Source organism: Actinophytocola gossypii, from assembly GCF_025165815.1.
Classification (GTDB): Bacteria; Actinomycetota; Actinomycetes; order Mycobacteriales; family Pseudonocardiaceae; genus Actinophytocola; species Actinophytocola gossypii.
Window position 1 is genome coordinate 1 of the sequence record NZ_JAFFZE010000026.1, and the last position, 115,343, is coordinate 115,343.

92 protein-coding genes, 1 tRNA gene and 6 pseudogenes (1 of these 99 running past the window's edge) are annotated in these 115,343 nt (G+C 68.6%); 37 read left to right on the plus strand and 62 right to left on the minus strand.

What is annotated here, in order from left to right; translation table 11 throughout:
- Positions 1 to 21 precede the first annotated feature (21 nt).
- The 5 genes from JT362_RS31120 to JT362_RS31140 form a co-directional block, all read right to left on the minus strand.
- Positions 22 to 855, minus strand: coding sequence for an IS3 family transposase (locus tag JT362_RS31120; RefSeq protein WP_260195446.1), 834 nt, complete (start codon positions 853 to 855; stop codon positions 22 to 24).
- A 47-nt stretch (positions 856 to 902) separates the two neighbouring features.
- Entirely contained in the window at positions 903 to 1,220 is a 318-nt protein-coding gene (locus JT362_RS31125) for a transposase (protein ID WP_260195447.1), read from the minus strand.
- A gap of 40 nt (positions 1,221 to 1,260) precedes the next feature.
- Complete coding sequence (gene istB, locus JT362_RS31130; RefSeq protein ID WP_311202776.1) at positions 1,261 to 1,929, minus strand: IS21-like element helper ATPase IstB; 669 nt, start codon at positions 1,927 to 1,929, stop codon at positions 1,261 to 1,263.
- Positions 1,929 to 3,164, minus strand: coding sequence for an IS21 family transposase (gene istA / locus JT362_RS31135; protein WP_260195551.1), 1,236 nt, complete (start codon positions 3,162 to 3,164; stop codon positions 1,929 to 1,931). The genes istB and istA overlap by 1 nt, the downstream gene beginning before the upstream one ends.
- 105 nt (positions 3,165 to 3,269) lie before the next feature.
- Entirely contained in the window at positions 3,270 to 4,013 is a 744-nt protein-coding gene (locus JT362_RS31140) for a CRISPR-associated endonuclease Cas3'' (protein WP_260195552.1), read from the minus strand.
- Positions 4,014 to 4,356: 343 nt separating this feature from the next.
- Here JT362_RS31140 and JT362_RS35685 point away from each other — a divergent pair, with 343 nt between their 5' ends.
- A complete protein-coding gene (locus JT362_RS35685) occupies positions 4,357 to 4,710 on the plus strand; it encodes a hypothetical protein (protein ID WP_375546584.1) in 354 nt (117 codons plus the stop codon).
- On the opposite strand, the gene JT362_RS31150 is transcribed toward JT362_RS35685, so the two are convergent.
- The 7 genes and pseudogenes from JT362_RS31150 to JT362_RS31180 form a co-directional block, all read right to left on the minus strand.
- Positions 4,623 to 6,572: a hypothetical protein gene (locus tag JT362_RS31150; protein WP_260195448.1), complete on the minus strand. Its 1,950-nt coding sequence runs from the start codon at positions 6,570 to 6,572 to the stop codon at positions 4,623 to 4,625. The genes JT362_RS35685 and JT362_RS31150 overlap by 88 nt on opposite strands.
- A 2-nt stretch (positions 6,573 to 6,574) precedes the next feature.
- Positions 6,575 to 8,977: an AAA family ATPase gene (locus tag JT362_RS31155; protein ID WP_260195449.1), complete on the minus strand. Its 2,403-nt coding sequence runs from the start codon at positions 8,975 to 8,977 to the stop codon at positions 6,575 to 6,577.
- The gene (locus JT362_RS31160; protein WP_260195450.1) at positions 8,958 to 10,478 is read right to left on the minus strand and encodes a hypothetical protein; all 1,521 of its coding nucleotides are present in this window, start codon (positions 10,476 to 10,478) and stop codon (positions 8,958 to 8,960) included. The genes JT362_RS31155 and JT362_RS31160 overlap by 20 nt, the downstream gene beginning before the upstream one ends.
- Positions 10,479 to 10,485: 7 nt before the next feature.
- Positions 10,486 to 13,839 (minus strand): DEAD/DEAH box helicase, encoded by a 3,354-nt coding sequence (locus JT362_RS31165; protein WP_260195451.1) that lies wholly within the window; start codon positions 13,837 to 13,839, stop codon positions 10,486 to 10,488.
- A gap of 4 nt (positions 13,840 to 13,843) precedes the next feature.
- Positions 13,844 to 15,187 carry a protein kinase domain-containing protein gene (locus JT362_RS31170; RefSeq protein WP_260195452.1) on the minus strand — a complete coding sequence of 448 codons (1,344 nt, stop codon included), beginning with the start codon at positions 15,185 to 15,187 and terminating at the stop codon, positions 13,844 to 13,846.
- A gap of 56 nt (positions 15,188 to 15,243) precedes the next feature.
- Complete coding sequence (locus JT362_RS31175) at positions 15,244 to 15,942, minus strand: vWA domain-containing protein (RefSeq protein WP_311202777.1); 699 nt, start codon at positions 15,940 to 15,942, stop codon at positions 15,244 to 15,246.
- 54 nt (positions 15,943 to 15,996) lie between these two features.
- Positions 15,997 to 16,311, minus strand: a pseudogene (locus JT362_RS31180) (transposase); the annotation flags it as partial.
- A 691-nt stretch (positions 16,312 to 17,002) separates the two neighbouring features.
- Here JT362_RS31180 and JT362_RS35495 point away from each other — a divergent pair.
- Positions 17,003 to 17,844: pseudogene (locus tag JT362_RS35495) on the plus strand (DUF2637 domain-containing protein).
- Positions 17,845 to 17,903: 59 nt separating this feature from the next.
- Here JT362_RS35495 and JT362_RS31195 read toward each other — a convergent pair.
- From JT362_RS31195 to JT362_RS31215, 5 genes and pseudogenes are all read right to left on the minus strand, one after another.
- The gene (locus tag JT362_RS31195; protein ID WP_260195454.1) at positions 17,904 to 18,377 is read right to left on the minus strand and encodes a DUF6933 domain-containing protein; all 474 of its coding nucleotides are present in this window, start codon (positions 18,375 to 18,377) and stop codon (positions 17,904 to 17,906) included.
- Positions 18,378 to 18,506: 129 nt separating this feature from the next.
- Positions 18,507 to 18,677, minus strand: a complete 171-nt coding sequence (locus tag JT362_RS31200; protein WP_260195455.1) for a hypothetical protein — start codon at positions 18,675 to 18,677, stop codon at positions 18,507 to 18,509.
- Positions 18,678 to 18,865: 188 nt separating this feature from the next.
- A complete protein-coding gene (locus JT362_RS31205; protein ID WP_260195456.1) occupies positions 18,866 to 19,096 on the minus strand; it encodes a hypothetical protein in 231 nt (76 codons plus the stop codon).
- Between the two features lie 316 nt (positions 19,097 to 19,412).
- Positions 19,413 to 19,601 (minus strand): hypothetical protein, encoded by a 189-nt coding sequence (locus tag JT362_RS31210; protein WP_260195457.1) that lies wholly within the window; start codon positions 19,599 to 19,601, stop codon positions 19,413 to 19,415.
- 275 nt (positions 19,602 to 19,876) lie between these two features.
- Positions 19,877 to 20,151: pseudogene (locus tag JT362_RS31215) on the minus strand (RNA polymerase subunit sigma-24); the annotation flags it as partial.
- Positions 20,152 to 20,527: 376 nt separating this feature from the next.
- On the opposite strand from JT362_RS31215, the gene JT362_RS31220 reads away from it, so the two are divergent.
- Positions 20,528 to 24,442 (plus strand): hypothetical protein, encoded by a 3,915-nt coding sequence (locus JT362_RS31220; RefSeq protein WP_260195458.1) that lies wholly within the window; start codon positions 20,528 to 20,530, stop codon positions 24,440 to 24,442.
- A 164-nt stretch (positions 24,443 to 24,606) separates the two neighbouring features.
- Here the strand turns inward: JT362_RS31220 and JT362_RS31225 are convergent.
- Positions 24,607 to 24,768: pseudogene (locus tag JT362_RS31225) on the minus strand (IS30 family transposase); the annotation flags it as partial.
- 84 nt (positions 24,769 to 24,852) lie between these two features.
- On the opposite strand from JT362_RS31225, the gene JT362_RS31230 reads away from it, so the two are divergent.
- The gene (locus tag JT362_RS31230) at positions 24,853 to 25,116 is read left to right on the plus strand and encodes a DUF1883 domain-containing protein (RefSeq protein ID WP_260195459.1); all 264 of its coding nucleotides are present in this window, start codon (positions 24,853 to 24,855) and stop codon (positions 25,114 to 25,116) included.
- 492 nt (positions 25,117 to 25,608) lie between these two features.
- Here JT362_RS31230 and JT362_RS31235 read toward each other — a convergent pair whose 3' ends face one another.
- A complete protein-coding gene (locus tag JT362_RS31235; RefSeq protein WP_260195460.1) occupies positions 25,609 to 29,514 on the minus strand; it encodes a restriction endonuclease in 3,906 nt (1,301 codons plus the stop codon).
- 358 nt (positions 29,515 to 29,872) lie between these two features.
- On the opposite strand from JT362_RS31235, the gene JT362_RS31240 reads away from it, so the two are divergent.
- Entirely contained in the window at positions 29,873 to 29,998 is a 126-nt protein-coding gene (locus JT362_RS31240) for a hypothetical protein (RefSeq protein WP_260195461.1), read from the plus strand.
- A gap of 212 nt (positions 29,999 to 30,210) precedes the next feature.
- Positions 30,211 to 31,185, plus strand: coding sequence for a hypothetical protein (locus JT362_RS31245; RefSeq protein ID WP_260195462.1), 975 nt, complete (start codon positions 30,211 to 30,213; stop codon positions 31,183 to 31,185).
- Positions 31,186 to 31,614: 429 nt separating this feature from the next.
- Here JT362_RS31245 and JT362_RS31250 read toward each other — a convergent pair whose 3' ends face one another.
- The 6 genes and pseudogenes from JT362_RS31250 to cas7g form a co-directional block, all read right to left on the minus strand.
- Positions 31,615 to 32,004 carry a hypothetical protein gene (locus JT362_RS31250; protein ID WP_260195463.1) on the minus strand — a complete coding sequence of 130 codons (390 nt, stop codon included), beginning with the start codon at positions 32,002 to 32,004 and terminating at the stop codon, positions 31,615 to 31,617.
- Positions 32,005 to 32,568: 564 nt separating this feature from the next.
- Positions 32,569 to 32,820, minus strand: a pseudogene (gene cas2, locus JT362_RS35690) (CRISPR-associated endonuclease Cas2); the annotation flags it as partial.
- Positions 32,821 to 32,995: 175 nt separating this feature from the next.
- Positions 32,996 to 33,985 (minus strand): hypothetical protein, encoded by a 990-nt coding sequence (locus JT362_RS31255; protein WP_260195464.1) that lies wholly within the window; start codon positions 33,983 to 33,985, stop codon positions 32,996 to 32,998.
- Complete coding sequence (cas3g, locus tag JT362_RS31260) at positions 33,982 to 36,735, minus strand: type I-G CRISPR-associated helicase/endonuclease Cas3g (RefSeq protein ID WP_260195465.1); 2,754 nt, start codon at positions 36,733 to 36,735, stop codon at positions 33,982 to 33,984. Before cas3g ends, JT362_RS31255 begins: the two co-directional genes overlap by 4 nt.
- Positions 36,732 to 38,255 carry a type I-G CRISPR-associated protein Csb2 gene (gene csb2, locus JT362_RS31265; RefSeq protein WP_260195466.1) on the minus strand — a complete coding sequence of 508 codons (1,524 nt, stop codon included), beginning with the start codon at positions 38,253 to 38,255 and terminating at the stop codon, positions 36,732 to 36,734. Before csb2 ends, cas3g begins: the two co-directional genes overlap by 4 nt.
- A 1-nt stretch (position 38,256) precedes the next feature.
- Entirely contained in the window at positions 38,257 to 39,453 is a 1,197-nt protein-coding gene (cas7g, locus tag JT362_RS31270; protein WP_260195467.1) for a type I-G CRISPR-associated RAMP protein Csb1/Cas7g, read from the minus strand.
- 625 nt (positions 39,454 to 40,078) lie between these two features.
- Here cas7g and fxlM point away from each other — a divergent pair.
- The 3 genes from fxlM to JT362_RS31285 all read left to right on the plus strand — a co-directional run bounded on the left by fxlM (position 40,079) and on the right by JT362_RS31285 (position 43,978).
- On the plus strand, positions 40,079 to 42,133 hold the full coding sequence (gene fxlM, locus JT362_RS31275; protein ID WP_260195469.1) for a methyltransferase, FxLD system: 2,055 nt from the start codon (positions 40,079 to 40,081) through the stop codon (positions 42,131 to 42,133).
- Between the two features lie 68 nt (positions 42,134 to 42,201).
- A complete protein-coding gene (locus JT362_RS31280; RefSeq protein ID WP_260195470.1) occupies positions 42,202 to 43,263 on the plus strand; it encodes a hypothetical protein in 1,062 nt (353 codons plus the stop codon).
- A 52-nt stretch (positions 43,264 to 43,315) separates the two neighbouring features.
- Positions 43,316 to 43,978, plus strand: coding sequence for an HAD family hydrolase (locus JT362_RS31285; protein ID WP_260195471.1), 663 nt, complete (start codon positions 43,316 to 43,318; stop codon positions 43,976 to 43,978).
- Positions 43,979 to 44,092: 114 nt separating this feature from the next.
- Here the strand turns inward: JT362_RS31285 and JT362_RS31290 are convergent, their stop codons facing one another.
- Complete coding sequence (locus JT362_RS31290) at positions 44,093 to 45,373, minus strand: helix-turn-helix domain-containing protein (RefSeq protein ID WP_260195472.1); 1,281 nt, start codon at positions 45,371 to 45,373, stop codon at positions 44,093 to 44,095.
- A 992-nt stretch (positions 45,374 to 46,365) separates the two neighbouring features.
- On the opposite strand from JT362_RS31290, the gene JT362_RS31295 reads away from it, so the two are divergent.
- On the plus strand, positions 46,366 to 51,171 hold the full coding sequence (locus JT362_RS31295) for a DEAD/DEAH box helicase (RefSeq protein ID WP_260195474.1): 4,806 nt from the start codon (positions 46,366 to 46,368) through the stop codon (positions 51,169 to 51,171).
- A gap of 349 nt (positions 51,172 to 51,520) precedes the next feature.
- Here JT362_RS31295 and JT362_RS31300 read toward each other — a convergent pair whose 3' ends face one another.
- From JT362_RS31300 to JT362_RS31315, 4 genes are all read right to left on the minus strand, one after another.
- Positions 51,521 to 53,179, minus strand: a complete 1,659-nt coding sequence (locus JT362_RS31300) for a UvrD-helicase domain-containing protein (RefSeq protein WP_260195475.1) — start codon at positions 53,177 to 53,179, stop codon at positions 51,521 to 51,523.
- Positions 53,176 to 55,122, minus strand: a complete 1,947-nt coding sequence (locus JT362_RS31305) for an ATP-dependent nuclease (RefSeq protein ID WP_260195476.1) — start codon at positions 55,120 to 55,122, stop codon at positions 53,176 to 53,178. Before JT362_RS31305 ends, JT362_RS31300 begins: the two co-directional genes overlap by 4 nt.
- A 710-nt stretch (positions 55,123 to 55,832) precedes the next feature.
- Entirely contained in the window at positions 55,833 to 57,152 is a 1,320-nt protein-coding gene (locus tag JT362_RS31310; protein ID WP_260195478.1) for a PD-(D/E)XK nuclease domain-containing protein, read from the minus strand.
- Positions 57,149 to 59,410 (minus strand): argonaute/piwi family protein, encoded by a 2,262-nt coding sequence (locus JT362_RS31315; protein WP_260195479.1) that lies wholly within the window; start codon positions 59,408 to 59,410, stop codon positions 57,149 to 57,151. Before JT362_RS31315 ends, JT362_RS31310 begins: the two co-directional genes overlap by 4 nt.
- A 900-nt stretch (positions 59,411 to 60,310) precedes the next feature.
- On the opposite strand from JT362_RS31315, the gene JT362_RS31320 reads away from it, so the two are divergent.
- The 6 genes from JT362_RS31320 to JT362_RS31345 all read left to right on the plus strand — a co-directional run bounded on the left by JT362_RS31320 (position 60,311) and on the right by JT362_RS31345 (position 68,676).
- Positions 60,311 to 60,676 (plus strand): hypothetical protein, encoded by a 366-nt coding sequence (locus JT362_RS31320; protein WP_260195480.1) that lies wholly within the window; start codon positions 60,311 to 60,313, stop codon positions 60,674 to 60,676.
- Positions 60,677 to 60,845: 169 nt separating this feature from the next.
- Complete coding sequence (locus tag JT362_RS31325) at positions 60,846 to 62,156, plus strand: N-6 DNA methylase (protein ID WP_260195482.1); 1,311 nt, start codon at positions 60,846 to 60,848, stop codon at positions 62,154 to 62,156.
- Positions 62,149 to 63,327 carry a restriction endonuclease subunit S gene (locus tag JT362_RS31330; RefSeq protein ID WP_260195483.1) on the plus strand — a complete coding sequence of 393 codons (1,179 nt, stop codon included), beginning with the start codon at positions 62,149 to 62,151 and terminating at the stop codon, positions 63,325 to 63,327. Before JT362_RS31325 ends, JT362_RS31330 begins: the two co-directional genes overlap by 8 nt.
- A complete protein-coding gene (locus JT362_RS31335) occupies positions 63,318 to 64,274 on the plus strand; it encodes a hypothetical protein (RefSeq protein ID WP_260195484.1) in 957 nt (318 codons plus the stop codon). The genes JT362_RS31330 and JT362_RS31335 overlap by 10 nt, the downstream gene beginning before the upstream one ends.
- 461 nt (positions 64,275 to 64,735) lie before the next feature.
- Positions 64,736 to 66,406 (plus strand): DUF262 domain-containing protein, encoded by a 1,671-nt coding sequence (locus JT362_RS31340; RefSeq protein WP_260195485.1) that lies wholly within the window; start codon positions 64,736 to 64,738, stop codon positions 66,404 to 66,406.
- Positions 66,406 to 68,676, plus strand: coding sequence for a DUF262 domain-containing protein (locus tag JT362_RS31345; protein ID WP_260195486.1), 2,271 nt, complete (start codon positions 66,406 to 66,408; stop codon positions 68,674 to 68,676). Before JT362_RS31340 ends, JT362_RS31345 begins: the two co-directional genes overlap by 1 nt.
- Positions 68,677 to 68,871: 195 nt before the next feature.
- Here JT362_RS31345 and JT362_RS31350 read toward each other — a convergent pair whose 3' ends face one another.
- Together JT362_RS31350 and JT362_RS31355 are read right to left on the minus strand one after the other, a co-directional pair.
- Positions 68,872 to 70,005 (minus strand): TIR domain-containing protein, encoded by a 1,134-nt coding sequence (locus JT362_RS31350; protein WP_260195487.1) that lies wholly within the window; start codon positions 70,003 to 70,005, stop codon positions 68,872 to 68,874.
- Entirely contained in the window at positions 69,998 to 70,276 is a 279-nt protein-coding gene (locus JT362_RS31355; RefSeq protein ID WP_157620981.1) for a hypothetical protein, read from the minus strand. Before JT362_RS31355 ends, JT362_RS31350 begins: the two co-directional genes overlap by 8 nt.
- A 258-nt stretch (positions 70,277 to 70,534) precedes the next feature.
- Here JT362_RS31355 and JT362_RS31360 point away from each other — a divergent pair, with 258 nt between their 5' ends.
- Complete coding sequence (locus JT362_RS31360; protein WP_260195489.1) at positions 70,535 to 70,699, plus strand: hypothetical protein; 165 nt, start codon at positions 70,535 to 70,537, stop codon at positions 70,697 to 70,699.
- Between the two features lie 541 nt (positions 70,700 to 71,240).
- On the opposite strand, the gene JT362_RS31365 is transcribed toward JT362_RS31360, so the two are convergent.
- Positions 71,241 to 71,525 (minus strand): hypothetical protein, encoded by a 285-nt coding sequence (locus JT362_RS31365; protein ID WP_260195490.1) that lies wholly within the window; start codon positions 71,523 to 71,525, stop codon positions 71,241 to 71,243.
- Entirely contained in the window at positions 71,522 to 71,749 is a 228-nt protein-coding gene (locus JT362_RS31370; protein WP_260195492.1) for a hypothetical protein, read from the minus strand. The genes JT362_RS31365 and JT362_RS31370 overlap by 4 nt, the downstream gene beginning before the upstream one ends.
- A 474-nt stretch (positions 71,750 to 72,223) precedes the next feature.
- Here JT362_RS31370 and JT362_RS31375 point away from each other — a divergent pair, with 474 nt between their 5' ends.
- A complete protein-coding gene (locus tag JT362_RS31375) occupies positions 72,224 to 73,741 on the plus strand; it encodes an ApeA N-terminal domain 1-containing protein (protein ID WP_260195493.1) in 1,518 nt (505 codons plus the stop codon).
- Positions 73,742 to 74,318: 577 nt separating this feature from the next.
- Here JT362_RS31375 and JT362_RS31380 read toward each other — a convergent pair.
- Positions 74,319 to 75,286: pseudogene (locus JT362_RS31380) on the minus strand (IS30 family transposase).
- A gap of 358 nt (positions 75,287 to 75,644) precedes the next feature.
- On the opposite strand from JT362_RS31380, the gene JT362_RS35695 reads away from it, so the two are divergent.
- Positions 75,645 to 75,959, plus strand: coding sequence for a helix-turn-helix domain-containing protein (locus tag JT362_RS35695; protein WP_375546585.1), 315 nt, complete (start codon positions 75,645 to 75,647; stop codon positions 75,957 to 75,959).
- A 146-nt stretch (positions 75,960 to 76,105) separates the two neighbouring features.
- The gene (locus tag JT362_RS31385) at positions 76,106 to 77,347 is read left to right on the plus strand and encodes a tyrosine-type recombinase/integrase (protein WP_260195495.1); all 1,242 of its coding nucleotides are present in this window, start codon (positions 76,106 to 76,108) and stop codon (positions 77,345 to 77,347) included.
- Between the two features lie 450 nt (positions 77,348 to 77,797).
- On the opposite strand, the gene JT362_RS31390 is transcribed toward JT362_RS31385, so the two are convergent.
- From JT362_RS31390 to cmk, 4 genes are all read right to left on the minus strand, one after another.
- Positions 77,798 to 77,871: transfer RNA gene (locus tag JT362_RS31390), tRNA-Pro, on the minus strand.
- 52 nt (positions 77,872 to 77,923) lie between these two features.
- A complete protein-coding gene (der, locus tag JT362_RS31395; RefSeq protein WP_260195497.1) occupies positions 77,924 to 79,336 on the minus strand; it encodes a ribosome biogenesis GTPase Der in 1,413 nt (470 codons plus the stop codon).
- Positions 79,337 to 79,351: 15 nt separating this feature from the next.
- A complete protein-coding gene (locus JT362_RS31400; protein ID WP_260195498.1) occupies positions 79,352 to 79,993 on the minus strand; it encodes a lysophospholipid acyltransferase family protein in 642 nt (213 codons plus the stop codon).
- Positions 79,990 to 80,709, minus strand: a complete 720-nt coding sequence (gene cmk / locus JT362_RS31405) for a (d)CMP kinase (protein WP_260195499.1) — start codon at positions 80,707 to 80,709, stop codon at positions 79,990 to 79,992. The genes JT362_RS31400 and cmk overlap by 4 nt, the downstream gene beginning before the upstream one ends.
- Positions 80,710 to 80,885: 176 nt before the next feature.
- Between cmk and JT362_RS31410 the strand changes: the two genes are divergently transcribed.
- Positions 80,886 to 81,443 carry a snapalysin family zinc-dependent metalloprotease gene (locus JT362_RS31410; RefSeq protein WP_260195500.1) on the plus strand — a complete coding sequence of 186 codons (558 nt, stop codon included), beginning with the start codon at positions 80,886 to 80,888 and terminating at the stop codon, positions 81,441 to 81,443.
- A 4-nt stretch (positions 81,444 to 81,447) separates the two neighbouring features.
- Here the strand turns inward: JT362_RS31410 and JT362_RS31415 are convergent, their stop codons facing one another.
- From JT362_RS31415 to JT362_RS31425, 3 genes are read right to left on the minus strand one after another with little or no spacing between them, the layout of a single operon-like run.
- Complete coding sequence (locus JT362_RS31415) at positions 81,448 to 82,632, minus strand: kynureninase/PvdN C-terminal domain-containing protein (protein ID WP_260195501.1); 1,185 nt, start codon at positions 82,630 to 82,632, stop codon at positions 81,448 to 81,450.
- The gene (locus tag JT362_RS31420; RefSeq protein WP_260195503.1) at positions 82,629 to 83,444 is read right to left on the minus strand and encodes a tryptophan 2,3-dioxygenase; all 816 of its coding nucleotides are present in this window, start codon (positions 83,442 to 83,444) and stop codon (positions 82,629 to 82,631) included. Before JT362_RS31420 ends, JT362_RS31415 begins: the two co-directional genes overlap by 4 nt.
- Positions 83,441 to 84,268 (minus strand): PaaX family transcriptional regulator, encoded by an 828-nt coding sequence (locus tag JT362_RS31425; protein ID WP_260195504.1) that lies wholly within the window; start codon positions 84,266 to 84,268, stop codon positions 83,441 to 83,443. Before JT362_RS31425 ends, JT362_RS31420 begins: the two co-directional genes overlap by 4 nt.
- A 51-nt stretch (positions 84,269 to 84,319) precedes the next feature.
- Here JT362_RS31425 and JT362_RS31430 point away from each other — a divergent pair, with 51 nt between their 5' ends.
- From JT362_RS31430 to JT362_RS31465, 8 genes are read left to right on the plus strand one after another with little or no spacing between them, the layout of a single operon-like run.
- A complete protein-coding gene (locus tag JT362_RS31430; RefSeq protein ID WP_260195505.1) occupies positions 84,320 to 85,147 on the plus strand; it encodes an LLM class flavin-dependent oxidoreductase in 828 nt (275 codons plus the stop codon).
- Positions 85,147 to 87,186 carry an oxidoreductase gene (locus JT362_RS31435; RefSeq protein WP_260195506.1) on the plus strand — a complete coding sequence of 680 codons (2,040 nt, stop codon included), beginning with the start codon at positions 85,147 to 85,149 and terminating at the stop codon, positions 87,184 to 87,186. Before JT362_RS31430 ends, JT362_RS31435 begins: the two co-directional genes overlap by 1 nt.
- Complete coding sequence (locus JT362_RS31440; RefSeq protein ID WP_260195507.1) at positions 87,183 to 87,923, plus strand: creatininase family protein; 741 nt, start codon at positions 87,183 to 87,185, stop codon at positions 87,921 to 87,923. The genes JT362_RS31435 and JT362_RS31440 overlap by 4 nt, the downstream gene beginning before the upstream one ends.
- Complete coding sequence (locus JT362_RS31445; protein ID WP_260195508.1) at positions 87,923 to 89,458, plus strand: benzoate-CoA ligase family protein; 1,536 nt, start codon at positions 87,923 to 87,925, stop codon at positions 89,456 to 89,458. Before JT362_RS31440 ends, JT362_RS31445 begins: the two co-directional genes overlap by 1 nt.
- A complete protein-coding gene (locus JT362_RS31450; protein WP_260195510.1) occupies positions 89,455 to 90,135 on the plus strand; it encodes an SDR family NAD(P)-dependent oxidoreductase in 681 nt (226 codons plus the stop codon). Before JT362_RS31445 ends, JT362_RS31450 begins: the two co-directional genes overlap by 4 nt.
- A complete protein-coding gene (locus JT362_RS31455) occupies positions 90,132 to 90,959 on the plus strand; it encodes an enoyl-CoA hydratase family protein (RefSeq protein ID WP_260195512.1) in 828 nt (275 codons plus the stop codon). The genes JT362_RS31450 and JT362_RS31455 overlap by 4 nt, the downstream gene beginning before the upstream one ends.
- Positions 90,956 to 91,354: a RidA family protein gene (locus JT362_RS31460; RefSeq protein ID WP_260195513.1), complete on the plus strand. Its 399-nt coding sequence runs from the start codon at positions 90,956 to 90,958 to the stop codon at positions 91,352 to 91,354. Before JT362_RS31455 ends, JT362_RS31460 begins: the two co-directional genes overlap by 4 nt.
- Positions 91,354 to 92,442 carry an acyl-CoA dehydrogenase family protein gene (locus JT362_RS31465; RefSeq protein WP_260195514.1) on the plus strand — a complete coding sequence of 363 codons (1,089 nt, stop codon included), beginning with the start codon at positions 91,354 to 91,356 and terminating at the stop codon, positions 92,440 to 92,442. Before JT362_RS31460 ends, JT362_RS31465 begins: the two co-directional genes overlap by 1 nt.
- A 6-nt stretch (positions 92,443 to 92,448) precedes the next feature.
- Here JT362_RS31465 and JT362_RS31470 read toward each other — a convergent pair whose 3' ends face one another.
- Complete coding sequence (locus tag JT362_RS31470) at positions 92,449 to 92,892, minus strand: hypothetical protein (RefSeq protein WP_260195515.1); 444 nt, start codon at positions 92,890 to 92,892, stop codon at positions 92,449 to 92,451.
- 154 nt (positions 92,893 to 93,046) lie between these two features.
- Between JT362_RS31470 and JT362_RS31475 the strand changes: the two genes are divergently transcribed.
- From JT362_RS31475 to JT362_RS31485, 3 genes are read left to right on the plus strand one after another with little or no spacing between them, the layout of a single operon-like run.
- Positions 93,047 to 93,529, plus strand: coding sequence for a cation:proton antiporter regulatory subunit (locus JT362_RS31475; protein WP_260195516.1), 483 nt, complete (start codon positions 93,047 to 93,049; stop codon positions 93,527 to 93,529).
- A gap of 6 nt (positions 93,530 to 93,535) precedes the next feature.
- Complete coding sequence (locus tag JT362_RS31480; RefSeq protein WP_260195517.1) at positions 93,536 to 94,717, plus strand: cation:proton antiporter; 1,182 nt, start codon at positions 93,536 to 93,538, stop codon at positions 94,715 to 94,717.
- Positions 94,714 to 95,328 carry a class I SAM-dependent methyltransferase gene (locus JT362_RS31485; RefSeq protein ID WP_260195518.1) on the plus strand — a complete coding sequence of 205 codons (615 nt, stop codon included), beginning with the start codon at positions 94,714 to 94,716 and terminating at the stop codon, positions 95,326 to 95,328. Before JT362_RS31480 ends, JT362_RS31485 begins: the two co-directional genes overlap by 4 nt.
- Here the strand turns inward: JT362_RS31485 and JT362_RS31490 are convergent.
- The 6 genes from JT362_RS31490 to JT362_RS31515 form a co-directional block, all read right to left on the minus strand.
- Positions 95,325 to 96,467: a DUF1015 family protein gene (locus JT362_RS31490; protein WP_260195519.1), complete on the minus strand. Its 1,143-nt coding sequence runs from the start codon at positions 96,465 to 96,467 to the stop codon at positions 95,325 to 95,327. The genes JT362_RS31485 and JT362_RS31490 overlap by 4 nt on opposite strands.
- The gene (locus tag JT362_RS31495; RefSeq protein WP_260195520.1) at positions 96,464 to 97,198 is read right to left on the minus strand and encodes a pseudouridine synthase; all 735 of its coding nucleotides are present in this window, start codon (positions 97,196 to 97,198) and stop codon (positions 96,464 to 96,466) included. The genes JT362_RS31490 and JT362_RS31495 overlap by 4 nt, the downstream gene beginning before the upstream one ends.
- Positions 97,188 to 98,102, minus strand: coding sequence for an SMC-Scp complex subunit ScpB (scpB, locus tag JT362_RS31500; RefSeq protein ID WP_375546586.1), 915 nt, complete (start codon positions 98,100 to 98,102; stop codon positions 97,188 to 97,190). The genes JT362_RS31495 and scpB overlap by 11 nt, the downstream gene beginning before the upstream one ends.
- Before the next feature lie 176 nt (positions 98,103 to 98,278).
- Positions 98,279 to 99,091, minus strand: coding sequence for a segregation and condensation protein A (locus tag JT362_RS31505; protein ID WP_260195521.1), 813 nt, complete (start codon positions 99,089 to 99,091; stop codon positions 98,279 to 98,281).
- 6 nt (positions 99,092 to 99,097) lie between these two features.
- Positions 99,098 to 99,424: a hypothetical protein gene (locus tag JT362_RS31510; RefSeq protein ID WP_260195522.1), complete on the minus strand. Its 327-nt coding sequence runs from the start codon at positions 99,422 to 99,424 to the stop codon at positions 99,098 to 99,100.
- Entirely contained in the window at positions 99,421 to 100,359 is a 939-nt protein-coding gene (locus tag JT362_RS31515) for a ParA family protein (protein ID WP_260195523.1), read from the minus strand. Before JT362_RS31515 ends, JT362_RS31510 begins: the two co-directional genes overlap by 4 nt.
- A 101-nt stretch (positions 100,360 to 100,460) precedes the next feature.
- On the opposite strand from JT362_RS31515, the gene JT362_RS31520 reads away from it, so the two are divergent.
- The gene (locus tag JT362_RS31520; protein WP_260195524.1) at positions 100,461 to 100,847 is read left to right on the plus strand and encodes a VOC family protein; all 387 of its coding nucleotides are present in this window, start codon (positions 100,461 to 100,463) and stop codon (positions 100,845 to 100,847) included.
- A gap of 92 nt (positions 100,848 to 100,939) precedes the next feature.
- On the opposite strand, the gene xerD is transcribed toward JT362_RS31520, so the two are convergent.
- Complete coding sequence (xerD, locus tag JT362_RS31525) at positions 100,940 to 101,851, minus strand: site-specific tyrosine recombinase XerD (protein ID WP_260195525.1); 912 nt, start codon at positions 101,849 to 101,851, stop codon at positions 100,940 to 100,942.
- Between the two features lie 71 nt (positions 101,852 to 101,922).
- On the opposite strand from xerD, the gene JT362_RS31530 reads away from it, so the two are divergent.
- Complete coding sequence (locus JT362_RS31530; protein ID WP_260195526.1) at positions 101,923 to 102,405, plus strand: DUF1707 domain-containing protein; 483 nt, start codon at positions 101,923 to 101,925, stop codon at positions 102,403 to 102,405.
- Between the two features lie 3 nt (positions 102,406 to 102,408).
- Here JT362_RS31530 and JT362_RS31535 read toward each other — a convergent pair whose 3' ends face one another.
- Genes JT362_RS31535 through JT362_RS31555 form a run of 5 tightly spaced genes read right to left on the minus strand, consistent with a single transcriptional unit; the run spans position 102,409 to position 107,311 of the window.
- Positions 102,409 to 103,140, minus strand: coding sequence for a FadR/GntR family transcriptional regulator (locus tag JT362_RS31535; RefSeq protein ID WP_260195527.1), 732 nt, complete (start codon positions 103,138 to 103,140; stop codon positions 102,409 to 102,411).
- Complete coding sequence (locus tag JT362_RS31540; protein ID WP_260195528.1) at positions 103,140 to 103,904, minus strand: 3-oxoacyl-ACP reductase; 765 nt, start codon at positions 103,902 to 103,904, stop codon at positions 103,140 to 103,142. The genes JT362_RS31535 and JT362_RS31540 overlap by 1 nt, the downstream gene beginning before the upstream one ends.
- Entirely contained in the window at positions 103,901 to 105,259 is a 1,359-nt protein-coding gene (locus JT362_RS31545; RefSeq protein WP_260195529.1) for an aldehyde dehydrogenase family protein, read from the minus strand. Before JT362_RS31545 ends, JT362_RS31540 begins: the two co-directional genes overlap by 4 nt.
- Positions 105,256 to 105,966 (minus strand): gamma-glutamyl-gamma-aminobutyrate hydrolase family protein, encoded by a 711-nt coding sequence (locus JT362_RS31550; protein ID WP_260195530.1) that lies wholly within the window; start codon positions 105,964 to 105,966, stop codon positions 105,256 to 105,258. The genes JT362_RS31545 and JT362_RS31550 overlap by 4 nt, the downstream gene beginning before the upstream one ends.
- Positions 105,947 to 107,311, minus strand: coding sequence for a glutamine synthetase family protein (locus JT362_RS31555; RefSeq protein ID WP_260195531.1), 1,365 nt, complete (start codon positions 107,309 to 107,311; stop codon positions 105,947 to 105,949). Before JT362_RS31555 ends, JT362_RS31550 begins: the two co-directional genes overlap by 20 nt.
- Before the next feature lie 146 nt (positions 107,312 to 107,457).
- On the opposite strand from JT362_RS31555, the gene eat reads away from it, so the two are divergent.
- Both eat and JT362_RS31565 read left to right on the plus strand, forming a co-directional pair.
- Positions 107,458 to 108,906: an ethanolamine permease gene (eat, locus tag JT362_RS31560; protein ID WP_260195532.1), complete on the plus strand. Its 1,449-nt coding sequence runs from the start codon at positions 107,458 to 107,460 to the stop codon at positions 108,904 to 108,906.
- Positions 108,907 to 109,083: 177 nt separating this feature from the next.
- Positions 109,084 to 109,287 (plus strand): DUF397 domain-containing protein, encoded by a 204-nt coding sequence (locus tag JT362_RS31565; RefSeq protein WP_260195533.1) that lies wholly within the window; start codon positions 109,084 to 109,086, stop codon positions 109,285 to 109,287.
- On the opposite strand, the gene JT362_RS31570 is transcribed toward JT362_RS31565, so the two are convergent.
- The 5 genes from JT362_RS31570 to JT362_RS31590 all read right to left on the minus strand — a co-directional run bounded on the left by JT362_RS31570 (position 109,271) and on the right by JT362_RS31590 (position 113,645).
- Positions 109,271 to 109,819 carry a hypothetical protein gene (locus JT362_RS31570; protein ID WP_260195534.1) on the minus strand — a complete coding sequence of 183 codons (549 nt, stop codon included), beginning with the start codon at positions 109,817 to 109,819 and terminating at the stop codon, positions 109,271 to 109,273. The two genes, JT362_RS31565 and JT362_RS31570, sit on opposite strands and share 17 nt — an antisense overlap.
- Positions 109,820 to 109,839: 20 nt before the next feature.
- A complete protein-coding gene (locus JT362_RS31575) occupies positions 109,840 to 111,510 on the minus strand; it encodes an alpha/beta hydrolase (RefSeq protein WP_260195535.1) in 1,671 nt (556 codons plus the stop codon).
- A 9-nt stretch (positions 111,511 to 111,519) separates the two neighbouring features.
- Positions 111,520 to 111,831 carry a hypothetical protein gene (locus tag JT362_RS31580; RefSeq protein ID WP_260195536.1) on the minus strand — a complete coding sequence of 104 codons (312 nt, stop codon included), beginning with the start codon at positions 111,829 to 111,831 and terminating at the stop codon, positions 111,520 to 111,522.
- A gap of 549 nt (positions 111,832 to 112,380) precedes the next feature.
- A complete protein-coding gene (locus JT362_RS31585; protein ID WP_260195537.1) occupies positions 112,381 to 112,767 on the minus strand; it encodes a hypothetical protein in 387 nt (128 codons plus the stop codon).
- A gap of 17 nt (positions 112,768 to 112,784) precedes the next feature.
- Positions 112,785 to 113,645 (minus strand): helix-turn-helix domain-containing protein, encoded by an 861-nt coding sequence (locus tag JT362_RS31590; RefSeq protein WP_260195538.1) that lies wholly within the window; start codon positions 113,643 to 113,645, stop codon positions 112,785 to 112,787.
- Between the two features lie 370 nt (positions 113,646 to 114,015).
- On the opposite strand from JT362_RS31590, the gene JT362_RS35700 reads away from it, so the two are divergent.
- Complete coding sequence (locus tag JT362_RS35700; protein ID WP_375546587.1) at positions 114,016 to 114,174, plus strand: DUF397 domain-containing protein; 159 nt, start codon at positions 114,016 to 114,018, stop codon at positions 114,172 to 114,174.
- A 60-nt stretch (positions 114,175 to 114,234) separates the two neighbouring features.
- On the opposite strand, the gene JT362_RS31595 is transcribed toward JT362_RS35700, so the two are convergent.
- Together JT362_RS31595 and pyrG are read right to left on the minus strand one after the other, a co-directional pair.
- Positions 114,235 to 114,861, minus strand: coding sequence for an NUDIX domain-containing protein (locus tag JT362_RS31595; protein ID WP_260195539.1), 627 nt, complete (start codon positions 114,859 to 114,861; stop codon positions 114,235 to 114,237).
- Positions 114,858 to 115,343 carry the 3' end of a CTP synthase gene (gene pyrG, locus JT362_RS31600; protein WP_260195540.1) on the minus strand. The gene runs 1,212 nt beyond the window's last position, so only the last 486 of its 1,698 coding nucleotides appear in the window; its start codon lies off the right edge, out of view; it ends in the stop codon at positions 114,858 to 114,860. The genes JT362_RS31595 and pyrG overlap by 4 nt, the downstream gene beginning before the upstream one ends.

A 115,343-nucleotide genomic window follows, 5' to 3' on the forward strand; every position in this document is an offset into this window, starting at 1 on the left:
CCGGACACCAGTGGTGTGGGGTCAGTGATCTTGGTCTGACCTGGTGTGCAGGGCTTCGAACGTGACGGGGCTGTGCATGCCGATGCTGGAGTGTCGGCGTTTCGGGTTGTACCAGCACTCTATCCATTCGAATATCGCGTTAGCAAGCTCGTCTCGGGTGTGCCATTGTTTTTGGTCGAGGACTTCGAGTTGGAGTGTTCCCCAGAAGGATTCCATCATGGCGTTGTCGTAGCAATCGCCGACGGTGCCCATTGAGGCGAGCAGCCCGGCGGTGCGAAGACGCTGGCCGAATGCCCACGATGTGTATTGCGAACCGTGATCGGAATGCAGAATGGTGGAGTTATTGTCGGGGTGCCGTCGAATGGTGGCCATGCCGAGGGTGTCGGTGACGAGTTCGGTGCGCATGTGACTGTTGATCGACCAGCCGATGATCATGCGGGAGTAGGCGTCCATGACCGCGGCGCAGTAGACCTTCCCTTCTCCGGTGGGGTGTTCGGTGATGTCGGTGATCCACAACCGGTCTGGTTCATCGACGGTGAAGTGGCGGTTGACCAGGTCCGGAGCCGGTTCGGCTGCCGGGTCACGGACCGTGGTCCAGGACCGTTTGCGCCGGTAGAGGCCCTGGATGCCGGCCTGGCGCATGAGCCGTTCGACCCGTTTCCGGTTCACGGACATCCCCAAACCCAGGGTGAGTTCTGCGTGCACCCTCGGTGACCCGTAGGTGCCGCGTGAATCAGCGTGGATCTGCTCGATATATTTCACCAGCAACTCGTTCTCGCGGGCACGACCCGACACCGGCCGGTCGCGCCATTCGTAGTACCCGGAGCGAGACACGCGTAACACCCGGCAGGTCACCGCGACATCAATGTTGTCGTCGGCGAGTTCACGGACCAGCGGGTAGATTACTTTGGGAGTACGTTCTCCCGCGCGAAGTAGGCGGCAGCACGTTTCAGGATCTCGTTCTCCATCTCGAGCTGCCGGTTCTTCTTACGCAGCTCAGCGAGTTCCTTCTTCTCCGCGCTCGTCAACCGGCCAGTGCTGCCGCCGTTGTCGTCGGTCTCGGCCTGGGACATCCAGTTCCGCAGACAGGACACGCTGATCCCGAGATCCTTCGCCAGCTCAGCGACCGATTTGGTCTGCTCACGAGCCAGCTCGACAGCACGACGACGGAACTCAGGCGGGTGTGGTGCAGGCACGAAGACATCCTCCCTGGTGACCACAGGTCACCTCAGGTGAGGTGTCCGGGCAACGGGGGGAAGCTCAGACCTCGCCCCAGCGGCCGAACGGTTTGTTGCTGGTGACGATCAAGCTGGCCCGCTCATAGCGGGACGAGACCAGCTGGAAGAACAGGTTCGCTGCTTCGGCTTCGAACGGGATGTAGCCGACCTCATCCACGATGATCAGCGGGATCCGGCCGAGTTTGACCAGCTCAGCCTGCAGCTTCCCGGCTTGGTTGGCGTCGGCGAGGCGGGCAACCCACTCGGCTGCGGTGGCGAACGCGACGCGGTGCCCGGCCTGGCAGGCCCGCATCCCGAGCCCGATCGACAGGTGCGTCTTCCCGGTCCCGGGCGGCCCGAGGAACACCACATTCTCTTTCCCGGCAATGAAATCCAGGGTGCCGAGGTGGGTGATGGTGTCGCGTTTGAGCGAGCGTTGGTGGTCGAAATCGAACTCCTCCAACGATTTCCGTGCCGGGAACCGAGCGGAACGGATCCGGCCCTCCCCGCCATGGGACTCCCGCGCGGCCACCTCACGTTGCAGGCAAGCGGCGAGGAACTCCTCGTGCGTCCAGGACTCGGCGCGGGCGCGTTCGGCGAGCCGTTCGACGGCCTGGCCCAGCGAGGGGGCCTTCAGCGCTCGGGCGAGGTAGGCGATCTCGCCCTCGACGTTGCGGCCGCTGGTTTTCACGGCCGTTTTCGCGGTGGTCATCAGGCGATCCCTTCGTCGCTGCCGGCGAGGCCGAACAGGCGGTCGTAATCGGTCAAGGCCCGGTGCTCGACGCTCGTGTCGGCCTTGGGAACCGCGACCAGACGGCGGGCCTGGCGCATCCGGGCGGCCGCGGCCGCGTGGGCGGGGTCGGTGATGCTCTGGTGGCTGGCCCAGCAGCGGGCATGCCGGGCAACCGGTGTGTTGTCGCAGGTCACCACGACCTCGGCAAGGTCCGCGACGATCTGGACCCGGCGGCCGACCGCGCTCGGGTGGACCGAGTAGTCATTGGAATCGAGCCGGACATAGTGATCCCGCGGCAGGCGGGTGCTCAACCGCCAGCCGGTCACCGGCGCGACCGGCGGCAGCGCCAGCATCGCCGAGCGGTCCGCGTCCCACCGGTCCAGCGGCCGGCAGCCCAGCCGGCGGTGCTGGCGCTGGTTCGCCCGCTGCAGCCAGCCCGCGAGCTGGGCGTTGAAGTCGCCCGGACCGGTGAACGCCCGGCCGGGCAGGAACGAGGTCTCCAGATAGCCGTTGGCCCGTTCGACCAGCCCCTTCGCCTCCGGGTCGCCGGGCCGGCACTGGATCACCCGGATCCCGAGGGTTCCGCGGAACGCGTTCATCGGCTCGGTCAGCTGGGGCTTCCCGCCGCGCCATTGCCCGACCGCGGACTCGTTGTCCCAGACCAGGGCCTTCGGGACCCGGCCCCAGCCGCTGATCAGCGCCCAATGCCCGGCCAGCAGGTCCGGCGACTGCCGCGACGGCAGCATCACCGCAGTGATCACCCGCGAATAGCCCGACACCATCACCAGCACCGGCGGCCGACCGGTCTGCCCGAACCCACGCGGCACGTCCCCCGGCGGGAACCACAGGTCGCACTGCGCCAGCTCGCCCGGCTGGTACTCCGTCCGCGACGCCGGATCCGCCGGCCTGAACAACGGCCGCAGCTGCTGAACCCGCTCGAAGAACACCGTCTTTCCGCGTTCCCAGCCGACCCGTTCCAAGATCACCGTCGAGGGCATCTCCGGGAACTCCGCCAGCAATGCCCGGATCTGCGGCTCGACCGCGTCCACGATCGAGCCTTTCGCCGCCCGCTCATACCGCGGCGGCTCATGCGAGGCCAGCGCCTTCTTCACCGTGTTCTTCGAGATCCCCAGCCTGCGAGCGATGGCCCGGATCGCCATCCCCTCAGCCCGATGCAACCGGCGGATCTCCGCCCAGTCCTCCACGTTCAACACCTCATGATCGTTCATGGGTGGGTCAATATTCGCCCGGAACCAGAGGGTCAGTCTTCAGGCGGAACCGACACTGCTCGGTGATCGTCACGAACGGAACCGCGACGATCACTCGCTTGCACCCCGGGCCGCGGCGTGGTGCAACGCGAACGCCCCCGACGCCAGCGTCTTGCCCGCCCCTGTCGGCGCCGCGAGCCGGAAGAACCCCGGCCCCCGCCGCTGCTTCCCGGCGGCCACGCACGCCCGGTACACCTCCTCGCGCACCGGATCCATCGGCGACGCCGCCTTGTCGCGCAGCGAGTCCGCCCTCCGCCGCTCGAACCGGTGCACAAGGGACGTGAAGTCGGCATCTGGGCGAACCGCTGGCCGGTCGGTACCAGCGAAGTGCGCCGAGGTGTCCAGGAAGTCCGCATCGCACAACGCGCTGAACACCAACCGCACCGCCATCTCCGCGACCAAGGGATTTCTGCGCCACAGCTCGGGGATGGGCTCCGGCTCAACACCGCGCAGCTCAGGAAACAACAGCGCTGCCACCCGGTCCGCGTCAGCGCAGCTCGCGAGTTCCTCGTCCGACAAGCCGGCCAGCCGCTCCGCCACGTCGGCCCGCGTTCTCAACCCACCATGGTGTCCCGCAGCACACACCGCGAACACACCAAGGCCGCGGTCCTGTGCCAACCGCACTCCCAGGAACTTGTGGTCCAAGCCGACCCGAACACGGGTGCCCTCCACTGCGGCCAGCCGCTCCTGCCACACGCCCGACGTCTTCCCGACGTCATGCAACAAACCCCAGCCACCAGGCCACCTCCCCACCACCGAAAACGCCCTCGAAACGCTCAGCAAGCGCCGCCACATTCCGAGCGTGAAGTCACCAACCCATGCCGCACACCACGACGATTCACGCTGTACGCCCACACCTGATCCACCACAACAGAACCCATCACATCCCCATCAGCACACCCGGCCTACTTGGCCAACCGCGCGCACCGTACAAGCAGCCACAGACACTCCGGCAGCGCTGCAGACGTGAACACCGAATGTCGCGATTTTCGCGGAAGACGCGAGTGTGACCGCAGGCTGAACCGGTCGACAATCAGAACGGCTCCTCACTGCACGCGAACCCACTTCAGCAATCACGGATTCATTGAAACTGACCTGAACTCATGCCACTCGACAACGGCGGAGTGCCGATCGAACGATGGGTCTGCAGTCCGGACACCACTATCTGGTCGAGTTCACCGAACCGCCCATGGCGAAGCACACCGGCTCGACCCTGCTCGCGCCTGCTCTCGACCGGTCCCAGCAGGACGGCGAACTCGGCACGTGGTGGTTCGTGCGTATCACCGTGGCCACCTTCGGTGGCACTGCCCCGCTGCTGATCAGCGACCTGTCCAACCCGGGCATGGCCGTCGCCTTCTTCTGGTACGTGGCGGGCGGGAGCGGCGATCGCCTTCGTGGTCGTCCTCACCCTGCCAGAGACGGGCGGCAGGTTGCTGCGCTGACCGCCACGTCAGTTGGGGCGCAGCCACAGTCCGGTGAGCCCTGGCAGTAGCCGCACCACGGGCAACGAAAGCGCTGGGCCGGTTCACCGGCCGGGCAGGGTGAACTGAGAATGTCTGCGCCCAGGGCCAGGTCGAGTGCGTCCGCGTCACGCACGCCGGCGACTGTCTCACCTGGCCACAGAATCGGGTATCGCTCCTGGCAGTTCGCGCAGGTTCTGGTGCCCCACCACGCGGTCTTGCAGGCCAGGCACCGGCACTGGAATGTGTCGTCGCGACGTGGTTCGAACTCCGTCGCCTGGCCACCGCACAGTGGGCAGCAGGTGTACAGGTCGAACTTCGCCGCGCCCGTTCGAAGGGAGGCACGAAGACCCTCGATGAACTCTTCGTGCCGCTTGTCGAAGCGAGCACGGCCGTGATGGGTCTGCTGTTTGAAGACCTCGACGAACTCCGCCAGTTCGGACTCGGCGGGGCGGCGGGCTAGCTCGATGCTCTTGTTCGTGGTTCGGAACCAGTCGGCGTCCGGCCGGGGCGTCCGTTTGGCCACCGGTACCCGAACGGGATATCCGGTGACCATCGGCAGGCCGAGCACGATCCACCGCAGTGCGCGCGCCAGGCGCTCGACGCTCTCGATCTCAAGTGGAGTCATGGGTATGACGGCGAACGGGCCCGTTGCCGCCTTCCCGGCGAGTCGGGGGCGTATCGAGTAGAGCCGGCGTCGGATCGAGGTGGGCAGTCGCTCCCGATCGGAGCGCAGCCCGGGGTACGCGACGATCAGTGGCGTGGGATCCGTGGCAGCCGCCGTGTGCAACCTGCGCACGCGGTCCAGCACCACCGGCTCCGGCGCGGGTGCGGACAGGTCGTGGCCGAGCGCGAGGATCCGGACCAGCACGTCCGGGCCGGCGGACACCAGGATGGCGCCGTCACCGTCGATCGTCACCGTCAGCTCCCGCGCGGGCGCCGCGATCCGGACGGTCACGCCTGGCCGGGGCGCCGGTCCGGCGGGAGTGACCGGCTCGTAGCCGAGCGTTTCGAAGGCACGCATAGCGAGTGCGGCGACGTAGGCGTCATAGCCGTCGAGAAAACGCTCGTCAACCTGCCGTTGCTGATCCCTCGCGGTCGCATCGTAGAGCGCCCAGCTTTCCCACAGCGTGCCGACACGGCGATAGCGGGACTCGTTGCTGAACAGGTTGGTGCGCGCCAACCGCACCGGCAGCCGCACCCGACGGTTGGCCCGTTGGTATGCCGGCGAACCGCGCAGTGCGAGCACTTTCCTCCTGACGTCGCGCAGCTCACGCAGGCTTTCCTGAATGAGCGGGGCGGCCTCCGTCGTCTCGCCGACCGTCGCCGCCAGCAACGTCGACAGCCGTTCGCGCTTGCGCCAGTTCTGTGGCCGGCGCAGCGACTGCTGGAACTCGTCGTAGCTGATGAGCCCGTTGGCCAGTTCGGTCAGCTCACGGATCCGGCGGGAAAGGTGCGCGCGCAGGCAATCGACCAGCTGCGCGGCGACGCGGTTCTCGTAGAAGTCGAGCTGCTCGACGTACCGCATGGACACGAGGCGCAGCGGGTGGATCCGGCCGTGCTCGAACCCGGCCCAGTCCTCGGTGTGCTCGGCCAGCCTGGTGAGTCCGGCCGGCGGGACCCGCCTGGCCATGCCAGCGCGAACGAGCTCGGTGGTCGAGTCGAGCCGGTCGTGTGGGTTCCAGCAGACGGCACGGAGGGCGTCGGTCTCCCTGATCGTGGCCAGATCGAGATCGTTCAGGACCGCCCGGTCGGCGACGTCGGGGACGAACATGTTCGCCTCGGCCCATGCGGCGACGGTCGAGTCAGCCAGCAGTTCGTCGCCGATGTGCGTCACCGCGGCGAGAACGAGCTCGTCCGGCCGGCCGTCGTCGCGGGTGTTGGCGTGTCGCACGATCAGCCTTCCCTGCGCCGGATCTCCTCGTCCAGGACCCGGTGGCAGCGCACCGGGTCGCCACCGAACCCGATGTCCCGCCACTGTTCCTCGACAGCCGTCTTCAGCGCCCCGATCCGCTGCTCGTTCGCGTCGTAGCGCCCGCGCAGCTGGCGCAGCACCTTGGTTGCGACGAAGTGGTCGACCGCCAGGGCGAGCCCGTCCTGGTCGCCGTCGCCGTAGTCGTACCGCGCGTCGACCTTCCCCACGTCGTGCCGCGCGGCGACCACCACCGGAACGAACCGGTCGACCTGACCCGTGACCCGCGGGGTCACGGCGATCCGGCCGTGCTCGTACAACGGATCGGCCAGCGCGGCGACGAACCTCCTCGCCTCCTGCACCGCCGTCCGGTGCCGTTGCCTGGCCGAGCCGAACGCCCTGCGGAGTGCCTCGGTCCCGAATGGCTGATCCTCCCTGGCGCTGGTGTTCTCCACCCACGGGCGCTGGGCAGGCAGCTCCATCACGTGCGCCCGGTTGTAGGTCTTGTCCGCGAACTCCAGGGTGGACTCATCCTGGTTCGCGGTGCCGACGAACCACACGTTGTCCGGCAGCGCGATGCTGGTGCCGCCCTCCCGCAGCAGCTCCGGCTCCCGCCCGCTGCTCTTGGTGACCAACTGGATCGGCTTGCCGTCGTCGTTCTCCAGCTTGGACAGGATCACCGAGAAGTACTGCTCCGGACGGGAGAGGTTCATCTCGTCCAGGACGACGAAGAACGGCCGGTGCCGGTATCGCGGCGTCTGCGCGAGGTAGAGCGCCTGCAGGAACTCCGACTCCTCGAATCGGCCTTCGAAGGTGTTGTGGTGTCCGAACAGGTCCGCGCGGTCCCGCCAGCCCGCCTGCACCTCCACGACGGTGCAGTGCGAGCCGAGTGCGGCGGCGAGCGCGCGCGGCAGCGAGGTCTTGCCGATGCCACTCATTCCTTCGAGCAGATGCAGCCTGCTCATGGCCAGCCCACCGAGCATCAGGCAGACGTCGTTGAGCCGGTATGCGCGCGTGCTCCTGGCGAGCATCGTGGACTGCAGGTTCCGTGCCAGCTCTGCGAGATCGGGCGGGTCGGTGACCAGCTCACCGTGGTCGTTCAGCGCCTCGTCGTCGTCCATGCCGACGCACTTCGGGAACAGAGGAGTGCCCAACTCGGGGCGGTCCCGGTACAAATCCTCGACAGTGGCCCGCAGCTCGGCGATGCGTGTCTCGTATCCCCTGGTCAGCACCGCGTAGTGCTGTTCGGCGTCGCGGAGTTGGGCTACCTGGAGGTTGTTGATCCGGTCTGCCAGCGCGGCGCCCCGGAGTTCCTGCGTCTCGTACTCGAGCTTCTCCCGCAGTGCCTTCAGCTCACTGTTCTCCCGCTCCAGCCGGCGCAACCGGTCGAGGTCGTCGTCGTCGAGCCGTGCGGCCAGCCTGTCTCGCAGGTCCGTGTTCTCCGCTTTGACCCGATCGAGCTGATCCTGCAACTGGCGGGGGTCGGTGTTCGCGAACTGGCGCAGGTCGATCTCGTACCTGCGGAGCTGCTCGCTGAGCTCGTCGACGAGCTGGCCCGCCGACTCGGCCCTGATCTCCGCCAGGTGCCGCTGGCGGTCGCTCTCGGCCACCGCTATCTCCGCGCGCGCGGAGATCTCGTCCTCCAGGGCGGCCTGTTGCCGTTCCAGAGCGATCCGGTCCCGGTTCAGCGCCCTTCTGGCCAGGTCCAGGCGCTCGTCGGCCTGCTCCAGCTCCGTGCGGACGCGCTGATGTTCCTTCTCTGCGGCCTCGCGCTCCCGCGCCAGCTCGGCGGCGTCGGCGGCGAGCTTCGCGTGGCTTTCAGTCTCCCGCTGCCGCAGTTCCTCGGTGAGCCGCTGGTGTGCCGCCGCGGCCCGCTCGGCGAACCCGGTCTCGGCTTCCTGCTCGCGGTCGCGCACCCGCTGCTCCCGGTCGGCGAGTTCGGTTGTCTTCGCGGTGGCCTCGGTGAGCAGCCGCTCCGCGGTGGCTCGGGCGTCCTCAGCCTGGGTCCGTTCCGTGTGGGCGGTCTCGCGCAGCTTCGCCAGCTCAGCGGCCCGAGTCTCGGCGAGCCGTTCCCGCTCGGCGGCCTTGTCAGCGAGTTTCCTGTACAGCTCGGTCTGCGCGTCGAGCGCGTCATAGGCGGCGAGCAGCTGGTCGTCGGTGACCTGACCGTTGACCGGAGGCACCTCGGGGAGTGTCACCGGCTCGGTCACCCCCTCGGCCGCGAGCGCGGCGGTGAGCTCGTTGGTCTGCCCGGCCCGAGTCACCGCACGGCGCACGTCGGCCGCTCTCTGCTGCCGGGTGGAGGGCTGGCCGTTCGTCGAGGGCGTCGGCCGGCGCCCACCCGAGGGGCTGTTGTGCTGGCGTCGACTATTCCTCTTCTTCGCCATGGATGACGTGGTCCTTTCCAGACAGGTCGGGTAGCGGCTGCCCCAGATAGGCCGCAGTGATTTCCTGGGCGAGTTCCCATGCCGTCTCCGCGGACGCGCGGTTCAGCTCCACCGGATCGGCATGCGAGACCTTGTTCCGGTCGCCGGACAGGAACGTCAGCTGGGTCAGCAGCTTCGGCCGAACGGCGGCCAACTGCCGAAACGGGTGGTTCGCGCCGCCGTTGACGGCGGAGATCAACGCGGCGGCGAGCAGTGGGGGTGTCTTGGCATCCCGCGGCTTCCGCAGGGCGGAGCGGATCGCCGGTGGGTCGGCCACCCGGAGATGCTCATGCTGGGAGTACAGCAGACCGATCGCACGGCAACATTCCCCCAGGTACGGGCGCAGCGGTTCGTCGATCCTCCGCATTGCCGCCTCGGTGACGGGATGATCGGCGACTATTTCCCGCAGGATTGACTCGTGCAGTTGCCACGAGTTGCGGACGACGTCACCGAGCACCGGAGATCGCCCGGAATGCAGGCGCAGGCGGCTGATGTCGCGCTCAAGCAGGACCAGCAGCTCGTAGCGATACCTGTGTTCCCGAAGTCTCGGCGTGAACCTTCGCTCGATCGACTCCCCGAGAGTCTGCCGTAGGGCGACATCCAGCTGGTCGTACTCGACGAGCAGCGCGTCGCTGCGCTGACCGACGAACTCGTCGATGCGCGTACCGAGCGCAGACCACCTCAGGGCGCGGGTGGCGACGAGCCGGCGTAGGTAGGTGCTCTGGCGTCCGGTGAACGGGCTGTGTGCCACCCAGCTGACGCTCTCCACCCCGTTCTCGGTTCGCCTGCGCAGCCGCAGCTCGACCGGGACGTAGACCGGCTGCCCGGTGTTGATCATCGAGACCCGGGTGACCACGCGGTCAGGCGGGGGCGAGGCCCACGCGCGTGCCTTCTCGCCGCGCCGGTTGACCTTCTCTCCGCGACCGACCGCTTCGACGACCTGTTCATGGCTCGGCGGCTCGACGGCCGCATGAACGTCGTCCGGCACCGGCACCGGCAACGCGCGGATGCTCATCGGCGCCCCAGGTGTTCGCAGCTGGACGGTGACGGCCAGCCGATGACGCCACTCAACCAGCGCGTACTCCGGCCGCGTCGTGGACGCCGGCCACAGCGTTCCGGTGAACGGGTCCTGGTAGACGAACGTGACGATGGTCCTGGTCGGGTCAAGGAACCCGTCCTTGAGCGCGGCCCGACCGGACAGTGTCACCGCCCCCCTTGCGTCCATATAGGACAATTGGCGGAGATCGGCGTGGACGAGGCCGACCAACCCCGGTTCGAGGCCGAGCAGGCGGCCGATGTCCGTCCGGTCGCGGACCCCGGCACGGGCGAGACCGAGGACGGCTCGCTGGAACATGTTGAGCCGCTGCTCGTGCACAAGTGGCGCGACCACCCGGTACTGCAGCGTCGGCCAGAGAATCCAGCGCCGGGCACCCTTCGGCTCGACCTGGTTGGGCAACAGCACTGGCGTCTCAGGTCCGAATGCCGGCACCGGACTCCCCCTCGCACAACTCCAGGAACGCGACCAGCCCTTCGCCCATCGACCGCGTCTCGCCGCGCTCGTTCTCCTGGACCGGCAGCGCCGAGCGGTCCGCCATCGCGGCGTCGCCGACCGCGATCAACAACCTGCGTTGCCTGCTCATCGCGACACACATCCGGCTGTCCCGCAACAGGTGGCCGTAGCGACGAATCGCCTCGTCGACCCGCACCGGTCCCTCCGGCGGTTCGCTGCTGCGGGTGACCGACAGCAGCACGACGTCGAACTCCATGCCCTGGAACGCATCCACCGTGCCGACCCGCAACCGCGGTCTGGGTTTCTCCTCCCTGGTCCACTGCAGCTTCCTCGCCGGCTCGAACTCGTCGTCGTCGTTCATCACGCCGAGCTCGGCACTGACCAGCTCCGCTTCGATGGCCTCCTTCTGCGCCTTGTAGAACGTGATCAGCCCGAAGGTCAACGTCTCCTCGGTGTCGAGCTCGACGAGCCGGGCCAGCTCCCGCACGAGCCGTTCCGCCTCGACGAGGCGCACCCTGCTGGTGCCCGACCGCTGTTCACCACCCGAGGCGAGCGGCACGTCGATCCACCCGGCGACCTTGCCCCGGTACGGCGACAGGTCGTGCGTCAGCGACTCGGTAGACGGGTGCGACCTGATGGCCTCTGGCCCGCCGTAGAACACCTCGCTGACGAACCGGCCGAGGTCGGGGTGCATCCGGAACTGCGTGTCCAGCCGGATGGTGCGGATCTTCGCATCCTGCTCGCCGAACATGGTGAACCAGCGCTCGAACAGACTCGTCGACAGGTCCGCGGTGTCCGCCTTCCTGTTCCGGAGCAGTTCGCGTTCCACCTTCTGCTCGAGCACGTGCGGCAGCTGCTTGTGGTCGCCGACCAGCACGATGCGGGTTCGCGCACAGGACAGCGGAATCATCAGGTCGAGCGGGTTCGCCCGGGCCGCCTCGTCGACGATGACCGTCTCGAACACCGGCAGCGGCGCGTCGAGCACCCGGTTCATCTCCATCGACTGTGCCTGCTGCACGGTCGATGCGAGTACCGAGTTGTACGCGCCGAGCGTCGACTCCACCTCGGCGAGGTCCTCGGCGAGATCGGCGCGGTAGGCGAGCAGCACGTCGTCCGCACTGTCGACGTGCTCGGTCGTGGCCTCCGCCACCGCCTCGGCGAGTTGGTCGAGCAGGGTCTCGACCTCCGGGTCGCGGGTCGGGCCGGTCAGGTTCAGCCCGCCGGAGCGCAGCCCGTCCAGCAGGGACAACCGGAGCTTCGCGAGATCGGCCACCAGTGGCATGCCGCCATCTGGCTCACTGTCTCCTGCCAGCTCGAGCAGCGCCTTGTCGTTCTCGTCGAGCAGCCCGAGCTCGGTGAGCCGCGAGAGGGCGAAGGCGGCCCTGGCCGGCCCGTCGTCGGCGAAGGCGACATCGATCGCCCTGATCGACCGGATGGTCGCGCTCGCCGCCGCCAGTTCCTTCGTGGTCAACGAATGCCGGCCGCGAATCCTGCCGGTGATCGCCGAGCGCGCCCGCTCGATCCGGCCACGCAGCCGTGCGGGCAGGTCGTCCCCGGCGAGCCGCTTCGCGGTGTCCAGGATGCCGACGAGGTCGGCGTCGCCGACCGGTCGGTCACCGATGCTCGCCGCGAGTTGCCGAAGCTGGTTGACCTCCTCCCGGCGCAGCGCACTGCGCCGGTGCTCGGCGAGGTAGCCGTTGACCACGGCCAGCGTCTCGGTCCGCCATTCGCGCGCATGCTGGCGGCGGCGGGCGAGCTGCGAGTCGACCCTGGTCGGCGGGAGTCCCCGGTGCCTTGCCCGCCCGGCGACATTGTCCACCGCATCGTGCTGGAAGCTGGTGATCAGGGTGCGGTTCAGGGCCAACGCGTTATCCCCCAACAGGTCCAACGCACGCAGCAACGCGGTGATGAACTGCGTCTTCCCGGTTCCCGGCGGTCCCTGCACCAGCACGATGTCCGGTGTCCGCAACGCCAGCTTCAGCGCCTCCAGCTGGGAGCTCGTCGGATCCTTGCCACCGAACGCCTCCCGCACCGCAGCGGTCAGCACCCGGTCGTAGTTCCTGTCGACCCGCTGCCGCGCGTTCGGATCCGGTTGCCCCTCGAACAGCAACGCCAGCCCACGCATCTCCGCCTGCCCCGACCAGATGCGGTCACGTGCCTCGTCTCGCCGCCGCAACCGGGTGCGGTCACCGGAAAGCGACCGGAAAAGATAGCCGAACGGCGGCGGGTCGGGCCGGTCACCGTCCTGGGGCAGCGTGAGGTTGACCGTCCAGTTCAGCCGCGAGACGCTCTCCACGACACCTCGCGTGCCGGAGGACCTATTGCCCCCCGGCCCGGCAATCTCCGGCGGCGGATCGGCGGCAGCCTCCAGCTCCAGCTTTCCGTCGTAGGACGCCGCGGCACGAAGAAACTCGGCGGCCCGGTCACCCGGATGGAGCTGGAACTCGATGACCCCGTCGGCCTGAACCTGCCATCCCCGGTACTGCCCCCACTTGAGGCGCAGAGCCTCCTCGATGATCGCGTCCCGCTCGATGTTGTTGTACTCGCTCCACATCTCCATGTACGGGCGGGCGCCGTCGGCGAGACCGGCCAGCGCGGCGCGCACCTTCTCACCAGCCAGCGCGGCGGAGGTCCGGTCGGTGAAGGTCAGCTCGACCTCACTGAGCCGGACGAACTTGGGCAGCGGCCGGTTGTCGGTCATGCGCACGATGCACAGCCGGTCCTCGGTGATGACGACGTCGGCGACCCACCGAACGCCGTGCATCGTGAACGCCCCGAGACCTCCCCAGGGGTCGACGCTCGGCCCGCCACTGTGCACCAGGCGCTGCCGGCCTCGGCCCGGTGCGGCGGGCAGCGCGAACTGCTCGCGCAACCACCGCGCGACGTCCTCGAACGGCGCTCCGTCGGACCGCAGCTCGGTGCGGACCAGCCTGGCGACCTCGTCGTCGACACTGACACTCAACGGCTCGAGCAACGGCATACTGGCGAACCCGTGGCACTGGACCATCACCCGGATGTCGTCGTGTCCGGACTGCCTTGCCTGCGCGATCCAACTGGCCACAGCACGGCCCTGGGTAGCGAACAGGTTAAGCCGCGCCCGGTCGACCGCACGCGCCCGGAGCCGGCTACCGTCGGAATGGCGCAGCACGGCGTCATATCCCGCGCCCGGTCCCGCCTGGGTCACCGAGACCTCGTTCGGTTGGGCGAGTTTGGGTTTGCGAATCAGCGTCGTCAACCACGACGGCACCTGGGCCGAGGGCACGATGAACTCGACCATGTCGACCTCGCCGACCTGAAGCTGGTTCGCGAACATCACCTCACCTCGCCACCGGCTCGGTGGGCCGAATCTCGAGAACCCGGTGGTGATGCCGTTCGGGGCCGAAGTGGTAGCGCCACGGCGCCGCCAACTGCTCGACCTCCCTGCCGCCCGGGTGTACCTGCCTGCCGTTGCCACCACGTTCGGGCACCCGACGGACGGTTCCGCCGAGATTGCGGACGACCACCTCGCCGCCGCCGTTCCACGACACCCGCAGGACGGCGGCGTCCGGCTCGACGTCTCCCCGGTGGACGAGTCGCGATCGAACGATGACATCGTGCCGTTGCTGCACTAGGACGAACCAGTGCGGATCGTCGATGTGTGGTTTCCCGACCATGTCCGGCGCGGGAAACTGATCGAGCACCTGAAGGGCGACGACCGGTGGCGGCGAGGCCTTGCACCATGGGCAGTGCTCGGCCGTGCCGTAGTAGGTCTGCGCGCACGACGGGCATACCACCGTGAGGTCCGCAGCCCGCCACAGCGCGTCCGCCCACTCGCCCGCCGCCGGACGCCGTCGCCAGTCCGCCAGACCGTCCTCGAAGTTGCGGGCGAACAGCTCGCGCAGCTTCGCGGTGAGGATGGATCGCGACGAGAAACCGCCCTGGGTGCTGCGGTTGCGGTCGTCCGTACGGTGCCCGACCCACGGCAGGAGACCACGTTGGACGTCGTCTTCGTACTCCACCGGGCCGTTCGCCACCAGGTCGCCAAGCAGCGGATGGTTGGCCATAAGCGTCTCGAAGGCGATGACCGCGAACGAGTACACGTCGCTGTGGACGGTGTTGCCGGTCTGGCCGCGCAGTACCTCCGGCGCGGTGTAGAACGGGGTCACCAGCCGCCGGCCGAGCACCGCGCTCTCCAGCTGGAGGTTGTCCGCGTCCACGAACCACACCTCGGCGTGGTCGACCGGTGCGGAGATCAGCACGTTGCCTGGTGACACGTCGCCGTAGACGATTCCCCTGCCGTGGAGCAGACCGAGCACCTCGGCACACCGCGCCAGCAGCCGTAACCGCCTGCGCAGCCCGCCACCCCGCGCGTACCACGGACCGAGGTCGCCCCTGGGCGGATCGCAGATCGTCCGCAACGCGACCATGTCCGCAAGCAGCGGCATCACGTACCCGGCGTGCGGCTCGGCCAGGCTCTCCTCCGGCCGGCTGATCGGTATGCCGTCCAGTGGCAGCCAGCTCAGCTTGGTTAGCCGGGCGGCCAGGTCGGCCGCGACGGTCGGGTCGTCGTCGACCTGGCACAACTTGACGGCGAGCCGGCCGAGGGTGGTACGAAACACCGTTCCCTCGCCACCCTGTCCCAACGGCTTGTCGAGCACCAGATCGTAGTTTCGCCCGCTCACGCCACGCACCCTCGCCGGCCATTTCGCCGGATCGTGCCCCGGCAATAGAAATCCGCTCACGACATATCCAGGTCGGCCAGTCTCACCGCTTTCCCACCGGTGTGTTCATGCAGTTTGCCGGTGACCGTGGCGGTCACCCAGCGGAAGAGGCCAGGGATTTCATGCACCTGGTCGGCACGCATGACCGGCAGCCCAGGAGCGCCGAAGTCGGCGAGCACGCGAACCGCCTCCTCGGTCCGGTCCGCCCCGATTCCCACCGCCACCCGCAGCGCCTTGCTACCCCACCTGCTGGACACGAGCGCGTCGAACGGCTCAGTCCAGTCGTCCGTCGGAGCGCCGTCGGAAACCAGGATCAGCGTAGGCGGGAAGGACCTCACCGGAACGGCGTCCGAATCGTCGAGCACCGCACTGGCGACGTCGAACGCGGCGCCGAGCGGTGTTCTGCCTGCAGCCTCCATGTCCGACCAGGAAACCCGCGAAGCCGGCGTCATGGCTTGATGCAACCGCGCGGTCTGCCCACCGAACGCGATCACCGCCACGTGGATCTCCCCACGGGCCGAATCCTCGTCCGCGAACGCCCGCAGCATCGCCTCGACACTGCGGTTCAATAACGCGATCTTCTCCCCCTGCATACTGCCGCTCACGTCGGCGAGCACGATGATCGGCATCGGACGAGGCTGCCGCCGGCTCCGCGTCGACAGCAACGAGTCCTCTTCGGAAGAGCGTTCCATTTCGACAGGTCCTCCCCATGACATGCAGATACCGTAGCGGAGCCGTTATCCTAGTTCGGCAGAACCGCACAGTGTCTCAGCTCGGGACCAGTCGATCAACCCCTGGCTACCCAACTCGTCCAGTACCGCGTGATGGAGTTGGCGCCACAACCCGGCCTTGGTCCACTGGCTGAAGCGACGGTGCGCGGTCTGAAACGGTACCCCGAACGAGGGCGGCAGATCCCGCCATGAACATCTGCTGGTCAGCACGTACACGATCGCGGTGAACACCGAACGAGCCGGCAACGGGGCCGTCCCACCACCCTGTGGACGGGATCGGAACTCCGGAACCAACGGCTCCACCAACGACCACAACTCGTCGGGCACCAACCGCAACGACAACCGATCAACCACGGCCCGAGATCATAAACCCAAGATCATCAAATCCACGCGAGACGTGGTCTTAACCAGCGGGTTCGGGTTCGCGTCCCTGGCGGCGGCAGTCCCGACCAACGACCAGGCCGTTCCGCCCCGGCACACCACCCCACCCGGCTCCCTGACATGAGATCCCAGGCAATTCGCACACAGGACGGCGTTCGATCCCACCGCCGGGCCACCACGGCGATCCTCAAGACACCAGGCACGCCAACTGGAGCACTATCATGTCCCCATTTCGGGGTGATCATGACCGTGCTCCAGTTTTGGCCCAGTTTAGATGCGGCTGTCCACAAGTGCCGAGGAAACAAGATCGCCCGCCGACCATGCCTTCGCAGGTCAGCGGGCGTTTCCCGTGAGCAACTTATGAGTGGGCCTAACGCTTCAGCATACGAACCGCGAAGTGTTGGTCGAAGGCCCTGAGATCACGATCCGCCCGGTAGGCACCCGTCTTCTCGCGGCGGGTGGTTCCCGATGAGGCACCGCACGATCATTACCGGGTCGACGGCCGTGCAGGCCGACGGCTGGCCTGCGTGGTGTGCGGAGCTGACTACCTCCGTGTCCGGGTTCCGCATGTGCCGGTGGGTCGGTCGGTGACCGGCTCGCAGGTGTTCGCCTGCGTCGGCTGCTGCCCGGACGACGAGCGCCGCGCGGCGGGAGGTGTGCTGCGGTGAGCGCCACGGCTACCCCTCGGAGGGACCGCGCGCTGTGGGTGCAGTGCGCGTGCACAGCGCTGGTCGCGCTCGGCGCGGCATACGCCTCTTACCGGCACGGCCGCGAGTTCGCCTTGAGGTTCGGTGCCGATGAGGCCACGGCGGCGATCTGGCCGTTGATCGTGGACGGCATCCTGACCACGGCCACGGTCGAGTTGTGGAAGACCACCGGTTACGGCCGCCGTGCCGGTGGCCGGTGGGCGGCCTGGTTGTCCTTCGTGTTTGGCATCGTGCTGTCGCTGTGCGCGAACGTGGCGGCGGCCCCGGAGCTGAGTGTGTTCGCCGTGGCGGTGGCGGCGTGCCCGCCGCTGGCGCTGCTGTTGGCGGTCGAGTTGCTCAACCGCGCGCTCAAGCGGCACCGCGCCGAGACCGCGAACGAGACCAGCATCGAGACCACCGAGACGGACGAGACCGGCACGAGACCGGGTCGGTGGTGCGTCTCGCGGAGGTCCCGGACGAGGCGCGGCCACAGGCCGAGCCGCCCGCCGAACCGCAGAAGTGGGCGTACTACAATACCGAGCGGGGCCAGCGACGGGGTGGGGGGTGGGTCGCGGGGCGGGCCCGTAGGCGGCGCGGCCACGGGCCGCCCCGACCGCCGAACAGCAGATGTGGGCGTACTACATGACCGAGCGGGCCAAGAGGCGCACGCCGACCGGCGCGGAGCTGGACCGGATCGCGGGCACGAACAAACTATGGCCGTCGCGTTCTGCGGGAGTGGCGACGGCAGGGCCGCATTACGGATGACGCGGCGGCTGATCAGCGCTCCAGATCGGTGTGCAGGGGCGTCGAAGTCAAGTGAGTGCTGTCGACATACTGGGCTATGCATACAGATGAACGTGCCTGGTGGCGCGCTCGGCATCAGGAGGTGATCGCCTGCAAGGTGGCGATCAGTTCACGGTCCGGGCTGATGTTTCTGCTGTAGAGCGGGCTGCAAGGGGTCGCGGCCAGCCGGATCGCGAGTTCAACGAGGTCCACGGCGGGATCGTCGTGGTGATGAATATCGGCGAGACGGGCGAACTCGGTCATGACGCCCACTACGCTGCGGTTCGCGGTAACACCGAACTGAGCGGTCCGCATGTGCTGCCGTTCCTGGTTTACGAACGCGGCGGGAGCCTGGTGGACGGTCAGCGCTGTGCTGATATGCTCCGCGATCCTGCTGGTCAGGGTCGCCGTAGGTGCCAAGGGCAGCAGCACGGGGAGCAACGTCATCTCGTTGACCAGCAGGGCAGCCCGAGGCCGCCAGAACAAGACCGTGGCATACCACGGACCCAGCAACGTCGTGCCCCGAGACGCGGGATCGACGGCAACAACCACACGGCGGCGTACCCCCACGTCAAGAATGCATTACCCAAGTTCGCCGCTCGCACAGCCTGACTCCCCCGCCACCCTCGACGCCCGCTCATGATGACGAGCGCATAACAGGGCCGCATGGCACACGACTGGTGAAAGTCACAGAGTTAGTCAACGACGATTCGCCTGTTCCTCGGCATGGTCATCGATGATCCACCGCATCGCGCTGATGGCATTCGAGTAACGAAGATACCTTGGGTTCTGGTTCGACTTGGGTTCACAGCCCTCACGCATCCGACGCAGCTCGTCGATCATCTGCTGTAGTCGCTCGGTATCGGTCATGCGGGAAGCCTCGTCAACCACCAGGTCCAGAGCAACCGTCCTGTCATGCCGACGGGCGACATGTTCAGGGCGCGGTTGAGACTCAGCCAGCTGAAATCCATCACAGACAGTCCCACACGCCCGCGTAGTACCCTGCCCATATCGCCTGACCAGCCACACATGACGATGCGGTGCCCGAGGGTGCCGCGTCAGCCGGTGACGGCGTCGACCAGCCGCCGCAGCGGCTCGGCCTCGAACACTGGCTTCCGGAACCGGACGAAGCTGAACTGCCGGAGGAACAGGAGTTCGGGCGGCGGGTCGGCGACTCCCGGCAGCGGCATCGGCAGCACGCTGACCTGGTCGGCGACACACCGGTCGATAGAGGCGCACACCTCCAGCTCCTGCCACCGCCCGAGGCCGCGCTGGCCGACGAACACCACAAGTCGTGCGCACCATCCGGAGGGCCGACTGGATGCCGGTCTGGACCAGCGTGCCCGGCCGGAGCTGCTCGATGTCGAGCCACGGGTACCCGCCGTGGCGGCGCAGTACCTGGCACACGTCGAGCACTGCGGCCGCGTCCTCGGAGTGATAGGCGACGAAGGCGTCGAACTGGCTCGTTCCCGTGCATGACCAGCGCTGGCGGGGTTTCCGTGCCGGCGTGCCGCAGCGGCGAGTAACGCAGTGCGTGATCGTCATCGGCGAAGTGCCTCCTGCCGAGGCCGTCCGGGAACTCACCGGTCGTCCTCGTCAGCGGGTTCAACAGGACGAGGGCCGCGGGCCGGTGGCCGGGATCCGTGTTCGGCAGGTCGAGCACGGCCGTCGCCAGTGCCAGGTGTCCCCCGGCCGACCCCCAAGCGCGACGACGCGCTCGGTGTCGCCGCCGAGGTCCGGCGCCCGCTGGAAGACCGCGTTCATGGCGGCCACCGCGTCCTCGGTCGCAGCCATGGGCCCTCGGTGCGGTACTCGACCAGGACGGTGAGCATGCCCAGCGCGTCGAGGCGCGCAGCCTGAGGACGGAACTGCCGCCAACTCCCCTTCACCCAGCCGCTGCCGTGGTAGAACACGGCCACGGGGACCGGCCGGCCATCCGGTACACGCGGCGCCGAGACATGAAGGAACAGCGTCCTGCCACCTACGGACGTGTAGGGGATCTTCCGCACCACAGCCGATCTTGCGCAGCTCGGCCCTAGACCAAGCGCGCGGATCAGGGGTTCACGGCCGCGCAGTTGCCGTACGCGGGCGGCTTCGCGGGTGAGGTGGTCGCGTTCCGGCTGGCAGGTGGCGGCGCGGGCGGCCTCGACGTACAGGTCGGCGGCGTGGAGTGAGGTAGCCGGCGCGTTCGTGGAGGTATGCCGTCGCCGCGCTGTGGCGGGTAGGTCGGGGGCACGTCGGCCCGTGCGGCCAGGCCGGCGTGGGGTCCGTCGGTCTCGCCGACGGCCACTGCGCGGTTGAGGCACACGACCGGGCTGTCGGTGAGGAGGGGCAGTTCGTCGTACCCAGGGTCAACCTAACGAGACGAGCCACTGGGTATCTGGCGGTGCGGACTGGGTCGCAACTTCTTTGATTCCGCGATTTGGCCATGGGAGGCGGTCGTTGGGTGCAGCCCGCGTTAAGGTCGATTTATGAACGATGGGGGCCCTGATCAGGTCGTCAACAGTGTGTCCGGTGATGTGTTCGGGCATCTGGTGCAGGCCGGGTCGATCTCCGGCGGCGTTCACTTTCATCTCGGGGCCCGTTGGTCCCCGTCTTCTCGTAGCCGTGCGGCCCAGAGGCCGTCTTGGCTGGCGCGTCTTTCCGACGGCACGGCCGGCGTCCTCCTGGATCCGCGTCGAGTGCTGGTCCTCGGATCGCCTGGGCAGGTGCGGGTCGACATGCCGTTCGGAGGCGTCGCGGGGCTGCGTGCGGCCGTGTTATCGCGCTGTGCGGCGGCGACGGTGTTGGAGCTGTCCGAACCTCTCGACGTCGTCGCCGCACCGCTGGCCGCGCCGGTTCTGTGCGATGGCCACGAGTTCACCGTGCACGGGTTTCGTGAGGCGGAGGTCATCGCGGCGAGCGGCGTTCTCGGTGGTCTCGCCGGCCCCTGGTTCGCTGTCCGGGAATTCCAGGGGCCTTCTGGCGCAGGGTTCGCTGGGACACCGGTCTTCGACCGCGACGTCGACGCCGTAGTAGGTCTGCTCGGTGAGACCGGTGTGTACCCGCTTGCGAACCTGTTGGAACCGTGGCCGTGGCTGCGGGATCTGCTGGGGTGGCGTCTCGACCACGACCCGGCTCTGCGCACGCACTGGCTGCCGCGGGCTCGTGGCTCGGAGGTCGAGGCGGACACCGGATCGTGGTACTTCACCGGGCGGACCGAGGCCCGCCGGGAGCTGTGTGCCTGGCTCGAGGCCGGTCCACCGTTGCTGGTCGTCACCGGTGGTCCGGGAACCGGCAAGTCGGCGGTGCTCGCGCACGTGCTCGTCGGCGCGGACGCCCGGTGGGCACCGCGCGTTCCCACCGGTGGCCCGCGGCCCGCTCCGGGGACTGTCGACATCGCGCTACACCTGAAGGGCTTCGCCTTCGACGATGTTGTCGAGTGGCTCGCCGCACTGTCGGACGTGACCGCCGCCGATCCGGGCGAGTTGTTGGTCGCACTCCGGGACCGGCGTGAGACTGCGGGTCGGGCGGTGACGGTGCTGTGCGACGCGCTCGATGAGGCGGTCACGGCGGAGGAGTCGGTGCGGATCGCGCGGCTGCTGGCCGAGTTGGCCGTCGCGGGCGTGGCCCGCGTCGTGGTTGGTGTCCGCACGGCGCCGCCGGGCAGTCTGCGCGCCCGCGTCCACCGGGTGTGGGGACGCTCCACACCGGTACTGGACCTGGAGTCGGAGCGTTTTCTGCGACGCGAGGACATCGCCGAGTACGTCGCCAGCCGCCTCGCGGGTGACGACACCGAGGGCCGCTACCGCGACGGGGCCGCCCTGCGCGACATCGCGGAAACCGTTGCCACGCGCGCCCGGCACAACTTCCTCGTCGCACAACTGACCAGTCGCTGGCTGCTGCTGCCCGGTACACCGGTTGCCAGCGCGGACCTGGACGAGGCGCTGCCCACGACCGTCGGCGAGGCGATGGAGAAATACCTCGACGCGTTCGGACCCGACCGGGGCCTGGTCGAGCGTGTGCTCACCGCCCTGGCGTTCGCGAGGGGAAGCGGTCTGCCGCGCAACGATCTATGGGTGCGGCTCGCCGAGGCCCTCACGCCCGGCTACGACGCGTCCGCCGCCGACCTTGCGCGCGTGTTCGACTCCGCCGCTTCGTACCTGATCGAGACCGAGACCCGTGTCGACGGCTCGCCGACCTACCGGCTCTACCACGAGGTTCTCGATGAGCACCTGCGGGAGAACTGCGCCGTCGCCGCTCCGCACCGGGCGGTCGTCGAGACGTTGGTACGGACGGTTCCCGAGCAGGGCTCTCGGCGGAACTGGGAAGCGGCGGACTCCTACGTCCGTACGCAGCTCGCGGGCCATGCCGCTCGTGCCGGGGTGTTGGACGACCTGCTCACGGACGGCGGGTTCCTGGTGCACGCCGATCCGAGCCCGTTGCTCGCCGTCCTGCACAAGGCGGTGACGACGAACGGCCGCCTCGCGGTCGCCTGCTACCGGGCGTCCAGTGCCGACCACCGGAGTCTCGCTCCCAGCGCACGTGCGCAGGTGCTCGCGCTCGACGCCGCCCGGCTCGGAGCGCACGACCTGCGGGAACAGTTCGCACGCGAGTCGATCTGGCCGGTGACCTTCTCCACCGGAGCCCGCCAGCACGGCGCCCTGCTCGCCACCTTGCGGGCCGAGCAGGGCAACGTCAGCTCGATCGCGGCCGGCACGTTCGAGGGCCGGGCCATCGCGGTCAGCGGCAGCGAGGGTGGCCGAGTGCGTTTGTGGGACGTGGCGGATCAGCGCCCGATCGGCAGCGTGATCAGTGGCCTGCCGTGGTCGAGTTACCAGTCGCCAGCCCTCGCACTCACCACGCTCGACGGCCGTCTGATGGCGGTCGTCGGCGGGCGGAACCAGGTGCAGGTGTGGGACGTCCTCGCCGCGAGCATGGTCGCCGAGTGGACCACCGGTAAGAGCGACTCGATCACTGCCGTCGCGGTGGTCGAGCACGACGGGCGGGTGTTGGTCCTGGCCACCAGCTGGGAAGGGATGAACGCGTGGGACCTGCGCACACACCGCCTCGTCGCAGGCCCGGTGGGCAAGCGGCTGCAGGCCCTGGCGTTCGCTGAGCTGCACGGTGTTCCCGTCGTGGTCACCGGCGGGTGGACCGAGATACGGACATGGACTCTGGACGGTCTGCGCGAAACGGGCCAGGCGATGACCAGTGCGGAATCTGTGTTCCAGCTCGCGGTGACCGAGGTGGCGGGGCGGCCCGTTGCCATCACGGGGACGGGCGACGGCTCCGGCGCGGTGGAGCTCTGGGACCTCTCCTTCCGCAGTCAGATCGGTGAGACCCGCACCGACCACGGGTGGTCGGTGTCCGGCATCGCCGTCACCGAGATCGCCGGCCGTCCCGTCGCGGTGACGTCGTCCGGGCACAACTCGCCGGGACCGGACGACGAGGACACAACACTGCTCGTGTGGGATCTGCTCGAGTGGCGACGGGTCGGCAAACCGCTGGCCGGTCACACCCAAGGCACCCAGGCCGTGGCCGTCGTGGAGGTGGACGGCCGTCCGACAGCGGTGACCGGTGGGGGCTGGGACGGCACCGTTCGGCTCTGGGACCTGACACTGGCTGAGCAGCAGGTCGGGGATCCCACCCCCGGGCACGGCATGCACATCCTGGAGATGGCCGTGCTCGACCGGGGCCCACACCGCCTCGCCGTCTCCGCCGCCCTCGACGACACCGCGTTCGTCTGGGACCTCCGAGGACACCGCGTAGTCGGACGCGCTCCCGTGAACTTCTGCAACTTCGTCGGTCTCGAGGAGTCCTTCGGAGAGGTTGTCGCGGTACTGGCGGGCATCGGGTTCGCGGAGGTGCACAACCTCGGTACCGGCTCGCTGATCACCCTCCAGCCCGCCAGCCGGCCCCTGCGGGCTTCCCGGCAGTACGCCTCCGGACCAGCGCACGTGTCGGCCGGAGCGATGGCGCGGTGGGGTGGGCGACCCGTGGTGGCCTTGGGGTCCTCCCACCGGGCGGTGCAGCTCCACGACCCCGTTTCGGGGAGGACCGTCGGACGCGCGATCGACGTGAGTGCCCCCGCCGCGACACCTGCGGACAAGGTCGACGCGACAGCGAACGTACCGGCGAGAATCGCGTTGCTCCTCGTGGCCGGCCGGCCGGCCGCCGTAGTGCTGAGTAGCCGGAGGGCGTCCGACGACGGCTTCACCGGGGCCGTCTGGGACCTCTTGGACGGCACGCTGATCGCCACGCTGGAACCACCGGCGTCGCAGGCGGCCACAACCTGCGTCGTCGGTGGTCTGACCACGGTGATCACTGTGGGGGCGCAGGGAGTAATCCGGGTGTGGGACGCGGGCGCACAACGAACCCTGCGCACCATCGAGAGCGGTGGCGACCACATCCAGTACCTCGCGTCCGGCCTGCGTCGAGGGAGACCGGTCGTGCTCGCGGCGGGCTATCGCGGTCCTCTCGGCGTCTGGGACCTGGCCACCGGCGCGGCCGTGGACGAAATCAGGCTGCCCGACGCGTGCCGCGGGATCGCGCTCGGCGAGGACGGAGCGCTCGTCGTCGCCATCCAGAACGACGTCGCGGTCTTCGAGACCGAGATCCGCGGCGTCGTCCCGGACCTCGGTCCTCGGTCATGACAGTTGCATGAGGGTGCGGCCGACCATATTCCGCCTGCGGCTGCTGAGACAGGAGCGGTCCCGAGCCGCTCAGTGACCCGACGTCCATATCGTCACCAGCACAAACACACGAAACACCCGCAACGGCAAAACGATCAACGGCTCGGTCTTCGAGACCTGGTTACCGCTACCCCGGCCACTCCTGATGCCTCGTCGGTCAACACGCCGGTAGTGATCGCACCCCAGAACCTCACGCGGTCCTCGCGCCAGGCAACAGTCGGCCGGCCCGGCGACGGCAACTGTCCTCGGTACTCCCGAACCTGCCTCTGCCTCGACTCACCGGCCATCGCTCCACCTCTCGATCAGGGTGTTGCGTCCACCAGTTGAATCCACCGTTTCGCCGTCAACCGATCGCCGCTACAAAGGGACGCATGGAACACCACTGCAGAGAGATCGGGTCGTGCGCGGGCGGCGCTCAGTTCGAGCTGGAGCTGCGCGGCCCAACAGGCAGGGTCTGTCTCATGGACGCCGACAACTATCAGGCGTACCTCGATGGTGACGAGTACGAGTTCCATGGCGGCTTCTGGGAGTCGAGTCCCGTCGGGCTGGAGATTCCCTACGACGGATTCTGGTATCTCGTGATCGACAGCAATCAAGGCGAGATCAAGTATTGGCTCGACGGCCCGTTCGGGTGAACGTGTGGTGATCGAGCAGGGTGTGCCGAGAACGTGGGCACACCCTGCTCGTCGCCACGCGCTACATGATCAGGTGCCGGACATGCGGCCACGGCGTCCGCCAGCGGCACGGCGGCCGAAGGCACGAGCCACACCACGGGCCATCCGTCCAAACGCACGACGCATGGTTGTCCCCTCCCCTCCCTACCTCAGCCTCGGCAACAGATCACCGCCTGACCCCGCCGCCCGGTCCGGTGCCCGCATGGCGCTGCGAAGGATGCGGCTGTCCGGTACTCGGCCGGCGCCACCACAGCTTCCCCAGGTCATCTCGGCTCGAACTTGCCGGGCGGCTGAGCACTGGCTCGGGCTGTGGTAATAACGTCGACCCGGCCGATCTGACGACCGATCCGATCCCGCCGACCGTCCCCGAGTGCCGACGTTCGACGAGCACATCCGTAGGTCGAGGACGCCGCTTCCACCGGTACGGCCAAGACCTACGCCACGCGCTGATTCCTACTCGTTCTCTAGCTCGTCGTAGCGAGCAGCGAGGCCGCGGATCTCGTCGTCGAGCCAGTCGCGGGTGGCCTGGACCGCGTGACGCAGATCGTCGTTCTCGTACTCGCCCGTCAAGGCTTCGTCCGCGGCGGCTCGATACCGGTTGAGCTCCTCAGACACCCCTCCGGACCAGCCCCAGTGCGACGGTCGCATCGCCGACGTGACCTGCTGCCGGATCGTGTCTGCGGTGGCCCGGTCCGCGAGCCTGGCCGCGCTGAACACGCGGTCTGCGAGGCGGGGATGGTAGAGCGGCCACCCCTCCACAACGTTCAACGCGCAAGCCAGAGCGGCGAGGGTCTTCGTGTCGACGGTCTCAATGATGTGATCGAGCGATCGAGCCTGGTTCTCGGTCATGCCATGAGACATGACCACTCCGGCGACGGAGTACGCCGCGACAGGGCTTCTCACGGCAGTCGTGACCAACCACCCCGCCAGCACATCCGAGTGCCGGTCGAAGGCGTCGGGGATGCCGTCGGAATCGTACGGCGCGGAGTCTCGGGTCTCGGCGAGCGCGGCCAGGCGATCGAGGACGAGTTCCGGGTGCGTGTCGGCAACACCACCTGCGATCTGCTGTACGAGGTAGTCCGACCATCCGCAGTGGTCGACCAGGTCCAGGACCGCGAGCGCGGCTTCTCGACCGAGTCCTTGCCCCCACTGCGCTCCGTCGTACTCGCTGGCGTGTTCCAGGAGCCGTTGGGTGGTCAGCGACGTGATCCCGGCCCGGAGCAGGTGAGGCGCCACCGCGGCGGGGTTCGCTGCCAGTAGCGGGTGAGCACCGAGGAGGAACCGATCCCGAAGCGCGGGGTCGGGGTCATTGCTTCCCTTCCGGTGGACGTCGCGGAACGTTCCGGGACGGGTCGCCCACTCCGCCATGACGAATGCGTCCGCCACTGCCTCCCTCACCTCGTGGCGGCGGTTGTCGAACCCCGCGAGCCACTCGGTGAAGGCGCTTTCGTCGCTGTCGGCCCATCGGCACAGCAGGGAGGGGAGGTGCTGGTCAAGGGGGCCGGGAGGGCCTGAGGCGACCTTGTGCACCAGATCGCTTGTGAGGGTGGGCCGGAGGTCGGCGAACCGGCACAGCAGGAGCGGAGTGACACCGCGGGCGGGCGCCGCGAGCCGCACCTGCCGGAGCAGGTCGTCGAGGTCGCGCACGAGCCGTGCTAGGCCGCCGTCATCACCGACGGTCTCCACAACCCGGGCGGTGAGGGCTTCGACCTGGGCTTGCTTGTCTTCTCGTCTGCGGCGGGCCCTGCGCAGGTCATGTTCCCGACGTTGACGGTCGTCGAGACCGGCCGCGTCCGCCGCGCGCGCGAGGTCGGCAGCGTGGAGTTCCTCGATCGTGGGAACCGGGGCCGTCTTGCGTGTGCCGATCGAGTGGACTGTGTCCACGACGAGCTGGGCGAGGTCGTCACCGTGGTCGTCGAGCCGTGTCACCAGGACCAGCGCGGCATGACGGAGGTGGAGCGACTTCGCCCGTTCCGCCGTCCACGCCACGGACTCGCGGACCAGCCTGCGGATCACCGGACTTCCGGTTCCGGAGGCTACCTCGGTGAGGGTCACGATGGTCGCGAGATCGTCGTCTTCCCATCCCAGCACCTCGTCGTCGAGCGGTGTGTCTCCGAACCCGCCCTGCGGTGGGCGGATCGCGACAGCGAGAAGCCGGACGGCGTCACCCGCGCGACCGAGGTCGTCGCCCGTCGCCGCGGTCAGGAGGATCGTCCTGATGTGGTCCCGGACTGGCCGCGCCCACGACGTGCTCACGTGATAAGTCCTGAAGCCGAGCTTCAGCCGGGCTTCCTGGACCGCTCGGTGGCCGTCCTTCTCCAGGAACGGTTTCACCGCGAACAACGGTGATTCCACCCCTTTGGGTTCGGCGAGCCACATCTCGACGCGGCCGAGGATGCGGTTCGGGAAGGAAGCGTGTCGTAGAGTGCCGAGATTCGCGAGCTCGTCGGTTATCACCCGCTCAGCACGGTTGGTGTTGCTGTTGGTGAACCGCGAGTCGAGGCACCGGAGCGACCACAGGGCGTCCAGCGCGGTCTCGAGGAGGTCGGGATCGGTTGTGGCGCACTTCCCGTACAGGTCGGCGAGTGTGCTCCGGACTCGTTGTGCCCTGAGGTCATCCGTCGCCGAGGTGTCCGGCCGGGCACGCACGGCCTCGAGCACGTCGATCAGCAGGTGCGGTTGGGTGACAGCCAGTCCGCTGATCCTGCTGAGTGCTCTGGCAACGCCGTCCAGGTCGGCTTCCCCGATCTCGGCACGTACGCTCTCCCACACACTCGCGAAAACGGACGGACCGTCCTGCCGGCGCAACCGCCAGTCGAGTTCGGCGAGCTCGGTCACCAACCGGCCGGCGTGCCGCTCTCCGAACGACTGCCACAGCTGCCGCGCGAACCCGGTGTCGCGTCCGTCCGCCACAGACTCCTGCTCCAGGACGTAGTCGGCGAGCACATCCGGGGTGACCTGTGTGCCACCGTGATGGGACACCAGAACGCCTCGGTCGCGCAGCTGCGCCACCCACCGGAGCACGACGACGGGATCGAGACCGCAGAACCGGGCGATGTGCGCGCGGACCTCCTCGTCGTCGTCGACGACGTTCCCGAGCGCTGCGTAGACCGCCAGCACCCGGCGTGCGGGCACGTCGATGTCGTCGAGCGCCAACTCCTGGTACCGAGTGAGGACCTGCCCGCGAAGACCGGCGTCCACAGCCAACGGGGCTGTCAGCTCCCCACGACGGATCAGGTGGGCCGCCACAACCGCCACCAGGGGACTGTGCACCGCCTGGTTCGCGAAGTACGCACGCCCGGTCCACGGGACATCGAGGCCCTCGGTCAGCGATGCGACCAGAGCCGTGGCCTCACGCTTCGACAATTCGCCCACGACCACCTCGCGCACGTCCGCAGGCGAGAACCGGGCGGTCGCGACCTGCGCGCGTACGACCTGTGCGCCGGACGGCCTGACACCGAGGACGAGCTGGGTGCCAGGCACGGTCTCTGCATAGGCGAGTAAGGGCGCGAGTGCCTCCGGGTCCTGGTGCGCGTCGTCCACGACCACCACAGCCGGCGTCTGGGGTAGCTCACCCAGCGCGGCGCGGTCGAACCGGTAGCCGGCCGAGGCGAACAGGACCGGCACCTCCGGATGAGCCGCTTCGAACGCGGTCAGCGCCTCGACCAGCAGCCTGGTCTTCCCCCGACCACCGGGCCCGGTGACCAGGACGACCGCCGGTTGTGACTCGTCGACATCGAGGACCTCATCGAGGTCCCGCAACTCCGACTGCCTGCCCACCCGAAGTCCGCAGTCGTTGGGCACCCGGAGCGGGTTCTCCCGGGCCTCGGTGAACGCGGCGAGGCTCAGGAAGGCGTCCTCGCCCGGCACCTTGAGAAGCCGCTTCCGCGTGGCGCTCCCCCACGTCTGGTCGAGGACATCACGCTTCTTGTGCAGCGGGAGCTCGTCGAGCATCCGCCCCAGCCCTCGGCGATCCACCAAAGCCCAGTGCGGGTGCTTCGCGATCTCGGCCCTCACGGACGCAGACGCCTCACCGGAGCACACCAAGTAGTACTTGTCGGCCGGGTACGAGCAGTCGGACACGAACCCGCGCACGTCCGCCGGGGTCAGCTTGGCGTAGCGCTTGCACTGCCACGCAGCTGTCGCGCCGTCACTGAACTTCCCGACGAGATCGACCCCCTGCTGCCCGTCACCACGGCGTCCCCACCGCTCCACCTCGACGACCTTGCGGACCGGGCCGACGCAGAAGCGGTGCGCACTCAACAACCGGTCAGTGAAGTCCTCGAACGGCCCAGGCTCCAGCAACGGAGTGGGCAGCAACGTCGGCTCGGTATCCGGCCCGACAACCCCATCGATCATCGCGCAAGCATAAGCAGACGCACCGACGGAACCAGATGACGACGTGGTGCCGGTGCCGGTCAAACCGTCGATCCCGGCGGTGAGGCGTTCGCCAGCGTCGTCATCGCTCGGGTGTCGTCGTTGACGTTCTGCTCCTCGTTAACGTGGCCCGAGGAGTTCGAGCAGGATCAGCCCCTGCCGCAGCGCGGCCTCCGACCGCGAGCCGATCGGCGGTGATGCTGTTGGCGACGACCTTGTCGCCGTAGATCAGTTGCCCGATCAGGTCGGGCGGCACTAGGGGCGCGGTGGCGATGGTAACCGCTTCGGACGGGGCCGAAGTGGTGCCGGAACGGTCGGTGGTGGTGAGGTGTGGACGAGGGTGTTGTCCAAGAACGCCTCGATGGTGCGGCCGGCGACGGTCAGCGCGAGGGTGATGCCGTCGATGCTGGAGCCAGCGGGGAGCGGGATGGCGATCTCGCGCAGGCCGGCGGCGGTGAAGATGTAGAGGCCGATGTCGTCGGCGCTGCCGCTGCCGGGTGCGCGGCGGGCGGTCGGGGGATGGACCGCTGACCGTTGGGGCGAGCCGGAAGTGGGGCCGGGCAGGTAGCGGGCGATGACCCGGCGCGGAGTGTCTCGCCGATGTAGAGGTCGTTAATCCGGTCCTTCCGGTCGCCGTGCAGGACCCGCAGCGCGGTCGGCTTGGGTGCCGGTCCTCGCTTGCCCATCGTCACCCTCCTCGGTGACCCGCTCGAAACACCGTCCCGGTGCTGGTCGGTGTCCGGCAGACTTGCGGTCATGAGCAAAAGGAAGTTCGCGGACTCCGTGTGCGTCTTCTGCCGTGAGCGGCCGTCTTCGCGGCTGGGTGAACACGCGTGGCCGATGTGGCTGCTGGAGATGTTTGCCGAGCATGAGGGGCCGTACCACAGCGAGATCAACGGCAAAGCGGTACTCAAGAGAGACGGTCACCGTCGAGGATATGCCTCCATCCCCACGGTCCAGACACCCTGCTGCGAACCCTGCAACCGCGAACTGAATCGGCGCTTCGAACAGCACCCGAAGCCCATCATCCGCAAGGTGATCGACACCCTCGGCATGGTTGTACTCACCCCGGAGGAAGCCGGCCTGTTCGGATTGTGGTGGCTGAAGACGATGCTGCTGCTGAGTCACGAAGAGACTGTGGACTCTGCGGTCGGCGTCTCGCCCGAACGGTGGGACCTCCGGCAGGTGCCGGATGACCTGTACTCGTGGATGGTGACCGGCGAGTCCCCGCCGGGTGGCCTTTCGGTCTGGTTCGCTCGCCGCTCAGACACCGCGGTTCCGGCGATCAGCGACCCGCCGGTGATGTTCCTACCGATCGTAATCGCTGACGGGCGGGAGACTCGGTTCATGATGAAGCGGGCTTGCTTGAAGTTCTGCGAGGTGACCCTGGTCTACCACCCGGGTTGGCCGATCGAGCACCCGCTAGAGGCGACCAGTGAAACTGTCCGCATCTGGCCGACGTCCGAGGAAGGCCTCGACTTGTCAGCTCTCCGTGGGACCAACCCGTGGCCCACGATGTGGGTTCCTGGCCCAAAGCTCCGGTTCGCTGACGGCGCGTACCGATCGGCGTCCTTGCCCTCACCCCAGAATCTGCTCCACGGAGCACTGGTGCCCGGAGTTGTCTTCAGTCGCGGCCCTGGCACAGACCTCTGATGTGACGCTGGACGTCGCCTGCGTGTCCCGCTGGCGCGTCCAGCCCTGCGCAGTCGGGCGTCAGTGTACTTCCTGGTCAGGGGCCGGAGGCGGTCTCCCGGCCGTCGCCGACCTCGCCCTCGGCAGACCCGATGGTCGCGACCACGGCCGAGGCGGAGGAGTTCGCCGCCGCCGTGCGCACCGGCTCGGCGTCGTTGATCCGATCCTTTCGGTCACCACGCAGGATCCGGAGCGCGGCCGGCTTGGGCTTGGCAGGTCTTGCCCACAGGGGACCAGCGGGAAAGAGAATCCCCTGCGCGATGCAGGACAGTTCAGACCCGTTGAATGCAGTTTACTCCACTAACAACATAGTGAACTCTCCCGATTTCTCCTTCTCCTTCATCCACGGTTTGACCGACCGAGTCGCACCAAAGCGCCGCCGTCCGGTTGCTACGGATGGACGGAGGAACCCAATGCAGCGACAACACGCACGGGCGACACAGCCTCGTGCCAGACAACACGCAGCCCCATTGTCAGCAGCTCGGGGAGGTCGAAGCTACCGGTGAGTCCGTGGATGACCGTCTCGTCGAGCAGTCCGACGGATGTCCATTCGCCGGCGGACACCACTTGCTGCCCACGCTTGCGCAGGCGGTCCGCCAGGATGGCCTGGCCCGCCGGAGTGCCGTGCACGAGCATCACGCCCTTCGCGGCAACCTCAGCGCTGATAGACACCAGCTCGTCGGGCTGTCGCGTGCGCGCCGAGGCCGTCGCTTCGACTTCCCACAGCTCGCCGTTCTTGACGCCTCGATGAAGGGCCGCCCCGGCGAGGACGGCGAGCAACTCGTTGAGGTCGGCGTCGGAGGCCAGCTGGATGTGGCCTCGATGAAGGGCCGTCCCGGCGGAGACGGCGACACATGACCGGCGTTGAACGCCTCCGCGATCTGCGGGCCTCGATGAAGGGCCGTCGGGGCGGGGAACGGCGACCCCTTGCGCCGGCCTCGACGCGCGAGACCTTTGCTTGCTCGATGAAGGGCCGTCCCGGCGGGGACGGCGACGTGCCGCCGGACAGCTGGGGGACGTCGTCGAGGAACTTGCCTCGATGAAGGGCCGTCCCGGCGCGGACGGCGACAGGGTCCAGATCTGATCCCATTTGACCTGCGGTTTCGTGAGCGCTCGCGAGAGGTGTCGGTTGGGACGGGCGTCGATGATCTTCACTGGCGGATTGCGGGTCGGACAGGTGCTCTGCCCGAACAAATAGTATGCGAGGGCTGGCCGTGGTTTTCGCGGTGACGGAGGGTTCGCAATCATAGGACCAGTGGGCCGTGGGTTGTTACGGGTCGTCGAGGCCCCAGGAACTCGATCCGGTGGTTGTCGCCGTCCTTCAAGGGGACCGAGGTCGCAGATCAGGAGTGAGTCGGTTGTCTGGTCGAGTTGGGTGGTGACGGTGAGTTTGAGGCGGACGATTTTGGCGGGTTTGGCGTCGATGAGGAAGACGCTGTACGGCAGTCGGGTCCCGTATGATTCGAGTGTTTTCGCCACTCGTGTTCGCCGGGTGTCCGACGTAACGTCGTAGGCAAGGATGTAGCGGTGGACCGTGTCGCTCACCGGATTGTCACGCCTCGGTACCGGCTCTGCGTTCCATCCACGACTAGCCACGTCGACGGAGCAGGCGTGCCGGGCCGAGACCGGGCGGGGTCGTCGCTGGCCCGGTGAGTGGCGACGCCGACAGCTACCTGGTGGGTGTCGGTCGTCTCGCCCATCGCTTACAGCCAGGCACGGCGCGGGCAGAAGACGTGGTGTGCGACGAGGCTGATCGGAATGGGTTCTCGGTTCACGCTGGCCTCGTGATGGGGATCGGGTCGGCGCGGAGGGCTCGGCGTTCGGGGGCGTTGTCGCTGCCGAACCGATGGATGGGGAATCGGGCGACTCCGCGTACGCCGCGGTCGCGGAGCCAGGCTTTCGCTGCCGCGGCGGTGAGGTCGTTCGGTGGGTCTGGGATCGCGGCGTCGCGGAGGGCAGCTGAGGCGAGGATGGAGCGGAGCCGGGCTGGTCGCCAGGGTCCGTCCCAGACGGGGGCGACGAACCATTCTCGGCGGCCGTGGCGGAGGTGGCCGCTGGTGTGGGCGGCGGTGTTGACCCGTGGGGCGGCCGGCAGCTGACCGATCCCCCACAGCGCGCACCAGACGAGCGCGTTGTCGATGGGGCCGGGCGTGGTCAGGCCGGTGGCGGTCACGCTGTCGGGTTTGCCGCCGAGTTCGTCGTGGACGATCTCGCCGGCGACGCCGGCGGCGAGTTGGCCGGGAGTGCGGGTGGGCAGCCGCGCGGCAAGCGGGCGGAGGCGGTTGCCGACGAACTCGGAACCGCGGTTGCGGGGTTGCATCTCGTAGCGGCTCGCTCCGTCGTCCTGCCTTGGGTCGCCTCGGTAGGTGCTCCAGTAGCAGGGTTCGCCCAGCGCGGCGAGATACCGCAGGTCCGACCAGGCTTGGGCGCTGGTCAGCTTGTCGAGCACGTCGTGGCGGGCGTCCTGGAGTTGTTCCCAGGCCTGCCGGTCCTTGAGCGTGGAGAGGCGGGGGCTCATCAGTCCTCGCTTGTCGCCGTACTCGCGGTTCACCCATGTGCGTCGGTTGGCGAGGTGGGTTCGGATCGCTTGGTCGACGCGGTTGTCGTCGAGGCGGGTGCCGGTCAGGACGGGACGGTCCGCGTTCCAGTGCAGACGCAGGTCACCGATCCCGTCCTCGGCGAGGATGTCGGCCAGGCCGTAGAAGGCGAGGTGGTGGACAAGGACGAGCGGGTCGGCTCCGGTCAGCACGAATGTGGTCACTTGCCCTCCGCGGAGATCTGGCCGTCGGCGGCGCGTAGCACGGCTTCGAGGAACGAACAGACCCACACCCCGTATCGGTGGTGGGTGCGTTCGATGAGGTCGTCCCATTCCCCCTCGTCGAACAGGTCAGCAGCTTGTTGTTTGGTCTCCGGGGAGTCGGCTGTGTTGAGCAGATCCGTCGCGGCGTGGGGGAATCCGGTGCGGCCGTGGCCGTGGCTGGTGCCGATCAGTCGTGCGACCAGGTCGCGGTCCGCGCCGTCGGTGGCGTCGGTGGCGAGTTCGGGCCAGGAGTGTACGACCGACCGCTGTTCGTGTCGCCATCGTGGCGGCAGCCCGCTCGCGTCGTGCCGGCGCCGCAAGGTCACCGGGCCGACTGTGCTACGGCTCTTTGCCAGGATCGTGTCGCTGGGGGCGCCCAACCGGGTTTGGAAGCGTGGGTCGTATTTGCCGTCGTCGTGGTGGAGTCCGGCCAGATACAGCACGTCCCGGATCGTGTCGGGCAGACCGAGCCGGCCTGCCAGTTCGGCGGCACGGTCGCCGACGTCTCGCTGGTGGTTGTCGAGGAGGACCAGCCTGCGGATGGGGGGCTGGGGGACGTCGTCGTCGGAGGTGGCGCGGCGTCCGTCGAGAACCAGGACCAGGCCGGGGCTGTCGAGGTCGGGAAGGACGACCACGTGGGTGGGATCGGCGGCGGGTCCGGTGAGCAGCCGGTACGCCTCCGCTGCCATGCCCGTGGTGTCGGTGGCGAGGAACTCTGTGACGACGTCCCGCGGGTCGGCGGCGGGCTCCTCGTCGGATGGGGTCAACGCTCGGTGGAGGTCGCCGCCGGGTGGGACGGTGATCCGGTGGACCACGTCGCCGGGGGGTACGTTCCGGTTGAGCTCGGCGGGTGCTTCCAGGACGTCCTCGGCGGTGTGGGTGTCGTGGTTCCATCCGAGCGGGACGACGACCTGGGGTGTGGTGTGCTCGTCGTGCGTGGGGGATGCGGTGAACAGGCGAGTGGAGCTGTCCAGAACCACGATGTCGCCGGGGCGCAGATGAGGGCGGCGTCCGTCGTCGGTCTCGGTCCAGTCGAGTTCGTCCACCTCGTCACCACGCACGAGCACGCCGGTGAGTCGGCTGTCTCGGTCGGCCGCGGTCAACGCGGCGCGGGCGGTGCGCAGCGGCGTGCCGAACACCTCGTGGCGGCGTGGCGGCAGGTACCGGACCAGCGTCACGGGGTCGACGACTGGGGACACAAGTTCGTCGCGGACCACGACACCGACCGCGTTGTCCGGTTCGAAGTCCTCGGACAGCCACAGATCCAGCTCCGGTGCCGCGGCCAGTTCGTCGTTGGTGCGCGCCCAGTGCCACACGTGCCCCAGCTCGGGGCGCTGCCAGAGCGGCCGGCGTCGGCTCGCCGACGGGGGCGGGTCGCCGCGTAGAGCCCAGGGGGCCAGCCCGTCTCGATCCTCGGCGCGCCGCGCGAGCCATTCCAGCGCTGGGGCCAGGTCGTCGTGGGTGTAGGGGCCTGACCGCACGTCGGTCCTGATCTCGGCGTCCGGGACGATCACCGATATGGGCCCGGTTTCCCGTGTCCCGAGCCGGTTGACCCGCCCGGCGCGCTGGGCGAGCGCGGACCCGGAGGCCAGTTCAGTCACCATCCCGCCGAAGTCCAGATCGGCTCCGACCTCGAGCGACTGGGTACTGACCAGGACGTCGACCTCGTCGTTCCCCCGGGTCGACAGCACTCCGGGATAACGCGCGTCCAACCGGGCGATGTCGATCGGGCGGACCTGCCCGCAGATCAGCGCCACGGTCAACCCTTCGGTCTCCCGCAACCGGCGGGTGACCGCCACAGCCCGCTCCACGGAGTTGACGAAACACCCGACGGTCCGGTCCCCCTCAGCCCGCAGCGCCGCCACCCGCCGCACGAGCTCTCCCACCACGGACGACCGGTTCCAGTCCGAGCACGGCACGAGCGTGACCGGTTTCCGCCGCAGCATCCGCTGCGCGAGCACCTCGTCGCGGGCCAGGTCCTCCTCATCCACACCGACCCGGCGCCCGGCGGCGGCGACCGGGGTCGCGGTCGTCTCCACCACCCGCAGCGGCGACAGCCACGACGTGTCACCCTCGGCAACCGGCACCAGTTCCGCCACCCGCCGAGCGGTGCGCAGAACCTGCCGGGCGAGGTGGGCCTCGTCGACCACCGCCACCGTGTCTGCCGCCAGAAGTCCCGCTTCCCTCGGCCACGCCCGGGACGAAGACCCGTAGCCGCGGAACAACAGCCGGCTCCCCCACATCTCCGGTGTCGCGCAGAGCACGGCCGCGGCCTGCGGGTGGTCCACCCAGCGCCGGGACGGCGGCAGCCCACCACGAAGGCGAGCGACGGTCAGCACGTCCTGCGGGGCGGGTCCCGCGAGCGACCGCAGTCCGGCCGCGACCCGCCGCACGATGTCAGGCGCGGTGCTGTCGCGCAGCCGGTCCCGCAGGGCACGGGCGTGCTCGTACTGGTCGTCCACCAGCACCCGCCGCCCCACCACCATCACCAGCCGACGCGGCGGAAGTGGTCGACCGGTCAGCGCGGCGAAGGCGAGCGCGAACACGTGCACATCGATCGCGGCGGTCTTTCCGGCCCCGGTCGGCGCGTCGATCGTGTCCGGCCAGCCCTCGGCCAGCACCGTGTCTAGCAACCGCTCCTGCCACGCGAACGGCCGATGGTCGTGGACCGCGGCGAAGAACTCGGCGAAGTCACCGCGCTCCAGGATCAACCCAACACCGTCCCCTCATCGTGATCGGCCGGAACGAGCAACCCACCGCCGAGATGCCTGCTCTGCCCGATCGCCAGCACCGTCGTGAGCGTGCCGAGATCACCGAGCGTCAGCGTCGCTGTGTAGGGCCGCACTACCGCATGCTCGTTGAAGTGGTGCACGAAGTCGCTGGGTCGGCTGCTGCGCACGGCCGCGACATCCACGACCGCGACCCCGGCCGCGTTGACCGCCTCCACGATCGCCTCGTCGCGCTGCGCACCACGACCGGACGAGCGGGCGATCCCGGTGCCTTGCCACACGAACCCGACCGACAGCAGCGCGGCGTGCAGGAACGTCCATCCCTTCCAGCCCCGCGTGTCCGGGACCGCCGCCGGGTCGGGGCGCCACAGCCGCACCCGCCCCACCCCCGGTTCCCGCCAGAACCGATCCCCCGCCCTGACCTCCGGTCCTCCGACCACCGGCAAAACCACCTGACCACGACGCAGCGCCCTGATCGCACCCACCGCCCGGTACACCGCGTCCCGTTCCGCCTCCGAAACACCCCGCGGTATCAGCACCGCCAGCGCCGACCTTCCGCCACCCGGAAGATCGACCGGCATGCTCGCATCCAGCAGATGCAGCGCGACCCGATTTGGTGGACGACGCGCACCGGCCGGGTAGACACCGGTGAGCACCGGTGGCGCGTCCTGATCCAGCACCCGGATCAGCGCGCGGTGCGCGGCCACAGCCCATCGGACGCGATCGCGTGCCGGGACCGCCGTCTCAAGCGGCAACACCAACACCTCCGACCACGGAACCTCGGCCGCCGGCACCGCGAGATCCCGGTAGCGAGCCGGTCGCACAGCCCCACGAGGCGGCGCCACGCTTCGTGAACGCTCATCGGTCCCCGCCCGATCCGAACCCACCGCACCCGTCCGCTCCGCCCGATGCGCCGCCCTCAACTCCATGAGCCGACCCCCGACAGGAACGTCGACGCTCATGCCCGGCGCGTGGTCGAACACGCCAGCATCAGCCGCACGGCGATGCGTGGATACGACGTCGTCCTCGCTGACGGTCAGCACGACCGGCGACTCGGCGGCACCCAAATGCGGGACATCCGGGCACAACGCCCGCAAGGCCTCCACCACCAGCTCCGGCGGATGCTCCCGCCAGGTCCACACGAACGGGCCGCCCACCGCAGTGACAGCCTCCTGTTTGGGCAAACGACGCAGCGTCCTGGCACCCCGCGAACCACGAATCGTACCGTCCTGCCGGTACGCGACCGCGTCCCGCCGGCTGGCCCGCAGCGCCGGAACAGACACCTCATCCGGCGGGTTGTCCTCCAACCACCGCAGCGCCACGACGTCCTCGTCGCAGGGCTCCCAACCATCATCACCAGGCACAGCACGAGGACCGAATCCCGCCGCACACAGGAGCGCCGAGTACAACCGCGCCACCGACGGAACCTGGTCCGGCGAGCCATCCGCACGATGCCCTCGATAGGTGCCCAGCGGCAGACGGGCCACCACAGAGAACGGCACGTCACTCCCCATTGCTCTCGTCGTCCACCGCTCCAGCACCAATCGCCGGGTCACCCTCGAACCGCAGTGTCACCCCATCCCACACCACCTCCGCGGTGCGCTCGGCGTGGTCGAGCGCCGCCGCAAGCAGCGCGTCGGCGTCCTCTACCGACAACGACGCGAACTCGCGGGACTGACCGGCCCGCTCATGCTGCACCACCCGAGTAGGGCCGGCCTCCACGAGGTCACAGTTCGCCCGCAGGACCAGTTCAGCGTCCGACCGGGCAAGCCCGGCCAGCGCCAGCGCCGCAAGCAGCGCCCGGCAAGCACTGTCTCCTTCCGGCCCCTTGCCGAACCGGATCTGCCGCAACGCCGCGAAACTCAACACATGCGACCGCGTGATCGACTCACACGCGACACCGGCGAGGGTCTCCAACGAAGGCGGAATACCCCCAAGCCCCACCGCGGAGGCGCTGACCAGCTTCTCGCCCTTCGCAGCCTTGACCACCTTGTCGAAGGTCTTCTTGCTCAACTCCTCCCGCTGCCGCTCCGCAAGAGCCTTCAACGCCGCACCAGTCAGCTGAACCTGCATCCCATGCGGGTCGACCCGAGCGCCACCCTTGAGCTCCGGCAAACCCGACGGCGCCTCACAAAACCCGATGATCTCCCCCACCAGGATGCTCCGCCACCGCCCCTGCCGCGCCGCCCGACTGGAATCCCACGCACCGAACACCAAACTCGCCGGGCTGTTCTCCAACAACGCGAGCGCGTTGCCCGGATTCGCGTCACGAATCCGGCGATAGCTGTCATTCTGTGTCGCCGGCTTCCCATCGATGAACCCCGCCCGGAAATGCCCATCAAAGGCCCGATGTGGCAAATCCAGATCCGTGTACTCCGCCGACTCGTAAGACACCACCATGCGCGGAACCCGGACCAACGTCTCGTGCCCATCCACGATCGCCGCAGACAGCGCCTCCTCAACCCGGTTAAGCTGCGACTGCTTCGAGTCAATCAGTACGACGTCACGGGCGACACCCTTGTCATACCTGGTCTCATACGCATACGTCCCCTGCGGTGAAACCCGCGAAGCGAACTTCGCCGGTGCCACAGACGCGTGCGCCCCCACAGCCGGCGCCAGATCAGTGACCGCCGTCAGGCAACTCGCACCACCAGAGGTAGACGCGCTCAACAGGTCCGCCAACCCCAACCTCGATACCACTCAGAACTCCCGTCATCCACATCACCGTCGAGCCGCAGTCACGTATCACCATCGCGAATCAGAGCCAGGACGCTACAACGACCACCACAGATCACGACGACCTCGCCCTCAGACGCAACCCCACAACCACGCTGCTTCCAGACGAAACCAGACGAAAATCAACGCGCCAAGAGTGCCCGACACCGACGAACCGTCATCAATGAAGGGCCACCCCGACGGGGACGGCGACCCTCGACCGGGTGGAGCACGTCGGCGCGCGGCCGCCCGCCTCGATGAAGGGCCGTCCCGGCTGGGACGGCGACCGGCCCACCGTGACGATCTCGTTCCCCGCGTCGTCGCCTCGATGAAGGGCCGTCCCGGCTGGGACGGCGACTGGGTCCAAATTTTGGCCCGTTTTGACCTGCGGTTTTGTGAGCGCTCGCGAGAGGTGTCGGCCGAGGCGGCCATTGATGATCTTCACTGGTGGATTGCGGGTTTGGACACGTGCTCTGACCTGGACAAATAGTACGCGAGGGCTGGCCGTGATTTTCGCGGAGACGGAGGGTTCGCGGTCACAGGACCAGTGGGCCGTGGGTGGTGACGGGTCGTCGAGGTCCCAGGAACTCGATCCGGTGGCTGTGGCTCAGTGCGCTGTCGACCACGAGCCCAGCAGGACGGCGAACTCGCCACCTGGTGGCATCTCCGCAAGACGCCCGCTTGGCGGCTGCGCTACCAGCCGCTCAACCCTGAGACAACCGTGGTCGACGCGCTGCTGTCCGAGCTGGAAGCCGACGGGAAGGTCGCGCGCTGGACCCGCGGCATCTACGAACCCGAGACCCGCGCGTTCGGCGGCACCGCCGCGATGAACATCGCGCACACCCTGTTCCACCACGACAGCCGACACTGCCTCGCCCGCGCCCGCGACACCGCACCTACCGCCTTGGGACAGCGTGAGACCACCCTCCTGTTGTTCAGCGCGATGCTGCGCGCCGCCAGCCTGGACTGGTTCGAGCAGGGCGACGTCTGGGCCAAGATCGCCGCGCTCCGGCCCGCCGCCCACGCCCACCACACCGACTCCCAGCGCCTCGAGCGGTGGAGCCAGGCCGTGCGACGCCTGATGACCACCAACACGCACACGATCACCGACGTGGCGCCCGACCAGGTGCCCGAGACGTGGTGGGCGGCGTTCGACACCGCTGGCCGTCAGCTCGCCGACCTCGCCCGCGACGGACACCTCGAGCGGGGCCTGCGCGCCGTCCTGGCGCACCACTTCATCTTCCACGCCAACCGCGCCGGCCTCTCCGGACCCGACCAGGCCACCCTCGCCGCGCTGGCCATCGACGCCGTCTTCCACACCGACTCTCACAACACGCCTACCCGGCAGGCACGCGCCGGGACCACCACCACCTCAACCACCACCACCGTTAGGGTTCCCGCGATGACGACCACTGTCAGTGACGCTTCCACCGACTCCGCCGACGAACTGCGCGCCCAGCTCGCCGACCGCCTCGTCCAGGACGGCACGATCCGCACCAACGCCGTCGAGGCCGCGTTCCGGCAGGTGCCGCGCCACCTGTTCCTCCCCGGCGTCGGCCTGGTCGAGGCGTACGCCGACGAGCCCGTCTACACCAAGCTCGAGGGCGACGGCACCCGCATCAGCGCCGCCTCCCAGCCCACGATCGTCGCCATGATGCTCGAACAGCTCGGCATCCAGCCCGGCGAGCGGCTGCTCGAACTCGGAGCGGCCACCGGCTACAACGCCGCTCTGATGGCCACCCTCACCGGCCCCACAGGACATGTCACCACCATCGACATCGACTCCGACATCGTCACCGGTGCCCGCGAGCACCTCGCCGCCGCCAGCATCGACAACGTGGAGGCCGTGGCCGCCGACGGCGCGCTCGGCCACCCGGAGACCGCACCCTTCGACCGCGTCATCGCCACCGTCGGCGCCCACGAGATCCCCACCGCCTGGCTCGACCAGCTCGCCCCCGGCGGACGCCTGGTCGCCCCGGTACGGCTGCGCGGATGCGCCTCACGCAGCATCGCCTTCGAACGCGACCAGAACGGCTGGACCAGCATCGGCAGCGAGATGGCGATCTTCATGCCGCTGCGGGGCCTCGGCGACGACGCCCGCCGCGTCCTGGACCTCACCGGAACCGGGCTGACCACCGGTGACGTGACGCTGCAGACCCACAAGGACAACAACCACGCCACCGACCCGGACACCCTTTCCGGCGTCTTCGACACCCCCGCCCAGGAGGTGTGGGCCGGCGTGCACGTCGCCCCGATGGAGTCGTTCGAGTGGCTGGACCTGTGGCTGGCCTGCCACCTGCCCAACCCCCTCATGCGCATGCAGGTCGCCCCGAGCGCGAAGGACAGCGGCCTGGTCCGACCGATGTTCCCCTCGGTAGCGATGGCCACCACCACCGCCGACGGCAGCCTCGCCTACCTCACCGTCCGCGCCGCCGAACCCGGACCGGACGGGGGCCGGCGCTACGAGGTCGGCGTGATCGGCCACGGGCCCCGCGGACAGGAACTCGCCGAACAGGTCGCGACCGAGATCGCCACCTGGGACCAGGGCTTCCGCTCCCGCACCGTGCGTTTCGCCATTCCCGACACATCGCCACAGCCGAACGCCGGCCCCGGCCGCGTGGTCCTGGACCGCCCGACCAAGCCCATGATCGTCACCTGGGAGTGACGGTCATGGACCCCACCGGCGAGTTCGCCCGCCGCTTCCCCCTGGTCGCCCGCACCCGCCCGGCCTGCGTGCCGCTGGCCCGGCGGGTGGCCGAGCTGTGCGACCGAGCCCGCGAGGCCGCACGCACCGGCGACCTCACCGAAGCAGCCGCAGTACACAACCAAGCCGCGCTCGTCGCCTCCGACTGCAGCCTTCCCGACCTGGCCCGGCAGTGGTGCCATCGGCAGGTGAACATCTACCTGCGCGCCCGACCCCTGGGCGCGCAGGTAGCCCGCCTCGCCCTCGAACCCATCACCAACCTCGCCCGCCTCTACATCCGCGAGGGCCAAGGCGAGCACGCCTTCGCGCTGATGGACACCCTGTTCACCGCGGTCTCCACCCGCGCCGACGCCACCGTCGACGGCATCGACATCCCCGCCGACCTCACCGACTCCACCGAGACGCACCAGCACATCCGCAGCTGGCTGTGGGCGGTCCTGCTGGCCACCGGTGCCCGCGCTCTGGCCGCCGCCGGGCGGTGGGCCGACGCCCACACCCGACTCAGCGACTACAAGGGCATCGGCCGCCGAATGCTCGACGGGCGCCAAGTCGCGGTCATCGCCCACGCCGTCAGCGCAGACACCGACGGTGCCCTCGCTCTCCTCACCGACACCACGCCCGGAGAGCCTTGGGAGAACGCCGTGACCGCCTGCCTGACCATCCAGTGCCACAGCGGCTCAACCATCCCTGACCTGGACACACTGATCGAGCAGTACCACGCTCTCGACACATCCTCGCCCGGTCTCGCGGTGTTCCACACCCGCCTGGGCCTGTCCTTCGTCGACGCGCTCGGCTCCACCGACAACCCCCACGCCCGACACGTCGCCGCCGGCCTGATCGACCACGCGGTCCACAGCCGCGACGGATACGTTGCCCGCGACATCCTCCGGCACAGCGGCTGCCACGAGCTGCTCACCAGAACCCAGGAGAACGACCTCACCTCCCTGGTCAAAGTGTGCGGACTGGACAGCGGCACGATGCCCCCGGAAGCCCTGGCAAATCTCACCACCGCGCTTGCTCACGCCGAAGAGGTCATCGCAGCTGCCTGCCTCATACGCCACCGCAGTCGTCTCACGGAACAGGCACGTTGAATCGGCCGTCCCCTGTGTCGCGCCATGCCCGCCGGTGACGTAGGAGTAGGGCATGGTGACCGCAGTGGTGTTCGACGTGGGCGAGACGTTGCTGGACGACTCGCGCGAGTGGGGTGCATGGGCCGACTGGGTCGGAGTACCGCGCCACACCTTCTCCACGGTTCTCGGAGCTGTCACCGCGGCCGGACGGGACAACGCCGAAACCTTCCAGTACTTCAAGCCCGGCTTCGACCTGGCCCGCGAACGCCAACTGCGGGAGGAGGCCGGGCTGGGCGAGCGCATCGAGGACAGCGACCTGTACCCCGACGTCCGGCCCGGCCTGGCAGCGCTGCGCGACCGTGGCTTGTGGGTAGGCATCGCGGGCAACCAGACCGCGCGCGCCGCTGCTCTACTACGTGGACTGGGGCTTCCCGTGGACGGACTGGCGACTTCGGGCGAGTGGGGCGTTGCCAAGCCGTCTCTCGAGTTCTTCACACGGGTGGCGGAGATAGTTCCCGACGGTCCCGCCCAGACGCTGTACGTGGGTGACCACCGGGACAACGACGTGGTAGCTGCCAAGGCGGCTGGGTTCAAAGCAGCGTTGATCAAGCGCGGCCCCTGGGGCTATCTGTGGGCCGACGATCCGCTGGCGCGCCGCGAGGCGGACTGGGTCATCGATTCCCTGCTCGACCTGCCGGACTTGCTGTGCCAGCGTACGGACCCGACGGACGGGTGAGTTGCCACGTGCGCCACCTTGGCACAGAGCGCCGCACGCTCCGCTTTCGCCTGGCGGCCGGTCGCCGGATCGTGATGCCGGGCGCGGTACCAGGCACGTGGCTGGCGACTGAACTCAGCAGGCGCGGGCCCACGCGGCGAGGTCGAGCAGTCCGGAGCTCGGGCTGCTGTGGGTACGCAGCAAAGCCGAAAGGGACTGACGGACCTGGAGATGAGCGCGGGTGTGTTCGGGCGCGGCTTGGCGTGCAGCTTGCAGGCACAGGTAGGCGTCCTCGTGACGACCGAGCGTGAGCTGGGCTCGCGCGAGGTCGATGAAGTAGTGGGAGCGACGTTCCGCAGGCAGGTTCTCGGGGGGACGCCAGGCAGCCGCTCGTTCGATGCCCATGGGATCGCGCAGTTCGACGGCGACGGCGAGTTCGTGGATGCGCAGGGAGGCCGGGCCGAACGCGGTGCCCCGGTAGACGCCTTCGGGAACGACTCGCGCGGGGCTGCGGGCTTCGCGCAGGTGGTCGGCGGCCCGGTCCGCCTTGTTCGCCCGGCCCGCGACGACCGCGGCGCGCATGTGGAGGGCGCCGAACGCGGCCAAGGATGAGGCGGTGTCGAGTTCGGGTACGTGGTCGGCGGCGATTTCGAGGGCGCGGGCGGCGGTGTCCAGGTCGCCGGTGGCGAAGAAGGTCTCGGTGCGCACGTACGCCACGGCGGCCAGCAGCAGCGGGTCCTCGGCGAGCTGGGCGGCGGAGCGCATCAGGTCGATCAGCCGCGCGGACAAGTCCAGGTAGCCGAACTTGAAGGCCACACCGTCGGCAGCGCGCAGCGCCAGGGTGAGCTGGGCAGCGGCGTGACGGCGGTCGACGCTGTCGCCCAACTGGCCTGCGCGGGCGAGTTCGGTGATGAGGTCTGGTAGGCGGCGGGCGAGGTTGCCATAGCGCGACTGCAGCCGGTCGTCGCTGGCGCGGGCGATCTCGTCATACAGGTCGGCCGAAGTCCTGATGGGTCCGTCGTCGGGCAGGTCCAGTCGGTCGAGGGCACGGCGCAGGCGCGGGATGGCGGCATGGATGACGTCGACCTCGGCGACGAGTTCCCGTTCGCGGCCGTCGCTGGTGCGTGGTGTCGACGCGACCCGCTCAACGGCGATCTGTGGGGGGTCCAGCACCGCAACCGAGTTGGTCTTGCTAGGGCCTCGGCCGGTGCGGCGCAGCAGGTCGTCCAGCTCCTCGAGGGAGACCTGCAGGGCGCGAGCCAGACCCGGCCGCTGCCACGGCTGGGGTGACTGGACGCCGCGTTCCCATCGCCCGATGGTGCTGCGCTCGACCTTCAGCACGAGGGCGAGGCTCTCCTGGGTGTAGCCAGCGGCTTCGCGAGCAGCGGCCAGCGGAGTGAGCGGCCGTGCTGCCATCGCGCGCCCCTCCTTCCGGCCCCGCCATTAGCGCAGAGTACTCGTCCGTTCTCGCACGTACGGCCGGCGGCGCCTCATGAATGCCTCATCGTCGCTCCGCATCCGACCCACCCACCACGCACCACCGGCCGCCAGATTTCCACTCCAGGCACCCGTTCAAGGGCTTTAGCAGCGTTCGGCAGGGAGAACCTGCTGGTCAGATGGGGTATCGCCCATGGACGCCTCGCGGCCGCCCCACGGTCGCTCTGGTGATCAGGTGGGCAGCGCCCTTGACTGGCCTGCATCCTTCGCCATCGCCCCCGTCCGTCGATCGTGAGAGCACCATGACCACCACCCACGTCGTCGGGCCACTGGCGGAGCGGGCCGGAGCCGATGTACTCGCTGTTTCTCAGCCGCGAATCATGCAGATGGTGACCGGGCGACCGGTCACTGAAGTCCTCGACCACACTGGCCTCCGCTCAATCCCCGACGCCGGAACCTCCGGAGGAGCGCACTTGCCCGCCAACCCTGCGCTGGACCTCGCCAACGAGCGCGTCCGCCACCAACAGGCAACATCCTGGGTGACGCAGATCGCCTTGGACGGCCGGTCTGCTCGGGATGGAGAGCGTTCTCGGACGAGCGTCCTGAGCTCTGCCAGCAGCGGCGGTGAGCTGACGATGCCCGCCTAGTGGGCCATCCTGCTCCGCAGAACGGCCCCGACACTCCAGACACACTGCACAAAACACCCAGATGCTGCACCCACGCAGGTCAAGCGAGCGGGCTCGTTCAACCGTACAGCGGCAAAGGTGTCCGAGAAGAACGAAGTCAAGCTGATCCGGCCACTCGACCATCGAACGACCGCGACCGTATCTCGATCGATCAGCTATAGGTCGCTGACGTGCACTCGGAGTACCTGAGGCCATGCCAGCAGCGGGCTTGCCACCCGTTAAAGTGGCCTTCACGTCCGTCTTGGCCGGAGTGCGTGCCGGAGACCTAGCAGGGGAGATCGCCAGTTGGCCACCACGGTTCATGACATCCTGGAAGCCTTCCGTGCCCTCCCGGTGTCCAACCGAGAACGGGGCGACAAGTTCGAGCGGTTGATGGTCCAGTACTTGAAGCTGGACCCGCTGTATGCGGAGAAGTTCTCCGAGGTGTGGATGTGGGCGGACTGGCCGGGCCGCGCCGGCAAGCCCGATACCGGGATCGACATCGTCGCCGAGGAGCGTGAGACCGGGGGCTTTTGCGCGATCCAGTGCAAGTTCTACGAGCCGGACCACTACATGCAAAAGTCCGACATCGACTCCTTCTTCACCGCGTCGGGCAAGGCACCATTCACCAGCCGGATCATCATCTCCACCACCGACAAGTGGGGCCAGCACGCCGAGGACGCTCTCGACGATCAGCGCATCCCGGTCTCACGCGTGGGGCTGGCCGACATCGGACAGAGCCCGATCCGATGGGACCTCGCCTGGCCCCGACCCGGTATCGACATCGAACTGCGACTCGAACACAAGAAGACGCTACGGCCCCACCAGCAAGACGCCGTCAACGCCGTGTTCGATGGCTTCGGGTCCCACGACCGGGGCAAGCTGATCATGGCCTGCGGCACGGGCAAGACGTTCACCTCGCTGAAGGTGGCCGAGCAGCTCGCCGCCGAGCGAGACGGTCAGCCGACGAACGTCCTGTTCCTGGTCCCGTCGATCTCGCTACTGTCCCAGACCCTGCGGGAGTGGACCGCGCAAACGCAAACGCCGATGCGTACCTTTGCCGTGTGCTCGGACACGAAGGTCGGCAAGCGCTCCGAATCCGAAGACATTAGCGTCCACGACCTCGCATTCCCGGCGACCACCGACACCACCAAGCTGGTTGCGCAGGTCGCTCGGACGGATGGTGCCACACCGCTGACCGTGATTTTCTCCACCTATCAGTCGATCACTACGGTCTCGGCCGCGCAGAAAGCCGGCTTTCCCGACTTCGACCTGGTGATCTGCGACGAGGCGCACCGCACGACCGGTGTGACCTTGGCCGGCCAAGACGAGTCCCAGTTCGTCAAGGTGCACGACAACACCGTCATCAAGGCTACGAAGCGGCTGTACATGACCGCGACACCGCGCCTGTTCGACGACAACACCAAGACCTCCGCCCAGCAGAACTCCGCCGAGCTGTGCTCCATGGACGACGAGGCCCTCTACGGCCCCGAGTTCCACCGTCTCGGGTTCGGCAAGGCCGTGGCCGAGGGCCTGCTCACCGACTACAAAGTCCTCATCCTCACCGTCGACGAGAAATACATCGCCACGTCGCTGCAATCCCAGGTGGCTGACGAGAACAATGAGATCAACCTCGACGACGCGGTGAAGATCGTGGGCTGCTGGAACGGCCTGTCCAAGCGCTCCGGCCGCACACCCGATGGCGAGGGCTTCCCACCAGGGTCCCAGCCGATGCGCCGCGCGGTCGCGTTCTCCCGCAGTATCAAGGAATCCATGAAGCTCACCGAGAGCTTCGCCGAGGTAATCGGCGCTTACGACGACGCCGACGAGGCCACCCTGCGCTGCGAGGTCCGGCACGTCGACGGTAGCTACAACGCGCTGCAGCGCAACGTCGAACTGGACTGGCTCAAGGCCGACGCGGAGGCCAACACCTGCCGCATCTTGTCCAACGCGCGCTGTCTATCCGAGGGGGTCGACGTACCTGACCTGGACGCGGTGCTGTTCCTCAACCCGCGCAACTCCGTGGTCGACGTCGTTCAGTCGGTCGGGCGGGTCATGCGCAAGGCCGAGGGCAAGGACTATGGCTACATCATCCTGCCCGTCGGCGTCCCGGCCGATGTCGCACCCGACAAGGCTCTGTCGGACAACAAGCGCTACAAGGTGGTCTGGCAAGTCCTCCAGGCGCTGCGGGCGCACGACGACCGGTTCAACGCCACCGTCAACAAGATCGAACTGAACAAGCGCAAGCCCGACAACATCATGATCGGAACGGTTGGGTTCGACGGCGACGGTGGCGACGGCTCGACCAACGACGCCGGCAGCGCCGCCGCTGGCGTGCAGGCCACGCTGGACCTCCCCGTGGAAATCTGGCGGGACGCGATCTACGCCAAGATCGTCACCAAGGTCGGCGAACGCGCTTATTGGGAGAACTGGGCCAAGGATGTCGCGGCCATCGCTGAGCGGCACGTCGCCCGCATCGCGGCGCTCGTGGACGACCCGACGTCGGGGAAGCGGGCAGCGTTCGAGAGGTTCCTCGATGAGCTGCGCTCCAACATCAACCCCGGCGTCACTAAAGCAGACGCCATCGACATGCTCGCCCAGCACCTGATCACCAAGCCGGTGTTCGACGCTCTGTTCGCCGGCTACGACTTCTCGACCAAGAACCCGGTCTCGCAAACGATGCAGAAGATGCTCGATATCCTCGGTGACCAGGCCCTGGGCAAGGAGGCCGAGACCCTGGAGGCGTTCTACGCCTCGGTCCGTGTGCGGGCAGAAGGCATCGACAACCACGAGGGCCGACAGAAGGTCATCACGGAGCTGTACGAGAAGTTCTTCAAGACCGCGTTGCCCAAGACCGCCGACGCCTTCGGGATCGTCTACACACCTATCCCGATCGTGGACTTCATCCTCCGCGCCACCAACCAGGCCCTGCAACGCCACCTCGACACCTCACTGTCGGCACCCGGCGTGCAGATCATCGATCCCTTCACGGGCACCGGCACGTTCATCGTCAGGCTTCTCCAGTCAGGGCTGATCAAGCCAGAAGACCTGCTACGGAAGTACACCAGCGAGCTGCACGCCAACGAGATTCTGCTCCTTGCCTACTACATCGCCGCTGTGAACATCGAAGCGGCCTTCCACCAGTTCCGCGCAGACGACTACACCCCGTTCGAGGGCATCGTCCTCACCGACACCTTCCAGCTCGCCGAAGACGTCCAGTCCCTCGACGCTGAGATGTTTCCTGAGAACAACAAGAGGGTAAAGCGCCAAAAGGCCCAAGACATCCGTGTCGTCATTGGCAACCCGCCCTACTCGGCCGGACAGACCAGCCAGAACGACGGTAACCAGAACGAGTCTTATCCGACTCTCGACCGGCGAATCGAAGAGACCTACGCGGCACGATCAACGGCCACGAACAAGAACTCTCTTTACGATTCCTACATCCGCGCCATCCGATGGGCTTCCGATCGAATTAAGGCAGAAGGCGTTGTGTGCTTCGTCTCCAACGGTGGCTACATCGACGGCAACACCGCGGACGGCCTCCGCAAGACCCTTGCCGAAGAGTTTAGCACCATCTACTGCTTCAACCTTCGAGGCAACCAACGCACAGCGGGTGAGTTGTCTAGGCGGGAAGGCGGCAAGATTTTCGGTTCCGGCAGCCGAAGCACCGTGGCAATCCTGCTATTGGTAAAGGTTGCGAGCCCGGCGCCCGTCTGCCGACTTCACTATCGTGACATCGGCGACTACCTCACCCGCGAACAGAAACTCGCGATCATCGATGACAGCGACCTCCACACGATTGACTGGCAGGCCATTGAACCTAATGCAGAAGGCGACTGGGTCAACCAGCGCAACACTGCATTTGATTCGTTTACCGTCATCGGAACAAAAGGCACCAAGGGGCAGCAGCAACCCCTGACCTTCTTCCGGAACTATTCACGAGGACTTGAGACTGGCCGCGACGCCTGGGTATACAACTACTCGCATGACAGGCTTTCTCGGAACATTCAGCGTACGATCAAATCTTACAACGAACAGGTTGAAGATTTCAGCGACCTATGTTCTAAGCGAAACGTTAGAGACGTCAAGCCCCTAGTCGACGACTTCATTGATCGGGATCCAACCAAGATCAGCTGGTCGCGCAGCCTGAAAGGGTACCTCGCCAAGCGCGAGTCGATCTCTTTTGTTCCCAGTCACTGCACGGTTGGAATGTACCGCCCCTTCTCTAAGCAATGCGTCTATTTCGATCGGCATCTTAATCATGAGCGGTCACAGATGCCGAAGATTTTCCCGGATGTCGACCATACGAACTTGGGAATCTACTACGTTGGAATGGGCTCAGCCGTTCCGTTCTCGGTCTTTGCCGTCGACATGATCCCCGACCTCCACACGACTGGTGCGGGGAGCGGCGGTCAGTACTTCCCGCGCTACACCTACGAGAAAGTTGAGGCCGAGCCTGACCTGTTCGGCGGTAGGAACGACGACGAGTACGAGCGCGTCGACAACATCACGGACGAGATCCTCTCGGACTATCGGAAGACCTACGGGTCTGGCCTGAGCAAAGACGACATCTTCTACTATGTGTACGGGCTGCTGCACTCGCCGACCTATCGGACCGAGTTCGCCACCGACCTGAAAAAGATGCTGCCTCGCATCCCCAAGGTGAAGGATTTCCGTGGGTTCGCCGATGCCGGTCGCGAGCTGGTGACGCTGCACGTCGGGTATGAGGCTGTCGCGCCGTACGCGCTCGAGGAAATTGTCACCTCAACTCGCGGGGTGCCTGACGCGACCTTGTACCGCGTGCAACAGATGGTCTTCGGCAAGGGCAAGGGAGCAAGTAAGGACCGCAGCCGGATTGTGTTTAACAGCCACGTGACCTTGTCAGGTATTCCGGAGGAGGCGTACCGCTACACGCTCGGCGCGAAATCGGCCATCGAGTGGATCATGGAGCGGTATCAGGTCAAGACCGACAAGGCCAGCGGCATCGTCAACGACCCCAATGAATGGTCCGAAGATGCCCGATACGTTCTAAATCTGTTGAAGCGGATCGTGACGGTCAGCGTGGAGTCTGTGAAGATCATTGATTCACTGCCAGCGCTCGACGAGCTATGAGTCGTCCCGCCCGTAAGACACATAGGCAGTGAATGCGTTTCGCGCAGCGCGCGTCCGGCGACGGTGTCGACGGCGACCTGGGCGAGTTCTACGGTGGCGGCGGAGGGTTCCCCGCTCGGGCGACAGGCGACCGAACCGACGCCGCTTAAGTCGCCGGCCTGCTCGCCGACGCTGCCTCGTGGCTGAGGACGGCCTTCGCGCACGCCGCCCGCACGCCGTCGTCGACGAGAGACGATGTCACTTAAGCGACGCTTCCGTCAGCGACGGTGATGGTGTTGTCTCGCCATCAACTAGGGACCGAAGCGTCGTCGATTGACCGCCGAGCACCGATTCCGACGCTGCGCAGCGCCTAATCCTCGTAGGCGAAGTCCAAGAGTTTCTGGTGCTGCGTGCGCAACACATCCCACCTACTTACTGGTTGCCCTGGCCGCTCGCGACGCTTGGCATGGGTCAGGACGAGATGATGTTTCGCGCGGGATACCGCGACGAAAAACTCGGACATGACCGTAGTGGGGTTGCCCCAGAAGAGTTGCTCCTCCACGCCGAGCACCACGACCTTTTCGAATTCCAGACCCTTGCATTTATGGATGGTCAAGAACCGGATCGCATCAGTCTCCGAAAGCCGCTTGAGTGCTGCGACTGCGTCGCCATCAACGGCAATCTCCCTGCCAAAAGCTTCAACCGCCTGCTCAATCAAATCGTCAAGCCGCGTTCCCTGCTGATAGCCAGGTGACATCGCGGCAAGTACCGATCGGGACACCAGTTGCAAAAACTCGTGGACAAGCGGCCTCCACGTGGCGAGTTCCCCCGACTTGAACGCCGGTTCGCGGACGGCCTCTCGGGTTTCGCGGAGCATTCGCTTCAGCTGACTGTCGAAGCGTGCCCCTTCGTCCTCGGACGCGCTCAAGCGGTTGACGACCCCCATCATCTCGGCATAGGCGTCAGGCTGACTGTCACCATTGATCACACGGAGGAAGTTGAACACGAGCGCAACTGCTGGCTCCGCGGTGAGGTCTTGACTCTCTTGCTCGTTGCGGAATGGAATGCCGCGGTCCGTGAGCTCACTGCCCAGCGCTGCCGCGACCAGGTGCGGCTGCTGACGAACGAGGATGGCGATCTCGCTCGTCTCCACGCCCTCTTTGAGCCAGTGTTCGATGAGATCCGCGACCGCCTCTGCCTCGTCGTACTCGTTGTCGAAGCCGCGCACCTGGATGGCGCCGTCGTCTCCCGCCAGATCCTCGGCGGGGCTGACTGCTTCAGGGTCCATCTCCGCGATCATCCGGTTCTGCATCCGTCGTAGACGCGGTGCCGAGCGGAAGTTTTGGTAGAGCGGAAGCGGCTGGGCCGAGAAGTCGTCGGCGAAGGTCTGCAGCACACCGTCCAGCGCGCCGGCCCACACCATGATGCGCTGTTTAGTGTCACCGACCGCCGTCAGAACGGCTGTTGACTGGCCGAACGTCACCTTGATCAGCTGATACTGCTGTCCGGTGCAGTCCTGGAATTCGTCGAGGAAGACGTGGCTGTATGTCTGGCGGATGCCTCCGCGGGCATAGGCATTAGACTCGACTATCTCCAACGCCAGCGGCACCAGATCAGCGAAAGTAATCTGCTCGCCCGCAATCCTCGTGGCGGGATCAATCCGGTAGTCCGGACTGAGGGCGTTGTATCCCGTGAGCGCAGGCCGAAAATTATCGATCAGACGTTTGGCAAAAGCGTGGAAAGTGAGGCTGTCGAACCTAGCCGCAAGCTGCGTGCCGGAACGACGACGGACCCGCTCTCGCAGATTACGGGCAGCGTCAACCTTGAACGAAACCGCCAAGATCCGGCGCGGGTAGGGGCACTGCCCTGTACGCAGGAGAAAGTCTGCTCGTTGGGCGAGCAGCTCAGTCTTCCCCGCCCCAGGTCCCGCTGCGACGACCACGTTCTCGTCCGGCGTCGTGGCGGCCTTCATCGCGTTCGGTTCGAGAACGAGATCGTCGACCGGGCGCCACTGATCGGGGCCTATCATTCCGGCAACTCGGCAAGGCTCGTGCGCACGTGCTCGATCAGTCGATTGAGCACGTCGGGGATGTCCTTCAACAACTGCTCGTCACTCAGGTCGGCAAGAGCAGCCAGATGGGCAGCGGGCTTGCTACCCAGGTCGAATATCTCGTGGTAGTCGTCGAACAGTGCGAGGACCTCTTCGGGCAGGCGGTCTTCGTTTACGTGGCTCTTACCGAGTACAGCCACTATCGTCTCCTCGTCCGGCTCGATCGACTCACTCGGCTCAATGTCGTAGGCGTGGGGATATTCCGCCAGCATCATCAGATCGAGGTCGACCGGATGGGAAAAGAAGACAGCTTGCCGTTCCAGCGCCTCGACCGGCCCGTGCCCGTCCTCGAAATCAGGATCAACAAGTGTTGGAAAGTCGTGGCTATCATTCCACTTCGGAAGGTTGCCAATCGCTTCCTTTGTGTAGGTACCTGGCTGGACGGTGTTGACCTGTTTCAACGCGTTGCGTACCCGCCCCCAGCCGCCGTGGTATCGGCCGCTGTCGAGGTCGAGCAGTGTCGCGTGCGGGATCTGCAAGTCGTTAAGGAGCCGCCAGAAGTGATTGACGTGTCGGCCGCCCAGTGGGACCACCGACACGGACGCATCGTCTTCGGCGATGCCTGCTGCCGCTAGGATACGAGGCAGGACCAACTGTTCGCTGGCGCCTTCGCCGAGCATGACGAACCGGGAGAAGTAAAGTTCGGGGTAGGCTTGGACGGCCTCTCGCACGTACTTTGCGGCTGACTCGTCGTCCTCGGGAAGGGTGATGCGATGAACGGTCGTTTCTCGGACGGTATTCAGCCTCAAGAAACAGATCGAGCGGGGGTCGACACGTCGCAGCAGTGTTGGCGCATGCGTGGCAATCAGTGATTGCACGTCACCGTACGCGCACGCTCTGCGCAGTTGACGGATGATCCGACCGAGGTATTGCGGCGCGAGGCTGTTTTCGGGTTCCTCGAGCGCGATGACAGTGTGCACCGGCGGCCGCAGGCGGTCCGCATCGAGGGATGTCTCCTCGCCGCTGAGGACCCGCCGCGCGAGGGACTGCCAGGCAAGTACAAGCGAAATGTACAACAAGGACTTCTGTCCATCACTCAGCCGTTCGAAGGCCAGCGGTGCTCCGTCGTGCGACGGCGAGAAGCTCACGGTGAGCTGACGCAGTACCCCTTCCAGCTCACCCCGCCCGAAGGCGATCGACGGATCCTTGAAGTACTCGCCGCGGTGCAGGCCGTGCCACTCAGAGGTCAACCGATCGCCGATGCTGGCCACCGTGGTGTTGGCGACGAGCGATGCAGTGATCTGAGTGGTGAGATCGCTCAGCGTCTCGCGCTCCGTCGTCCAGTCGGCCGCTCGCAGGCTGCGCCCGATAAGCGAAGCCGTGGTGTACGAAATGTGGTCAGCCGGGTCACGGCGAGCAGGCAGGTAGTGCACTTCGATGTGGCCACGGTCGTAGCGCGTCATGTCCGCACGACGGATGGGCTCGCCTGCCTCGTCAGCCTCCAGCACGTACTCGATCTTCTCGTCAATGACACCGTCCGGGGCCAACGAAGCTGTCAGGCGTACACGGGTTCGCGGAACTCCGTCCGCCGTATGGATGGCCATGTGAGAGAAGTTCGGTGGAACGGACGCGTGCTGTCCGCTGACTCCCGCTTCCGGAAACTCGACATCGACCTCCAGCCACAGGCTCGGCTCTCCGCCCTGCACCTCACTCGTCAGTTGGTCGACAGGCACGTGGAAGTCGTCTAGGCGAATCCTGCGCTGAACTTCCAACGGACTGAAAAGCCGCGAAAGCGCTTCGAGCACGGCGGTCTTACCTGACCCGTTGGCACCAAGAACATACGTTAGATCGTCGAGATCGATCGCCGTCGGTTCCGGGCCGAAGGACTGGAAGTTGCTCAGCCGCAACGTCGTGATCCTCATCAGCGCCTTCCACCTTCCTCACACACTGTCACCCACCGGTTGGCCAATTGACCTCAAGCCAGTTGCTGAACTGATCGACATCAGGAACTGACCGTTACATCGATCAAGCAGTATTCATCCATTCGGGTGAATGTTGTACCCTCTGATGCTGACGCCCGGAGGAGGTAACGCCCGTCCTCCTCTCTTTCTCGACCTTGCTACCTGGGATTGACCTTGACCGTCTTGCTGCGGGGCGACGACGGGACGGGTCTCCGAGGCGACCGTGCAGCGCATGCTCAGCGCCGCCGAAGCGATCGGCTACTCCACCCAACGAAGAAGCGGCCGATCCGTGCGAAGTGCGCGGTCATGGCTGATCGGGTTGGTACCGTTCTCGGTGAACCAGTAGGATTGTGGATAGGCTACGTGCCAGTGTGGGTGAGCAGACCATGTTGCTGTACCAGCCAGCGTCAGCTACCGCGAATTGCGGGTACTACTTCGCCCGACGAGCGGTCAACTGGCCGAGCTGTTCCCACTCGTCGATCTTGCCGGCTTCCACGAAGCGTCGCGCGAGTATTTGACCGGCCTTGAACGCGACCCGGTTCGGTCGCCATCGGGTCAGGTATGTGACAGATGCTTGACCGCGCCGAACGGTCCACTCACGACGAGAGCCGGCGGGCTGGTGTTAACACAGATGGGCCACCCATGTGTTAACGACTGGTCGGCTGCGGCACCTAGGACGCCTTTGAACGTTTGCCGCCAGCGGGCGGCTGTCCCTTCGTGGCAGCGCCCGGAGACACCACGGCTTTCCGCTCGTCTGCTGGCGGAAGCGCCCCTGGGCGCGACACGATGATCACGTCGGCGATCCCAGGGAGATCGATCAACGCGCGGCGTGTCTCGTCGTGATGCTCCGTGGAACACGAGTCGTCGTAGATGAAGACGATGATCTCCCGGTAGCGCTCGTTGTCCTTGAGGTAGCCGACCGAGTCGATGATCACCTCCTGCTCCACGTCCTTGAAGTCGCTTTTGCTGCGCACGAACTTGACCTCGATGAACAGCCCAAGGCCGGGCAGCGCGAAGTCCGCGCGATAGGCGCTGTGGCCGAGCTTCGGCAGGTTCTCCTCGTCGACCACGTCGTCGAAGACCGCGCGGAGCATGACCCACAAGATGGCCTGCACCTCGCGTTCGGCGTCGACCCGCCACCACTTGGGGTCCTTGAGCTCGGCGGAGTCCCACACCCATCGCTTCATCGCGGGAGGAAAACGCCTGAGCACTTGGCTCACCTGGGGAACGCTGATCACCAACTGGTCCGCGCTGGCCGTCGCCACCGCTTCGGCGAAGTGCAGCCACAAAGCGGCATGCCGAACCTCCAGATCAGCGGGATCAGTGCGCAGGAAGGCGTGCATGGCCCGTTGCTGTGCGGTGCGCAGCTCCTCCGGGGTGTCCCTGGCCACCCCAGTGCCGGAGGCGAGTAGGTAGAACGCCGCGACGAGCGCATGGTCGGCCAGCCCCGCCAACGCCGGCAACGAGGCCGGTTCACCGGTGAGCTCAGCGAGGACGTGCTGATGCATCAGATCGAGCCACGGGTCGTTGGGTTCCCTCATCGGGTGGTTGAGCGCCTTCTGAAGCCAGCTCAGGAACCGCGGCACGCGGTCCTGCACCGCCCGCGCGGCGAGGTGCAGCCCGAGGACGATTCCTGCCGAGTACAGCGGGGTCACTCGGTCGCCTGGGTACGGATCACGCCCGGCCAGACCTTCAAGCCCGTGCACCAGCACGTCGGCGAAGACCGGAAGCCGCGTCGGCTGGGCCTCCGCGACATACCCCAGCACGGCGAGCGCGGGCGCGTCTTCCAATCGGCTCACGTTCGCCTCGAGCCAGGCGTCGAGGTCTGGTTCGACGTGCCATCGAATCGACGTGCCGTCGCCGAGGACCTGCCGGGCGAACATGCCGTGCAGGCTGCCCGGCGTGTTCTCGGTGTCGATCCAGCGCCGGAACACTCTAAGCTGCGTGCTGAAGAGCAACTGCCCGGTAGTCGCGTCATCAGGTCCGGTCACAGGAACCACCTGCTGTAGCGCAGCTTCCCGAAGATCACGTCGGAGTTCCAGTTCGTCACGTGGCGCAGCTTGCCCAGCAAACCGGCGATGAGGTCGGAGTACAGGATGGTCACCGGCTTCGTCGAGGGGTACGGTCTCCGCCAGGACATCGCCGTGAACCTGAAGAGCTGTCCGGCCAGGTAGTCGATGTCGGTGAACGTGGACTCGCGGTGCAGCTTGAGCTGCAAAGGCTTCGGCGCGCCCTGCGACTCGCTCTTCATCTCTCGCGGTCCCTTGACCGTCACCAGCATCTCACTCTTGCTGATCGGCACGGCGAAACCGCGTCGTGCCACGTACTTCCCCTTGCTCCCCTTCCCCGCGCTGACCCCCCTAGCGTTCTCGTCGAGGATCATCCACGGGTGGTCGTCGACGACAGTCACGAACGCGAACTCGACGCCGGCGAAGTCCGCCGTCAAACCCTCCACGAGCTCCTTGATGGCTTGGGCCTCTTCGTCTTTCAGGAGTTTGAAGACGTGGAAGACCAGCCGGATGAAGTCGTTGGACTTCCACCCCTGGCGCCCCTTGATCTCCGTGAGGCAGACCCGCAGGGCGTCCTGCAGCGCCTTCGGATACTGCTCGTACGGCGCCTCCCTGGACACGTTCGACACGAGGTAGGTGCCGTCGGAGTTGAAGACGGTGGTGATCCCGACGACGCGCTCCCCCTTGCCCAACCGGTCCTCGAACACCTGCGCGCTGCCGATGCCGAAGATCAGCTCTCGCCTGGTCGGCTGGCCGTTGTCCTTGATCGCGAACGGCGTCCCGCCCAGTTTGGCGTAGACGGCGAGCGCCATCGTGCTCAGCGGGTAGGCGATGCTCGGGCTGTCCGTGATGTTCTCGACCTGGAACTCCTGGACCGCGATCGACTGGCTCATGAAGGTCGACTTGGACACCAGGTAGGGACTCTCGTTGCCCGTCAGGTGCTCCTGGGCAGCGCTGGTGAAGACGAACGCGAGGTCGATCTTCTCCTTGGCCTCCAGCGCGCTCAAGCAGGCGCGCTTGTAGGCGCTCGCGTCCTGCACATCGCCGTCGAAGACGGTGAGGGTGAAGGTGCAGTCAGTCAGGCGAAACTTTCGGACGAACCCTTCGGGGAACGCGGATGAACCGCGGACACCGTCGCGAAACCTGGTGAGAAAGGTCTCCACACGGCCTTGGAACTGGCGGGGAACCACCACGGCGATCGTCGGCGCTTTCGGGGTGAACGACTCCGTGTCGAAAGGACCGAACCTGTTCAGCCCGGCTTCCGGGTACCGATCCGTCTTGTCCCCGGACTGGTCGAACACGAAGGTCGGCTCGCTCAAGGTGCGCACGTGCGGATGCTGGTTGCCCTTCAACCGCAGCGGCCTGGCCAGGTGCGCCGTCATCCCGGCCGCGACGTCGAGCGGTCCACGGTCCAGCAGCGCGTTCGCGATCTTGTCCGTGTCCGCGATGCGCCGCTCGGCGTTGTTGAACGCGGCGATCTTGCCGTCCAGCGCGACCAGATCACGCTCGAACGACCGCCCGCACGCCTTCCGGAGCACTGTCTGGAAGTTGGCCAGATTGGACTCGATCCACGTGCGCACCGCGTCGAGCTTCACCTCGCCCTCCCGCGACTGCACAAGCAGCTTGCCGTCGACCACATCGGTCACCCGGCCGACCAGCTTGCGCCGCGCGTGTGCGTCCTGGGACGGCCAGGCACGCGCCGACTCCAACTCCGTCAGCACGTAGACCCCGACCACCGGAACGCCACGTCGCAACAGGACGTCCACGGGAAGATCAATCTCGTAGCGGGCCTTCCTCCCGATCACCACGCCGGGGTACTCGCGCGGCCCGCTGCGGCGGACATCCAGCGAGTACTCCGGATACACGTGCAACCTGTCGATGCCCCGGCCCAACGCCTGCTCCACGAGGTCCTTGCCGGCCAGCCTTGACACGAAGCGCACTGGGTACTCACGCCTGAGCAGGTACTTCCACTCCACCGTGAGGATGCGCCTGAGGCGCTCTTCGAGCAGCCGGGTCTGCAGCAGCACGTCGCGTGCGGTGGAGGCGATCACCCTGCGCTCGCCGATCTGCTCGGCGCCCTGTGCCAGTGGAACGCACACGACGTCGTTTCGATCCCGGACGACCACATGAGACTCGCGGAGCCGACTGCGGAAATCCTCAAGGTGGCCTGCCGACTCGTAGGGCAGCACACCAGCAACCACCTGACCTGCGAACCGGACTGGCAGGAAGTTGGTGAACAACAACGGACCCCCACGGCCCACTGACGCTGAACGATCTCCGGAGTACCCCATCACCTGAGGCTACGACGTCACCCCGACATTTCCGGGGACCCCCTCGGCGGCCACGTCGCACAGGAGCTGACTGTCCGCACCGACCTTCGCCGGTGCGGACAGACCTACTCGATGATCTCGGGAACCAGCGCGAACCAGACTTCCCACCTGATCGAAGGGCGCCTGCGGTGCCCTACCCCTGACCGCCCAAGCCCGTGGTGTGCGATCAAGCCCCTGTGGGCAAGCATGCAAGCGAAGCGCTACGCCGCACATGCTTGGCATGGTCACCTTGATGCAGGCAACCCGAAAGACGACTCGATGACCAAGTTGCCAGCATGAATCCCCTGGTCGGCCCTGTTCCCATCCTTTGGTACTCCCGCCCGAGGTCCGGCCCTCCGCAGAACGGGTCTCGCGCAGGTTGGTGCCCTCCCCGAGGTCCGGCCAGGGCGGCGGCACTGGCCTCCGATAAGCCCAACCTCCGTTGGATGGCGTGGTCGCCAGGGCTGTGGTGACGGGCGTGCTGGCGGCTTGGGCGCGGGGGCGGCGGCTTGGTCGCCGGGGTCGTCAGGCGCGGCCCCTGCGGGGTAGGTGGTGGTGGCCAGACGTCAGGGCCGAAAACCAGCGCCGCGACGTCGACGCCGAACGCGCCGTCGCGGCGATCAAGCAGCCAGCGGCAACGATCTCCGATTGCCTCGTCAACCGCGAGCCTGCAGGCCACGAACCTGGGCGGGGACGTCCTGGACGCCTGTCCGCACCATCCTCACGTGCATCGCTGCTATAACGCCGTGTAACACGCGAGTGCCTCGCCACGGTTAACGGCGGGACGGCCGGATCATGTGATCGGCGGGCGACGCGGCGGGGAGGTTCGGGATGAGTGAGCAGATCGACTTGTTCGAGGCGTCGGCTTCGGCGGTCGGCTACCTCTATCAGCTCCGCAAGGCGCTCTACTTCTGCGTCGAACAGACAGGAGCCGGTCCCGACTGGTCCGTGGCCATCGAAGCGGGCGACGACATCGAGGTCCACGAGGACGCAGGACCGGGCCTCTGCCAACTCAAGCACCGCGCCCCGGGGACCAAGATGACTGACAAGGCCACTGACCTGTGGAAGAGCCTGCGGATCTGGGCCACCGGTTGGGCCGAGTCTGCAGCCAGCCAGGATCGCCCCACCTTTTTCCTGCTAACGACCGCCGAGGCCGCCGCGGAGGGCGCCGCCTACCATCTCCGGCTCCGGGCCTGACGCGCGGCGTTGCGCGCGCGTTGAGCTACGCGTCAGACGACCACATTCAGCGCCTTGGGAGAAGTGGTATGGACGGCATTGTGCAGCAGCCTGCAACGGAGAGTTGCGGTCAACGTTCGTTTGTGTAACGATTCGCAGCTTTGCTCAAGACGAACGGGGAGTACTGCTTGTGAACAGCGAGAGAGAGCTGCTGGCCCGGGTCCGGGAGGACCTCCGGGCGGCTGGCTACCCGCTCGTCCTCGCCGACATGCGCTTGCCCACCACCCGCAAGGAGCATCGCCTCGACGTCGTCGCGTTCGCCGCAGACAGCACCGGCGCTCTGCAGCCCGCTGTCGTCGTCGAGGTCAAGCAACGAAGGGTTCACGACCCGCAACTCGTCCTCGACCAGCTCGCCTTGGCCCGCGACATCCTCGGAACCCGACTGCACTACCTCGTCACCCCCGACGGCTGGCTCGAGGCTGATGGCGGCCTGCGCCGCCTGCAGCAGGTCGACGGCCCTGCCGAGGCGGACCGGCCCGGCGGCGAACTGCGTGACATCTCCACCGTCGAGCTTCTGCTGCAGCAGTACCTGTGGGCCGAGAGCAACCGGCACCGCAACGAGGCCGGACCAGATGCCGCCCTGGGCGCGGTTCGTGATTTGCTGATTCGCTTCGCCAGCCCGGCCACTGTGCCTGCTGACCAGACCGTGCCGATGGACCCGGCAACGCGGTGGCTCGCCGTGCGCGACGTCGTCCGCAAGTACCTGGCTCGCGACAGGCATCTCGAGCCGCTGCTCAGCCAGCCAGCGCTCGCTCGGCCAGTGGCTCAGCTCCTCGGCGACGTCGTCCCTCCGCGCGTCGAGGATCCGTTCGCTGGCCTCGGCGCCTTCCTGTGGGCGGTCGCCGACCGAGCAGTGGAAGCTGGCACCGTGGTGCAGCTGTCCGGCACGGACATCAACTCCAACGTGGTTGAGCTCGCTTCGGCGGTGGGTGCGCTCTGCCCAGTGCCGCTGCAGTTCCGCGTCGGCGACAGCTTCCGCCTACAGGATGGCGATCCGGTCGACGCGGTCCTCACGCAGCCGCCGCTGGGCCTGCGACTCCCCGACCCGTTCCGTCTGTCCAGCGGTGCGACGACGAAGGACGGTGAGCTGGCCGCGATCGACGTCGCCCTGAGCCGCCTCACGCCAGGCGGCCGCGCTGTCCTGCACATCAGCCGTGGGTGGACGTTCCGCAGCGGAGACGCGGCGCGGTACCGCGCGTACCTGGCGGCGAAGTGGCGCGTCGCTGCGCTCATCGGGCTGCCAGCCGGGGCGTACGCCGGCACGAGCATCCCGTCGACGATCCTGGTCGTTGACCGTGCTCAGCCCGGCGAGACGTTCGTCGCGAACCTCGAGGCGAACTGGGCGGAGGAGCTCGCCCCCGGCGGCTCCGTGCTCACCGAGTGCCTGAAGCATCTCGACGCACCGCACATGCTTGGCGGCGCGGGCGGCCAAGGTGAGTAGTCCCGTCACTGCTGTTCTCGATCTGCGGGAGCGAGCAACCTGGGACGTCACCGCGTTGCTCGCGCCGACGCCCGACGAGCTGTGGGGTCAGCAACCGCTCGTTCCGCTGGGTGCGCTCGTGCAGGTGCGCACGCCGCGCAACGAGGCGAAGGAGGACGAACCTGTCGTCGGTCCGGGGAGCGTTGACACCGTCACTGGTGACGTCCGCACCCGCCGTGGCCGTGGCGCCCATCGACTCGTCCTGCGCGTCGGGAATACGGACGCCGCCGCCCACCTCGGTGACGTCCTGGTGCCGCAGCTCGGCGACGGCCCCTGCGTGCTCATCGGCGAGCAGCACCGCGCCCTGACCTTCGTCAACTTCGTCGCGCTGCGCCCCGAGCAGCCGACCACCGGCCTCTGGCTGTGGGCCGCGCTGAGCTCTGCTCGTGGACGCGCGCTGCGCCGAACCCTGACGGTCGGCACTACCGGGCGACTCCCGCTGACCGCGCTGCTCAACACGCCCGTTCCGGTACCGCTCCCGCCCGCCGACCCGTGCTACGCCCAGCTCTCAGCGCTGCACGCGCGGACCAGCGTCGCCGTGAGCTCCGAAGGGCGCAGCTGGTGGCGCGTCACCACGCTGCCAGTTGACGGCCAGTGGCACCGCTACCTCGTCACACCCACACCCGAGGTCTTCAACGACGGCGTTCCACTGAAGGAACTCGCCACTATCATCGCTGGCCGCAACCCGCCTGGCGTCTTCGAGCAGCCGCGGCCAGGCGCCCTGCCCGTCCTCAACGGTCGGTCGGTCGATGGGAACAAGGTGCAGCGCTGGGCCGAGCCGGGGACCGGTGTAGTCGCGGAGCCCGGTGACGTCGCCGTTGTCGAGGTCGGGGTGCGCGGACGGGCAGCCCTGGTCACGCAATCAGCCATCGCCGGGACGGGCGTGCTGCTGGTCAAGCCGCACGACCGCAGCCATGGCGAAGCGCTGGCCGCCTATCTGCGCAGCGAGCCCGCTCAAACGCTCCGCGGCACCCTCATCACCGGCGGCGTCATTCCCAGGCTGAGCCGTAGCACCCTGGCGCAGCTGCCCGTGCCGCACGACGCGCTGTCCGCCTCCGGGGATGCCCATGCGCAGCAGCCGTCTCCCCACGCCCCACTGAGCGAGCAGTTGGAGCAGCTGCTGTGGAACTGACCGCACGGCTGGCGCCCGTGGTGTTTGCTGAGCTGTACCAGGAGCTCCAGAGCAGCTGCGCCACACAGATGGCTGACCGGCTAGCCGACATCGACCGCGATCTCGACTGGCTCAGCTTGACCATCCAGCGGTACGAGGCGCTCTGGGCGTACCGGCTCACCCTGCCGGACCCGCAGGAGCGGTACCAGCCGCTCGACGCCGACCACGCAGCCCTTGCCGCCTGGATCGCTGCCGGACTGCGCGGCTACGGCCCGAGCAACGAGATCAACCAGGCCGTGCAACAGGCCGTGCGCGACCGGACCGCCGGCGACCCGCCGGAGCTCGTCCGGGACCACAGCCGAGTCGCGCTCGTCGCCTGGAGCCTCGGGCAGGTGGTTGGCGACTACGACCGCTCGCTGCCCGTTGTGTTCTGCGAACCGCTCGCTGACCGCAGTGTGCAACTGGCCTACGAGGGGCTCGTGCAGCACGTAGTCGGGCTGCCGGAGGTGGACGAGTGGCCCGAGATGCTTGGCAGCGCCGTGCTGTGGCGGGCGTGCGGGCTCGCGGACGGCCTACGCCCACAAAGGGGCGGCCGATCCAACCTGGAAGCGAGCGTGAACGAGCTCATCGCCGGGATGCGCCGCTACGTCAGCTCCACCGTGCTCCTCCAGTGGGCGAAGGAGTGGCCCGAGTACACGAAGGTCCGCAACGGTTTCACCCACGTCGCCGGGGAGAACGGCGCGTACTCCTTCGCTGACGTCGCCTCACGCATGCGCAACCGCAGCGAGGTGGCGCCCGCCCTGACCAGCGCTACCACGTTCGTCGGTCACAGCCTTGCCGAAGAGCTTCTCGACAGCCCGCTGGCGCGGTGGCGAGCCGTGGCAGACAACCTCGAGTGGGAACTTCAGGCCTACGAAGACTTCGCACCCGCCGGGTCCGACTCATGGACGTCCCTGCATTTCGGCTGACTTACAGAACTGAGGTCCGGCCCTCCGCACAACGACCTCGCGCAGGTTGGTGCCCTCCCCGAGGTCCGGCCAGGGCGGCGGCACGTACCGAGATCACCAACCGACAGGAGGCAATGCCGCCGCCACTGGCCTCCGATAAGCCCAACCTCCGTTGGATGGCACGGCAACCACATCTCACGAGCTGCGCTCTTCGCCCCGTCGGATCCGAGGAACCAAGCCGAGGCAGGCCACGAGGCGCCGATCGTGCGCACCACGGTCATGCCACTGCCAGCGAGCTCCAGCCCGTTGACTCCTACAAGGGTGAAGACGCCCTGGTCGCACATAGGCCCGCTCTCACTGCACGAGCACCCGATGGTTCGAACGCTCGCTCCGGGCATCAGCGGACGTGTGGTCGCTCTAGGCCATGTCAACTGTCGAACCCGGGAACGTCGCCGCTTGGCTGGCTCCGTTAGCCTCGATGTGTGGAACGTGAGACGGTCACCACCGATCTGCGGCCGGAGTTGGTGGGAAACATCGCCGGTGAGTTCTTCGTGCCGAGTTATCAGCGCGGCTACCGCTGGGGATCCGATGAAGTCACGCGGCTCCTCGATGATATTCACGAGAGCGCGGGCAACAAGTATTTTCTGCAACCGGTCGTGGTGAAGCGTCGGGACGATGAGAAGTGGGAACTGATCGACGGTCAACAACGCCTGACGACCTTGTCCCTGATCCTCCGCTACATCCGACACCACCTCCCGACGGCGAGTCTGAAGTATTCTCTGGAGTACGAGACACGCGCTGCCAGTGCGGAGTACCTGCAGAATCCGACATCGGAGGATAGCCAGAGCAACATCGACTTCTTCCACATCTTCGGCGCCTTCGAGTGCATCCGAAAATGGTTCGAAGAGCAAGACCACACCACGCTCGCAGCAATCAACTTCTACAAGTACCTCTCGGAGTCGGTCTACGTCATCTGGTACGAAGCCCCTCCGGAGGTCGAGTCGACCACGTTGTTCACCCGCCTCAACATCGGGCGGATACCCCTCACTGACGCCGAACTCGTCAAGGCTCTCATCCTGACCCGCAGCCGCCAGGTCAAGCGCGACCGCGAGATCGCCGCGCAGTGGGACAGCATCGAACGTGACCTGCGCATCCCGGAGGTGTGGGCCTTCGTCACCGGTAAGTCCGCCCCAGAGGCAACACACATCACCCTCCTGCTCGACACGCTCGCAGGCAGGCCGCAAACGTACCCGCGTCCGATGTTCCACACCTTCGAGACGCTCCGGCCGCAGATCGAGCAGTCATCTGAGGATCTTTGGAACCAGGTGATCGACCTTCACTCGCTTGTCATGGGGTGGTACGACAACCGCGTTCTATTCCACAAGATCGGCTATCTCATCGCCAGGGGTCAACGCTTCGACGGCCTGGTGGCGCTGTCGAACGACTGCACGAAGCACGAGTTTGATGCACGCCTGGACGCGCGGATCCGCAACGACCTAAACCTGTCTCCGTCCGACGTTGCTGAGCTTCGCTATGGAAACTGGAGGGCCGAGGCTGTCCTGTTGTTGATGAACGTCGAAACCGTGCGGCGCATGAAGTTGTCTTCCGAGCGATTCTCCTTCAAGGAGCATGCGACCCGGAAATGGAGTATCGAACACATTCATGCTCAGAACGCCGAGCCGCTGAATCGCGCGGCCCAGTGGGAGGAGTGGCTCCGCCTGCACCGTAACGCCCTGGCTGGCCTTCCCACGATCGACGACTCCCAGCGCGCTGACCTCACGAGACGCATCAACGGCGCCCTCGACGACATCTCAGCCGAGACCTTCCAGCCACTCGAGCAAGAACTCAGCAGCGTGTTCAGTCGGGCCGGGGAGGGTGCGGACATCGACGCAATCTCGAACCTTGCCTTGTTGTCGAGTGAAGACAACAGCGCGCTGAGCAACTCGGCCTTCGAGGTGAAGCGCCGGAGCATTCTCGAACGGGACCGCGAGGGCTCCTACATCCCGGTCTGTACCCGCAATGTCTTCCTCAAGTACTACACCGACGCGGAAGGGCAGCAGGTCCACTTCTGGGGCGAGCGCGATCGCGCCGGATACCTCGTGGCCATGCAGAGCTACATCGCTCCATACCTGCTCGAGGAGGATGCTCCCTGATGGCCAACTACCTGACGTCCTACACCGGGCTCTTCTCATCGGACGCCACCGACGACGCCCCCGCCGTGAGGAGCATCGAGATCCCGCTCATCCAGCGCGACTACGCGCAAGGGCGCACGGACGGCCGCGTGCAGGAGATCCGGGCGCGGTTTCTCGACGTACTCTACGACGCACTCGCCGGCGACGAGAAGGTGGGACTGGACTTCATCTACGGGGATGTCGAGGACGGCACGCTACGCCCATTGGACGGTCAGCAGCGCCTGACCACCCTCTTCCTGCTGCATTGGTATCTGGGCTACCGGGCAGGGCAGATCGCCGAGCAACAACCCTGGATGAGCTTCTCGTACGCCACTAGGCCCAGCGCTCGCCTGTTCTGCCAGCGGCTGGTAAAGGCGGTGGCGCCGCCGAACGTGGCAGATCCTACGGCGTGGATCGTCGATCAGTCATGGTATCTGTACGTCTGGAAGCACGATCCGACCATTCAGGCGATGCTGGTGATGATCCGCGCCATCCACGAGCGTTTCGGCGACTGCGATGCTCGCCTCGCGTGGGAGCGGCTGGTTTCCGCTGATGACCCGGCCATCTCCTTCCAGCTCCTGCCGATCGACGAGATGGGCTCCGGCGAGGAGCTTTACATCAAGATGAACTCGCGGGGCAAGCCGTTGACGGCGTTCGAGAACTTCAAGGCCCGGTTCGAGCGCTCGATCTCGTGGGCCGGGGAGAAGGCCATCGCCTTCGATCAGCGGGTCGACGGGGTGTGGTCCGACATCTTGTGGCGCTATCGCGGTAATGACGACATCGTGGACGACGAGTTCATGCGTTACATCGCATTCGTCACCGACGTGTGCGAGTGGCGCTTGGGACGAGTTCCGAACGGTAGTTCTTTCGAGAACCGCGCGTTGCGGCTGTTCGGAACCGAAGGAGCGGAAGCGGAGGAGTGCCTGACCTTTCTCTTCCACGCGTTCGACACCTGGGTTGAGGTCGACATCGCGGAGGAGTTCCGACGGATCTTCACTTTCAGGCCGGTTAGCGCCGATGATGAGGGGCGGCCGCTGCTGCTCTTCGGTACCGACGCGAACGTGAACCTTTTCGATGCTTGCTGCCGCCACTACGACAGCAGGTACAAGGGACGATTCAGCTACGGTCGCACGCTGCTACTCCTGGCCGTCATCCTGAACCGTGCTGATCCCTCCGACGAATTCCCGCGCCGCCTGCGGGTGCTGCGCAACCTGATCGAAGCATCCGAGAGCGAGTTCCGTCCGCATCGGCTTCCCGCGTTGGTTGCCGACGTGGAGCGCATCATCGTTCACGGCTCACTCGAGGAGATCAAGGGTTTCAACAAGGCTCAGGCCGAGGACGAACTCGCCAAGTGGGCCTTCCTCGACGAGCATCCCCACCTTGCCCCGGCACTTTTCCGGCTCGAAGATCACCAGCTACTTCACGGGTCACTGCAAGCATTCGAACTTGACGCGGATACGTTCGGACACCGCGTGACCGCCTTCGAATCGCTGATGGCCGCGCCTGTCAAGTGGCGTGCTCTCACCGGAGCGCTCCTCGCGGCGGGCGAGTACGCGCGCCGTCGCAACGCTCGGGATCTGCAGTTCGGTTCGCCGTCGAACGGTGAACCGTGGCGCAACTTGCTCACCGGTACTGCTCGTGCGAACTTGGTGAACACTGCCACGGCGATGGGTGCGGTCCTCGATGCCGTCGCGGCGGGAACGGCATCGGACACCTCGCTACGTGAAGTCCGGGACGCGTTCCTGCGCGAACGAGAGCAAGAGGGGTACTTCGATTGGCGTTACTACTTCGTGCGCTACGAAGCGATGCGCGAGGGCGCTTCCGGAATCTACGCCAGTGTCGGTGGCGCGATGGGTTATCGCGTCTGCATGCTCAACAAGACCCAGATGAACGGTAAATACCGTGATCCCTATCTCACCGCCCTGGTTCGAGAGGCCGGAGCGAGCGGGGACGTCATCGACGGGGAGGAAGGTCCTTTTTTCATCGGCGGCTACGTTGAGGAAACGCGATCGATGTTCCTGCGCAAAAGTGGCACTGGCCTGCGCTGCGCGGTGGATGGTTTCGTTCTGAAGCCTCCGTCGCACAGCGAGTTTCTCGAACGCTTTCATGAGATCCGCGCCAACTCTGGCCTGGACGAGCAACTCAAGCTGGTCATACTGCAAGAGTGGCGTGACAACCGGCACGTAGACACCGAAGACCGCATCCAGGCCGGTGCAAGGTTGCTGCGTGACCTTGTCGCCGCGGGTCTCTGAGGGATTGTCAATCGACTTTAACCGGACTTGGGGCCCTGCCGGACCTAGAGGGTTCTGGAGACCAAATCCGCGCACAGCACTGCCCCACCAGCAGCCTTCACGCACTCGGACGATCTCACCGAGGGCCGGCGAGATGATGTGGCTCATCGATCGCCACTGCTGGTCAGGGCGCTCCGCACGGACCGTGCGGCAGGCTCAGAGCACCTCCAGCAACCGTCCGACGACCGCGTCGATCACCTCTGGCGCGTCGGCACGGACCTGGAGGAACTGCAAGTAGGCGAGCTGCCGGATCCGTTCGGGCACGTCCTCGGCGCGCACCGGGCCCCGAGCACCCACGACCACCGGAACGACGGGGATGCCGTGCTCGAACGCTGTGGCGATCTCGTGGACCACCCAGTCGTCCGGGGCGGTCGACCGGGATTCCCAGTCCGGACCGATGACAGCCACCACGACCTGAGCTCGCCGGATGCTGTCCGCGATGACCTCCCGGAAGTTCGCTCCGATTGGGATAGACCTGGTGGACCGGAAGACCGCTGCCTTGCCCAACCTGTTGGCTACGGCTTGGTCGATAGCGGCGGCCAAGCCGCTGTCCTCGACCCGGTACGTGATGAAGATTGGGCTCACCCGGTGGTCGTTCGCTGTTGACCGCGAGCCCGAGATTGCCAGCTTGGGTTGGCTGACGCCCGTCATCTCGTGCCGCAACAGCACCGCCAAAGCGGCGAAATCCGGTGAGGCGCCGTCTTCCACGGGAAAGGCGTCCATGGCGGTGCGCAGGGCTGCGCCGAGGACACCAGGCTGATACGGCCACGGTGCGCGGCCAGCCATGAGGTAGGTGAACTGTGGTCCCCGGCTCCCGGCAGGCGCGGCCTCGGCGATCTGCTGGCTTTCCTGCAGGGCGGAGTCGGCGGCGCCGCTGAAGCAGCAGTCCAGTATCACGATCACGGACCGGGCCTGGGTGTCGGCGAGCGCGGCGCGAACGGAGTTCCACGGCACCCCGGTCAGCTCCGGGGCACGCGGGTCGCAGTCGCGGGTCGCCAGGACCAACTCGCCGAACCGTGACAGCACGCCGTGCCCGGAGAAGTAGAGGATGAGTTGGTCCTCGGCGTCGGCGCAGGCTTCGACCAGAGCCCGCACGAATTCGTGCCGATCCGCGTCGACGACCGTGTCGACCAGCACCGCACCGCCGGCAGGCAACTCTTCGAACCCCCGCGCCAAGTCCTCGGCAGCCCGGTCGGCCGAAGGCAGATCTGGCAGCGACGGGTCGTCGTACCTGGCGACGCCCACGAGGACCGCCCGGGACCGCGCCATCCGCACCACGCGATCAGCCATGATGGTCTCCTGACCAATCGTCCGCGACCACACCGTCGTACAGGAATCCCTGCCCTAGATCGAGCGCCTCGTAGCGCTCGACGGCCAACCACAGCCGATCGAACCGGTCCCACATGCGCTCGACATCAGCTCCGGGCGCCATGGTGGCGAGGATGCGCACGACCTCGTAGAGCAGTGGCAGCTTTGGGGCTTCCCAGCAGTCGCTGAACAGGCGATGAACCGTGTCGCGACCGAACCGGTCCCTCAGGTCCCGGTCCTGTCGCTTGACCATGTCATCAAGGCTGGGCCTGCCCGCCCTGGCGTGCAACCGGTGCAGCTCGACTAGCAGTGCGCGCAGCGGTCCCTCCGGGATGTCCGGGAACGCCAACCTCCCCATGCGCTCCTGCCCGTCGTGCTGATCGTCGTGCGCCAGCGGCTCTCATCGCAATCTATCGCAACTGGGCGCGCGAGCGTCGCACAACGACCTCGTGGCCTGGGTGCAGGCGGTCTCCTTGAGGAAAGGCACATCGGTGCCGGAAACGGAGGGGACATGAAGGTCGTGGAGGTGCTCGGCGAAGTGGCGGGCAAGCTGATCGAGCTGGTGCGGACGGTCGTGATGACCGGGTGGGGGCCAGTCTTCCGGCTGGCGGTCGTGCTCTTGGTGATCGCGGTGCTGGTCGTCGTCGGGGGGCTCGGGCTCGCGGGGTCGCGATGAACCGTGGATCGACCCGCTCGACCTTGGGGGCTGATCGAACTCGGGCGCGGACGCATCTGGCCCCGCTCGGAGCCAGCACGGCACATCGACCCGGTCGCTACTCCGAGCGAGCCCTCAGACCTGCTCACCCAAGGACTGGCGGGATGACCGGCATCCCGATCGCCACCGGTCCACCGCGCGCCGTGCAGGCGAGTCGGTCGAGAGCGACCAACTTCTCGCGGGCCTGGTCCAGGCTGATCTGGAGCCCTTGGATTCACCGAGCCATCCGTTGGCGCGGGCCTCGGCGATCCGGACCCCGAGATTGCGCGCGATCTCGGCCAGCCGCGGCCGTTGCGTTGGCGACACCCGCAGCATGGAACACCGAATACAGGCTTGCTCGTGCGCACAGGGCGCCGAGTACGGCCGACCGCAGGTACCCAGTTCCACCTTACGCAATTCGAAGTGCTTCTGGAACTCGGTCCACTCCTGCGCGGTGGGTTCGCGGTATTCGGCGGCGGGCCGAACCATGCGCCGGTTGGTCAGGTAGCCCGGTAAGCTCGGATCAGTTCGGCCTGGAACACCGCGAGACAGGCGTGCGTGCTGAACAGGTTGTGGTGGCCGAGGATGCGCGCGGCGATGTGCACTGGAAGGCCGCCGGCACGGCGTCGGTGGCGAAGATCCGCCGGAAATCGTGGGGCATGTACCGCAAGGGCTCCCCCACGCGGTCGACAAGTCCGGCGCGGTGCAGGGTTTCGCTGAGCAGCCGGTAGAGCACCTTGGTGCTGATGATCTCCCGCCGCCAGCCGATCTTGCGTTGGAACAGGTGCGGCAGCAGCGGGCCGGTCATTCGCTCGTGCGGTCGTAGCGGGCGGCCAGTGGTACGCGGCCGTCCTCACCGCGGATGCGGTGCACCACCGAGGCCAGCACGCTGACCAATTCCGGCGGCACCAACAGTAGCCGCTCCTCATTGCTCTTCGACGGCACGATCTGCAACAGCGGCACAATCTCCCCGGTGTCCGGGAGCCGGTAGGAGACCAGCGCGAGGTCCGTGATCTCCAGCAGCTCCTCCACTCGGACGCCGGTGTGCCTCAAGGTTTCGATGATTGCCCAAGCCCAGAAGCGTTCTCCTCGGCGCACAACAGTTCGATGGTCTCGCCGGTGATGAGGTCTCCTTTGGTACTCCCGCCCGAGGTCCGACCCTACGCAGAACGGGTCTCACGCAGGTTGGTGCCCTCCCCGAGGTCCGGCCCGTTGACTCCTACGGGGGTGAAACGCTCTGGTCGCACATAGGCCCGCTCTCACTTCACGAGCACCCGAGGGTTCGAACGCTCGCTCCGCGGCATGTCCGAATGTTCGCTTAGTGGCGAAGGAGGTTAAGATGCGGCGCTTCTGTTCTGGGCATTGAGCAGCCGTCCCCAGGGCGGGCGGGGACAGATGTCGGGTGGGTGGTCAGGCGAGGCGGTTGATGATCCAGTCGAGGATAGTTCGGGCGGCGCGGAACATCTGGCGGCGGGAAAGACGTAGTCGCTGCGGGGGGAGAGAACGATGGCCAACGATCCTTTGAATCTCGACGAGTCGAGCGAGTGGGCTGGCCTGTGGTGGCTGCCGGACAATGCTGACGAGCAGGTCCCGGGAGTGCTCCGGTACGGCCCCGAGGGTGGCCTCTCGCTCTCGCTGATCGGCACGTTCGAGGATCGCATCACGTCGAACCCTGCTCCGGGGGCGACGATGCACCACGAGGGCACTAGGACGTGGGACGTCATCTACGGCGCGGCAGAGCAGCGCGAGATCAGCCTCCTCGGCTGCGTTCCCAAGGGCGGAAAGCGGACCATGTTCGCGCGGGTGAACAGCCCCGCCAAGCAAACCCTGATGGCGACGACCGCGATCATCGGTGCGCACGTGAGCGGCGAGGACGACGCTGCGTTCTCGGCGGCCGAGGTCTCGGTCGAGGACCTCGGGCTCTGGGCTGCGTCGACTGTGTTCACGGGCTTCGTGGGCACTCCCGAGGGGAGGATCGACGGGACTGGGAGCATGTCCGTGAAGCCGGTCGAGGTCCGGTCGGTTGTGGTCGACGGGACTGAGTTCCGCCTTGAACACCGGCACACGCTGCCGTATTTCGACCAGCGCAAGGGCGAGACCGTGGGGCGCATGCGGGACACGGCGTTCGTGCGAGCCGTCCCGGCGACCCCGTTCTCTGCGGCCGGGGCGCTGGCGGCGGCTAGCCTGGTGCAAGATCTGATCACCTTGGCGACACACCGTGCGGCTGGCGTGATCTGGCTCCGACTGGAGGTGGCCGGGACCGAGTCGGTCCTGCCGGACGGTCGCCCCGCGCCGCGCCGCCGGGCCGACGTACTTTACTCGCCCGTCGCGCTCGGCAAGCACGATGCCAAGGCCGTTGACGACCACCGAGTCTTCTTCACCTGCGAGTCGTTTCCGTTTGAGGAGATTGTGCCCCGCTGGTGCGAGGCCCACGGTCGTCTGAAGGCTGCGACCAACATGATCCTTGGGCTGCGTTACGCGCCAGCCCGCTTCGTCGAGAACAACCTCCTGACGGCGGTGGGCGCTGCCGAGGTGCTGCACCGCGGCCTCCGCATCGACAAGAAGCCGTTCCCCAAGAAAGAGTTTAAGGAGATGCGCGAGGCGATGCTCGCGCAGGTCCCCGAGGAGTTCCGCGCCAGTTTCCGTGGCGCGATCCGCAACGATCCGACGCTGCGGGACAGGCTCCACGCTCTCGCCGCGCGCCCCGACCAAGACGCGATCGCACTCCTCATGCCGGACGTGGGCCACTGGGCGAAGAGGACAACGCAAGCCCGCAACGACCTCGCGCATGAGGGCAGGACGCCGAACCACCCGTTCGAGGAGCTGATCGCCATCGTTGAAGTAACCACGGCGGTCGTGATCCTCAACGTGCTGCACGAGCTAGGCCTGCCAGCTGGGCGGCAGCGAGAGATCGTGCAGGAGCACCCTCAGCTGAGAACGACATCGCGAACCGCAGGCAAATGGCTGATAGCTCCGAAGGACCATCCCGACACTGGTGAAGCAGCGCACGTGCTGGAAGCCTGAAACAACGACGACCGAGCCACGTAGCACTGGCAGCGCGGCTACAACCACACCGCACATCTGGGCCACTACCGACCACGACCCCTCACATGCTTGGTGTCTCTCCGATGAACGCACGCTCGTCGGCACGTGCGGATGTTCGTGAAACGACGAACCAGTTCTCCGGCAACGACTGGTCCCGGTCGGACAGCCCGAGAACCTAGCCACGCCGCCCCACGACACGCCCGTCCCGCGATGTGTCACAGCGCGAATCGCGCCTCCACTACTAGGCTGCCGGTGCAGATCCCCTGGTCAGCCCTGTTCCCATCCTTTGGTACTCCCGCCGGTGATTCGAACCTACGCACGGCGATATCGCGGCCGATAGCGCGGCGGGGTGCTCCTTGGGTGCTTCACGGCGACGACCCGGACCGGCACATGCAGATATCCACCGACAACCGCGAACGCCAACTACCTGCGAAAACGGTACGCAGCGACACGTCGCGGCATCGAACGGCATGACCGTCCGCTGGCTCTTGACCAGCGGGTATGGGGGTTCGATGCCCCCTGGCGGCGTGTGCCAAGACCGCAGGGGGCGGCGAGTTCAGGCGGTGGAAGCATCTGATTCGAGGAGTACGGTGAATACTTCGCTCGGTTTCTTCCAGGCATGGATCTTACGGGGTCGGTCGTTGATCTCGGCGGCGATGGCGGCCAGGTAGCGGGGGTCGCTCGGGATGGTGACGCCTTGGGGAGGAACTCGCGGACGATGCGGTTGAGGTTCTCGTTGCTGCCGCGTTCCCACGGTGAGTGTGGGTGGGCGAAGTACACCGGCAGGCCTGTCGCGGTGATGTCCTTGTGTAGAGCCATCTCCGACCCGCAATCCCAGGTCAACGAACGTTTGATCAACACAGGCAGTAGGTCGACGGCGGCGATGATCGCCTCGCTGACCGTCAACGAGTCACGCCCGGTCAGCGGGACCAGGATCAGGAACCGGCTGGTCCGCTCGACCAGGCTCGCCACCGCCGTCTTGCCACCCTTGCCGATGATCAAGTCGCCTTCCCAGTGCCCGGGCACCGCGCGGCCCTCCACCTCGGCGGGACGTTCATCGAGGTAGCGGGGCTCGCGGATACGCGGCGCCGGAGCCGGACGAGGTCCCCTGCGCTCGGTGCGGCCCGAGCGCAGCGCGACAAGTTCGCGGCGCAACGTGGCCACCGGTTGGGCATAGACCCACTGGTAGATCGCTTCGTGACTCACCCGGCAAGCGTCCCGCCCGCCAAGATCACATGCCACCCGCCCCGCGATCGACGCCGGTGACCAGCCCCGACGCAGCCACTCGATCACCCTGGCCAGCAACCGCGGGCACCGTGCCACCGCCATCGGCTTCGGCCGTGATCGAGCCGCTCCCGCCGCCCGCTCCGCCTCCACAGCCCGATATCGACCACGCCCGCCGTGACGAGCCACCTCCCGCGACACGACCGAGGCATCACGACCAATCCGGACCGCGATGTCCTTGAACTCCAACGACTCAGCCAACCCCCGGGAGATCTCCTCCCGATCAGCCAAGGTCAACATCCTGCGCACGACAGGGAATCCTTCCCCACCGAACACCAAGATCAAATGCTACGACCGCCTGAACCCACCGGCTGCACGGCCGTGAGGCTGCAGATCAGTGGCTTCTTGTTCTACGCCCGGCTTGGCAGGGTCACAGCTGGTGGAGGGAAAGTTGGCGGTCGGTTGTCCCCTGCGGGCCTGTTTTTCGGAGTTCAGGGGTGTCACCGCTAGATCGAGCAGCTTGGAGACACCGTGACTCGTCCAGATCGCGTCCGCCGTGGACACCTTGCCATTCGCCGCCCTCAGCGTCATCTGCCGTCTGCGCGGCCCGACCAGGTACTGGAACCCGGCGCGGCCATGCCCGCTGGATCCGAACACGATGTCGCCCCGGCCAAGGCGGAGAAGTCGGGGGGGCGGGCGGCGATCGCGCAGAGACATCACTCGACCTCTGCCAGCTGGCCCTCCCGACGACGATGCAGCGCACGGGGCGAACAGGCCCGGGAGCGCTCGGGCCCGTGTCGCTGAGGAGCCTCTTCTCTATACCGCCGAGCAGGCGGCGGCGTTGTTGCAGGTGCGTCCGTCATGGTTGCGGCGCAAAGCCGCGGCACGAGCGGTACCGTGCCGGTTCGTCGGTAAGCACTTGCGGTTCTCCCGCGCCGATATCGAGACGATCGCCGAAGGCGACACACCCTAAAAACACGTGGCTTCCTCAGAAACGTTCCGCGATTCGCCCTTAACATAATCCATTGGGGACGATTATTCGCGCTTCGCTTGACATTTGACGAACACGGAGCGTCCATGTGTCCGTCAAATTCACACCACACCAAGGGGTGTTCAATCATGGCTTTTGTCGAGAAGAGCGGAAAGAACCTGTGGCGGGTGCGCTACCCGAAAGACGACGGCGGGTTCGGCACCATCTCCGGGTTCACCTCGAAAACAGCGGCCGAGCACAAGGCGGACGAGATCGAAGCCGACCAGCGCCGCGGCCAGTTCCTCGACCCCGACGGCGGGAAGCTGACCGTGGCGGAGTGGTCGATCGCCTGGTTCGACGCGCTCGACGTGGCCGCGACCACCGAGGCCCAGTACCGCAGCCTCGTGAAAAACCACATCCTCGCCCGCTGGGGCGACACCCGGTTGGACGCGATCTCCGGGCTGGCCGTGCACACCTGGGGCAAGAAACTGCGCGCCGAGGGCTACGCCCAGGCTACCGTGGTCACGATCGTCAAGGTCATGTCGATGATGCTGGCCGACGCCGCCGACGAACGCCTCATCGCCGCCAACCCGATCCAGCCCCGCCGCCGCGGGAAGCGTCGGCACGAGGTGCGCACAGAGCGGGTCTGGGCCACTCCAGAACAGGCCCTCGGCGTCGCCGCGCAGGCCGCGGCGCTGGTCGGGGACTGGGCCGCCGTGCTGATGATCACCGCCGCGTGGACCGGCGCCCGGTGGGGCGAACTCGCCGGGCTCCGCCGGCACAACCTCCACCTCGACGACGCGGCCATCGTCATCGACCCCCACACCGGCGCACTGCACGAGGTGAACGGGCGGCTCGAGCTCGGCCCACCCAAGACCGCTGAATCCGCCCGCACCATCACCCTCCCACCGTTCCTCGTGGGCCTTCTCCGGACGCACCTGGACGGCCATGGCCATCCGCACGTGTTCGTCACCGGCGATGGGGAGCTACTCCGCCGGTCGAACTTCGCCCGCCGGGCGATGCGCCCGGCGGCCGACGGCAACCACCACCGCGCCCGACCCCGCATCCGGGTCCACCCCGTCCTGCCCGGACTGGTCTTCCACGGGTTCCGCCACAGCCACAAAACCTGGCTCATCGCCGACGGCATCCCCGACGTCGCCCAAGCCCGGCGCCTCGGACACCGCATACCGGACAAGATCGAGCACATCTACTCCCACGTCGCACCCGAAGTCGAAACCCGGCTCATCGACGCCCTCCAACGCCGGTGGACCACCGCACTCCACACCCTCACCGACAACACCACCACGACAGGCGCCGAACACGGCGCCGAGCGGCTCACCCGACTCGCACTACCCGCCGCGACCATCCCCGCGATTAACCTGACCGCCTGACACCACCCCAGCACACGGCCGCCACCTCTCATAAGGAGATGGCGGCCTTCCCTCGCTGCGGCATCCCCACCGACACGCCGTCTTCCGCAGGCGACCTACCGCGACGAACCGGCCAGACCGCGCCCCAGCTGCCCAAACCAATCATCGACCCGCTCACGCCGCTGTCAGCCGGGCGCAACCACCACCAACCGGCCGAAACCGGGCCCACTCCAGCAGCGGTCAACCACCGATGACGTCCGTTGAGCCCGGATGACGGAGGAGAGCCTGTAAGGCGACCCCACATGGCCGTTGGTCAAAGCCAGACCATGATCGTCTCCTTATTTTCTCCTTCTACCCCCTGTTGATCTTCATTCAGACCACTGTAGACAGTCCAGCAAGATCGAGTCGCGGACAGCAAAAAGGCCCGCTGACCTGGACAAACATCCAGAACCAGCGGGCCCATCACGACCGTCGGGCTGACAGGATTTGAACCTGCGACCCCTTGACCCCCAGTCAAGTGCGCTACCAAACTGCGCCACAGCCCGGTCACACCCCCACCATCACGGGGTGCGGGGCTAGCTTAGCGCAGTCCGATCGTCAGCTCTTGCGGGGGCGCTTCTCGCGGACGCGGACCGAGATGCGGACCGGGCTGCCGGTGAAGCCGAACTCCTCGCGGAAGCGTCGTTCGATGAAGCGGCGGTAGCCGGCCTCCAGGAAACCGCTGGTGAAGAGGACCAGAGTCGGTGGCCTGGTCTGGGCCTGCGTGGCGAACAGGACCTTCGGCTGCTTGCCGGACCGCACGGGCGGTGGGGTCGCGGCGACCAGGTCCGCCAACCAGGAGTTGAGATGACCGGTGGGCACACGCTGGTCCCACGACGTCAGCGCGGTCCGCAGGGCGGGGGCCAGTTTGCGAACGGACCTTCCGGTCAGCGCGGACACGTTGATGCGTTCGGCCCACGGGAGCCGCACGAGGCCTCGGTCGAGTTCTCTGGTGAGTTGGTGGCGTCGGTCCTCGTCCACCAGGTCCCATTTGTTGAACGCCAGGACGCACGCGCGGCCCGCGTCGACGACCATGGTGAGGACCCGCAGGTCCTGTTCGGAGATGGGCTCGGACGCGTCCAGGAGGACGATGGCCACCTCGGCCGCCTCGATGGCCGCTCTCGTGCGCAGGGACGCGTAGTACTCCATGCCGCTCGCCGTCTTCACGCGTTTGCGCAGGCCGGCGGTGTCCACGAAGCGCCAGGTCTCGCCGTCGAGGTCCACCAGGGAGTCGACGGGGTCGACGGTGGTGCCGGCGGCGGCGTCCACCACCGCCCTGGTTTCGCCGGTCAGGCGGTTGAGGAGGCTGCTCTTGCCCACGTTGGGCTTGCCGACCAGCGCCACGCGGCGGGGGCCTCGGGACTCTCCGAGAACCTCGCGGGGAGTGGTGGGGAGGGCGTGCAGGACGGCGTCCAACAGGTCGCCGGAGCTGCGGCCGTGTAGGGCGCTGACGGGGTGGGGTTCGCCAAGGCCCAGGGACCACAACGCCGCCGTGTCGGCCAGGAGGCGGTCGTCGTCCACCTTGTTGGCGGCCAGGAGGACCGGCTTCTTGGAGCGGCGGAGGACCCTGGCGGCCGCCTCGTCGGTGGTGGTGGCGCCTACGGTGGCGTCGACCACCAGGAGCACGGCGTCGGCGGTCATCATCGCCAGTTCGGCCTGTTCGGTCACCGAGGCCTGGAGGCCTTCCGCCTTGGGGTCCCAGCCGCCGGTGTCGACCACGGTGAATCTGCGGCCGGACCAGAGGGCGTCGTAGGCTACCCGGTCTCTGGTGACGCCCGGTTTGTCCTGGACTACCGCCTCTCTGCGGCCGATTATGCGGTTGACCAGGGTCGACTTTCCGACATTCGGTCGACCGACGACGGCCAGCACCGGCTGGGGAGGCTCGCCGCCGTCCTCGTCGGGGTGGCCGAACTCCTCGTCGACGGCGGTCCACTCGGTCTCCTCGGACCAGGTGCCATCCAGCTCAGTCATGTCCGTCACTTCTCATCACACAGCGTCGCGCTGTTCGTCCAAATCACGCACCAGGTCGGCCAGGCGCTTGCGGAGTTCCTCCGTCGCCTCGGCCAGGCCCGCCCGTCCACGCTGGACGGTCAGTTCGAACGGCTCGCCGACCAGTACGTCCAGCTTAGGGCGGAACCGGCGTCGCGCCCCGGCGGGCCGGAGCGTGCCACGCGTCGCCACGGGCAGGACCACGGCCCCCGACGCGCGAACCAGCCACGCGGCGCCCTGTTCGGCGTGCGACACGTCGCCCGCTCCCCTGGTGCCTTCGGGGAACACGCCGATCACGGCACCGTCGCGGAGCAGGCGCACCGCGGTCGACAGGGCCTGGCGGTCGGGGGTGCCGCGGTGGACGGTCAGCTGGCCGATCCACCGCAGTCCTCGACCGAGCGGACCAGTGGCGAGTTCGCTCTTCACCAGGAACACCGCGCGCCTCGGCAGCATTCCGAAGATCACCTGGGGCTCGATCAGGGAGCTGTGGTTCGCCACCAGCACGACGGGGCCGGTACGGGGAACGCGGGACAAGCCGACCACGCGGATCCGGTATGCCGGGCGGTACAACCAGCGGGCGATACCCCGGCCGAGATCGTGCAGCCACGGGACGGCGCCGTCCGGCAGGGTCGTCGTCACCAGCCGGCGGCCACGCCACGCAGGCCGCGTTCGTCGACCAGACCCAGGATCCGGTCCAGCACGCCTTCGACGTCCAGGTCGGTGGTGTCCAGCCAGACCGCGTCCTCGGCGGGACGCAGGGGCGACGCGGCGCGAGAGGAGTCCAGGCCGTCGCGGCGTTCGACGTCGGCCCTCGTTGCGTCCAGAGTGGACTTTCGGCCCTCGGCGGCGTCCTGGCTGGTCCGGCGGCGTGCCCTGGCGTCGGCGGACGCGGTGAGGAACACCTTGAGCGGCGCGTCGGGCACGATCGCGGTGCCGATGTCGCGTCCTTCGACCACGATGCCGCCGCGCCCGGCGCACGCCTCGTCGACGATCCGCCACTGGTGCAGTTTGAGCAGCTCGCGCACCCTCGGCACGGCCGACACGGCGGACACCGCCAGGGTGACCGCCTGGCCGCGGATCTCGGCGTTGACCGTGTCGTCGCCGAGCCGGACGTCCTGGTCGGCCGGGTCGGTGCTCATCCGCAGGTCGACACCTTCCGCGACGCGGGTGACCTCGACCTCGTCGGTCGGGTCGACGCCGGCGCGCAGCACGGCCAGGGTGACGGCGCGGAACATGGCGCCCGTGTCGAGGTAGCCGGCGCCGAGCAGGGTCGCCAGCCGGCGCGCCACCGTGGACTTCCCGGTTCCCGACGGGCCGTCCAGCGCGATCACGCCACGCAGCTCGCCCTCAACCACCGCGTCCTCCTCCGGTCCGACCTGCCCTTCTCCATTGTGCCTGGTGCGCTCCCGGCACGACGGACGGGACCCGGTAGCTGGCAACTGGTGACGCCCCAACACCCCACGATCAGCGGGTCTCACCGCCCTGACCTGCGCCCTAGCATCCGAACGAGGGGCAATGACAGGAGGTAACGATGTTCAGACGCACGGTCACCGTCATGGTCGCCTTCGTATTGGCGCTGGTCGGCGGGGTGGTGGGCGGTTCCACCGCGGCCGCCGACGTGCACGTGGCGGCGGTCACGATCACCTACGACGACAGCCGCGCGGGCGAGTTCGTCGACGCGGTCGCCGAGGGCGTGGCGATCTGGAACGACTCGGTGAGCAACGTCCGGATCGAGCGGGCCGCGCCGGGCACCCGCGCGGACGTGCGGGTGGTCGCCGACGACGGGTGGCCGAGGGCCACGCTCGGCCCGGTGTTCCCCGGCGGCAGCGGCACGGTCTGGATGGGCCGGCAGGCCGTCGACCAGGGGTACTCGGTCGTGCGGATCGCCTCGCACGAGTTCGGGCACATCCTGGGGCTGCCGGACATGAAGCCAGGTCCGTGCTCGAGCCTGATGTCCGGCAGTTCGGCCGGCACTTCCTGCACGAACCCGAACCCGGACGCGCGGGAGGCCGCGTGGGTGGAGGACAACTACGCGAACGCGCCGGCGCCGGCGGAGCGTGAGCTCGTGGTGGTCGGCTGGCTCGACTGAGGATCTACAGCAGCGAGCCGAGCGTGGCGATCGCCTGGTCGAGCTGCTGGTCCGACAGGTACGGGGCGGGGCCGAACCGCAGGTACTCGCCCCGGCTGTCGGTCAGCACGCCGCGCTCGGCGAGCTTGCGCTGGAGTTCGCCGGCCACGGGTGAGCGCAGTGCGAGGAAACCGCCGTAGGACGTCCTCGGCGCGGAGCGGTCGCGGGTGATCACGTCCGGCGGCGCGTCGAGCGCGTCGAATCGGTCGGCGAGCAACGTGGTCTGGTGCAGTGACACCTCGCGCAGGAACGCGGGGGTGAGCCCCTGCTCGGCGAAGAAGTCCAGCACGCGGGCGGCCCGGTAGTGGCTGGTCGGGTCGTAGGTCGAGCCGGCGAAGCGGTCGCCGCCCGGTGCGTAGCCGACCAGGCCGGAAGCCTCGGCCGCCAGGTCCTCGAACTCGGCGAACCAGCCGGTGACGACCGGGCGCAGCGTGGCGGCGTGCGGCGGGAGGCGCAGGAAGCAGTTGCCCTCCCCCAGCTGCAGGTACTTGTAGCCGCCGCCGGTGATCCAGGCCGACGTCAGACCCTGGTCGCGTACGGAGGTCGGCACGACGCCGAGCGCGTGGTAGGCGTCGACGAGCAGTTCCGCGCCGACGCGCGCGCACGCGTCGGCCAGCACGCGCAGGTTCGGCACGATCCGCGAGGTGCCGAACAGCACCGACGACACCAGCACCGCGGCGGTGCGGTCGTCGACCTGGGCGGCGAGGCGCTCGGCCAGCGTGTCGGCCGGGGACGCGGCCACCCGGACGACCTCGACGCCCTCCTCGGCGAGCCGGGCGAGCTGGCGGCGCAGTGTGTGGAACTCGCCGTCGGAGGTCACCAGCCGCGGCCTGCGCCGCAGGTCGAGGGCGGACAGGAACCGGACGACGAGGTCGTGGGTGGACGGGGCGAGCGCGATGTCGGCGTCCGGGTCGTCGAGCAGGGCGCGGTATCCGGCGCGCAGCCGGTCGGCCTTGGCGAACGCGAGCTCCCACTTGCGGTCCACCGCCTCGGCCGCGTCGGTGACCGCGTCGACCTGACCGGCCAGCGCGAGGTCGGGCCACGCCTGGTGCGAGTGGCCGGTGAGCAGGAGCCGGTCGGCGACGCGGAACCGGGCGTAGTGCTCGGCCAGGGCGTTCGGCGACGCGCGCAACGAGTCCAGGGTGGTCACAGTTCGCTCCGGACGGCCCAGAGGTCGGGGAACACGGCATGGAACAGCGTGGTGCGCAGGTACTTGGCGCCCGCGGAGCCGCCGGTGCCGGCCTTGGCGCCGATGGTCCGCTCGACCATCTTCACGTGCCGGTAGCGCCATTCCTGCATGCCCTCGTCGAGGTCGACGAGCAGATCGGCCACTGTGGACGGTCCGGCGTCGTCGTGGTAGACCTGCACCAGGATCCGTTGCACCGCTTCGGACTCCGTCCACGGCTCGCGCACGTCGCGCTCCAGGTGCTCGGCCGGGACGTCGTAGCCGCTGCCGGCGAGGTAGTGCAGGAACGAGTCGAACAGCGTGCGCCGGGACATGGCCGCGCTGATCCGCTCGCGCGCCTCGCTGCCCTCCGGGTAGTGCTGGAACGCGCGCCGGTCGCGGCGGCCGAGCACGGCCTCGATCTCGCGGAACTGGCCGGACTGGAAGCCGCTCGCGGCGTCGAGCCTGGTGCGGAAGCTGGTGAACTGGCGCGGGGTCATGGTCTCCAGCACGTCGATCTGGGCGACCACGACCTTGAGGATGGTGAGCACGCGGCGCAGGGTCCGCACCGAGTGCGCGGTGTCGATCTTCTCCAGCTTGCGTTGCAGGTGTTCCAGCTCGTGCAGGAACTGCTTGAACCACAGCTCGTACACCTGGTGGATGACGATGAACAGCATCTCGTCGTGCTCGTCGGAGCGCGGCCGTTGCGCGTCCAGGACCTCTTCCAGCGCGAGGTAGGAGGTGTAGGTCAGTGCCGCGTGCTGGTCGGCCAGTGGATCTGCCGCGGGGTCTGTCATGTCCTCAACCTCACTGATGTGGCGGTGTCGAAGTGGCGCCGGGCGGCGTCGGCCAGCGCGGGGTACCGGTCGTGGAACAGGGTGAGCGCCTCGACGCGGTGCCGGGGCGGGGGCACCAGGTCCTCGGGCAGCTCGGGGTCGTGGAACGGGAACTCGCGGAAGGTGTGCACCAGGCGGGTGCGCAGTAGCAGCGCCTCGCGGTCGTCGCGGGCGGTGGCGTCGTGGAACCGGTCCACGAAGGACTCGTACCGGGCGGACAGGCCGGCGAGGTCCCAGACGCGGCCGACGAACGCGGCGAAGTCGACGGACGTGGCCGGGCGGCCGAGCAGGACGCCGGCGTGTTCGGTGACCTGGTGCTCGGCGAGGAGCTTCGCGACCTGGTGCTCGCGGTCGTGCGGGGCGAGCCAGGTGCCGTCCTGCACGGGTCCGAAGCCGAGGAACCGCAGCCGCCGCACGAGGCGGGTGCGGGCGAGGCGGCGGGTGTCGGGGATCGCGTGCCACAGCACGGTCCAGGTGGTCTCCAGGCGGGGGCCGTCGCCGAGGGTGAAGATGCGCCGGTCGCCCTCGGCGAGGACGGCGACCGAGCGGGGGGTGAGCACGTAGTGCACGTGCCGGCCGTCGCGGGTGCGGGCGAGCAGGTCGCGGGCGACCAGGCGGTTGAGCGCGACCCGCGCGGCGCCCGGGGAGAAGCCGAACTCGCCCAGCAGCCGGACCAGGCCACCGGACCAGACCGCGCGGCCGGCGCGCGGCTCGAGGCACGAGCCGAGCAGCGTCAGCACGAGGTCCTGCGGGGCCGGCTCGAAGCCGCGCAGCAGGTCGGACATGGTGTCGAGCATAGTTGACGCCTCAGCGGGGTCAACCGTAACCTGTTGCACATGCGGGTCGGCATCGGGCTTCCCAACACGATCCCGGGCATCTCGGGAGCACTGCTCGTGGAGTGGGCGAGGCGGGCCGACGCGGGCCCGTTCTCCACGCTCGCGGTGCTCGACCGGCTGGTCTACGACAGCGTCGAGCCGTTCGCCGCCCTGTCGGCGGCCGCCGCGGTCACCGAGCGGGTCGGGCTGGCCACCAACATCGCGATCGGGCCGTTGCGCGGCGCGGCGATGCTGGCCAAGCAGGCGGTGTCGGTGGACGCGCTGTCCGGCGGGCGGTTCACCCTCGGGCTCGGGGTCGGCGCGCGCCGCGACGACTACGACGCGGCCGGCGTGGACCGGCGTTCGCGGGGCGCGGCGCTGTCCGAGCAGCTGGCGTACCTGCGGGGACGGCTGGACGGGTCGGGGATCGGGCCGGCGCGGCCGCCGGTGCCGCTGCTGGTCGGCGGGTCGAGCGGGGCGGCGTTCGCCAGGATGGCCCGGTACGCCGACGGGTACGCGCACGGCGGCGGCCCGCCGAGGGCGTTCGGGTCGGCGGCGGCGCGGGCGCGTGCGGCGTGGCGGGATCTGGAGCGGCCGGGCGAGCCGGTGCTGTGGGGGCAGGGCTACGTGGCGTTCGGCGACCCGGACCGGGGGTGCGACTACCTGCGTGACTACTACGCGTTCACCGGCCCGTTCGCGGAGAAGATCGCGGCCGGGAACCTGACCTCGGCGCGGGCGGTGAAGGACTTCGTGCGTGGTTACGCGGCGGAGGGCTGCGACGAGCTGATCCTGTACCCGACGGTCGCCGATCTGGACGACCTGGAGCGGCTGGCCGAGGTGGTGGCGTAGTGCGTGTCACCGTGGTCGGAGCTGGGCCGTCGGGGCTGTACCTGGCGATCCTGTTGAAGAAGGCCGACCCGGCGCACGAGGTCACGGTGCTGGAGCGCAACGCGCCGGACGCCACGTTCGGCTGGGGTGTGGTGTTCTCCGAGGAGACGCTGGGCGCGCTGCGGGACGCCGACTATTCGACGTACCTGGAGATCACGGACTCGTTCGCGCGCTGGTCGGCGATCGACATCCGGTACCGGGGGCGGGTGCTGCGTTCGACCGGGCACACGTTCTCGGCGATCCGGCGGACGCACCTGCTGGACATCCTGCAGCGGCGGGCGCGGGCGCTGGGGGTCGACCTGCGGTTCGGGGTCGAGGTGTCCACTGTGGAGCCCGCGGACCTGGTGGTGGCGGCGGACGGGGCGAACAGCACGCTGCGGCGGGCGGGGTCGTTCGGGACGACGTCGGAGCCGCAGGGGTGCAAGTACGTGTGGTTCGGCACCGATCTGGTGTTCGACGCGTTCACGTTCATCTTCGCCCGGACCGAGTTCGGGTTGTTCCAGGTGCACGCGTATCCGTTCGACGAGAACGCGAGCACGTTCATCGTGGAGACGACCGAGGAGACCTGGCGGCGCGCTGGGCTGGACCGGATGTCCGAAGAGGACAGCCTGGCGTTCTGCGCGGAGCTGTTCAAGTCCGATCTGGACGGCCACCGGCTGATGTCGAACAAGTCGGTGTGGCTGGACTTTCCGCTGGTGCGCAACCGGCACTGGCATGACGGGAACGTCGTGCTGCTCGGCGACGCGGCGCACACCGCGCACTTCTCGATCGGGTCGGGCACGAAGCTCGCGATGGAGGACGCGATCGCGCTGGCGAACGGGTTCACCCGGCACCCGTCGGATGTCGAGCAGGCGCTGGTGGACTACGAGTTGGAGCGCCAGCCGGTGGTGGAGCGGTTCCAGCAGGCGGCCGGGGACAGCGCGGCGTACTTCGGGCGGGTCGGGCACTACCAGGACCTGGCGCCGATCCAGTTCGCGTTCAACCTGCTGACCCGCAGCGGCCGGATCAGCCACGCGAACCTGACCCAGCGCGACCCGCATCTGACGCGCGTGCTGGACTCGTGGTTCGCCGGGGCCGCCGAGCCCGGTTCGGTCGCCGCTCCCCCGATGTTCGCGCCGCTGCCGCTCGGCGGGCGGACGGTGCGGAACCGGGTGGTGCGGGTCGGTGGCGCGGACGCGGCCAGGGCGGGTGCCGGGCTGGTGCTGACCGGGCTGGTGGCGGTGTCGCCCGATGGTCGTACGACGCCGGACTGCCCGGTGTCGGACGCCTGGACGCCGGACGTCGGCGAGGTGCACGCGGCCGGTGCCCTCGCGGGGCTGCGGCTCGGGCACGCCGGGCGGCGTGGCGCGGTCCGGGAGTCCGGTGTGGACGTTCCGTTGCGGGACGGGTGGCCGCTGCTGTCGGCCTCGCCGCTGCGGTACGCGCCGTTCGGGGCGGTGCCGAAGGAGATGGACGAGTCGGACATGGACCGGGTGCGCGCGGACTTCGTCGCGGCGGCCGAGCGGGCGGCGGCGGCCGGGTTCGACGTACTGGAACTGGACCTGGCCGACGGGTACCTGCTGGCGAGCTTCCTGTCGCCGCTGTCGAACCGGCGCGGCGACGGGTACGGGGCCGACCGGACGCGGTTCCCGTTGTCGGTGGTGGACGCGGTGCGTGCGGTGTGGCCGGCCGAGCGGGTGCTGGCCGCCCGGCTGACGGTGACGGACTGGGCGCGCGGTGGTCTGACCGTCGAGGACGGCATCGGGCACGCGCGGGCACTGGCGGAGCACGGGGTCGATCTGGTGCACGTGCGGGCGGGGCACAGCACGGCGGGATCGCGGCCGGAGTACCGGCGCGGGTACCTGACCACGCTGTCCGACCGGATCCGCAACGAGGCCGGGGTGCCGACCCTGGTCGGCGGCTACCTGACGACCCAGGACGAGGTGAACACGGTCGTCGCCGCGGGCCGGGCGGACCTGTGCCTGTTCGACCCGCCCCCGACTCCCCTGGAGGCGCTGTGACGGAGTTCGCGGAGCTGACCTCGCCACAGGTGGCCGAGCTGCTGACCGGGCCGCGCACGCCGGTGCTGCTGCTCCCGGTCGGCGCCGTCGAACCGCACGGGCCGCACGCGCCGCTGGGCACCGACCGGCTCATCTCCGCCGGGATGTGCGCCAGGGCGGCCGAGCGGCTCGCCGCCGACGCCACGCTCCGCGCGCTCGTGCTGCCGCCGATCGAGTACGGGGTCACCGAGTTCGGGGCCGGCTTCCCGGGTGCCGTGTCCATCCGTCCGGACACGCTCGCGGCGCTGGTCGTCGACCTCTGCCGGTCGCTGACCGCGCAGGGGCTCGACCGGATCGTGGTCGTCAACAACCACTTCGAGCCCGCGCACGTGACCGCGTTGCGCGAGGCGACCACCACCGCCGGCGTCGCCTACCTCGACCTCGTCCGGCGGCGGAACGCCGAGCGGCTCACCGACGAGTTCCGCACCGGGTCCTGCCACGCCGGCCGCTACGAGACCTCGCTCGTGCTCGCCGACCGTCCGGACCTCGTGGACACCGCGACGATGCGCACGCTTCCCGAGGTCACCGTCGACCTGCCCGCCGAGATGGCGGCCGGACACCGAACCTTCACCGCGATGGGCATGGACCGGGCGTACTGCGGCGCGCCGGCCGCGGCCACCCCGAGCGAGGGAGCCGCCACCTTCGACACGCTGACCGACATCCTCGTCGAGCTGATCCGGGAGGTGGGGCACCGTTGATGCGCTACGACGACCTGCCGCGCGACCTCAACGTCGCCACCTACTTCATCGACCGCAACCTCGACGAGGGCCGGGGCGAGGACACCGCGCTGGTCACCCCCGAGGGCACGCTCACCTACGCCGAGCTGGCCGACCGGGTACGCGGCGCCGCGCACGCGCTGCGGTCGGTCGGCGTCCACCGCGGCGACCACGTGCTGCTCGCGCTGTCCGACGGCGTCGACTTCGTCGCGACCTGGTACGGCGCGCAGCGGATCGGCGCGGTGACCGCCGAGGTCTACACCTTCCTGCCGGCCAAGGACTACGAGTACTTCCTCGGCTACGTGCGGCCGGCCGCCGTGGTGGTCGACCCGACGACGCTGCCGAGGATGCGCGAGGCGTCCGGTGGCCGGCACCGGTTCCTGGTCGCCGGCGACGCCGACCTCCGCGACGGCGAGTTCGACCTCGCCGCCCGCGCGGCCGACGCGCCGGAAACGGTGGACCCGGCGCCGACCGCGAAGGACGACGTGGCGATCTGGAAGTTCACCACCGGCAGCACCGGCACGCCGAAGGCCTGCGTGCACCCGGTGGCGAGCCCGGTGCTCAGCCACCACAACTACGCCCGCGGCGTGCTCGACATCGACGCGAACGACGTCGTGCTGCCGGTGCCGAAGCTGTTCTTCGGCTACGCCCGCGACCTGGCGGCGCTGTACCCGTTCGGGGTCGGCGGCACCGGGATCGCGTTCGGCGAACGCAGCACCGCGGACCGGATGTTCGAGCTGATCGCCCGGCACCGGCCGACGATCCTGGTGAACGTGCCGACGATGATGAGCGCGATGGTCGCCCATCCCGAGGCGTCCACACAGGACCTGAGCTGTCTGCGGCTGTGCACGTCGGCGGGTGAGGCGCTGCCGGCGGAGCTGCACCGCAAGTGGGACGAGACGTTCGGCGTGGAGGTGGTCGACGGCATCGGCTCGTCGGAGGCCTACCACATCTACATCTCCAACCGGCCCGGCGCGGGGCGGCGCGGGACCTGCGGGCAGGCGGTTCCCGGCTACCTGGCCAGGGTGGTCGGCGACGACGGGTTCGAGGTGCCGGCAGGCGAGGTCGGCACGCTGGAGGTCACCGGCGGCACCGTCGCGCGGGAGTACTTCGGCGACGCCGAGAAGTCCGCGGCGACCTTCCGGCGCGGCACCGTGCGCACCGGCGACCTGTTCAGCCGGGACGCCGACGGGTACTTCACCTACCACGGGCGCGCGGACGACCTGCTGAAGGTCGGCGGCATCTGGGTGGCACCGAGCGAGATCGAGCACTGCGTGGTCGGCCATCCGGACGTCGTCGAGTGCGGTGTCGTCGGGCACGAGACGGACGGGCTGGTGCGCACCCGCGCGTACGTGGTGCTCCGTGCGGGCGCCACCGCGACCGAGGACGGGCTGCGGGAGTACGTCGGCGCGCGGCTGTCCGGGCACAAGCGCCCGCACGAGGTCGTGTTCGTCGCCGAGCTGCCGCGCACGACCAACGGCAAGCTGGACCGGCGCGCGCTGCGGGAGCTGCCGTGAGGCTGGTGGTGGTCACGGGCGGCACCAAGGGCATCGGCGCGGCGGTCGCGCGGCGGTTCACCGGCGCGGGCGACCGGGTGGTCGCGCTCGGCCACGACGACCTGGACGTCACCCGCGAGGACGACGTCGCCGCCGTGCTCGGTCCGCTGGAGGTCGACGTGCTGGTGAACAACGCCGGGGTCTCGTCGAGCGCGCCGGTGCACCGGACCAGCGTGGCGGACTGGCGCACGCAGCTGGAGGTGAACGCCACCGGCGCATTCCTGTGCACGCGGGCGGTGCTGCCCGGGATGCGGGAGCGGGACAGCGGCCGGATCGTCACGGTCGCCTCGACCGCTGGCCGGGTCGGCGCGCCCTACACCGCCGGGTACACGGCGGCCAAGCACGCGGCGGTCGGGTTGATGCGCACGGTCGCCGCCGAGGTCGCCGGCACCGGCGTGACGGCCAACGCGGTGTGCCCGACGTTCGTGCGCACCGACATGACCGCGCGCAGCGTCGCCAGGATCGCCGAACGCACCGGGCGGTCCGAAGAGGACAGCGAGGCGGCGCTGGTCGGCCCGCTCGGCCGGCTGCTCGAACCCGACGAGGTCGCGTTCGCGGTGGCGTTCCTGGCCGCGCGGGAGGCAGGCTCGATCAACGGCCAGGCGATCGTCCTGGACGGAGGAGGGGTACAGGCATGAGTCCGTTCCGGGCATCGCCCGGCTTCACCGACGAGTGGAAGCACTTCGACCTGACGGTGGCCGACGGCGTCGCGACCGTCACGCTGAACCGGCCGGAGAAGCTGAACGCGCTCACCTTCGAGGTCTACGCCGACCTGCGGGACCTGCTGGCCGAGCTGCCGCACCGCGGCGACGCGAAGGTCGTCGTGCTCACCGGGTCCGGGCGCGGGTTCTGCTCCGGCGGCGACGTCGAGGAGATCATCGGCGAGCTGCAACGGATGGCTCCCGCCCAGCTGCTCGAGTTCACCAGGATGACCGGTGCCGTGGTCCGGGCGCTGCGCGAGTGCCCGTTGCCGGTGATCGCGTCGGTCAACGGGATCGCCGCCGGCGCCGGGTCGGTGATCGCGCTGGCCAGCGACTTCCGGCTGCTGGCCGAGTCGGCGTCGTTCGCGTTCCTGTTCACCAGGGTCGGTCTCGCCGGTGCCGACATGGGCTCGGCGTACCTGCTCCCCCGGCTGGTCGGCCTCGGCCGGGCGACCGAGCTGCTGATCCTGGGCGACAAGGTCGGGGCCGCCGAGGCCGACCGGATCGGGCTGGCGACCCGGGTGGTGCCGGACGAGGAGCTGCCGGCGACCACGGACGAGCTGGCCCGGCGGCTCGCGGACGGCCCTGCGCTCGCCTACTCGGCGACCAAGGTGCTGCTGACCCGGGAACTCGACATGGACCTCGGCAGCGCGGTCGAGCTGGAGGCGATGACCCAGGCGCTGCTGATGAAGTCCGACGACCACGCCGAGTTCTACGCCGCCTGGTCGGCGGGGCGGCGTCCACAGTGGAGCGGAAAGTGAACCGTATCGTCAACGCGCCGGGGCTGGCGGAGCCGGTGGGGTTCGCGCACGCGGTGGTCGCCGGGCCCGGCCGCACGGTGTACCTGGGCGGGCAGACGGCGCAGGACGCGAACGGGCGGATCGTCGGGTCCACGGTGGCCGAGCAGTTCGACCAGGCCGCTGGCAACGTGGTCACCGCGCTCGCGGCGGCCGGCGCGAGCCCGGAGCAGCTGGTGTCGCTGGTCATCTACACCACCGACGTGCCCGCGTACAAGGCGGCGCTGACCGAGCTGGGGCCGGTGTGGCGCAAGCACTTCGGCCGCCACTACCCGGCGGTCGCGCTGCTCGGCGTCGCGGCGCTGTTCGACGAGGAGGCCATGGTCGAGCTGGTCGGAACGGCGGTGATGCCGGCGTGATGGAGCGGGTCGAAGAGGTCGCGCGGACGCTGCCGCCGGTCGCCGAGGCAGGCGAGCCGGGGCGGGTGAACGCGGCGCTCCTCACTGCGCTGGCGGACACGGGTCTGCTCGGCGAGATCTTCCGCCCCGAGGGCGACGGCTACGCGCCGACCTCGGCGACGGCGCTGTGCGTGATCCGCGAGGGCCTGGCCCGGCACTGCACCGAGGCGGAGACCGCGTTCGCGCTGCAGGGTCTCGGCGCGTACCCGATCCTGCTGGCCGGCCGCCCGGACACGGTGGCGCGGTGGATCCCGCGGATCGCCGCCGGCGAGGTGGCGGTCGGGTTCGCGCTCACCGAGCCAGGTGCCGGCTCGGACGCCGCGTCGCTGGCCCTGCGTGCCGAACCGGACGGCGACGGGTTCCGGCTCACCGGCGAGAAGGCGTTCATCTCCAACGCCCCGGACGCCGCCGTGTACTCGGTGTTCGCCCGCACCAGCGACACCGGCTCCCGCGGCATCACCGCGTTCGCGGTCCCGGGCGACGCCGACGGGCTCACCGGCACCCGGCAGGCGATGGTGTCCCCGCACCCGATCGGGCGGCTGCGGTTCGACGGCGTGCGGGTGCCGGCGGCCGCGGTGCTCGGCGAGGTCGACGACGGCTGGCGGGTCGCCATGCGCACCCTGGACATGTTCCGGCCGAGCGTCGGCGCGTTCGCCGTCGGCATGGCTCAGGCCGCGCTGGACGCCGCGGTCGCGCACACCGCCGACCGGGAGGCGTTCGGCCGGCCGCTGCGCACGTTCCAGGCCGTGTCCCACCAGCTCGCCGAGGTCGCGACCAGGGTGCACGCCGCCCGCCTGCTGGTGCGCGACGCCGCCGCGGCCTACGACGCCGGAACCGGACGTACCGGGCATCTTTCCGCGATGGCGAAGCTGTTCGCCACCGAGACCGCGCAGCAGGCGGTGGACGTCGCGATCCAGGTGCACGGTGCGCGCGCGCTGGAGCGGGGGCACCTGCTGGAGCACCTGTACCGGGAGGTACGGGCGCCGCGGATCTACGAGGGAGCGAGCGAGGTCCAGCGGGAGATCATCGCCCGCCAGTTGTACCGCTGACCTGGCTCAGATCCGGGAGACCTCGAACGTCCCGAAAATCCAGCAGGACCAGCAGATGCCGGGGTTGTAGTGGTACTCCCAGGTCCCGCTGAACGAGGTCACCGCGCCGCCGCTGTCGCAGGTCGCCGCCGTGGCCGTGAAGTTCGAGTAGTTGTTGGGGTAGGTCCGCGCGTACCCGTCGTCGACGTACGCGTCGTAGGCGATGTTGGACGAGTTGATGACGGCCCGCATCTCGCCGCCCTCCACGAACAACGAGATCGACATGGTGCCGGTCTGGCCGTCCTCGTCCATGGTCCAGGTGCCGCGGAAGTCCCCGAGCCAGGACTGCCGCTCCGCCGGAGCGCACGACGCGGTAGGCGCGGAACCGGGGTCGGCTTGAGCGACGGGACCAGCGGTCACCACGGCCGCGAGGGCCAACAGGCTCGCGGAGACGATTCTTTTCAACCGCATCCTAGAACTCCTCTCGACGCACCACATCGACATCGTCAGGTTAGGTGTTGCCCGGCCCGGTGGTCCGGGACCGGTTCCCGGGATGGTGGGAAGTGGTCCCGGGCGCCCGCACCTCGGGAAGAAACGCGGGATCAGGGTCGTTTACGCTCACGTGGTGAACGTCGAGGTGACCCCGCTACCAGGGATCGGCACACGCCAGGACTTCGTGTCCCGGACCGGACGCCGCATCGGCGTCATCACCTACCGGGACGGCAAGTTCGAGCTGATCATCTCCAAGAAGGACGATCCGGACGCCTGTACCGCGTCCATCCCGCTGTCCCCGGACGAGGCGGGCGCGCTCGCCGGCCTGCTCGGCGCGCCGCAGCTGGTCGCCGAGCTGTCCGAGGCGAACAGCGGGCTGAGCGGCGTGCACACCAAGCAGCTGCCGCTCGTGCCCGGCTCCCCCTACGACGGGCGGACGCTCGGTGACACGCAGCTGCGCACCCGCACCGCCGTGTCGGTGGTCGCGGTCGTGCGTGCCGGCACCGTGCACCCGTCGCCCCGGCCGGACTTCGTGTTCGGCGGCGGCGACCTGCTCATCACGGTCGGCACCAAAGACGGGCTGGCCAAGGCGGCCGACGTCCTCGACCGCGGGTAGCGGCCCGTGCACCACACCACCGTCGCGCTGATCGAGCTCGGCGCGATCTTTTTCGGTCTGGGTGTGTTGGGGCGGGTGGCGTGGAAGATCGGCATCTCGCCGATCCCGTTCTACCTGCTCGGCGGGCTGGCGTTCGGCAGCGGCGGGCTCATCCCGCTCGAAGGCATCGACGAGTTCACCACGCTGGCCAGCGAGATCGGCGTGATCCTGCTGCTCCTGCTGCTGGGGTTGGAGTACTCCGCGGCCGAGCTGGTGACCGGGATGAGACGGTCCTGGGTCGCCGGGCTGCTCGACATCGTGTTGAACGCCGCGCCGGGCGCGGTCGTGGCGATCATGCTGGGCTGGGGGCCGGTCGGCGCGCTCGCGATGGCCGGCGTGACCTACATCTCGTCGTCCGGGATCATCGCGAAGGTACTCGGGGACCTCGGCCGGCTCGGCAACCGGGAAACCCCGGTCATCCTGTCGATCCTGGTGTTCGAGGACCTGGCGATGGCCATCTACCTGCCGATCCTGACCGCCGTGCTGGCCGGGGCGACGCTGCTGGGCGGGCTGACCGCGATCGGCATCTCGCTGGTCGTGGTGACGCTGGTGCTGGTCCTGGCGCTGCGGTTCGGCCGGTACGTCTCGGCCCTGGTGGACAGCCCGGACCCCGAGGTGTTCCTGCTGCGGGTGCTGGGAGCCGCGCTGCTGGTCGCGGGGGTCGCGCAGCAACTGCAGGTGTCGGCGGCGGTCGGCGCGTTCCTGCTGGGCATCGCGATCTCCGGGTCGACCGCGGAGAACGCGACCAGGATGCTGGAGCCGCTGCGGGACCTGTTCGCGGCCATGTTCTTCGTGGTGTTCGGGCTGAACACCGACCCGGCGACGATCCCGCCGGTGCTCGGCGCGGCCGTGCTGCTGGCCGTCGTGACGACGGCGACGAAGTTCGCCACCGGCTGGTGGGCGGCGAAACGGCAGGGCATCGCGCGGATGGGCCGGGCGCGGACCGGGGCGGCATTGGTGGCGCGCGGCGAGTTCTCCATCGTCATCGCCGGCCTCGCGGTCGGCGCGAACGCCGTCGATCCGCAGCTGGCGGCCCTGTCCACGGCGTACGTGCTGGTCATGGCCATCTTCGGCCCACTGGCCGCACGCCTGGTCGAGCCGGCGATGCGGCTGGCCTCCACCCGACTACGACGAACGGCCACCGCATGACCCACCTCCGGTCGACCGCGGACGCCTACGACGCCGTCGCCACGCTCTACGCCGGGATGGCCCGGGACGACCTGACCTCGCTGCCGCTGGACCGCGCCGCGTTCGCCGAGGCCGCCAGGTCCGCGCCCGGCCCGGTCGCCGAGCTGGGATGCGGCCCGGGGCCGGTGACCGCGCACCTGCGGGACCTGGGGCTCGACGTGTTCGGCGTCGACCTGTCGCAGTCGATGATCGACCTGGCTCGCGCCGCCTACCCGGACCTGCGGTTCGCGGTCGGTTCGATGGACGCGCTGGACCTGGCCGACGGCACGCTGGGCGGGATCGTGTCCTGGTACTCGGTCATCCACGCCCCGCCGGAGGACGTGCCGGCGTACTTCGCCGAGTTCCGCCGGGTGCTCGCGGCCGGCGGTCACCTGCTGGTCGCGTTCTTCGAGTCGGCGGACGGGCGGGTCGCGGCGTTCGACCACAAGGTCACGACGGCGTACCGGTGGCCGATCGACGAGCTGGCGGGCCTGGCGGGCGACGCGGGGTTCACCGAGGTCGGCCGGGTGCTGCGGGAGCCGCTGGCCGACGAGCGGCCGTTGCGCCGGGGCCACCTGCTGATGCGGGCCTAGAGGCGCGCGAGGAGCAGACCGCTGCGGGGCTTCGGGGTGAAGTAGGTGCTCTTGCGGGGCATCCGCCGGCCGGCCGCGTGCACGGCCTTGACGTCGGCGAGCGGGACCGGGGCCAGGTGGAGCACCGCGTCGGCGTCGGTGGGTGGCCGGCGGCCGGCGGGGAGCGGGTGGACGTGCGGGCCCTCCGGGTCGAGGCCGAGGGCGTCGCGGAGCAGGGTCTCCTCGACGACGGCGTGGTCCTGACCGGTGCGCGGGAGCCGGACCGTGAACGTCCCGTGTGGGGTGTGCACGACGGTGCTGCCGTGGGCCGGTTCGGCGTCGGTGACGGCGTCGGTGTCGGTGACGGGCAGGCCGGCGCGGCGCCACGCCTCGGTGAGGGTGGCGGCGGTGTGGCCGGTGCCGGTGAGGACGCGGTGGAACGCGCCGATCCGCAGGTCGGGGCCGGCGGTGACCAGGGCGAGGAGTCCGGTGAGGCCCGCGGTGGCCGCGGCGGCGACGCGGTGGTTCCCGTCGGCGACCATCAGCGGGTGCGTGGACGCCTCGGCGAGCACGCCGTCGCCGTCGGGCAACAACCACAGGCGGTGTCGCCGGCCCGCGCTGTCGATCGTCGACACGACGGGGTCCTGTCCGGCCACGGCGGTGCGGACGGCACCGGTGAGGGTGTCGCGTTCGCCGACCGGAACCAGCATGGCGGCGCTGGTGGCGTGACCGAGCCCGGCGAGCACCTCGGCGCGCTCGGCGACGATCTCCGGGTACACCTGTTCGCCGTGCCGCACCCGTTCCAGCCCTTCGGCGTCGACGGCGGCGGGGTCGACCATGCACAGCACCCCGACGGCCGTCCCGTCCGGGCCGTCCACCTCGTACGGCGCGACGACGTTCCGCACCGGCCGGTAGGCGGTGCGAAGCAGGACCGAGAGGGTGGCGCGCGCGGTCGGCAGCGCGTCGAGCAGGCCGAGGCCGCGGGCCATGGCGGCCGGGGTGCGGTGCGGGTGCTGGACGGCGAGCAGGGTGTCGGTGTGCCGGCGGCGGAGCGCGTCGACGATCCGGGCGGGCTCGGCGAACTCGTCCACGTCCGGGCCGGGTACCTCGTCGCGCACCACCCAGCCGTCCGCGATCGGCCGGATCCAGCCGTCGGTCACAGATCGACGGCCGCGAACAGGGAGCCGACCTCGGGGCGGGTGAGCGCCCGCAGCGAGCCGGGCCGCTGGTTGCCGAGCCGCACGTCGGCGATCTGGGTGCGGACGAGCTTGCGCACCGGGTGCCCGACCTCGGCGAGCAGCCGGCGCACGATGTGGTTGCGGCCCTCGTGCAGCACGACCTCGACGAGCGTGCGGCCGCCGCTGGAGTCGACGACCTTGAACCCGTCGACGGTGACCGGACCGTCCTCGAGCTCGACGCCGTCGCGGAGCGTGCGGCCGAGGGTGCGCGCGATCGGGCCCTGCACCTCGGCGAGGTAGGTCTTGAGCACCACGAACGACGGGTGGGTCAGCCGGTGCGCGAGCTCGCCGTCGTTGGTGAGCAGCAGCAGGCCCTCGGTGTCCGCGTCGAGCCGCCCGACGTGGAACAGCCGGTCCTTCCGGTCCCGCACGTAGTCCCCGACGCACGGGCGGCCCCGGTCGTCGGACATCGTGGTGTGCACGCCCTTCGGCTTGTTGAACGCGAGGTGCACGAGGTCGCCGCGAACGACGACCCGGACCCCGTCGACGTGGATCACCGCGTTGTCCGGATCGACGCGCCGGCCGAACTCGGTGACGACCTTGCCGTCCACGCTGACCCGGCCCTGCGCGATGAGCTCCTCGGACGCCCGGCGGGACGCGACCCCGGCCTGGGCGAGGACCTTCTGCAGGCGGACGCCTTCCTCAGATGTCATCAATGGAGTCGACCTCCGGGAGCAGGGGCGCGATCGGAGGCAGGTCGTCGAGGGAGGACAGCCCGAGGCGCTCGAGGAACAGTTCGGTGGTGCGGTAGAGGAAGCCGCCGGTCTCGGTGTCGGTGCCGGTCTCCTCGACCAGCCCGCGGGCGAGCAGGGTGCGGATGACTCCGTCGCAGTTGACCCCGCGGACGGCGGCGACGCGGGCTCGGGTGACGGGCTGCCGGTAGGCGATGACGGCGAGGGTCTCGAGCGCGGCGCGGGTGAGCTTGGCGCGCTGACCGCCGAGGAGGAGCTTCTCGACGTGTGGGGCGTAGCGGTCGCGGGTGTAGTAGCGCCACCCGCCGCCGGCGTGCCGGAGGTCGAAGCCGCGTTCGTGCTCGGTGTAGGCGTCGGCCATGCGCTGAAGGACGTCGTTGACACGGGCGACCGCGGTGCCGGTGGCGTCGGCGAGCGCCTCGGCCTCCACCGGCGAGTCGACGGTGAGCAGCAGGGCCTCGAGGATGCACTCGAGCTCGGTGTCGGTCAGCTCGGGCAGCTCGTCGACGGCCTCGTCCACGGGGGCCGTCGGCGGGTCGGCGTCCGCGGGAGCGGGGTTGTCGTCGCCGGTCGGCCGCTCGTCGGGCGGCTCGGTCTCAGCGGGCGCGTCGGCTACGGCGGACGGGTCGGCGTCAGCTGGTGCGGCGTCCTCGCCGGCGGTCAGCGCCTCGCCGGACGGCTCTACCTCGGTAGGCGGGTCGGCATCCGCGGGCAGATCAGCGACGGCCTCCCCGGACGGCTCCACCTCAGTAGGCGGGTCGGCATCCGCGGGCAGGTCAGCGGCGGCCTCCCCGGACGGCTCCACCTCAGTAGGCGGGTCGGCATCCGCGGGCAGGTCAGCGGCGGCCTCCCCGGACGGCTCCACCTCAGTAGCCGGGTCGGCATCCGCGGGCAGGTCGGCGGCGGTCGATGCGGCGGCCTCATCGGAAGGGGACTCGGTCTCAGCGGGCGGATCAGCGTCGTCCGGCACCTCGGTGGGGGGATCGGTTGCCGCCTCGACCGGGTCGGGGGTGGTTGGGGGTTCGTGCTGGTCTCGCGGGGTCACCCGTACTCCTCCTCGTCGCCCGGGGTGGGCGTGGCGGCGGCCTCGGCGTCCTCGATGCTGCCGCCGGTCCAGCGCACGTGCAGTTCCGCGAGCGCCTCCTCCTGCTGGAAGAGGACCACGTCCTCCTTGTACAGGTCCAGCAGCGCCAGGAACCGCGCCACCACCTCGATGCTGTGCTCGCAGTCGGCCACCAGCTCCGCGAAGGTCGCTCCGCCGGCCGACGCCAGCCGCACCCGCAGCACCGCGGCGTGCTCGCGCACCGACACCTTCCCCATGTGCAGGTGGTCGATCGACACGGTCGGCGGCGGCTTGGGGCGGAACACGGCGGCGGCGATCTCGGCGAACCGCTGCGCGCTCACGCCGAGCATGACCTCCGGCAGCAGCGACGAGAACCTGTCCTCCAGCGCCACCGACCTCGGGTACCGCCGCAGCGCGCCGGCCTCCAGCTCGGCGAACAGCGCGGCCACCTGCTTGTACGCCCGATACTGCAGCAGCCGCGCGAACAGCAGGTCGCGCGCCTCCAGCAGCGCCAGGTCGTCCTCGTCCTCAACGTCGCCGGTCGGCAGCAGGCGGGCCGCCTTCAGGTCGAGGAGGGTCGCCGCGACCACCAGGAACTCGGTGGTCTCGTCGAGGTTCCAGTTCTCCCCCGCCTGCCGCAGGTGGGCGATGAAGTCGTCGGTCACCTGGTGCAGCGCGACCTCGGTCACGTCCAGCTCGTGCTGCGAGATGAGCTGCAGCAGCAGGTCGAACGGGCCCTCGAAGTTGGAGAGCCGCACGGTGAACCGCGCGTCGGGCACGGAATCGATCAACGAACGCTACTTCCCGGTGTCGTTGCGCAGCCGCCGCACCAGCACCGAGTCCTCGCCGCGTTCGTCCAGGTCGGCGAGGACCACCGCGATGGCCTCGCGCACCACGCGGCCGCGGTCGACGGCCAGACCGTGGGTGGCCCGCAGCGCGAGGCGGGCGTGTTCGAGGGCGAGCAGCTCCTCGTCCGACACGTACACCGTGATCTTCGAGGTGTGCTTCTGCCTGGGCGAACCCCGGCGGGGTGAGGCGTGGGCGACCGGCCAGGTGTCGTCGCCGCGCTGGCTGGTCGGCCGGAACAGCTCCGCGGCACCGGGCAGTGGGGCGCGACGGCTCACCTGGCCATCGCCACTTCTCGGGAGATGACCTCGCGGGCGAGCTGCCGGTAGGCCTTCGCGCCGGCCGACCGCGGCGCCCACACGGTGATCGGCGCGCCGGCCACGGTGGTCTCCGGGAACCGGACGGTCCGGTTGATCACGGTGTCGAAGACGATGTCGTCGAACCGCTCGACCACGCGGGCGATGACCTCACGGGAGTGCAGGGTGCGCGGGTCGAACATGGTGGCCAGGATGCCGGTGATCTCGAGCTTCGGGTTCAGCCGCTCGCGCACCTTCTCGATGGTGTCGATGAGCAGGGCGACACCGCGCAGGCTGAAGAACTCGCACTCGAGCGGGATCAGCACCCCGTCGGCGGCGGCGAGCGCGTTGACCGTGAGCAGGCCGAGCGACGGCTGGCAGTCGATGAGGATGTAGTCGTACTGGTCGATCACCGGGCGCAGCGCGCGCACGAGCGTGTGCTCCCGCCCGACCTCGGCGACGAGCTGGACCTCGGCCGCGGACAGGTCGATGTTGCTCGGCAGCAGGTCCATGTTGTCGACACCGGTGCGGATGACGGCGTCGGTGGCGCTGGCGGAACGCTCGATGATGACGTTGTAGATGGTGCGTTCGAGCTGGTGGGCGGGGATGCCGAGGCCGACCGACAGCGCGCCCTGCGGGTCGAAGTCGACGATCAGCACCCGGCGGCCGAACTCGGTGAGCGCCGCGCCGAGGTTTATCGTCGAGGTGGTCTTGCCCACCCCACCCTTCTGGTTGCACAGGGCGAGTACCTTGGCCGGGCCGTGGCCGTTGAGCAGCGGTGGCTCCGGAATGTGCCGCTTGGGTCGCCCGGTCGGGCCCAACGAGCCGTTGGGGCTGTCGTCGAGCGCCTCGTCCTCGTCGGAAGCCGCTCGTGGGGCGAGGCTGAGCTCCCGTTCCGAGGGATGCATTGTCGACATAACGACCTAGCTCCTTGTCGTCCGCACTGTCCGCCGCAGCTTAGAGATCGCGCCGCGTGACCGGCAAAGAGGCTCGCCGTGGGGGCGGCTACTCTCCCGCCATGCCGGTTCACCAGCTCCGCCTCGTCGTCACCGCCGCCGACTTCGACGAGGCCGTGCATTTCTACCGTGACGCGCTGGGGCTGCCCGAACGGGATGCCGTGCAACCGCCGAGCGGACGGGTCATGATCCTCGACGCCGGGCAGGCGACGCTGGAGATCGCCGAGCCGTCGACGGCCGAGTACATCGACGAGGTCGAGGTCGGTCGCCGGGTGGCGGGTCACATTCGAGTCGCTTTCCAGGTCGATGACGTGGAGACCAGCACCGCGGCGCTGGCGGAGGCGGGTGGCGCTGTCCTGGCGACTCCGCGTCCGACCCCGTTCGGCTCGACCAACGCGCGCCTCGACGGCCCCGCCGGCCTGCAGCTGACCCTCTTCGAGCTGACCTGACCGGGCCCAGTCCATAAGGTGTAGGGGCTGGTCACGCGGGCGACGAGGCTCGTTCACCCGAGCGGTCATGCCAGCGGGCCGTGGTTCACCCGTCAACCCAGGGCTCTCGGGTGGGCGGTGGCGTAGACCTCGCGCAGCGTGTTGACCGTGACCAGGGTGTAGATCTGCGTGGTGGTCACCGACGCGTGCCCGAGGAGTTCCTGCACCACCCGCACGTCGGCGCCCCCCTCCAGCAGGTGCGTCGCGAACGAGTGTCGCAGCGTGTGCGGGGACACCGACGCCGCGATCCCGGCCCGCTCGGCGGCGACCTTCAGCGTCTGCCACGCGCTCTGCCGCGACAGCCGTCCGCCGCGCACGTTCAGGAACACCGCGGGTGTGCCGCGGCCCCTCGTGGCCAGGCCGGGACGGGCGCGCACCAGATACGCGTCCAGCGCGTCCAGCGCGGGCCGGCCGATCGGTACCAGCCGCTGCTTGCCGCCCTTGCCGTCCAGCAGCACCGTGCGCTCGCGGGCGTCGACGTCGTCCAGGTCGAGGCCGACCGCCTCCGAGATGCGGGCGCCGGTCGAGTACAGCACCTCCAGCAGCGCCCTGTCCCGCAGCGGGCCCGCCCCGTCCGGCGGCGGGGTGTCCAGCAGGCGCAGCACGTCGGCCACCGGCAGGGCCTTGGGCAGCCGCCGCGGCGTCGTGGGTGGGCGGACGTCGCGCGCGGGATCCAGCTCGACCAGGCCCTCGCGGACCGCGAACTTGTGCAGGCCGCGCACGGCGACCAGCGCGCGGGCGGCCGACGACGCGGCCAGCGGCGGGTGCTCGGCGTCGCCCTCGCGGAGTACGGCCAGGAACGCCGACACGTGTGCCTCGGTCACCTCGGCCAGCGACGACACGCCGGACTCCGTCAGGTGCTCGGTGTAGCGGCGCAGGTCGCGGGTGTAGCCGTCGAGGGTGTTGGGCGCGGTGCCGCGTTCGACGGCGAGGTGGTCGAGATAGCTGATCACGACGTCGACCATGGGATCCAGGGTATTCGCGTGCGGGTCGCGAACGACGGAACCGCGTGGGTGTGGCGCGTATCGTGGATCTCGTGGAGGAACCGGTCGGCAGCGACGAGCTCCGGATCGGCACGGCCGAGCGGGAGTCGGCCGTGCGGCTGCTCGGCGAGCACTTCGCCGAGGGCAGGCTCCAGGTCGAGGAGTACGAGGAGCGGGTCGGGCTCGCGCTCGACGCCAAGACCCGCGCCGACCTGCGGCCACTGTTCGCCGACCTACCCGCGCCAAGTCCGCCGTTCATGGTGCCGCCGGTGCGGCGGGACGAGCCGCTGCCGGCGTTCCGGCCGGTCGCGCCGTCACCCGTGGAGTACTCCGACCGGAGCCGGATCGCGGCCGGGGTACTGCAGATCCTGCTGCCGTTCGGCATCGGCCGGTTCTACACCGGGCACACCGGCACGGCGCTGGCGCAGCTGTTCACGGCGATCTTCTTCGTGGGCGTGGTCTGGAGTTTCGTCGACGGGGTCATCCTGATCGCCAAGGGTGGCGAGGATCGGTACGGGCGGCCGCTGCGCGACTGAACGTCAGAGGAACCCGCGGAGGAGCGCGGCGGTGCCGTCCAGGTGTTCGTCCATGGCCGCACGGGCGGCGGGGGCGTCGCCGGAGAGAATGGCCTCGACGATCAGGCGGTGCTGCTCGTCGGAGTGCTCGATGTTCGCTCCGATCAGCGGGATCGCGTCGAGCAGTTCGTTGACGCCGGTACGCACGTCGGCGACGGCCGAGGTGAGCGACGCCGACCCGGTGACCTCGGCGATCGCCAGGTGCAGCCGCGAGTCGCGCCGCCGGTACTCGGCTTCCTCCCCCGGCGCGACGTCCGTGGCGTCGGTGAGCCGCACTCGCAGGTGCTGGCGGTCGGCCGGGCTCAGCGACCGCGCGGCCGCCGCCTCGGCGGCACCGGATTCCAGCACCCGGCGCAGGGTCAGCACGTCCTCGAGTTCCACGCCGGACGGCGCCGCGCCGCGCCGGGGGCGGGGCAGGCCGGGCAGGTCCTCCGCCACGAACGTGCCGCCGTAGCGGCCCCGCCGCGATTCGACGTAACCGGCGTCGGCGACCGCGCGGATCGCCTCGCGCAGGGTCACCCGGCTCACCCCGAGCCGCGCGGCCAGCTCCCGTTCGGCGGGCAGCCGCTCCCCCGGCGCGGCGACGCCGAGCCGGATCGCCTGCAGCAGCCGCTCGACGGTCTCCTCGAACGCGTTGCGGGTGCGAACCGGCCGGAACACCGCCGCGGCCGCGTCCCGTCGACCGTGCGCGGGCACTAGATCGGGGTGACGTACGCGCCGGAGATCCCGCCGTCCACCAGGAACGTCGACGCGGTGATGAACGACGCGTCGTCGCTGGCCAGGAACGCGGTGGCGGCGGCGATCTCCTCGGCCTCGGCGAACCGGCCCATCGGCACGTGCACGAGCCGGCGCTCGGCCCGCTCGGGGTCGGCGGCGAACAGTTCGCGCAGCAGCGGCGTGTTCACCGGGCCGGGGCACAGCGCGTTGACCCGGATGCCCTCGCGCGCGAACTGCACGCCGAGCTCCCGGCTCATCGCGAGCACCCCGCCCTTCGACGCCGAGTAGGAGATCTGCGAGGTCGCCGCGCCCATCACGGCCACGAACGACGCCGTGTTGACGATCGAACCCTTGCCCTGCCGGCGCATGTGCGGCAGCACGTGCTTGCAGCACAGGTACACCGAGGTCAGGTTGACCCGCTGCACGGTCTCCCACGCCTCGATGCCGGTCTCCAGGATCGAGTCGTCCTCCGGCGGGGAGATGCCGGCGTTGTTGAACGCGATGTCGACGCTGCCGTGGGTGTCCACGACGCGCTGGAACATCGCCTCGACGGCGGCCTCGTCGGTGACGTCGCAGGTGATCGCGTCGCCGTCGACCTCCTTGGCCAGCGTCTCGATCGCCTCGGTGTTCAGGTCGACGCCCACCACGAGGGCGCCCTCCTCGGCGAACCGCCGCGCGGTGGCGAGTCCGATGCCGCTGGCCGCCCCGGTGATGACGGCGACCCTGCCCTCCAGTCGGTTCACTGGTCCCCCTCGGTGGAGATGAAGACGTTCTTGGTGTCGGTGAACGCGTCCAGCGCGTCCGGGCCGAGTTCGCGGCCGAGCCCGGACTGCTTCATGCCGCCGAACGGCGTCCAGTACCGCACCGACGAGTGCGAGTTGACCGACAGGTTGCCGGCCTCCACCCCGCGCGCGACCCGCATGGCGCGGCCGACGTCGCCGGTCCAGATCGAGCCGGACAGGCCGTACTCGGTGTCGTTGGCCATCCGCAGCGCGTCGGCCTCGTCGTCGAACGGCTGCACGGTGACGACCGGGCCGAACACCTCCTCGACGACGACCCGGTCGGTCGGGGTGCGCGGCAGGACGACGGTCGGCGGGTACCAGAAGCCGGGTCCGTCCGGCGCACTGCCCCGGAAGGCGACGTCACCGTCCACGTAGGACGCCACGGAATCGCGCTGGGCCGAGGAGATCAGCGGTCCCATCTCGGTCCGCTCGTGCGCCGGGTCGCCGACGACGACGCCCCGCACGGCCGGTTCGAGCAGTTCCAGGAACCGGTCGAACACGTTGCGCTGCACGAGGATTCTCGACCGGGCGCAGCAGTCCTGGCCGGCGTTGTCGAACACCCCGTACGGCGCGGTCGCCGCGGCCCGCTCCAGGTCGGCGTCGGCGAAGACGATGTTGGCGTTCTTGCCGCCCAGTTCCAGGGTCACCCGCTTCACCTGCGCGGCGCAGCCCGCCATGATCCGCCGGCCGACCTCGGTGGAGCCGGTGAACACGACCTTGCGCACCAACGGGTTGTCCACGAACCGCTGCCCGACGACGGACCCCTTGCCAGGCACGACCTGGAACACGCCGTCGGGCAGACCCGCCTCGCGAGCCAGTTCGCCGAGCCGGATCGCGGTCAGCGGGGTCAGTTCGGCGGGCTTGAGCACGACGGTGTTGCCGGCGGCGAGCGCGGGCGCGAACCCCCAGCCGGCGATCGGCATCGGGAAGTTCCACGGCACGATCACGCCGACCACGCCGAGCGGCTCGGCGAACGTGACGTTCACCCCGCCGGGCACCGGGATCTGCCGGCCGAACAGGCGTTCCGGGGCGGCCGCGTAGTAGTGCAGGACGTCGCGGACGTTGCCGGCCTCCCAGCGGGCGTTGCCGATGGTGTGCCCGGAGTTGGCGACCTCCAGCGCGGCCAGGTTGTCCACGTCGGCGTCGACGGCGTCGGCGAAGCGGCGCAGCAGCCGGGCGCGGTCACCCGGCGCGACCGCCCGCCAGGCCGGCAGCGCGCGGTGCGCCCGTTCGATCGCCGCGTCCGCGTCGGCCGCTGACGCGGACGGCACGGTCGTGACCACCTGCTCGGTGGCCGGGTTGATCACATCGGTCATCGGTTCGCCTCCCCTACCAGCGCCCGGAACAGGCGCCGATCCACTCCGTCCTCCTCGGGATGCCACTGCACACCGGCGACGAACGCCGCCCCGGGCAGCTCGACGCCTTCCACGGTCCCGTCGTCCGCGTGCGCGACCGGAACGAGCCCGGCACCGAGCCGGTCGATCGCCTGGTGGTGGTGGCAGTGCACCTCGATCCGCTCCCCCACGATCCCGCCGAGCCTGCTGCCGGGCGTGACCTTCACCGGGACCCGGCCGAACGCGCCGGGCGCCGGCTGGTGGTCGGTGTTGCCGACCTGGTCGGGCAGGTGCTGGTGCAGGGTGCCGCCGAGCACCGCGTTCAGCAGCTGCATCCCCCGGCACACGCCGAGCAGCGGCACACCCGCGCGCAGCGCCAGCTCGATCAGCGTCCACTCGGAACGGTCCCGGTCCGCGCGTGCCGGCCCGGTCTCCGGCGCGCGCTCGGCGCCGTACCGCTCGGGGCCGACGTCCGCGCCACCGGCGATGATCAGACCGTCCACACGGGACAGCTGAGCCTCGGTCCAGTCGCCGACCGGGGGCAGCAGGACCGGCATGCCGCCGGCGTGCACAACCCCGTCGAGGTAGCCCTGTGGCAGGACCGCGGCCGGGGTGTCCCAGACCCCGAACCGGGTGCGTTCCAGGTAGCAGCTGATGCCGATGAGCGGGCTAGAGGCGTTCAAACCCACGGATCCGCTCCCAGTCGGTGACCGCCACGTCGAACGCGGCCAGCTCCACGCGCGCGTTGTTCAGGTAGTGGTCGACCACGTCGTCGCCGAACGCGGCCCGGGCGACTTCGCTCGCGGCCAGCAGCTCGGCGGCGTCCCGCAGCGTCGCCGGCACCGTCGGCTTGTCGGTGGTGTAGGCGTTCCCGGTCAGCTCGGGCTCCAGCGGCAGCTCGTGCTCGATGCCGTGCAGCCCGGCCGCGACCAGCGCCGCCACGCCCAGGTAGGGGTTCATGTCGCCGCCCGGCACCCGGTTCTCCACCCGCAGCGACTCGCCGTGGCCGACCACCCGCAGCGCGCAGGTGCGGTTGTCCACGCCCCACGCGACCACCGTCGGCGCGAAGCTGCCCGGCTGGAAACGCTTGTAGGAGTTGATGTTCGGCGCGAAGAAGTAGGTCAGCTCGCGCAGCAGCGCCTGTTGCCCGGCGAGGAAGTGCTCCATCAGCGGGGAGAACCCGTGCGGCCCGTCGCCGGCGAGCACGGCCGAGCCGTCGGTGCCGCGCAGCGAGATGTGCACGTGGCAGGAGTTGCCCTCCAGCTCGTTGTACTTCGCCATGAACGTCAGGCTCTTGCCGTGCCGCGCGGCGATCTCCTTGGCACCGGTCTTGTAGATGCTGTGGTTGTCGCACGTGGTCAGCGCGGTGTCGTAGCGGAACGCGATCTCGTGCTGGCCGGGGTTGCACTCCCCCTTCGCCGACTCCACGTACATCCCGGCGCCCGCCATGCCGTTGCGGATGTCGCGCAGCAGCGGCTCGACGCGACCGGTGCCGATCATCGAGTAGTCCACGTTGTACTGGTTGGCCGGGGTGAGGTCGCGGTAGGCGGCGTTCCAGGCCTGCTCGTAGGAGTCGTCGAACACGATGAACTCGAGCTCGGTGCCAACGTGGGCGACCAGGCCGCGCTCGGCCAGCCGGTCGAGCTGGCGGCGCAGGATCTGCCGGGGCGACGCGGGCACCGGCCCGCCCTCGACCCACTCGACGTCGGCGAGCACCAGCGCGGTGCCGGGGTGCCACGGGACGAGCCGGAGCGTGTCCAGGTCGGGACGCATGACGAAGTCGCCGTAGCCGCGCTCCCAGGACGACATCGCGTAGCCGTCGACGGTGTTCATGTCGACGTCGACGGCGAGCAGGTAGTTGCAGGTCTCGGTGGCGTGCGCGACGACCTCGTCGAGGAAGTAGCGGGCGGCGCAGCGCTTGCCCTGCAGGCGGCCCTGCATGTCGGTGATGGCCACCAGGACGGTGTCGACGGTGCCGTCGTCCACCAGGCCGCGCAGCTGGTCGAGGGTGAGCATGCCGTCCCGTCGTGCCATCCGCGTCCTCCAAAGGTTTGGTCCTGGCCCATTGCACACGCGCAACGGGAACGTGTCAATCGGTGCGGTCTTGACAGATGGAGGTGAACAGGATCACCCTCGACGAGGCTCAAAGGACCGTTGGTGGCCCATTAGGGAGCGTGCCGATGTCGACACCGCAGCACCGCGAGGGCGTGGAGTACCAGACAGTCGGGGCGAGCTACCTGGAGCAGCGGCAGCTGCGCAGAGGCGCGGCGGGCTGGGTCCTGCTGGCCGGGCTCGGTGTCGCGTACGTGATCTCCGGCGACTTCGCCGGCTGGAATTTCGGACTCGCCGAGGGCGGCTGGGGCGGTCTGCTGATCGCCACGGTGCTGATGGCGGTCATGTACACGTGCATGGTGTTCGGCCTGGCGGAGATGGCCTCGGCGATGCCGGTGGCCGGCGCTGGCTACGGCTTCGCGCGCCGCGCGCTCGGACCCACCGGCGGTTTCGCGACCGGCACGGCGATCCTGATCGAGTACTCGATCGCGCCGGCCGCGATCTCGGTGTTCATCGGCGGGTACGTGGAGTCGCTCGGCCTGTTCGGGCTGACCAGCGGCTGGCCGGTGTTCCTGGTGTGCTACCTGATCTTCATCGGCGTGCACCTGTGGGGGGTCGGCGAGGCGCTGCGGGTGATGTTCGTGATCACCGGGATCGCGGTGGTCGCGCTGGTGGTGTTCGTGGTCGGCATGATCGGCAAGTTCGACCCGGACAACCTGTTCGACATCGCGCCGACCGACGCGGCCGGGGCGAGCACGTTCCTGCCCTTCGGCGTGGCCGGGGTACTGGCCGCGTTCGTGTACGGCATCTGGTTCTTCCTGGCGGTGGAGGGCGTTCCGCTGGCCGCGGAGGAGGCGTCCGAGCCGCGCCGGGACCTGCCACGCGGGATCATCGCCGCGATGGGCCTGCTGCTGGTGTTCGCGGCGCTGATGCTGGTGGTGGCGCCGGGCGCGGCCGGCTCGTCGACGATCGCCGAGTCGGACAACCCGCTGCCGGACGCGATCCGGGCGGCGTACGGCGGGGACAACTTCCTGGCCCAGTTCGTGAACTACGTCGGCCTGGCGGGGCTGGTGGCGAGCTTCTTCTCGATCATGTACGCGTACTCGCGGCAGCTGTTCGCGCTGTCCAGGGCGGGGTACCTGCCGCGCTGGATGTCGGTGACGGGCCGGCGCAAGACCCCGTACCTGGCGCTGATCGTGCCCGGCACGGTCGGCTTCGTCCTGGCCACGGCGACCATGGACGGCGCGCTGCTGATCAACATCGCCGTGTTCGGGGCGACGGTGTCGTACGTGCTGCTGAACCTGTCGCACATCGTGCTGCGGGTGCGCGAGCCAGGCCTGGAGCGCCCGTACCGCACGCCGGGCGGTGTCGTGACCACCGGCATCGCGACCGCACTCGCGGTGGCCGCGGTGATCGCGACGTTCTTCGTCGACGAACTCGCCGCCGCGATCACCGCCGGCATCCTGCTGGTGGCGCTGGCGTACTTCTTCCTCTACAGCCGCCACCGCCTGGTCGCGAACGCCCCGGAGGAGGAGTTCGCCGCCATCCGCCGCGCCGAGTCCGAGCTGGCGGACTGACCGTTCAGGAGGTGGTAGCCGGCGTCGCCGCGTCCGGGGTCGACCCAGACAGGCCGGGTACCCGGCCTACGCGGAGCGGTGACCACCATGGCGTTCCGACCGAGGGTGACACCGGTGTGAGGCGTTGAGCCCGGCTGCCTCACGTAAGCGGATCGCCGCCATCGCGGAGGAGCTGGCGTGACCGACAACGAGTTCGTCTGGCGCAAGTCCAGCTACAGCGACGAGAACGGCGAGTGTGTGGAGGCCGCGCTGCTCGACGGTCGCTTCGCGGTGCGCGACAGCAAGGCGCCCGACGCGGGCACGATGTCGGTCGGCCGCGACGGGATGGCGGCGTTGTTGAGCAGCGTCAAGACGGCCGGGCGCACTAGCCGGCACCACTAGGCCGAGCCGAGGTCGTCGCCGGGTCCGGCCACGCGCACGGCGACTCGATCACGATCAGTGGAGTGCTGCGGTTGTCGCCGTAGACGCGCATCGTCAGGTGGTAGTCGTCCCCAGACGTGGCGACCCGAACAGTGCGGTCCTTGTTGTCGTAGTGGAGATCGTCGATCAGGTGATAACCCAGGCTTGTCCAGGTATCCCTGAGATCGTCGATCATCCGCGAGTAGCGAGCCGGATCCACACCCGCGACGAAGTAGCGCGCCGCGACGAACACCTGGCCGGTTCGCTCGTTGCCGTCGGCGGTATGGCAGTTCACCGTGCCGATCCTCGGAGTGACAAGCCGTGAACCCGGTGGAAGTTGGCTGGCGACCAGCTTGGTGTAGTCGTCCACCCTTGTCGTCGCCTGTTGTTGGGTGAGGTCGTTCAGCACAGCGGTCTCCTTCGGCCGGTCGTTGGACGGCGCCTTCCCGGCAAGGTTGGCGACCACCGCAACCACGGCGAGCACCGCGAGCACCGCGGCGCACGCGACCAGCACCTTGACCGGGGTTCGGAGCATCAACCCGCCGGCTGCATTCCCACGATGATGTTCCCCATGCCTTCGAGCGATGCGTTCATCCGGTCGTTTTCGATGTCCCAGTAGTCGCTGTGTGCGGTACCGGGATCGGCGGCGAATTCGGTGCCACCGAACGGTTCCACGGCCTGATGCTCGAGAGGCGGGCTGGGAAGCCGTGGGTCGGAATGCTCAACGCCCGCACCGCCGGAATAGTGTGGTGAACTGCGATCGACATCGGTGAGAACGCGCATGGGGTCGTCGTCGCCGATGGTGTGATAAACACGTTGGTCCATCTGCTCGGGATCCACCCCGGTCAGCTGGAGGCCGGCGGGATGTTCCACCCCCACCGTCGGCGTGGCCACGAAGACCAGTGCGTCGGCGTCGACGGCGCCCTCCCGTGCGGTCAGGCCAACCACCTCACCCCCGTAGCTGTGCCCGATGAGTGTGTTGTGCGACGGGCCACCCATCGCGGCGTCGTCGTGCGTAACCCGTAGTCCGTGCTGGAACTCGCGCAGGTCACCGGCCGCATCCTCGGCATAACCGGGGAAGGGTGACTCGGTGACGACATTCTGCGGGGCCTCGTAGTCCATGTAGGTGACAACCGCGGTCGACTCCCTGGGGTCCGCATCCGCTGCGGCCAGAACCATGTTGTCCGCCCGGTCGATGTTCGACGGGGCCGAGCCGACGCGAGTGCCGGTGCCGGGAACGTAGGTGGCCACGTTGGTGGCGGTGTCGGGGTTCCCGACCGCCACGATCGTCCTACCCAAGCCTTCGGTCTCGACCTTGAGCAGGTACGCCTGGGGATGGGTGTGGTCGGGCGGCAGATTCAGCCGGTCGATCATGCCTTCCAGGCCGTTCAGCTTGTCCCGTAGTTGAGCGAGCCGCTCCTGGTCGGCCGCGCTGATCGGGTGACGAGCTTCCAGTATCGCCACCTCCTCGCGCACGTGTTCGGTCATCCCGGGCAGTATCGACCGGTTCGCCCGATCGCGCACGGCAGCGGGAATGCCGTCCATCGCGCCGATCACTTCGGCCCGGTTGAACAGGAGCGCCTCACGCTGCTGGATGGACAGGCCATCCCACCACTTCAGCACGTTCTCCGGGGACGTGCCCCTGGCCGGAACGGTGATCGAGCCCCAGACCGCCGCGTTGTAGTCCGACGATGGGGCGAAACCGGCGGCCAGCGCGGTCAGCTTGCGCAGCTCGGTCGCGGCGGTCGCATCGGCCTCGTTGGCCCGGCGGAGCAGGTCCTGGAACGTCGTGGTCAGCTGCGCCGCGAGATCCTTCGCGCCATTGGCCGATCCGTCCGGAAGTGGCGCGCGTGCGGTCACCGTGCCGTCGTCGCCGACGCTGTGGAACTGGAACCCTTTGCCCGTCGCCTCGTCGATGGTGCGGCGAAGTGAACCCTGCAGCTCGGAAAGCGTGTCATGCAGCGTGGTCACCACCGGCGGAATCTTGTCGAGTTCGTCGGTCATGTCGCGCAGGGATCTGCGCAGCACGCCGAGTTCCGCCTTGGCGTTGTCGCTCGCCGGGCCGATCCAGTCCGCCAACGCGTCGAGATGACGTTGCACATCGTCGCCACGCTCACCCGCGCGCCGCGCGATCGTCGTCCATTTCTCAGCCTGGCGCGCGTATATGCCCACGTCGAGGTCGCGCAACTGGTTGAAGGTCACCATCGACCACGATCACCTGTCCTCGAACTTGGTCAGGATCGCGATCTCCACGTCGTGGTACACGTTCGCGTTCACCACGAGTGTGTCGCCCTGAACCGCCACCGTCTCGCCAGCGACCCGAAGCGTCCGGTCCCAACCGGTCTCGCAGTCGTCGAGTTCACGGCTCGCGGCGAATCCCCGCGCGGTTGCCGCCGTCGTCGCCTCGCCGTTGGTGAACCACGTGACGTTGCGCAGCAACTCCTCGGCCGTATCGAGCATCTCGGTGCCGACCCTCGTCAGCGTCTCCGCCGACACAACGACAACATCATCACCGGCCGGTGCCATGTCGAACCCCCAGTTCGCCACTCGTCCGTCGCGCCGATTTCTACGAATTTCTCTCTTCGCACATCGGCGCGCACCCAGCGTCACACAATGAGGGCTCAGTCCGGAAACGCTGTCAGAACAGCGTTCCCGAACTGTGACGTGCCGAAGACGTTGCTGCACAGGCCGACCCAGACGTGTCCCGGTGGCACTCTCGGGAAGTGGGGCAGCTGGTCACGTTCGGCGAGCGTCGGCCACCGCACCGTTGACGATCTCGCCGGCCGGCACACTTCTTCCGCTACAGCCACCACCGCCTGGTCGCGAACGTCCCCGAGGCGGAGTTCGCCGCCACCCGCCTCGTCGAGTCCGAGTTGGCGGACTGAATAATCCACAGGAAGAATCCGTAACGAATCCGCTTCAACACCGATGCACGGCACGATATGGTTGGTAGAAGTCGACGTCGGGAGCTTCACGATGGATTTACACCGTGCGCTCAGGTTGACGGCCGGCGCGCTCTACTTCGCTGCGGTGGGCGTGCTCGCGGTCGCGTTCGGGTCCTTCCTCGCCGACCGGCTAGGTTCCGACGGAGTCGCCGGCCACGTTCTCCCCGTCCTCGGCGGCGGAACCCTCGCCTTCGCCGCCGGTTTCGCGGCTGCTCTCCTGCGACCCGCGCAGTGCGGCGAGTCGGCGGTTCGTCCGCCTGAGCCCGCGCGCGAAGCCCGTCGCAGCAAGGCCGCCACCACCAGTGATCAGCAGGATCTTCGGCCAATCCAGTTGCTGTACCTGCGGGAAGATCGCAACTGAGATCACGAGCAGCACCAGCGGCGGGGTGAGACCCACCGTCGCGCCGATGATTTTCTGCAGGGTCGAACTCTTCTCATTCGTCATCGTTCTGACGAACGCGTAGAACTGCGCGAGGGCGCCTTTCTCCCGCGGCTGCGGGCGGGCCGTGCGGGTCATGCGTGCTCCGTGGTTGCTTACCCGGCGGCCAGCTGCGAGCGACAGCGCCGGAGGATCGCCAGTGCGTCCTCACCACCGACAGCGACCTTCGCGAGGTCGTCGTAGTGGCGACGGTAGGTTTCGACGAGTTCGTGGTCGCGGTCCGACAGGTACTCCTCGCCCAGTCCCGGCTCGATGTCCAGGACGGTGCCGATGCCGACGTCGGGTTCGAGGTCGAGCAGCGCGAAGGAGCCGACGAGCCCCAGGTGAGCCCCGGCGGCGAGCGGGACGACGGACAGCGACAGCCAGTCGTGCTCGGCGATGGTCAGGAGATGGTCGAGCTGCCCGCGCATGGTGTCCGCGCCGCCCACCGCCCGGAGCAGCACGGACTCGTCGACGACGACGTCCATCCGGGGTGGGTCCTGGTCGAGGAGTCGCCGCCGCCGTTCCATGCGGACCGCGACCGCGCCGTCGAGGCGGTCCTCGGGGAAGAACATCGACAGCACCGCTCGCGCGTACGGCTCGGTCTGCAGGACACCGGGCACGATCTGCAACTGGAACTGGCGGATGTGGCCGGCGGCGCTCTCGTACGCGACGGCGCGCCGCAGTCGCGGAGTGGCCAGGTCGCCATAGTCGTCCAGCCACGGTTCCCGGCGGCTCGCCCGCGCGGCGTCGAGCAGCGCGGCGGTCTCACCCTCGTCGAGGCGGTAGTCGGCCAACAGGGACCTGAGGTCGGAGATGGAGACGTGGACGGTCGCGTTCTCGATCCGGATCACCTTGGAGACGGACCATTCCTTCTCCGCGGCCACCTCGTGCTGCTTCCGGCCCGCCTGCTCTCGAAGCGTGCGCAGACGCCACCCGACCTGCCGTTTCTGGATCCAGGGGTCCCGCTCACGCATCCGCCCCACAACTCCTTTCGAACTGAGGTGCGATCCCCGATCGGGGGTCATCTTATAGTGTGGCGGCCACCCAACTGTTGGCTAGGTGGCCGCGTCGTGCCAGGTGGCTGATCGCCCTGGTGCAACATCGAAACTACCAGACGAGTCGGGCGTTGTGTGCACACCGCACAGCCGCCTGCATACCCGTGTCGCCACCCAACCGTGTGACGGGAAGCGACTACAGAAAGTCAGCAGACGGCGCGCGGCCACGCGGCGAACACCCGACCAGCGGATTCACTCCGGAGCACTTGTTCGCGATAATGCGATCGAAATCCTGGTGTTCGCACCGCATCTGGGGAGCCGGACAATGCCCACGCCAATGCCCACGCCAATGAACTGGCACAGGAGTTCTTTCTGCACCAACCTGAGTTGCGTGGAAGTCGCGCTACATCGGGGATCGAGCGGGATCCGGGACGCCAAATCGCCTGGTCAGGAGCTTCTGGCCGCAACCGAGGCGATTCGCAGGCTGGTCACGCACCTCAAGGCGTGAAGAAATGCGGGACTGGTGCAGAAATCGTCACGAAACCAGCCCGCCCCGTTTCCCGAACAATCAGGACCGACGGTTCGGGAAACGGGTCGGCAAGTCGGGCCAGGGGGCGTCCGCGGCGCGGGCGGGGGCGGTGATGGTGCGGACCGCGTGCGCGGCGAGCAGGCCGCCGACCGCGGCGCCGTTGACGATCTCGCCGGCCAGGGCCATGCGGACCGCCTCGTCGAGGGGGAAGCGGCGGGCCACCAGGTCCGCCTCCTCCTCGCCCTCCATCACGCGGTCGACGGTGGCCAGGTCGGTGGCCAGGAACACGCGGACGACCTCGTCGGTGAAGCCCGGCGACGCGGCCACGTCCACCAGCACCGACCAGTCCGCCGCGGCCAGGCCGACCTCCTCCACCAGCTCACGGCGCGCGGTCTCCACCGGGTCCTCGCCGACCTTGTCGATCAGGCCCGCCGGCAGTTCCCAGATCCGGCGCCCGAGCGGGTGCCGGTACTGGTGGATCAGCGTCACCTCGTCGTTCTCGTCGAGGGCGACGATCGCGACGGCGCCGGCGTGTTCGACGACCTCGCGGCGCGCGTGCCCACCACCGGGCATCGTCACCTCGTCGACGCGTAGCGCCATGATCCGGCCCTGGTAGACGTCCTCGCTGGACACGACCCGGAAGTCGTGCGTGCCGGGTTCGGTCACGAGCGCGACCCCAGCGGCTCGGGCAGCTCCACCGGCAGGCGCTCGGCCGCGCGGCGGCGGAGCGCGGCCTGCACGAAGCCGGCGAACAGCGGGTGCGGGCGGGTCGGGCGGCTCTTGAGTTCCGGGTGCGCCTGGGTGCCCACGAAGAACGGGTGCACCTCGGCCGGCAGCTCGACGAACTCGACCAGGTGCTCGTCCGGCGACAGGCCGGAGAACACCACCCCGGCCTTGGTCAGCCGCTCGCGGTAGGTGTTGTTCACCTCGTACCGGTGCCGGTGCCGCTCGGACACCTCGCGCGTCCCGTACGCCTTCGCCACCTGCGATCCGGCGACCAGCTTCGCCGGGTACGCGCCGAGCCGCATCGTGCCGCCCATGTCGCGTTCGCCGGCCACCACGTCCTGCTGGTCGGCCATCGTCGAGATCACCGCGTGCTCGGTGGTGTCGTCGAACTCCGAGGAGTTCGCGTCGGCGATGCCGGCGAG

Excerpts from the sequence above, each read along its gene's own strand:
- istB (WP_311202776.1), bottom strand. The coding sequence starts at position 1,929 with ATGACCACCGCGAAAACGGCCGTGAAAACCAGCGGCCGCAACGTCGAG.
- JT362_RS31140 (WP_260195552.1), bottom strand. The coding sequence starts at position 4,013 with ATGTGGCGGCGCTTGCTGAGCGTTTCGAGGGCGTTTTCGGTGGTGGGG.
- JT362_RS35685 (WP_375546584.1), top strand. The coding sequence starts at position 4,357 with ATGGGTCTGCAGTCCGGACACCACTATCTGGTCGAGTTCACCGAACCG.
- JT362_RS31155 (WP_260195449.1), bottom strand. The coding sequence starts at position 8,977 with ATGGCGAAGAAGAGGAATAGTCGACGCCAGCACAACAGCCCCTCGGGT.
- JT362_RS31165 (WP_260195451.1), bottom strand. The coding sequence starts at position 13,839 with ATGTTCGCGAACCAGCTTCAGGTCGGCGAGGTCGACATGGTCGAGTTC.
- JT362_RS31175 (WP_311202777.1), bottom strand. The coding sequence starts at position 15,942 with ATGTCATGGGGAGGACCTGTCGAAATGGAACGCTCTTCCGAAGAGGAC.
- JT362_RS31200 (WP_260195455.1), bottom strand. The coding sequence starts at position 18,677 with ATGACCGATACCGAGCGACTACAGCAGATGATCGACGAGCTGCGTCGG.
- JT362_RS31210 (WP_260195457.1), bottom strand. The coding sequence starts at position 19,601 with ATGGCTGCGACCGAGGACGCGGTGGCCGCCATGAACGCGGTCTTCCAG.
- JT362_RS31220 (WP_260195458.1), top strand. The coding sequence starts at position 20,528 with ATGCCGTTCGGAGGCGTCGCGGGGCTGCGTGCGGCCGTGTTATCGCGC.
- JT362_RS31230 (WP_260195459.1), top strand. The coding sequence starts at position 24,853 with ATGGAACACCACTGCAGAGAGATCGGGTCGTGCGCGGGCGGCGCTCAG.
- JT362_RS31235 (WP_260195460.1), bottom strand. The coding sequence starts at position 29,514 with ATGATCGATGGGGTTGTCGGGCCGGATACCGAGCCGACGTTGCTGCCC.
- JT362_RS31285 (WP_260195471.1), top strand. The coding sequence starts at position 43,316 with ATGGTGACCGCAGTGGTGTTCGACGTGGGCGAGACGTTGCTGGACGAC.
- JT362_RS31290 (WP_260195472.1), bottom strand. The coding sequence starts at position 45,373 with ATGGCAGCACGGCCGCTCACTCCGCTGGCCGCTGCTCGCGAAGCCGCT.
- JT362_RS31300 (WP_260195475.1), bottom strand. The coding sequence starts at position 53,179 with ATGATAGGCCCCGATCAGTGGCGCCCGGTCGACGATCTCGTTCTCGAA.
- JT362_RS31305 (WP_260195476.1), bottom strand. The coding sequence starts at position 55,122 with ATGAGGATCACGACGTTGCGGCTGAGCAACTTCCAGTCCTTCGGCCCG.
- JT362_RS31320 (WP_260195480.1), top strand. The coding sequence starts at position 60,311 with ATGAGTGAGCAGATCGACTTGTTCGAGGCGTCGGCTTCGGCGGTCGGC.
- JT362_RS31345 (WP_260195486.1), top strand. The coding sequence starts at position 66,406 with ATGGCCAACTACCTGACGTCCTACACCGGGCTCTTCTCATCGGACGCC.
- JT362_RS31350 (WP_260195487.1), bottom strand. The coding sequence starts at position 70,005 with ATGGCTGATCGCGTGGTGCGGATGGCGCGGTCCCGGGCGGTCCTCGTG.
- JT362_RS31355 (WP_157620981.1), bottom strand. The coding sequence starts at position 70,276 with ATGGTCAAGCGACAGGACCGGGACCTGAGGGACCGGTTCGGTCGCGAC.
- JT362_RS31360 (WP_260195489.1), top strand. The coding sequence starts at position 70,535 with ATGAAGGTCGTGGAGGTGCTCGGCGAAGTGGCGGGCAAGCTGATCGAG.
- JT362_RS31365 (WP_260195490.1), bottom strand. The coding sequence starts at position 71,525 with ATGACCGGCCCGCTGCTGCCGCACCTGTTCCAACGCAAGATCGGCTGG.
- JT362_RS31375 (WP_260195493.1), top strand. The coding sequence starts at position 72,224 with ATGGCCAACGATCCTTTGAATCTCGACGAGTCGAGCGAGTGGGCTGGC.
- JT362_RS35695 (WP_375546585.1), top strand. The coding sequence starts at position 75,645 with ATGTCGCCCCGGCCAAGGCGGAGAAGTCGGGGGGGCGGGCGGCGATCG.
- JT362_RS31385 (WP_260195495.1), top strand. The coding sequence starts at position 76,106 with ATGGCTTTTGTCGAGAAGAGCGGAAAGAACCTGTGGCGGGTGCGCTAC.
- der (WP_260195497.1), bottom strand. The coding sequence starts at position 79,336 with ATGACTGAGCTGGATGGCACCTGGTCCGAGGAGACCGAGTGGACCGCC.
- JT362_RS31410 (WP_260195500.1), top strand. The coding sequence starts at position 80,886 with ATGTTCAGACGCACGGTCACCGTCATGGTCGCCTTCGTATTGGCGCTG.
- JT362_RS31420 (WP_260195503.1), bottom strand. The coding sequence starts at position 83,444 with ATGACAGACCCCGCGGCAGATCCACTGGCCGACCAGCACGCGGCACTG.
- JT362_RS31425 (WP_260195504.1), bottom strand. The coding sequence starts at position 84,268 with ATGTCCGACCTGCTGCGCGGCTTCGAGCCGGCCCCGCAGGACCTCGTG.
- JT362_RS31430 (WP_260195505.1), top strand. The coding sequence starts at position 84,320 with ATGCGGGTCGGCATCGGGCTTCCCAACACGATCCCGGGCATCTCGGGA.
- JT362_RS31445 (WP_260195508.1), top strand. The coding sequence starts at position 87,923 with ATGCGCTACGACGACCTGCCGCGCGACCTCAACGTCGCCACCTACTTC.
- JT362_RS31455 (WP_260195512.1), top strand. The coding sequence starts at position 90,132 with ATGAGTCCGTTCCGGGCATCGCCCGGCTTCACCGACGAGTGGAAGCAC.
- JT362_RS31465 (WP_260195514.1), top strand. The coding sequence starts at position 91,354 with ATGGAGCGGGTCGAAGAGGTCGCGCGGACGCTGCCGCCGGTCGCCGAG.
- JT362_RS31470 (WP_260195515.1), bottom strand. The coding sequence starts at position 92,892 with ATGCGGTTGAAAAGAATCGTCTCCGCGAGCCTGTTGGCCCTCGCGGCC.
- JT362_RS31485 (WP_260195518.1), top strand. The coding sequence starts at position 94,714 with ATGACCCACCTCCGGTCGACCGCGGACGCCTACGACGCCGTCGCCACG.
- JT362_RS31495 (WP_260195520.1), bottom strand. The coding sequence starts at position 97,198 with ATGACATCTGAGGAAGGCGTCCGCCTGCAGAAGGTCCTCGCCCAGGCC.
- JT362_RS31515 (WP_260195523.1), bottom strand. The coding sequence starts at position 100,359 with ATGTCGACAATGCATCCCTCGGAACGGGAGCTCAGCCTCGCCCCACGA.
- JT362_RS31520 (WP_260195524.1), top strand. The coding sequence starts at position 100,461 with ATGCCGGTTCACCAGCTCCGCCTCGTCGTCACCGCCGCCGACTTCGAC.
- xerD (WP_260195525.1), bottom strand. The coding sequence starts at position 101,851 with ATGGTCGACGTCGTGATCAGCTATCTCGACCACCTCGCCGTCGAACGC.
- JT362_RS31545 (WP_260195529.1), bottom strand. The coding sequence starts at position 105,259 with ATGACCGATGTGATCAACCCGGCCACCGAGCAGGTGGTCACGACCGTG.
- JT362_RS31555 (WP_260195531.1), bottom strand. The coding sequence starts at position 107,311 with ATGGCACGACGGGACGGCATGCTCACCCTCGACCAGCTGCGCGGCCTG.
- eat (WP_260195532.1), top strand. The coding sequence starts at position 107,458 with ATGTCGACACCGCAGCACCGCGAGGGCGTGGAGTACCAGACAGTCGGG.
- JT362_RS31575 (WP_260195535.1), bottom strand. The coding sequence starts at position 111,510 with ATGGTGACCTTCAACCAGTTGCGCGACCTCGACGTGGGCATATACGCG.
- JT362_RS31580 (WP_260195536.1), bottom strand. The coding sequence starts at position 111,831 with ATGGCACCGGCCGGTGATGATGTTGTCGTTGTGTCGGCGGAGACGCTG.
- JT362_RS31585 (WP_260195537.1), bottom strand. The coding sequence starts at position 112,767 with ATGACCCGCACGGCCCGCCCGCAGCCGCGGGAGAAAGGCGCCCTCGCG.
- JT362_RS31590 (WP_260195538.1), bottom strand. The coding sequence starts at position 113,645 with ATGCGTGAGCGGGACCCCTGGATCCAGAAACGGCAGGTCGGGTGGCGT.
- JT362_RS35700 (WP_375546587.1), top strand. The coding sequence starts at position 114,016 with ATGAACTGGCACAGGAGTTCTTTCTGCACCAACCTGAGTTGCGTGGAA.